This is a genomic window from Clostridium paridis, assembly GCF_016765615.1.
GTDB classification, from domain to species: Bacteria; Bacillota; Clostridia; order Clostridiales; family Clostridiaceae; genus Clostridium_T; species Clostridium_T paridis.
On record NZ_JAESWA010000010.1, the window covers coordinates 1 to 115,343 of the forward strand.

The window sequence follows — 115,343 nt, forward strand, 5'->3', positions numbered from 1 at the left end:
GTCCTGAGCCAGGATCAAACTCTCAATTTGAAAGCTTAATCTAACTCAAAAGATTACGTTGACTTAAGTTTATTTCTAAATCTTACTTCATTTCCTCTGTTTAATTTTCAAAGACCATTTTGTTTTTCGCATTTAAGCGACTTCTATATGTTATCAAAACATTTTTTGTTTGTCAACTACTTTTTTCAAAGTTTTTGTTGACTTGTTTGTCCTTATTTGAAGGACGTGTTTTATGATAACATCTCTATAACTATAATATGTTTATCTATAATAGCATTAACTTATGTTATTCTATTATTCCTTTTGTATTCTTTTAATTACTATGTATTCCTATTATTGACACACAAGGTTAAGTTTATGTTACATAATCTAAACTTCCCTTCCATATATTCTATAAATTAGGACATATGCGCATGATTTATCAAATTAAATGAGTAATTATATTAATATTTTTTAAAAATATTTATACATAAATCTTTGAAATAAAAAGGAGGATATCTTATTTTAAATTATAAAATAAGATATCCTCACAATTACATAAAATTATTCGTTATTATCTTCTGCTCTCTCTAAAAGACTTTCTAATGAATTATCATTAACATTACTTATTTCACTACCATCTTCTAATAATTCTAATTCTTCACTAGACTCTGCTGAAGAAATTTTAGCTATTGCAACTATCTTTTCTTCTTCACTAGTTCTCATTAGTGTTACTCCCATTGCTGATCTACTTGTGACAGAAATACCTGAAACATTTATTCTAATTGCTACACCTGATGTATTTATAAGCATCATTTCGTCATCTTGCTTACATACAGTTGCCCCAACTAACTTACCTGTTTTCTCAGCCACTTTGTAAGTTATAAGACCCATTCCGCCTCTATTTTGTGTTTTGTATTCAGTTAATGGTGTTCTTTTACCAAATCCATTTTCACTTATAACTAATAAATCCTCATCTGGAGTAGCTATATCCATACAAACAGCAACATCATCTTTTCTTAATGATATAGCTTTTACACCTGAAGCTGTTCTTCCCATAGGTCTAACATCTTTTTCACTAAACTTAATTGCAATACCATTTTGTGTTGCTATTATAATTTCCGCATCACCAAATGTTTGTTTAACCTTAAGTAACTCATCACCATCTCTTAGATTTATAGCAATTAATCCATTTCTTCTAAGATTCTTAAATTCATCTATTGGGGTCTTTTTAACAATTCCCTTCTTAGTAGCCATAAATAAGAATCCATCTGGATTAACGTCTTTAACAGATAACACTGTCTCTATACGCTCATCTTGTTCAATAGGTATAAGATTAATAATATTAGTTCCTTTTGCTGTTCTTCCTGCATCAGGAATTTCATATGCTCTACGTTTATATACTCTACCTCTATTAGTAAAGAATAGTATATCTGAATGAGTAGATGTTACTACAACATGCTCTACAAAGTCATCTTCTTTTGTAGTCATTGCCTGTATTCCCTTACCCCCTCTTCTTTGGGCAGAGTAAGTGTCAGCTAAAATTCTCTTAACATAACCTGTATGAGTTAATGTTATTACAACATCCTCTTCTTGAATTAGATCTTCAATATCTATTTCGTTTTCTTGTTTTTCGATTACTGTTCTTCTTTCATCGCCATATCTTTCTTTGATTTCTATAAGTTCTTCTTTGATTACGCCTAGTAACTTTTCCTCAGAAGACAATATTTCATTTAATCTATTGATTAAAGTCATAAGTTCATTATACTCATCTTCAATTTTGTCTCTTTCTAATCCTGTTAATCTAGCAAGTCTCATATCTAATATTGCTTGAGATTGTTTTTCGCTTAGATTAAATCTTTCAATAAGTGTATTTCTAGCTATTTCTGAATTTTTAGAACCTCTAATAATACTTATTACTTCATCGATATTATCTAAAGCAATTTTTAATCCCTCTAAAATATGAGCTCTTTCTTGTGCTTTATTTAATTCAAATACTGTTCTTCTTGTAATAACTTCTTTTTGGAAATTTACATAGTGTACTAGTATCTCTTTTAAGTTTAAAACCTTTGGTTCATTATCTACTAGTGCAATTGTATTTACACCAAAGGTATCTTGCATCTTTGTATGTTTAAATAGTAAGTTTAGAACTACACTAGGATTTGCGTCCTTCTTAAGTTCTATTACTATTCTCATACCTTCTCTATCAGATTCATCTCTTAAATCTGATATTCCATTTATTTTTTTATCTTTAACTAGATCCGCTATATTTTCTATTAGTTTAGCTTTATTTACTTGGTATGGAAGTTCGTTAACTATAATTTTTAATCTACCTTTTTCTTCTTCTATTTCAGTTTTTGCTCTTACAACAACTCTTCCTCTACCTGTTTCATAAGCAGCCCTTATTCCAGCCTTACCCATTATTATTCCTGCTGTTGGGAAGTCTGGACCTTTAATTTTAGTCATCAAATCTAAAATTGTTACTTCTGGATCATCTATAAGCATAATTGTTCCATCTATAACTTCACCAAGATTATGAGGAGGTATATTTGTTGCCATACCTACTGCTATACCTGAAGAACCATTTACTAATAAATTGGGGAACCTTGAAGGTAATACTGAAGGTTCTTGCTCTTCACCATCAAAGTTTGGTATAAAATCTACAGTATTTTTATTTATATCTCTTAGCATTTCAGCAGCAATTTTATTCATTTTTGCTTCTGTATATCTCATAGCAGCTGCGCCATCACCATCAACAGAACCAAAATTTCCATGACCATCTACAAGCATATATCTCATAGAAAAATCTTGAGCCATTCTTACTAATGCTTCATAAACAGATGTATCTCCATGTGGGTGATATTTACCTAAAACTTCTCCGACTATTCTTGCACACTTTCTATATCCTCTATCTGGTCTTAATCCAAGTTCATGCATAGAAAATAAGATTCTTCTATGTACTGGCTTTAAACCATCTCTAACATCTGGAAGAGCACGCCCAACTATAACGCTCATAGCATAATCTATATAGCATTTTTTCATCTCATTTTTTATATCAACCTGAACTACTTTTCCCTCGTTATTATTCATTGCTTTCACCTCAATTCTGTACTAAATATCTAAGTTAACCACTTTACTTGCGTTATTTTGAATAAACTCTCTTCTAGGTTCTACTTTATCTCCCATAAGAATAGTAAATATCTCATCTGCAGCCATTGCATCTTCAATAGTTGCTCTTAATAATACTCTTTGTTCAGGATCCATAGTTGTTTCCCATAACTGGGTAGCATTCATTTCACCTAAACCTTTGTATCTTTGAATGTCAGTATTATTATCTTTTCCGCCAAGTTCAACTAATGTATTTTCTAATTCTTTATCTGAATATACATATACATCCTTTTTAGCCTTTGACACCTTATATAAAGGTGGCTGTGCTATATATACATGTCCTTGGTCTACTAATTCTCTCATATATCTGTAGAAGAATGTTAATAATAGTGTTCTAATATGCGCACCATCAACATCCGCATCTGTCATTATTATTATTCTATTGTATCTTATTTTTTCTATATCAAAATCTTTACCAATACCTGCTCCAAATGCAGTAACCATACTTCTTATTGTATCTGAGTTAAGAATCTTATCTAATCTCTGTTTCTCAACATTCATTATTTTTCCTCTTAAAGGAAGTATAGCTTGGAATTTTCTATCTCTGCCTTGCTTAGCAGATCCACCAGCTGAGTCTCCCTCAACTATATAAATTTCACATTCCATTGGATCCTTAGACGAACAATCTGCTAGTTTTCCTGGTAATGCGCTTCTTTCTAACACAGATTTTCTAGTAAGTTCTCTTGCTTTCCTAGCTGCTTCTCTTGCTCTTGCTGCTACTAAAGCTTTGTCTACCACAATCTTACCTACTGAAGGGTTTTCTTCTAGGTATAAGGCTACACTTTCACCTAGAATACCATCCACTATACCTCTAACTTCAGAGTTTCCAAGTTTAGTCTTTGTTTGTCCTTCAAACTGAGGCTCAGATATTTTAACTGATATAACAGCTGTTAATCCTTCTCTTATGTCTTCACCAGAAAGATTTTTATCATTCTCTTTCAAGTGTCCAAACTTCTTAGCATAATCATTCATTACTCTAGTAAGAGCTGTCTTAAATCCAACTAAGTGTGTTCCACCCTCAATGGTATCTATGTTATTTGCGAAAGAAAATATATTTTCGTTATATCCATCATGATATTGTAAAGCAACTTCAACAGCTACCCCATCTCTTACACCTTCAACATAAATAGGTTCTTCGTGTAAAACTTCTCTATTTCTATTTAAGTAACTTACAAAGGATTTAATTCCACCTTCGTAGAAATAGTCTTCTTCTTTTTCATCTCTTTCATCAACTAATCTAATACTTATTCCTTTATTTAAAAATGCTAGCTCTCTTAATCTATTTGATAATATTTCAAAATCAAATACAGTCTCTTCGAAAATATCAGCATCTGGCTTAAAATGAACTTTTGTTCCGTGTTCTTCATCTTCAGCATCAGCTATTTTAATTAAATCACTTGTAACTGCACCTCTAGAATATGTTTGTTTCCAAACATGACCCTCTCTAGTTACAGTAACTTCACACTCGTCAGATAAGGCATTAACAACTGAAGCACCAACACCATGTAATCCTCCAGAAACCTTGTATCCTCCGCCACCAAATTTTCCACCAGCATGAAGTATTGTCATAATAACTTCAACTGTAGGTTTTCCCATTTTAGGATGTATTCCTACTGGCATACCTCTTCCATCATCTATTACAGTTATAGAATTATCTTTATGTATATAAACATCTATATTCTTGCAATATCCAGCTAAAGCTTCATCAATACTATTATCAACAATTTCGTATACTAAATGATGTAATCCTCTAGAACTAGTACTCCCTATATACATACCAGGTCTTTTTCTTACTGCCTCTAATCCTTCAAGAACCTGTATCTGACTTTCATCATAACTTTGTTTATTCTGTTCCAACATGTAACTCCTCCTACTTCTAAAATTTAAGATATTATATCTTTAAGTTAAACATTGGACTAACTTAAGGATTATATTCTACATCAGTTCTTTTTGTTAATGTAGATGATGAAATTGGAGAAAGATAAATCTTGCTCTTTTTATCTACCTCTGCAATAACAAAAGATTTAGGTTTTTCCTTTGAGATTCTCTCTACAAAACCATCTTCTTCTGCTAATCTTAAGAATTGTATAGTATCAGAACTATACATAGTATTTTGTAAGTCAAATATCCCTATAACGTCTTTTACTGGAACTACTACATTTTCTCCCAAGTGTAAAAACACAAATATTCCTCCTTGCTAACTAATAACAACTCCATCGTTAACTTTAAAAACTTTAGATTCACTATTTAAATATCGAGATATATCTTCTATTCCCGTTCCGGTTATTATTGTTTGAATTCCACTTATTGAATTCAATATATAAGATTTTCTTGTAAAATCTAATTCTGATAAAACATCATCCAAAAGAAGTACTGGATATTCTCCAGTAATATCTTTTATAATGCTTAGAGATGCAAATTTAATGGTTAGGACAGATGTTCTTTGCTGCCCTTGAGAACCAAAACTTTTTGCATCTATGTTATTTATCAATATTTCAAAGTCATCTCTATGAGGTCCTATACTAGTTAATCTTCTTTCAATATCTTTCGATCTATTTTTAACTAATAAATCTTTAAAGGATATTTTTATATTATCATTATCTTTAACAGTGGATGTGTACTTAAATTTAATCTCTTCTTTTCCAGAAGTTATTTCTTTATGAATATCATAACTATGAAGATTTAACTTCTCTATATAATCTAATCTGCATTTTATTATATAGCTTCCAAATTCAACAAGTTGATCATCATATATATCCAGCATGAAGTTATCTACATTTTTAGATTTTAGTATGAGATTTCTTTCGTTTATAATTTTGTTATATTGAACAAGATTATAATAATACTTATTACTTAACTGGCATAATTCCATATCCAAAAATTTTCTTCTGATTCCTGGAGATTCTTTTACAATTTTCAAATCTTCTGGTGAAAACATAACTACATTGAATATTCCAATTAATTGATCTATTTTATTAATCTTTATAGAATTAACTCGTATAGCTTTCTTACCATCTTTTAAAATATTTATTTCTATAGTCTTATCGAGTCTCTCTTTTCCAACCTTTAAACTTATGTACGATCTATCCTCATTCCATTTGATTAATTCCTTATCTTTTGAGGTTCTATGAGATTTTGCAAAACCACAATAATATATGGCTTCTAAAATATTTGTTTTGCCTTGTGCATTATCTCCTATAAAAACATTAACGCTATTTGATAATTCTATCTCTAAACTTTTATAATTTCTGTAGTTTAACAAAAGTAATTTTTTAACAAACATAAAAACACCCAATTTAATTATAGCACAATATGCTTAAATTATTTTAAACTTTTCTTGCTGTATCTCTATTACGTCATTTACTCTTAATTTTTTACCTCTTTGGGTGCATACTTCTCCGTTAACTTTTACTTCACCCTCTTGAATTAAAAACTTAGCCTCCGATCCAAGAGAGGCTACCCCAACCCATTTTAAAAAAGAATCTAATTTTATGAATTCAGTGCTTATTTCTATTTCGTTCATAATTATAATATCAACCCGATGCATAATTATGCATCGAATATGAATAATCTCCTTTCGCTAACTATCTTGCTAATCTTACAGGTAGAACAAGATATTTAGAATTATCAGTTTCATTACTTCTTATTACACATGGACTAACGCTTGATGTAAGTTCAAGCATCACTTCATCAGAGTCCATTACTTTAAGAACATCAATTAAGTATCTAGAGTTAAATGCAATTTGTATCTCGTCTCCTTGCAAGTTTACACCAACTTCTTCTCTTACCTTTCCCAATTGAGAATTAGATGTGATTATTAGAGTGTCACCAACCAATTCAAATTTAATTAAATTAGTATTTCCCTCTTTTGCCATTAATGATGCTCTTTCAATACAATTTTGTAGATCTTGTCTGTTAACAGTAACTAAACCCTTATATTCTTGAGGTAATAAGGATTTATATTTTATAAATTCTCCTTCTAATAATCTTGATATAACCTTAGTTTCACCTAAGTTAAATAATATATGATTAGTAGTAAAAGTAATATCTACAACATCTTCACTATCCTCTAGGATTTTAGCTACTTCATTTAGAGTTTTTCCAGGTATTACTGAACTAATTGTATTTTCAGAATCTATCAACTCACTTCTTGTTGCTAGTCTATATCCATCTAAAGCTACTAAATTCAAATATGAATTATTAACCTCAAATAAAATTCCTTGAAGTATTGGTCTTGTTTCATCTTGTGCGATAGCAAATGATGTACCTTTTATCATATTCTTTAATAGATTTTGAGGAATAGAAAATAACTTAGTTTCATTAATTGCTGGAAGCTCTGGGAAATCTGATGGATTCATATGAACTAAGTTAAATACTGATTTCTTACAAGTTATTTGTATTATATTATTACCTTCTTCAACACCAAGAGTTTCTATTGTAACTAAGTCATTAGGTAATTTTCTTATTATTTCTCCAAATATTTTTGCATCTACAACAATTGATCCAGGTTCGATAACTTCAGAATCTATAATTGTTTCTATTGATACATCTACATCTGATCCTATTAATGTTAATTTTGAATCTTTTGCATTTAAGTAGACACCTTCTAATATAGGCATTGTAGATTTTCCTGTTATTGCTTTTTGAGCTATTGATATAGCATCTTGTAACTTTGATTTTTCACATATAAATTTCATATTTAACCTCCATAATTATGAACATTTACTAACAATATAAATTACTTATTATAGATAAAATAATAGATAAAAATATAGTAATAATAGTAGTAGGGGCTGTGAATTTGTTGAAAAGTACCTGCAGCCCTTATAAAATCAAGAAAGTTTGCAAAAAAATACTGTGGATAAGTCCGTACAAATTACTATGAGTTATCCACATTATTAGATGAAAGGTTTCTCCTTAAATTTTATCCACATGATATTAACTTATGTTATGTACATTGTTACTTATTTTTGAGTTAATTTCTTTGTTATGTCGTTTACTGTGTTTTGTAGAACTTCATCTGTTTTTAAGTTTTGAGATATTTTTTCATATGCATGTATAACTGTAGTATGATCTCTTCCACCAAATTCTTCTCCTATCTTTGGCAAAGATAAATCAGTAAGCTTTCTACTTAAATACATAGCTATTTGTCTTGGATATGCTACATTACGTGTTCTTCTTTGAGATTTTAGCTCCTCAACTCTAAGATTATAGTATGAGGAAACAACATCTTGAATTGTATCTATTGTTATATGCTTACTTTGTTTATTAGAAATAATATCTTTTAAAGCTTCACTTGCAAGATCTACTGTTATGTCTCTTCCTGTTAAGGATGAATATGCAACTATCCTTATTAGAGCGCCTTCTAGTTCTCTTATATTAGCTTTAATTTTTGTGGCTATATATACCATTACTTCATTAGCTACATTTAAGTTTTCTACATCAGCTTTCTTTTTTAAGATAGCCATTCTTGTTTCAAAGTCTGGAGCTTGAATGTCAGCAATAAGCCCCCATTCGAATCTACTTCTCAACCTATCTTCTAATGTAGGAATTTCTTTAGGTGGTCTATCTGATGAAAGAATTATTTGCTTATTTGCGTCATGAAGCGCATTAAATGTATGGAAAAACTCTTCTTGAGTTCTTTCTTTTCCTGCTATAAACTGAACATCATCTATTAGCAGAACATCAACATTTCTATATTTGTTCCTGAATTCTTCATTCTTATCATCTTTAATGGAGTTTATTAATTCATTAGTAAATTTCTCTGATGAAACATAAACTACCTTTGATTTTGAATTGTTTTGTAAAATATAGTGTCCTATAGCATGCATAAGGTGAGTTTTACCAAGTCCCACACCACCATATATAAATAGTGGGTTATATGCTTTAGCAGGTGCTTCAGCAACAGCCAATGATGCTGCATGTGCAAATCTATTTGAATTACCAATGACAAAAGAATCAAAAGTATACTTCGGATTTAATGTTGCTGACATCTCATCACTTACAACTACTGAGCTTTCCTTTTGGACTTCCTTTGTAGCATCTTTAACTTTAACTTCTTCCTTTCGAAAATCTGATTCAATTAGAAATTCTATATTATATTTTTTAGAGGAGATAAGTCTTATGGCATTTGCGACTAGATCCTTATATCTTTGCTCTAAAATATCTCTGGTAAATTCATTAGGAACACCTATCTTTATGCTATCTGAAGATATAGATAAGGGTTCGCAACTTTTTATCCATGTGTTGAAGCTAACTTCAGTCATCTCACTTTTTACTATATTTAATGTTTTTTCCCATAATTGATTTAGGTGGGTATCCATCTTATATCCTCCAGTCATTTTTTATAAAAAAGAAAAAATTAATCAAAATAATTAATAAACGAATATATATAAACAAATTACTAACAGTAAAATAATTGTACCATTTAAATAATTGACATTGTAGGTAGAATTATTCACATGTTAATTATTTTGTGAATAAATAGTTAAAAAAATAAATATGTTATATTATCAACATTTGTGGAAAAAATAACATTAACACTATAAACAATGAATATTAATGTTGAAATCAGCTCAAAATACTTAATGATATAAAGAAATTAAGAAAAATTGAACAAGTTATGCACAAAGTTATTCACAGCTGTGGATAACTTTTACTCCACATAAGTTATTCACAATAGTATATTAATAATATCATAAACTGTAAAAGTGGTTCAATAATTTATCCACAAAAACTTATTATGTTAATAAATTTATCAACAAAATAAGTTTTCTTGACAGTAAAGGTATTGAAATATATAATTATAAAGTAAAACTTCAAAATGAAATAAGTATAGTTTTACTATAGAAATATATATTGAAGGGGGTGTAGCGTTATGTTCATGACATACCAACCTAAAAAGAGACAAAGAAAAAGAGAGCATGGATTTAGAAAGAGAATGAGCACTCTATCAGGAAGAAACGTGCTTAAGAGCAGAAGACAAAAAGGAAGAAAAAGATTAACAGCATAAGGGCCGCAGTTGTGGCCTTTTTCTGCAAATGCAGAAAAAGGGGAATCTTATAAATGAGTATGCATAAGATTAGAAAAAATATCGAATTTAGAAACGTATATAGAAGAGGGAAGTCTCTTTCAAATGAAAATTTAGTTCTCTATATATATAATAATGGAAGAAATAGAGACGAAAATAATGAAAAGTTTAATAGAGTTGGAATTTCAGTAAGTAAAAAAGTAGGAAAAAGCGTAACTAGAAGTAGGGTTAAGAGACTAATATTAGAAAGTTATAGACTTAATTCTAAAGATTTAAAAGAAGGATTTGATTTTGTATTTGTTGCAAGAACTGTAATAAAGGATAAAACATATTCGGAAGTACAAAAATCTGTGTTAAATTTATTTAAAAGGGCAGGATTAAATAAATAATGAAAAAGTTATTGATTTTTCCAATCAAGTTATATAGAAAATTTATATCACCTTTTACAAAACCTAGTTGCATATATACTCCGACTTGTTCTCAATATGCTATAGAAGCCATTGAAAAATATGGAGCGATTAAGGGTGGTTTTATGGCTATAAAAAGAATTCTAAGATGTCATCCTTTTCATAAGGGTGGTTATGATCCAGTGAAGTAAAGAGTTAATATTTTTAGGAGGTATTTAATTTGTTTCAAGTTATTGTTGATTTCATGTACAACATCGTGGAGAAGCTTCATGATTTAATTGTTAATATAGGTATTACGGATGTAGGGGCTTCATATGTACTAGCTGTAATATTATTTACATTATTAGTAAGATTATTTTTATTACCATTAAATATAAAATCAACTAGATCAACTGCAAAAATGCAGGAGATACAACCAGAAGTTAAGAAATTACAAGCAAAACACAAGAATAGTCCAGAAAAATTAAATCAGGAAATGATGAAATTATATAAAGAAAATAATGTAAGTATGACTGGTGGTTGTCTACCTATGATCATACAAATGCCTATACTTTTTGCTCTTTACTGGGCTTTTAGACAAATACATCAAGTTTCAGGGGCTGGTTTCTTATGGATACCTAACTTAGCATTAAGAGATCCATATTTTATACTACCAGTTTTAGCTGCAGGTTCTACTTATTTGTCAACAGTCTTTACAACTAAGGTAAATGCTGCAAGTGTAGAAAATTCACCTATGAATATGTCTACTATGAATATAGGTATGTCTGTAATGATAGGTGTTTCTGCTATTAATTTTGAATCCTTATTAGTAATTTATTGGATTGTAGGAAGCTTGATTCAAATGCTTCAAACATATGTAATAGTTGTTCTACCAAAGAAAAATAAGGCTAAGGCAGCTTAGTTTTAATTTATAAGTATATTTTAAGTACAACAAGGTGGGTGAATTGGGTATGAAGCAGATTGAAGTTAATGGAAAATCTGTTGATGAAGCAGTAGAAAGTGCTTTAAAGGAACTTAATGTTACTAAAGATAAGGTTGAAATTGAGATTTTAGATGAAGGAAATAAGGGATTTCTTAGTTTATTTGGATCTAAACCGGCAAAAGTTAGAGTAAAAGTTAAAAGAGACTATATTCAAGATGCTAAGAAATTTTTAAGAGATGTCTTAAATTCAATGGATATCAAAGCTGAGATTAAGATTAAAGAAGAGGACGATGTAATAAAAATTGACTTAATTGGACCTAAGATGGGACTAATAATTGGTTACAGAGGAGAGACCCTAGATTCTTTACAATACTTAGTATCTCTTGTTGTAAATAAAGGTCATGAGACTTCATATAAGAGAGTTATATTAGATACTGAAAATTATAGATTTAAGAGAGAAGAAACACTAAAAAGAGTAGCTAGTAAAACTGCTTATAAGGTTCTTAAATTTAAAAAAGTTGTTAAATTAGAGCCAATGAATCCTTATGAAAGAAGAATCATACATGCAGCATTGCAAGGAAATGAATCTGTATATACTTATAGTGAAGGTGAAGAACCATACAGAAGAATCGTTGTTGATTTAAAAAAGAATTAAAATATGTTTAAAATAGTATAGAAAAATTTAAGAGATGGCTTTTGGGTCATCTCTTAGTTTATTGATAAAATTTTTTATTTTATATAGTATTTTATAATTTAATTATGTAAAATGAATATTAGATTTTAATTATTAGCAATAATATAGGTAAAGGAAAATTAAGGAGGCCTATTCTGAATGAAGGAATTTGATACTATCGCTGCTGTAGCCACACCCGTTGGCGAAGGTGGAATATCAATTATTAGAGTATCTGGACAAAAATCCTTGGAGATTGTTGATAGAGTTTTCAAAGGAGTTAAGGAAAGAAGATTAATAGATATTAAATCATATACTATGAGATATGGTTTTATAATTGATAATGATGAATTAATTGATGAAGTTATAGTTAGTTATATGAAAGGACCTAAAAGTTTTACTGCTGAAGATGTAGTTGAGATTAATTGCCACGGTGGAATCATCTCAACAAATAGAGTTCTTGATGTTATAGTTAAAGCTGGTGCTAGATTGGCTGAACCCGGTGAATTTACGAAAAGAGCATTTATAAATGGAAGGATAGATTTAAGTCAAGCAGAAGCTGTAATTGATATAATTAGAGCAAAGACTGACTTATCTATGAAATCTGCATTAGTACAAAGTCAGGGTAAACTTTCCCGGGAAATAAATAGATTAAGAGAGTATCTTCTTAATGTATTAGCTCTTATTGAGTATGATGTTGATTTTACTGAAGATGATGAGGAGCCAGATGAAACGGTTTCTTTAAGAGTAAATGATAGTTTGCTTAAAACAGTTAAAGATATAGATAGTCTACTAGAGAATGCTGAAGAGGGAAAACTTATAAGAGATGGGTTGAAATTGGTTATAATTGGAAAACCTAATGTTGGGAAATCATCTTTGCTTAATGCATTACTCCAAGAAAAAAGGGCAATAGTTACTGATATACCTGGTACTACAAGAGATGTAATTGAAGAGTACATTAATCTTGATGGTATACCATTAAAAATTATTGATACTGCAGGAATAAGAGAGACAGAGGATATTGTAGAAAAAATTGGAGTAGAAAAGTCTAGGGAAAAGATTGAGGAAGCTGATTTAGTTGTACTGATGCTTGATGTTAGTATACCTTTAGATGATGAAGATTTAGAAATAATTAATTATGTCAAAGATAAAAAATACATAGTTCTATTTAATAAGGTAGATTTAGATAGCAATATTTCAGGAGAAGTGTTGAATGAGCTTGAAAATAAAATTAATATATCAGCAAAAACCGGTTTAGGGTTAGAAAATTTAAAAGATAAAATAAAAGAATTATTCTTTAATGGAAAGTTAGATGGAGAGAGTGTTATTGTATCAAATACAAGACATAAGGAGGCTCTTTATAGAGCAAGAGAGAACTGTCTTTCTGCTATTGAAAGTATAAAAAATGGAGATTTTATAGATTTAGTATCTATATACGTGACATCAGGTTTGAAAGCATTAGGAGAAATTACAGGTTCTGAACTAGAAGAGGACCTAGTAAACAAAATTTTTACAGAATTTTGTGTAGGAAAGTAGGAAAATTATGAAATATTTAGCAGGAGAGTTTGATGTAATAATAGTTGGAGCAGGTCATGCAGGTTGTGAAGCAGCACTTGCTTCTGCGCGTATAGGTTGTAAAACATTGTTATGCACAATGAATTTGGATTCAATTGCATTAATGCCTTGTAACCCTAATATTGGAGGTACTGCAAAAGGACATTTAGTTAGAGAAATTGATGCACTTGGCGGAGAAATGGGTATTAATATAGATAATACTTTTATTCAATCAAGAATGCTTAATACATCTAAAGGGCCAGCAGTTCATTCACTTAGAGCTCAAGCAGATAAGAAAAAATATCAGTATAGGATGAAAAATATTATAGAGAAACAAGAAAATCTTTATTTAAGACAAATAGAGGTTGTTTCTCTTGAAAGTGAAGAAGGAAAAGTTACAGGAGTAGTTACAAAGAATGGTGCGATTTTTAAAGCGAAAGCCGTTGTTTTAGCAACTGGAACTTATCTAAAAGGAAGAGTAATTATTGGTGATGTTTCTTATAGTAGTGGTCCTAATGGTTTATTCCCTGCAAATGATTTATCCCAATCATTACTTGATTTAAATGTATCGCTAAGAAGATTTAAAACGGGAACACCCGCAAGAATAAATAGAAGAAGTGTAGATTTTTCAAAGATGATAGAACAAAAAGGTGATGACAGAATTGTTCCGTTCTCCTTTATGAATGATAATATTGATAGGGAGCAAGTACCATGTTGGTTAACTTATACTAATGAAAATACTCATTCAATTATTAAAAATAATATTGATAGATCACCTATGTATAATGGATCAATTGAGGGAGTTGGACCAAGGTATTGTCCATCTATTGAGGATAAGGTAATGAAATTCCCAGATAAGCTTCAACATCAGATTTTTATTGAACCAGAAGGTGAAGATACTGAAGAAATGTATGTTGGTGGTATGAGTTCTTCTTTGCCAGAAGATGTACAAATACAAATGCTAAGAACATTAGCTGGATTAGAGAACGTTGAAATGCTTAGAACAGCGTATGCAATTGAGTATGATTCTGTAGATCCTACAGAACTTAAGCCAACACTTGAATTTAAGAAAATATCAGGCTTATTTGGAGCAGGACAATTTAATGGAAGCTCTGGTTATGAAGAGGCAGGTGCTCAAGGTATTGTAGCAGGTATAAATGCAGCTTTAAAGGTAAGAAATGAAGACCCTATGATATTAACAAGATCAGATGGATATATAGGAGTGTTAATTGATGACTTAGTTACAAAAGGTACAAGTGAACCCTATAGAATGATGACATCAAGATCAGAATATAGACTTTTATTAAGACAAGATAATGCTGATTTAAGACTTACTGAGATTGGTTATAAAGCTGGGTTAGTAAGTGAAGAAAGATATAGTAGATTCGTGGAAAGAAAGAACAGGATTGATAGTGAGGTGAAGAGAGTTATGAATCTTCAAATTACTAACAAAAATGAAGTAAATGAGTTCTTGATATCGATTGGGTCATCAGAACTTAAAAAACCAATATCTTTATATGAATTAATTAAAAGACCTGAACTTGACTACTTTATGGTTGCACCACTTGATCCTGATCGTGAAGAATTGCCTTATGATATTGGAGAGCAAGTTAATATAATTGCAAAATATGAAGGATATATTGAAAAGCAACTTGAACAGGTAGAACAATTTAAAAAGTTTGAAAAAAGATTGATACCTCAAAACATTGATTATAATGATGTTAAGGGATTAAGAATAGAAGCTATTCAAAAACTCTCTAAAATTAGGCCTATAAATTTAGGTCAAGCTTCTAGAATTTCTGGAGTTTCTCCAGCCGATATATCCGTTCTTTTAATATATGTAGATCACTTTAATAGAAAAACTAATTCTTAGGAGGTTTTTATGGATTTATTTGAATTGATGAAGAATGCATGTGAAGAAGTTGATTTGGTTTTAACTGAAGAAAAATATAACCAATTTCAACTCTACAGAAAACTTCTTCAAGAGTGGAATGAAAAGATAAACTTAACTGCTATTGTCGAAGAAGAGGAGATAATTAAAAAGCATTTCATTGATAGTATAAAGATATTTAAATCAGAGGAACTTAGGAATTCTAAGTCAATAATAGATGTTGGAACTGGTGCTGGATTTCCAGGTTTGCCTATTGCAATAATGGATAGTAACATACAAGTGACTTTATTGGATTCATTAAATAAAAGAATTTTATTTTTAAATGAAGTTGTAAGTAAGCTTAATTTAAAAAATGTTAAGACTATTCATTCTAGAGCAGAAGATGGAGCTAGAAATAAGTTATTAAGAGAAAAGTTTGATGTAGCTGTATCCAGGGCTGTTGCTAATATGAGTGTACTTTCAGAATATTGTATGCCATATGTGAGAGTTGGGGGAAATTTTATAGCACTTAAAGGACCTTCTATAGATGAAGAGTTAATTGATGCTAAAAATGCAATTGGTACACTTGGAGGAGTACTAAAGAATGTTGTTTCTGTTAAAGTTGATGGAACTGACTTAAATCATAACTTAGTTATAGTTAGTAAAACTTCAAGCACGTCAGCTATATATCCAAGAAAAGCTGGTACTATAACAAAAAAGCCAATTAAATAATTTGTATATATTTAACAAATAATATATTAATTTGTAACTATTTGTATTACGATTTTTACATAAAAATAGAAGGAAAAATAAATGTTTTGTAGAAATTGGTAATTAATGGATTTTAATATAATTTTCATAAGGGATGGGATTTTAAATGCAAAACGAAATAATGTATATAAGCATTGATAGTATAATACCTAATACTTATCAGCCAAGAAAGTTTTTTGATGAAGTTGCTCTTACTGAATTATCTCAGTCTATTTGTCAATTTGGAATTATACAACCTCTTACTGTTAGAAAGAGAGGGGGTTTATTTGAATTAGTTGCTGGAGAAAGAAGATGGAGAGCAGCAAAACTTGCTAATTTAAATGAAGTTCCATGCACAATTATTGAAATAACTGATACTGAGTCTGCTGAAATTGCTTTGCTAGAAAATCTTCAACGTGAGGATTTGAATTTTATTGAAGAAGCAGAAGCATATTATAATTTGATAAATGAGCACCACTTTACACAAGATGATTTGGCAACAAGAATGGGTAAAAAACAATCTACAATAGCAAATAAGTTAAGATTATTGAAGTTAAGTTCAGAAGTAAGAAATATTTGCTTGGAAAATAGTCTAACTGAAAGACATGCCAGGGCATTACTTTCATTACCAGATGAAGTTCATCAGCTAAAGGTTGTAAAGAAAGTTATAAAGCAAAATTTAAATGTTAAAAGAACTGAGGAGTTAATAAATAAAGAACTTCTTAAATTAGCTGGTAATGAGTTAAGTTCTAAAGGCAAGAAAAGAATAACAGGAGTATTTGCACCTAAAATATATGTTAATTCAATTAAACAAGTTTTTGATAAATTTAAAATTCCAGCTGAATATAAATCAAAGGATTGTGGCGAGTATATCCAAATAACTGTTAACATTCCAAAAAAATAATTTTAAAGTATGAGTGATTGTAAATCATTCATACTTTTTTTTGTTTTATTAATGTTTCACGTGAAACATGATAAAAATTTAGTTACATATTTCAATTTCTCTTTTAATATTATGTAGAAAAATATATAATAGAAAGTATAGTGCGTTTCATTGCAAAGGGGGGGGAATAAATGAAGACTATATGTGTTTTTAATCAAAAAGGTGGAGTTGGTAAAACAACAACTAATATTAACTTATGTGCCTATCTTGCGATGGAAGGGTATAAAATTTTAGCTATAGATATTGATCCGCAGGGTAATACCACTTCTGGTATTGGAATTGACAAAAGAACATTAGAAAATTCAATGTATGATGTTTTAACATCAGATACATCTTTAAATGATGTTATTATACAATGCAATTTAGTTGAAAATTTGTACATTGCACCATCAACTATGGAACTAGCTGGAGCTGAGGTTGAAATTATTACGAAAAGTGATAGGGAGAAGATATTATTAAATAAAATTAATGATTTAGAAATGGATTTTGATTTTATTTTTATAGATTGTCCTCCTTCATTAGGTACTTTAACAATTAATGCTCTTGTAGCTTCTGATACAGTGTATATACCTATACAATGCGAGTTTTATGCGTTAGAGGGTGTTGGACAGCTTATCAATACTGTTCAGCTTGTTAAGAAAGCCTTAAATAAAAAGCTTGATGTTGAAGGCGTTGTAATGACAATGTTCGATGCTAGAACAAATTTAAGCATTGAAGTTCAGAAGGAAGTAGAAAAATATTTTGGTGATAAAGTATACAATACTACTATTCCAAGAAATATTAGATTAGCAGAATCGCCTAGTTTTGGTTTACCAATAATGCTTTATGATGATAAATGTAAAGGTGCAGAGGCATATTTAAATTTAACAAAAGAATTTTTAAGTAGACAGGGAGATAAAGTATGAGTAAAAAGTTTGGACTAGGAAAAGGATTAAATGCTTTAATTCCAAGCGAAGATATTGATGAAGTTGATGAAAAATCAAAGGTATACATATCTATAAATAAAATAAGAGCTAACTCAGAACAACCAAGAAAATACTTTGACAGTGAAAAGATTTCTGAATTATCGAAATCAATTTTAAATCATGGTGTAATTCAGCCATTAATTCTTCAAAAAGATAATGAAAATTATATTATTGTTGCGGGAGAAAGACGTTGGAGAGCAGCTAAGTTAGCTGGTTTAAAAGAAGTACCTGCAATAATTATGGATTTATCAAAAAGTCAATTGTTAGAAATATCTCTTATAGAAAATATACAAAGAGAAGACCTAAATCCAATTGAAGAAGCTAAAGCTTTCAAGCAATTAATAAGTGAATTTAACTTAACGCAAGAGGCTCTTAGCGAAAGAGTTGGTAAGTCAAGAACTACAATAACAAATTCAATGAGATTACTTAATTTAGATGAAAGAGTTCAAAATTATGTAGTAGAAGGTGTAATTTCTGAGGGACATGGCAGAACTTTACTAGCAATTGAGGATAAAGAAATACAATATAAAATGGCTCAAAAAGTAATAGATGATAAGATTTCAGTAAGAGAATTAGAGAAGATTATCAAAAACTTAGGAAAAGAAAAGAAAAAGTCTGAAGATACTGAGGGTGAGATGTCTCCATATCTCAAAGACTTGCGAGAAAAGTTAGAGAGTAAATTTGGTACTAAAGTAAACATAGATAAGAAAAGAAGTAAAGGAAAAATAGAAATTGAGTATTATTCTAATGAAGACTTGGAAAGAATTTTAGAGATAATCAATTTATAATTGTTTCACGTGAAACATGAGGAAAGGAAGAACATAATAAATGAATAGCATAATAAATTCAATTAGTGATTATAGTGCATATATAATAATAGGGATGGCAGCAGTAATATTATTGCTTTTTATATTAGTACTAATACTTTTTAGATCCTTAAATAAAGTTGAAAAAAGATATAGGAAACTTATGAGAGGAGTAAATAGTAAGAACCTAGAGGAACTTGTTATAGGGTATTTAGACAAGGTAGACGAAGCAAATAAAAATTCTGTAGAGGCAGTTGAATTAGGAAAGTTCCTACAAGAAAAGATGAAAAAATCTATTCAAAAGGTATCAATCATGAGATATAAAGCATTTGAAGATGTTGGTAGTGACTTAAGCTTTTCGATTGCATTATTAGATGATAATGATGATGGAGTTGTTTTAACAGGTATATATGGAAGACATGAAAGCACAACATATGCTAAGCCAATAGACAAAGGAATATCAAGATATGATTTATCAGAAGAAGAAATAACAGTATTAAATAAGTCTATAAATAGTAAGTAATCCTTCCCCCCTTATTAAATAGGGGGGATTTTTTTATATAGAATAGAATTAATTAGAAGAGCTAATGTTGTTAAGAACATCATCAAGAGAAGAATTCTTACCACCTAATGACTTAATTGCAAAGTGATAAATACCCTTAGAAATAGTATCAGCTATTGTCATAACAGTAAATAATCTTGTATTCTGAAGAACCATAAACTCAAAATTTCCAGAAATATTAACTATACCAGTAATACTTAAGTCTCCAACAGAAGGAAGACCTTTATTGAGTGCCATTCCAGGAAAAAGAGGCTTCTTTTCAATATAAATATTACCTACGTTTTGAAGCTTACCCAAAGAAGCATCAATAGCAACTATATAGGGATTATTATGTTGAGATTTAATTGACTCTAATGTAGTGACAAGATTTTTAGCGTGAATTGGTTCTTCTAAGTCTCCATAAATGATTAAATTTTTTCTTACTAAGCACTTGAGTTTATAGCCTACTAAAGGGCCAAGTGAATCACCAGTAGATCTATCTGTACCAATACAAATAATAACAATAGTTCTTTTACTTCTAATAACAGGAGTTAATTCAGTATATAAAAAATCTCTAATTTGTAAAATTGAACTTGAAGAAGTTGAATCACATACTAATGAATTCATAAAAAAACCTCCTTTAATAGAATTATTTCCATTAAAAGAGGTTAATATACTAAAAATTTACAATACCTTTTCATCTTTAAGAACAGTATAGAAAACAACTAAAAACATACAAAAAATCATACCACCAACTCCATTTACGCTTATCCCAATAAATATAGCAGCTAAAACAGCTATAGGATTTAAACCTAAAGAAGTAGACATAATTTTAGGTTCTAAAATTTGCCTTGTAATAAAGACAATAGCATATAGAATTAAAAGACCAATACCAACCAAATAATTTCCGGTGAGTAAGTTATATCCAGCAAGGGGAATATAGACCATTGGCATACCTAGAACAGGAAGTAAGTCCAAAATAGCACACAAAACACTTAAAATTAAAGCATAGTTAATCCTAAAGCTATAGAATCCTATAAAAGTGATTAAAAAAGTAACAAAAATTAGAAACATATATGAAAGAGCATAGGTAAAGAATTTGTGGCGTATTTTACCAATTATACCCAAAAGAGAATTATTCTCAATTGGGAAGCTGGATAAAAGGGATTTAGTATTTGAAGCTGCAAATTTCTTAGTGAATAAAAAGGTAGCTAATAGTGTAAAAATAATAACCATTATTATATAGGGTATATATGAAACTATTGATATAGCTAAAGATACAACGCCAGATCCAATTGAGACACTATAGTTAACAATTTTGCTTAAAGAACCTGTTGCAGTATCTTTAACTGAGTTGATAATAGAAGGATCAATATTTAAATTATAAAAATAATCCTGAACCTCAGTAAACTTATCCATAATATACGAAGAATTATCAGTTAAATAGTGTTGTACATTTTTAGTTAAGTTTATGAGTTGATTAGCTAAAGCCCCCACAGAAATTATAATAAAAATAATAACAGTGGATAAAAATAATATAGTTGTAATTAAAGATGCAAACCAATCTTTAATCTTAAAATTTTTAATTAAGTATCTAGTAGGCCGTCTTAAAATTAATGCAAATAATGAAGCAAGAACAAACGGAATTGTATAGGGTAGAGTTTTAAAGAATATTAAGAAAATTAGTGTATAGCATATAAAAAATATTCCTAACTTACTTATCTTTTCTTCAAATTCTTTCATAGGATAACCTCCTTTGCAATGGAATCAAGAGATTCTAAAACATAATTTATTTCATTTACATTGTTAAATATACCAAGACTAAATCTAACAGTACCAGATGGAAAGGTTCCCATTGATTTATGAGCTAGAGGAGCACAATGCAAACCTGTTCTGGTCATAATGCCATAATTTTTATCAAGAATATAAGACAATTCAGATGTATCTTTGGATTTCATATTAATTGATACAGTAGGTGTGGAACTAAGTGAGTTTTTGGTTCCGTATATAATTAAATTACTTATTTTATCAAGTTCGCTAAGAAAATATTTAAATAAGTTTTTTTCTTTAACTAAAAGATTGTTATATTCTTCTGTTTTCAAGTAGTTAAGTGCAGAATTTAAACCTACAATTCCAGGTGTATTAAGTGTACCAATCTCAAATTTATCAGGTAAAAAACTTGGTTGGAGCAAATCAGAGGAATTACTTCCTGTCCCACCAGAAAAGATAGGAGAAGCAATTTCATTCAATTTATCATTAATTATAAATCCACCTATTCCTTGAGGCCCTAAAAGACTTTTATGTCCAGTAAATGCGATAGCATCAGAATTTAAGTCGTTAAAATTTACAGGAATATGGCCAGCACTTTGAGCTGAATCAACAATGAAATAAATACCTTTCTCTAAACATATTTTACCAATAATATCCAAAGGTTGTATAGTACCAAATACATTTGATGCATGTGATAGAACAACAAGTTTTGTATTATTATTTATTTTATCAATAAAATCTTGTAAAATAATTTTACCTGAAGAATCACATTTGGCTATGTCAAGCTCAATTACTCCCTTGGCTTTTAATGTATTAAGCGGACGTAAGACTGAATTATGATCCATTTCAGAAGTTATTACATGCCAACCAGGCTTAACAATTGAGTGGATTAAGGTATTTAAAGCATAAGTTATATTAGGTGTAAAAACTACATTCTCTGCTTTATCAAAACCGAAAAAATTAGCAATAGAGTCTCTGCATTCATAAACACTTCTAGTCCCAGTAAGAGCTGAATTATAAGCACCTCTTCCAGGATTTGAAGCTAAAGAATTTATAATATTAAACATAGATTCAGAAACTATGCTTGGTTTAGGAAAGGATGTAGCTGCATTATCTAAATAAATATTCATAAAAACTCCTTAAAAATAAAAGTGAAATAAAAATATATTATCTTAATTACTAATTATAACAGAAAGTTAAATAATATAGACAGACATTAAAATTATATACACTATTTAGAAATAATATAAAGGTGAAAATAAATTTTCAAGAAAAAAAGAGGAAGTGTTATAATATAAGTTTAGGAGGGAATACATATGAATAGATATTGTTTAGTGGTATTTAAAAATACGATAGGAGCCATAAAAGGAGAGCAAAAATTAAAAGAAGATAATTTGGATATTGAGGTTATGCCAACCCCATCAGTAATAACAGGCAGTTGTGGTATATGTATAAGATTTAATGAGAATATATTGATTAATGTTAAAGAGAGTATAGAAAATAACCAGTTAGAGATTAATGGATTATATATAAAGAATGAAGAAGGATTTTCTAGATTATAAAAGGGAGGATGAGAGAAATGTATGTATTTCAATCATTATTCTCCATAGATGCGGAGAAAAAAACATTAGATATTGGTGGGAAAATTGTTAATATTCAGTTCTTATTCAATATAGCCTGGGGAATTGTAAAAATATTAGTGATACTAATCTTAATGTTCCTAGCTGTAAGAATAGGAAATTATATCATTGAGAAATTTGTCCATAAGCAGATAAAGAGTGAAATTAGATTTACAATGGATGAAAAGAAGGCAAATACTGTTGGAGAAGTACTAAAAAGTGTTCTTAGATATTCAGTGTATTTTATTGGCGGAATAGGGATATTTGCAAATTTATTTTCAGGTGTTTCCTTAACTTTTGCATCAATTGGCGGGGTTGCACTAGGCTTTGGTACCCAAAGCTTAGTAAAAGATATAATAAATGGATTCTTTGTATTATTCGAAGATCAGTATGCAGTGGGGGATTATATATCCATTGGTGATAATTCAGGTATTGTTGAGAGTATAGGAATCAGAATGACTCAACTTAAGGATTTTAATGGTGATATGCACTATATTCCTAATGGAACCATTTCTCAGGTAACAAATCATTCTAGAGGAGATATGAGTGTTATTGTAGATGTAGAGATTGCATATAAGGAGAATATTGACATAGCCATTGAAGTAATTAATAATGCCTGTGAGAAAGTAGCTGTTGAAAAAGAGCATATAATTGAAAAGCCTAAAGTAATAGGGGTACAGTCCTTAGGAGTATCAGCAGTAGTAATAAGAGTACTAGGAAAAACAGAGCCAATGTATCAATGGGCACTAGAAAGAGAATTAAGAAAAGAAATTAAACTTACAATGGAAAGAGAAGGAATAGAGAGGCCACAAGGAAAGGTAGAAGTTATAAAAAGTAAAGAATAAGATATAAATATGGGGGGAAGTAGAAATGCAAGAATTTAATTTGGGTGACGTAGTATTAATGAAAAAACAGCATCCTTGCGGAAGCTCAGAATGGGAAGTAATACGATTAGGTGCAGATATTAAAATAAAATGTTTAGGTTGTGGAAGATTAGTTATGCTTCCAAGAAGTAAGTTTCAAAAAGGAATAAAAAAAATAGTATCTTCTAATACAAACAAAGAAGAAATTTTATAAAATATGTTGAAATTATAAGAGCAAAGTGATATACTGTAAAATTGTAAGTCCCTGCTATGCATTAGCATGGCCAATAGTCCGGAGGGAGGTGAAAAGAATGAGAAAGTATGAAACTATATTCGTAATTCATCCATCATTCGAAGAGGAGGCTGTTAAAGCTACAATCGAGAAGTTTAAGGGTGTTATCGAAAATGGTGGAGGAACTGTTGACAATGTAGATTTCTGGGGTAAGAGAAAGCTTGCTTACGAAATAAACAAAATCAACGAAGGTTTCTACACTTTAGTTAACTTCAGTGCTAACCCAGAATTACCAAGCGAGTTAGACAGAATATTCAGAATTACAGACGGAATCGTAAGACACATAATAGTTAAGGAAGAAAAATAAGGTGGTGTTTTTGAATGAATAAAGTAATTCTTACAGGCAGACTTACTAAAGATCCTGAGTTGAAATTTACTCCAGGAAATGGTACTGCAGTGACCACTGTAACCCTAGCAGTTGATAAGTATAATGCTTCAACTGGTCAAAGGGAAGCTGATTTTATCTCAGTTACAATCTGGGGTAAACAAGCAGAAGCTACTGCTAACTATATGAATAAAGGCGGTCAAATGGCTGTCAGCGGTAGAATCCAAACTAGGTCTTATGATGCTAAGGATGGAACTAAGAGATATGTTACAGAAGTTGTAGCAGATCCTGTTGGAGGCGTTGAATTCCTAGGAGGAAGAGGAAATGCTTCTGGCAACAAAAACAATGGTTTCAACAATGGTTCTGAATATGCTGCACCATCAAATGACAATTTTGGTGGTGGAATGAGCTTCGAAGAGGATATGACGCCAGTTGATGACGGAGATATCCCATTCTAGAATTTAGGTAAGGAGGGAAAGAAATGAGCAGAGAAGTAAGAAAAGGCGGCAAAATGAGAAGACCAAAAAGAAAAGTTTGCGCTTTTTGTGTTGATAAAGCTGAGTCTATTGATTACAAAGATATAAATAAGCTAAGAAAATATGTTACTGAAAGAGGTAAGATTTTACCAAGAAGAATTTCTGGAACATGTGCTAAGCATCAAAGACAGCTAACAGATGCTGTTAAGAGAGCTAGAAACATAGCTTTATTACCTTTTACTACAGAGTAAAAATTATAAAACCCCATTTGGGGTTTTATTTTTTTTATTATTGCAATATAAAAATTGATTAAATACTCAAATATTAGTAGAATGGTGGAAAATACTTAGTTGAAATAATATCCAAAAAAAACTAAAATAAATATACAGGATATTGAGATGAGAGGGGGAGAGGTTGTTGAGGAAGGATGAATTTAACATAATGGGGGATATTAAACTCATTGAGGAATTAAAAGCTCAATTAATATGTGTTATAGGGGAGTTTTTTCAATTACTAACAAGAGGAAGTAATGTAGCCAAAGATGCTGTATTAGAATGCATATCTTCGGCAATGATTATATTATATCTATTAGGGGAAAAATTAGGATATTCATATTTACAAATAGATGAAAATACTAAAGAAAAAATTAGAATAGGAATTGTTGACGAAGATAATCAGGAGAATTATGGTGATGCACTAAGGAAATTACATCATCATTTAAAAGAGAGAAGAGACTAGTAATTTATGAACTAAAGATAAATGGAGGGAATATGAACAAGATTTCTACAAAAGCAATAGTAGAAGCAGGTATAATGGCTACTGTGACATTCATATTAATGACTATAAGTACATTTGTGCCAGGAACTTCTCTACTTATAACTTGTATATTACCTATACCAGTTATACTTATATACTTAAGAAATAGTTTAAAAGTAGCAGTATTATCACTTTTGGTTTCTGGAATTTTAATAAGCTTATTTAATAATATTATTTTAATGTCAGGGACAATGATAATTACAGCGTTAACATCCTTGAGTCTTGGATATTGTATAAAACATAAGCAAAGCTTTGTAAAGGCATTTGGTTTATTAACAATAGCGAGTTTACTAGGGAATATAGTAGATATATTTTTATATATAAAGGTTTTTTTAGGCAGTACAGTAAGTGAGCAAATAAATCTAATGATAGAATCTGCAAAGAGTAGTTCAGAAAGTGTTGCAAAATTAACTGGAAGTGCTTCAAGTATTGACTTTGATACTTTAATATATATGTTGCCTGCAGGATTAGTTCTATCAATGCTTCTTTCTTCTTTACTAACATATATAATATGCATGAAGGTAATAAGAAGATTTAATTATAAAATGGAACCAATAAGGAATTTTTCTAATTGGTACATTGATATAAAAGTTATTGTGGTTATGATGATAATATCAACTATAGGTTATCTGATGAAATTAGGTAATATTACAATTGCAAAATATGTTATTCTTTCATCTTCAGCTATATTGCAAATTACTATGGCAATCATAGGAGGAGCAGTAATTAGTTATTTTTTAAAAACAAAGTACAAGTTGAAAAGTAATACTAGGGCAATAATTATCATATTTTTATTTATATCTTTTATGAATCAATTCTTGTTTATTATTGGATTAGTTGATAGTATAGTTGACTTAAGAAAAATTGGAATTGTATCCTTTAATAAGGCTCTTAAAAGTAAAAAATAATACCTCAATAATAGCCCTAAGGAGGCTCGTATGAATAATAAAAGTAAAAATTATAATATAGTTTTTACATTAGTAATTATACTAATATCAATAGTGGCATATGTAAGAAATATAATAGACTTGCTGCTAGGTATTACAATAATGGCTTTAATAGTAGCAGCATATAATTTTAGGAAGAGACTTCAGACACAAGAAAGATTTGAGAATAATGTGAATAATATGGCTACCTATTTATCAAATGAAATGGAAGAAAACTTAAAGAATATGTTATATTCTATAGCAATAATTAATAATAAGGGCAGCATATTATGGAGCAATAAAAAATTTAAGGATGAAATTGATCTTGAAGAATTAAAAGATAATAATATAGTAGGATTATTTAGAGATCTTTCGTTAGAAAAAATTATAAAAAGTAATATAAAAAACTCGCAAAAAGTAAAGTTTAGAGATATAATATATGAAGTTTATAGTCAAAAAATAGAGTTTTTTCAAAAGCAAGAAGCATATTTACTTTATTTCAATGATATTACTTATTTAGAAAATGGATCAGCAACTAAAGACAGTATAATGTTAATAGAAGTAGACAATATGAGTGATGCAGCAAAGTCAATGGAGGAGAATAATGCTCCACTACTTATTGCAGAGGTCGAGAGAACTATAAACAATTATGCAATAAGTCAGAATGCTATGATAAGAAAATATGATTCTAATAAGTATGTATTATGTATACCTGACAGATTAGTAGAGGAACAGATAAAGAAAAAATTTGACATATTAGACATCATAAGAGATATTGATATGGGAAATAAAATGGATGTGACGCTATCAATAGGAATAGGTATGGGAGGAAGGTCCCCTCAAGAGAATCATGATTATGCAGTTACAGCAAAGGAGCTTGCCTTAGGTAGAGGCGGAGATCAGGCAGTTGTAAAATGGCCAGATAAACAAGCCTTTTTTGGTGGTAATACTAAGGAATTGGAAAAGAGAACTAGAGTAAGAGCTAGAGTTGTAGCAAGAGCACTTAAGGATTTAGTTTATGAAAGTTCAAAAGTATATATAATGGGACACAAGAACCCAGACATGGATTGCTTTGGAGCAGCATTTGGATTATCTTCAGCAATTAATCAAATAGGTAAACAGTGTAAGATAATATTAGGTAAAGATAATAGAAATATTGATTTTTACTTAAAAGAGGTTAAGAAAGACTTTTCATATGACGATTTATTTATTAATGTAGAAGATGCTCTAAGTGAAATTAAAGAAACAGATTTAGTAATTGTAGTGGATGTTCATAACATTAATTATATTCAAACAAGTAGTATATTAAATAAATGTAAAAGAATTGTTATAATAGATCATCATAGGAGAAGTCCTGATATGATAGAGGGTGCATTACTTAATTATATTGAGGTATATGCATCATCAACTTCAGAATTGGTTACAGAGGTTGTACAGTATATGCTAGATAAACCGAAACTTAAAGTAATAGAAGCAGAAGCTTTGCTAGCAGGAATTTTTATAGATACTAAAAACTTTATATTCAAAACTGGAGTAAGAACTTTTGATGCTGCATCTTTTTTGAGAAGAATAGGTGCAGACACAATACACATAAAGAAACTCTTCTCTGATGATTTAGAAAGCTATATAATAAAAGCTCAAACTATTAAGTCAGCAGAAGTAGAAAATAATGTAGCTATTGCCATATGTCCGCCAGAAGCAACAGAAGTTGTATTAGCTGCACAAGTAGCGGATGATCTACTAAATATTACAGGTATTCAAGCGTCCTTTGTGTTTGTTAGAATAGAAGAGGATATTTATATAAGTGCAAGATCACTAGGAGATATGAATGTTCAAGTTATTCTAGAAACCTTAGGGGGTGGAGGTCATATGACTATGGCTGGTGCAAAACTTAGCAATACAAATATAAAAGCCGCTAAAGAGAAACTTAAAGCAGCTATATCAAACTACTTAAGGGAAGGTGAATAACATGAAAGTAATATTACTAGAAGATGTAAAGAAGGTTGGAAAAAAAGGTGATGTTGTTGAGATGTCAGATGGATATGCTAGGAACTTTTTATTTCCTAGAAAATTAGCACAAGAAGCTAATGATAATAACCTACATATCCTAAATAATAAAAAAGAAAATGAAAGAAAAAAGAAATTAGCTGAAATAGAAGCAGCTCAAAAGTTAGCAGCTGAACTTAAAGATAAAGAAATAACTGTAAAAGCAAAAACAGGTGAGCAAGGAAGATTATTTGGAGCAATAACAAGCAAAGATGTATCCGAACTTATTAAGACTCAATATAAAGTTGAGATAGATAAGAAAAAGATAGTTATGGATACTATTAAGCTTGCAGGAGTATATAACATTGAACTAAAGTTGTACCCTGAAGTAACAGCTAAGATGAAGGTTGTTATTGTCTCTGAAACTTAAGGAGGACTATATATTGAGGACAAGAAACCAAGCAAATGTATTAGAAGAATTAATGAGCAATGAACTTTCTTTAGAGTCTCAAGTTAATGTATTATTTGATATATTAAAAAATGTTTTAGATGAGGGAGCTATTAGAGCAAGAACAGTAAAGTATAAACTTCAAAAACAGATTAAATCAGAATCAATATATGAAAGAGTTTATGCATTAAATAAAATTGCATCTGATGGAAAAGGTGTGAAGGTAGTTCCAACATCAGAAAATGTAAATGAAGCAATGGAAGATACTTTTAATTGGGTTTCTGATGAATTAGCAAAAAGATTTATTCAAAATAGAATAGAATCACAAGTTGAGCAAGTTTTAGTAGAAAAACAAGATAAGTATATAGATGAAATGAGATTAGGCATTATAAGGAAACAAAAGGGTCCTGAAAATGCAAAGACATTAAAAAAATATGCTAAGTTAGAAGTTTTAGATGCGAGAAAAGCAAATAAAAATATAATGAGCTTACTTAGACCAGCAGATTTTTCAGAAATTGTTGGTCAAGAAAGAGCCATAAAATCGTTATTATCAAAGATGGCATCACCATATCCACAACACATAATTCTTTATGGACCACCGGGAGTAGGTAAAACTACAGCAGCAAGAATTGCATTGGAAGCTGCAAAGAAGATGAATTTTACTCCATTTGATGAAGGATCTAAGTTTGTTGAGGTAGATGGAACCACATTGAGATGGGACCCTAGAGAAATAACTAACCCATTATTGGGTTCAGTACATGATCCTATATATCAAGGTAGCAAAAAAGATTTAGCTGAAATAGGTGTTCCTGAACCAAAGCCAGGTTTAGTAACTGAAGCACATGGTGGAGTTCTCTTTATTGATGAAATAGGAGAGTTGGATGACATACTTCAAAATAAATTATTAAAGGTATTAGAAGATAAAAGAGTTGAATTCTCATCATCATACTATGATCCAGATGATGAAAATACGCCTAAGTATATTAAGTATCTTTTTGATAATGGTGCTCCAGCAGATTTTGTACTTATAGGAGCTACTACTAGAGAACCAAGTGAAATTAATCCTGCATTAAGATCAAGATGTACAGAGGTTTATTTTGAACCACTAGGAGCAAAGGATATAGAGAAAATTATTGAAAATGCAGCAGAAAAGTTAGGTGTAGTATTAGAAGAGGAAATTCCAGAATTGATAAGCAGATATACTATAGAAGGTAGAAAAGCTGTTAATATATTAGCAGATGCTTATGGATATGCTCTTTATAATAAAAAGGACAATCTTCCAGAAAAAATAACTATAACATTGAAAGATGTTGAAGAAGTTCTTGCTATAGGAAGATTTATTCCATATGAAAGAGTGGACAAGGGTAATGCATATGAAATTGGACATATTTACGGATTAGGAGTATCAGGATTTTTAGGATCAACTCTAGAAATTGAGGCGTCAGTATATGAGGCTAAAGAAAAAGGAGCTGGAACAATAAGATTTAATGAGACTGCAGGATCAATGGCAAAAGATTCAGTTTTCAATGCTGCTTCAGTAATTAGAAAAATAACTAATAAAGATATTAAAGACTATGATATTCATGTTAATGTTATTGGTGGAGGAAATATAGATGGTCCTTCAGCCGGGGTTGCAATTACACTAAGTATAATTAGTGCATTAGAAGAAAAACCACTAAGACAAGATGTAGCTGTGACTGGTGAAATATCATTAAGAGGAAAAGCAAAACCAGTAGGTGGAATTTTTGAAAAAATATATGGTGCTAGAAGAAAAGGAATAAAACTTGTTTTAGTTCCTAAGGACAATGAAAAAGAAATTCCAGTAGGTTTAAAGGATATAGAAGTGAAAGCTATTGAATCAATTGAAGAAGCAATTGAAGTCCTATTTAATTAATATGCAAAGTTATTAAAAATTTTAAGAAAAAAAGAGGCATTGCCTCTTTTTTTTAGTATAATAGTAACGTAATAAAAATTAAGTATTGATTATTAGAAAAAATATTATAATTATATATATTCACAGAGTAATTTAGGAGGTGATTTTTATGGAAAATACTCTTATGAAGAGTTTGCCTCAAAGTATTGAAGCGGAGCAATCAGTAATAGGATCTATGATTATAGATAAAACAGCTATTGCACAAGCTGCAGAAGCTTTAAAAGAAGAGGATTTTTATAGAGACTCCCACAAGGTTATATTTAGAAGTATTGTAGATATGTTTCAAAGAGATATGGCAGTAGATCTAATAACCTTGTTAGAGTATCTGAAGTCTACAGGAAAACTTGAAAATGCAGGGGGAGCTACTTACGTTACAGAAGTAAGTGGATCTGTTCCAACAACTGCAAACTTAGGGGCTTACATAAAAATAGTTTCTGAGAAATCAACATTAAGAAGATTAATAAGAGCATCCACAGAGATAATAGAATCCAGTTATAATGAGCAAGGGGAAGTAGAAAAGGTTCTAGATAAAGCAGAGAAAAGAATCTTTGATATAGGAGAAAAGAGAAACACATCTGAGTATGAAGCACTTAGTGATGTATTAGAAAGAAGCTTTGAACAGATTGAAAGATTGTTCAATAATAAGGGTGATATAACAGGAGTAGGTTCCGGGTTTAATGATTTAGATGCCAAAACTTCGGGTTTCCAAAAGGGCGATATGGTGCTTATTGCAGCAAGACCATCAATGGGAAAGACAACTTTTGCATTAAATATAACTGAGCATGCTGCCTTAAGAGAAGGAAAAAGTGTTGTGGTCTTTTCACTGGAAATGTCTAAAGAACAACTTGCATATAAGTTATTATGTTCAGAGGCTAATGTAGATATGTTAGCGTTAAGGACAGGTAATCTTGAGGATAAGGATTGGGATAATATTGCAAGAGCAGCAGGGCCGTTATCAAAGGCAAGAATATATATTGACGACACTGCAGGTCTATCAGTTATGGAAATGAGAAGTAAGTGCAGAAGAATTAAGATGGAGCACGGAATAGATTTAATCATGATTGACTACTTGCAACTTATGTCAGGATCAGGGGAAAGTAGACAACAAGAAGTTTCAGAAATATCTAGAAGTATTAAAGCCTTAGCTAAGGAAATGGAATGCCCTGTTATAGCACTATCACAGTTATCTCGTGCGCCAGAACAAAGAGCTGACCATAGACCTATGCTTTCAGACTTAAGAGAATCAGGTTCAATTGAACAAGATGCCGATTTAGTTATGTTCTTATATAGAGATGAGTACTATAATAAAGAGACAGAAGAAAAGAATGTAGGAGAATGTATCATAGCTAAGCAGAGAAACGGTCCAGTAGGAACAGTAAAATTGGCTTGGCTTGGACAATACAGTAAATTTGGAAATTTAGATTCAGTACATAAAGAATAGAAAGAGGTGAGATATATGGATCCCAGTGGGTATAGTAGTAAGAATTTAAATAAAAAACTAAATATTAATTCAGGAGGATTCATATATAGCAATCTATAATGCTTCCTCCTGAAAATGGAGGTAGCTAAAATGAACAAAAGCTTAAACACTAATGAATTAAAAGAAAGACTTATGAACTTAGCAGGAAATGAGTTCTTGGAACTTATTGAGGATATTCATCCAGCAGATATTTTAGATGTAATTAGAGAGTCAGAAGAAGAAAAGGCTTATTTAATTAAAAAACTTCCACATTGGTTATTAGCAGATGTAATAGAAGAAATGGAAGAGGAAGAGAAAGAAGAATTCCTTAATCTATTTACTGATATTGAACAAGGAAATATAGTCAATGAGATGAGTTCAGATGAAATAGCAGACTTACTTTTAAGTGTTGAACCAGATAAGGCTAATAAATTACTTGAAGCGCTAGACAAGGAAGATCAAGAAGAGGTCAAGGAGCTACTAACTTATAATGAGGACACAGCGGGTGGACTTATGGCAACAGAATTTATTGCCATAAAAGAAAATATGACAGTAGCAGAGACATTAACTTATCTTCAAACAGCTGGAATTGATGCTGAAACAGTATACTATTTATATGTTTTAGATGAAAAAGAAAGCTTAAGAGGAATATTATCCCTTAGAGAACTTGTTGTTTCATCATTTGATATAATAATAAGGGATATAATGCATGAAAATGTAAAGAGTATTCCAGCTTTTATGGATCAGGAAGATGTAGCAGTAATATTTGAAAAATATGGATTCCAGGCAATGCCAGTTGTTGGAGATGAAGGAGATATGCTTGGAGTAATAACTCTAGATGACATTATTGAAGTTGTTAGAGATGAGGACAACGAGGATATATACCGTCTTGGAGGACTTAATGAAGGCGAAGTAATAGATGGAAGAGCTAGAGAATCAGTTAAGAGCAGATTACCCTGGTTATTCGTTAACTTAATTACAGCAATCTTAGCAGGAGCAACAGTTAATATATTTAATGGAACAATAGATAGAGTAGTAATATTGGCAAGCTTTATGCCTATTGTGGCAGGTATGGGTGGAAACGCAGGAACTCAAAGCTTAACTCTTATAGTAAGGGGAATAGCATTAGGGGAACTTACAGGTGAAAATGCTAGAAGAGTATTTTTAAAAGAAGCATTAACTGGAGTAATAAATGGAGCAGCTATTGGTGTTGCAGTAAGTATGCTTGGTATACTATGGTCAGGTAACCCCATTTTTGGATTAGTAGTTGGTACAGCAATGATACTTAACATGGCATTAGCAACAATAGTTGGGTATGCAGTACCTGTAGTACTTAAAAAAGTAGGCGTGGATCCAGCATTAGCATCTGCTGTATTTGTAACAACTTTTACTGATGTATGTGGTTTCTTTTTCTTTTTAGGATTAGCTACATTATTCATAAGCAAATTAACTTAAGAATAAGTTTTTTTAAAGAGATATCAAGTTTACTTTTGATATCTCTTTTTGTTTATATACATTTTTTTATACTTAAAGCTAATTCCCCATCTTCAACATTTAGACTAAGCGTGTCAATGTCTATATTAGGTATGTAGAAAATTCTTCTTACTTCACTTGATGCATTAGAGGAAGCAATATTAAGAGCAGTATTAGTAATGTTTAGATTTTTTATACTTATAATTAAAAAAAAGTGTTCGTAACCTATGGTTATGTTTTCCTCTGACAGCTCTGGAATATCAGCATAGATAATTATTTCATTATCTAGTTCTAATATGCATGGTTTGAAAAATGAATTATTTGTCTTTATTATATTATTGTTATCTAAAAAAGTTTTATCCCAAATATATTCAAAAAACTCTTTTGAGTTTAATGAAATTGGAGACTTTATAATAGGTAGATTCATAATAAAAACCTCCCTTCTAAAGTTCTATACATATTTTATGTAAAAATAGTCCAACCTATACTATTAGATTTTTGGGACAGTATATAAAACTTAAGAAGAGAGAATAATATTAACAATCCTATATAAAATAAATTATAAAAATATGTATTAAAATTTGTTGACAGTATAGTAAAACTATTATATACTTAACTCAAGGATAGTGATAATCATTATCAATAGTTAAGGAACCAACAATTATTCTTGACTTTACATTAGCAACACACATTAATATAACAAAGTAAGACTCCTCTTAATATTTACTTTTGTTCTAAAAACCTAGGTCATGGGCAGACCTAGGTTTTTTACCATTTTTAATCCAGTCTATGAAATTATCTATAAGTATATAATATCTGATTGAGCAAAAAATAATAAAGAATATAACTTAAGGAGTGGTAGAAATGGGAAAAAACAAAAGTCCAGATTCTCAAGGACAAATTGCAGAAAATCAAAAGGTATTGGATAAAACTCATGAATCATCTAGCTCAACTACTGGATTTAACTTTACTGGAAATACAGGTCGACAACCAAGCTCTTTTAAAACTAAGAAAAAAAATTAAAGATAAAAAAATAAAGCAATTAATTAATTGCTTTATTTTTTTACTCTGAAGACTTTTTGACTATATTCTAGCAACCCCAGTTTTAATAGCTGCATTTCTTACAGCTTCAGCCACCTTATTTTGAACATCTCTATTAAAAGATTTTGGTATAATATAATCTTCAGTTAATTCTTCACTAGAAATTGAATTAGCAATAGCATAAGCTGCAGCTATTTTCATTTCTTCATTTATTTCCTTAGCTCTAACATCTAAAGCACCCCTAAATATTCCAGGAAAAGCTAAAACATTGTTTACTTGGTTTGGAAAATCAGAACGACCAGTTCCAATTACTTTTACACCTGCATTTTTAGCATCTTCAGGGAAAATTTCAGGAACAGGATTTGCCATAGCAAAAACAATAGAATCTTTATTCATCTTTTTTACCATTTCAGGTTTTAATATTCCTGGTGCAGAAACACCAATAAATACATCAGCATTTACTAAGGCATCATCTAATGATCCTTTCATCTTTGAGGAATTAGTAATTTTAGCTAAGGCTTTTTTTGCATCATCTACTTCTTCTATACCATCATAAAGAATCCCAACTTTGTCGCAAACTATCATATCTTTAACGCCCATAGAAAGTAATAATTTAGCAATAGCAGTTCCAGCAGAACCAGCCCCATTTACTACTACTTTTATTTTATCAATATCTTTATTTACAAGTTTTAATGCATTAATGATACCTGAAAGCACAACAATAGCTGTACCGTGCTGATCATCATGAAAAACAGGAATATCGAGTCTTTCTTTAAGTTTGCTTTCTATTTCAAAACATCTTGGAGCAGATATATCTTCAAGATTTATGCCTCCTAAGGAAGGAGATATTCTAACAACTGTTTCAACAATTTCTTCAACGTTCTTGGTATCTAAAACAATAGGAAAAGCATCTACGTCTCCAAATTCTTTAAACAGAACACTTTTCCCTTCCATAACAGGAAGAGAGGCTAATGGTCCAATATCACCTAATCCTAATACAGCAGTACCATCTGAGATTACTGCAACTGTGTTCCATTTACGAGTATATAAATATGCTTTTTCAGGGTCCTTATGTATTTCTTTACAAGGTTCAGCAACTCCTGGAGTGTAAGCTAAGCTTAAATCCATAGAATCTTTAACTTCAACTCTAGAAATTACTTCTATCTTACCTTTTTTCTTTTCATGGAATTTTAGTGATTCTTGATATATATCCATTAAAACACCTCACGATTAATTTTAGTTATAGGGCTTTAAGTTCAACTAATAACTATTAGCTATTAAGTTTCCTATAAAGAACCCTATGAATGACTTATCTATAATTATAATCAAATATACGAAAATTATAAAATACAATGAAAGCAAATTAAGGTGATTATGCTAAGTATTTCAAAGATATTTGATACATAATGGAAAAATACACGAATTTTTAAAAAACTTTATAAATAAATATTCGCTAATTTATTGACCTTATTAACTTACTTTGGTAGTATTGTATAGGGGATAAAGTTTAATTACTTATAAAAATCCACCAATAAAAATAAGTGAATTTATAAGCAATAAACACTCAAAATATTTAATAACAAGCTAATTTTAATTAGCATATTTGAGGAGGAAATAATATGTCAGCATTTGTTGTATTAGGAGCTCAATGGGGAGACGAAGGAAAAGGTAAAATGACAGATTACCTTGCAGAAGAAGCAGATGTAGTAGTTAGATTCCAAGGTGGAAACAACGCAGGACATACAGTAGTCGTTGGAGATAAAGAATATAAGCTTCATTTAATCCCTTCTGGAATATTATATGATGATAAATTAAATGTAATTGCTAATGGAGTTGTTGTTGATCCAGTTGCATTATTTGAAGAAATAGATTACTTAGAAGGTTTAGGAGTTAAGGTAACACCAGAAAAGCTAGCAATTAGTGATAGAGCGCATTTAATAATGCCATATCATAAAGTTTTAGATAAACTTAAGGAAAAGGCTAGAGGAAAGAATGATATAGGAACAACTGGTAAGGGTATTGGACCATGCTATACTGATAAATATGAGAGAAGCGGGATTAGAATATGTGATCTTCTTCACGAAGATGTATTTAAAGAAAAATTAGCTGAAAACTTAAACCTTAAGAACCCATATATTACTAAAGTTTTAGGTGGAGAAGAATTATCATTTGATGAAATATATAATTTATACTCAAAATTAGCTGAAAGATTAAGACCATTCGTTCAAGATACTTCAGTTAGAGTATATGATGAAATTAAAAAAGACAAGAATGTTCTTTTTGAAGGAGCTCAAGGAATGCTTCTTGATATAGACCATGGAACTTATCCATATGTTACTTCATCAAATACGACTTCATGCGGAGTTGCAAGTGGAGTAGGAATTGGACCTAATATGATCCAAAATGCTTTAGGAATTGCAAAAGCATATACTACAAGAGTAGGTAAGGGGCCATTCCCAACAGAATTAGAAAATGAGACTGGTGAATGGATAAGACAAAAAGGTCATGAATATGGCGTTACTACTGGAAGATCTAGAAGATGTGGATGGTTAGATTTAGTTATATTAAAAACTACTGTTAGAGTATGTGGATTAACATCTCTTGTAGTTACTAAAATAGATACTCTTGCAGGACTAGATAAGATTAAGATGTGTGTAGGATATAAATTTGAGGATAAGGTAATAGATTATTTCCCAGCATCCCTTGAAGATTTAGCAAAATGTGAGCCAGTTTATGAAGAATTTGATGGTTGGGATGAAAGTATAGAAGAAGCAAGAAGCTATGATGAACTACCTGAAAATGCAAAGGTATATCTAAGAAGAATAGAAGAAATTACTGGTGTAAAAATTGATATAGTATCAGTTGGACCAAAGAGAGATCAAACTATAAGAGTAAAATAAGTTTTAATAACAAAAAAGAGGGTATACCCTCTTTTTTTATTGTAATTCAATATTACGACTGCTCCAAACAATTTTAAGTATAGAGTATACTGGGACCACAAGAAATGCACCAGCGATTCCAAATATAGTGGCTGCAGCTATTACTAAGAATATATCAGTAAGAGGGTGTATATTCATTGCCTTTGACATAACTAAAGGAACAATAAATCTACCTTTAATAGTTTGTGCTATCATAAAAACCAGTGTAAGTTTTATCACCATTGGAAGCCCCATAGTTAAAGCAATTATGTATGGAATAATCATGGATATAAAAAATCCTAAAAAAGGTATGAAGGCGAGTATAAAGGTTAGTAGTGATAAAAATAATTTCCCAGGAAAACCTATAGCTAAATAACCTAAAAAAACTGAAAGAGCAAGAAAAAAAGCAACAGTTGCTTGCCCGGTTATGTATTTAGAGAGAACAGTATCCCCTTCTTCAATAATATAATTTGCTCTTTTATGTTTTCTTACAAAAGGTAAAGATAACAGGTACTTTTTAAATTTTGTGTCGCCATTTAATAGATGATAAACGATTAATAAAACTAAAATAACATTAGAAAAAAGATTCCATCCGAAGTCAAATAAAGCACTTAGTATAGAAATTATTCTAGAAATATAATTTTGTCCTTGGCTCATAAAATAATCTTTAATAGAATTAAAATCAACGTAATTTGAAAGTTGATCTTTAATATAATTGAAGCTTCCGTCTTTATATTGAGTAATTAATAAAGAAACTCTATAAATAAAATAATCTTTTTGCTCAACAAGATTCGAAATAATTATAAAGAAAAAGGTGTATAAAAGTAAGGATGAAATTATTATTGATAAATAAACTGATAATTTTAATGCGAGTCCTTTTTTAACGAATAATTTTTTTAAGGGATTTATAAGGTAATATAGGAATAAAGCAATAACAATAGGTAATATAATTACCTTAGAGGCTTTTTTTATAAAAGTTAATAAAATAGTCGTTCTTGATAATAATAATATAAAGATTAAAAATAGATTTAATATTAGTAAATTATATAGCAAACTTTTCTTTTTCATAATAATCTCCTTAACATTTTTATTATGGTTATTTTTACTCAAAAAGAGAAAATTATGTTCTGAAAATTTAACAGAATTAAATCCGACTAAAACACTTGACTTTGTTTTAACATAATAATATAATTTCTTTGTTGGGAACAGCAACGAATCTATTTAAGCGAGGGTGGTAAGGATGATAACAAAGGAAATGACAATCGGAGAAGTAGTTAGAACTAATCCTGAAAAGGCAGAAGTATTAATGAGCTTTGGTATGGGATGTGTTGGATGCCCATCAGCTCAATCAGAAACATTAGAAGAAGCTGCTATCGTACACGGATTAAATTTGACAGAATTAATGACTGCATTAAATAAATAATTTTTTACTTAAAAGAGTAGGAAAGGGTTGTAGAAAGTATGAATAATGACTTTTACAACCCTTTAAATTTTTGAGTTTTATATATTAAGTGATAGAATATATTGTATAAGTATTTATTGTGGAGGTAAGAGATGGGGAAGAGTTTTGAATATATATATCCAATAAATTATTACAATCTAGATGTAGGACTAAAATGTAAAATAACTTCTATCTTCGATTTTTTGTGTGATATAGGAATGCAGCAATCTGAAAGATTGGAAGTCGGGGTAGATAAATTACTAGAGAAGAATTTAACCTGGGTGTTTTATAAATATAATCTTAAAGTATACAGGTATCCAGGTTTTGGTGAGAATATTAAGATAAAAACTATTCCAACAGGGTTTAAAAAATTCTATGCATATAGAGAATATTTTTTATATGATGAGGAAGATAATTTAATAGCTGAGGGTATGAGTTTATTTTTTTTAATAGACATTAATAGAAGGAGACCATCTAGAATTCCAAAAGATCTTTATGAGGCTTATGGTTGTAATGGTGATATAGATGAGGCTATTCCTATGAACGAGCCTGATAAGCTTGAGGAGGCTCAATACGCGAAAGAATTTTATGTTAGATATAGCGATATAGATTCAAATAAACATGTTAATAACACCAGATATGTTGAATGGGCGTTAGAAGTTGTTCCTCAAGAAATAATTACTAACTACTCATTAGAAGATATTAACATAGTATTTATAAAGGAAATTACTTATGGACATATGGTAAGAACTATGTGTGCGACTGAAGAGCAAGAAGGAAATAAGATTAAAATTGTACACTTAATTAAAGATGATGAAGGAAATGATATAACATCCTTAACAAGTATATGGAAGAAGATATAGTGAAATAACCCTGAGGCATTATGCCTCAGGGTTATTTACTTTATGAATAGAGTTTATTGCTTTATGAGAGGAACTCCAAGCCCATTGAAGATTATATCCTCCACAGTCTCCATGAACATCTAAAATCTCACCTATAAAATATAATCCTGGTACTAATTTAGACTCCAAGGAGTCCTCATTAACATCACGAGTATCTACACCACCTATAGTTACCTGTGCATTATTGAATCCATTTGTTCCAATACATTTAAATTTCCATTCCTTCATTAGAGAAATAAGTTTGGATTTTTCCTGCCATGATAATTCCCAAGCCGGCTTATGAAAGTTATCAACAGAAGCTTCTTTAAGTAAAGTAGGAATTAGTTTTTTGTTAACAATTCCTATAAGTGCATCAGAAACTTTTCTGTGTGAAAAAATACTTAAATGACCTTGTAGAAAATTATCCACATCTTCATGAGAAACTTCAGGATTCATGTCAACTAAGATATCAACAGTTTTACCTTCATAAATAGCTCTAGAAGCTAATGCAGACAGCTGTAGAATAGGTGGACCTGATATTCCATAGTCAGTAAACAATAACTCTCCTAATTCCTTTCTATGAACTTCTCCATCTATTGCAATAGAAGCTAAGCCGTCAAATTTAATTCCTGATAAGGCTTTTAAATAAGGATAATCTAATTTAAGCTGAACTATTCCAGGTAAAGGGGTAATTATTTTATGACCAAGATCTCTAGATAAGGAATACCCAGAACCATCAGAACCAGTTTTTTCAGCTGATTTTCCTCCACAGGCTAGAATTAATTTTCCACAGGAGAAAGAGCTGAATTCCTCATTACTTGTGGATAAAATAAAACTTTTATTCTTGTGGATAGATTTTACCTTACAAGAATTATAAACAGGAATACTACGATCTTCTAAAGCAAGTCTTAAAATATCAACAACTGAAGAGGCTTGCAAAGATTTTGGGTATAGCTTTCCGTTTTCTAGTTCTACTATAGGAAGGCCTAAAAAAGAAAAATAATCTATAGTCTCATTCACAGAAAAGTCTTCTAATGCAGCTGTAGAAAATTTTTCATTTGAACTGTGAAATCCCTTGAAAGGAGAAATTATTGTTGAGTTAGAGATATTACAACGTCCATTTCCAGTTGTCAAAATTTTTCTTCCAACTCTATCTCCAGCTTCTATAATTGCAACGTCTATTCCTAAGTCTTTTGCATAAATAGCTGCAAGTAAACCAGAAGCACCACCACCAACTATTAATAATTCATGATGTATCATATCAAACTCTCCTTTTAACATTTTAATTAATTAGAATAAATAAATTGTATCATTATTGAAATAATATAACTAGGGGAGAAAAGTGAAGCTACAAAGAAAAAGGTGTATAATTGATTTATATAGTAGATTTTATCTATAGGCAATAAAAGGAGGTAGAGAAAATGAACGCTACTGAATTATTGAATTTTAAAAATTGGGTTGTAGTGGGGGATGTTACAAATGAGAGTAAATATGCCGCCAAAATACTAAAAAAATTAAAATCAAGAGGTTTTAATGTTGAAGGAGTACATCCTAAAGGAGAAGGAATCTATAAAACCCTAAAAGAAGTTCCATATAAAATTGATGTTATAGACTTATGTATAAATCCTATTAGCGGAATAAAATTTATTGAAGAAGCAAAAACTTTAAACATAAAATATATTTTAATTCAACCAGGAGCAGAAAGTAGACCAATATTAGATTACTGCAAAGAAAATGACATAGTAGCTATTGAAGGATGCGCACTAATTGCTCTGGGGTAGTGAAAGGAGATCTATATATGGATGACAATAAGAATAGAATTAGAGACAGAGAAAAATCAAATGCAGAGCTTAGAAAAATGTTTCCAAAAGGTGGAGAAGATGTTGGAATTATAGATGGTGAAAAGATAGGTCATCATGCAAACTCTAAAAATCATAAAGATAGGTAAGTTAATACAAATAGTTGTGATTATTTGAAAGACTATCTTGTAAAAGATGGTCTTTTCTTGTAAAATATAACTTAAATAATCTATAAATAAGAGTAAAATTAGGTAGGTTATTAAAAAAAATAAAAAAAGTGTTGACACTATTATTAAATTTCGGTATTATATTCTTTGTCGGGTTGCTCCGAGAGTAATCACTTAAGAAGGTTGTTGTTATTCATGGCTCCTTGGTCAAGCGGTTAAGACACCACCCTTTCACGGTGGTAACAGGGGTTCGATTCCCCTAGGAGTCACCATTTTATCCCATGATTTATTATATGGGCGCATAGCTCAGCTGGGAGAGCACCTGCCTTACAAGCAGGGGGTTACAGGTTCGATCCCTGTTGTGCCCACCATAAAATCAATACGGCTCAGTAGCTCAGTTGGTTAGAGTGCCGGCCTGTCACGCCGGAGGTCGAGGGTTCGAGCCCCTTCTGAGTCGCCACTTAAAACTCAACCTAAAGTAAACTTAATATGGCTCCTTGGTCAAGCGGTTAAGACACCACCCTTTCACGGTGGTAACAGGGGTTCGATTCCCCTAGGAGTCACCATTTTATCCCATGATTTATTATATGGGCGCATAGCTCAGCTGGGAGAGCACCTGCCTTACAAGCAGGGGGTCACAGGTTCGATCCCTGTTGTGCCCACCATAAATTTAATACGGCTCAGTAGCTCAGTTGGTTAGAGTGCCGGCCTGTCACGCCGGAGGTCGAGGGTTCGAGCCCCTTCTGAGTCGCCATTTAATTTAACAAAAGAAAAATAAATTTGCTGGCATGGCTCAACGGTAGAGCAGCTGACTTGTAATCAGCAGGTTGTAGGTTCGATTCCTATTGCCAGCTCCAATTTAATATGGCTCCTTGGTCAAGCGGTTAAGACACCACCCTTTCACGGTGGTAACAGGGGTTCGATTCCCCTAGGAGTCACCATTTTATCTCAGATTTATTATATGGGCGCATAGCTCAGCTGGGAGAGCACCTGCCTTACAAGCAGGGGGTCACAGGTTCGATCCCTGTTGTGCCCACCAATTAAACTTAATATGGCTCAGTAGCTCAGTTGGTTAGAGTGCCGGCCTGTCACGCCGGAGGTCGAGGGTTCGAGCCCCTTCTGAGTCGCCAAAGAAAAAGTCTTAGTATTACTAAGACTTTTTTTGCTTTTTATAATAGTTTAAAGTTTATTCAAAAAAATAGAGCCTTGAATTGCAAGACTCTAACTTTTATTTGGTTTTATTAAGTTAAGTTTAACTCTTATATCTTCTCCATAAAACTTACATAATTTAAAGTTTCCAATTAACCTTGAACTAATTCTTTCGGTATAACTCTTGGCTAAATCAATAAGAGAAAGATTTGTTGAAATAAGCATCTTCTTATTTTTCAATAGTTTAGCATTTAAAAGATTAAATAATTCAGTTATGGTAAACTCAGTTATCTGTTCTGCACCTAAATCATCTATAATAAGCAAATCACAATTAATCAGAAGATCTTCTAAGTCACGATTGTTATCAAATTTGATTTCTCTGAAATTCTTAATAAGTTCATCAGAAGTTCTATAGAGAACTAAATAACCACTGTCTAATAAATCTTTAGCTATAGAATCAGATAAAAAAGTTTTTCCTGTACCAGGACCACCAAAGAATAATAAGTTTTCATTATGGTTTTTAAAATTTGGAATGTACTCTTTTAAGATATATTGATAAATAGTTTCTATATTCTTTCTAGGAGAGTATTTCTCCATATCTGTTTTATGAGATGAATATAATGATATATCCCAATTATCAAAATTATTCTTCTTTACAGCTTCAGCTAATTGAGAATTTTTATAATACACTTGAACTAACTTTGCATTATAACATGAACATGGATTTACGCCTACATAACCAGTATCTTTACAAATGTTACAGTGATAATGAATATTTAAGTAGTCTTGGGGATATCCTTTAGAAACTAATAATTCGTATTTCCTTGCCCTTAGATCCATAATTTTATTTTTAATTTCAAAAACTAAAGCTTCAGAATTATTACCAGCTTTCAATATGCTTCTTGATAAGTGCAAAGATTGTTTTCCTATTTCCTGATCTAATTCAGTTATTTCAGGATAAAGTCGTTCTATTTCTTGTTTTCTAGCTTTTAACGCTTTTGTTTCATTTTCTCTTATTTGTTCATAAAGACTTAAAACTTCAGCTTTATAACCTTTAATCATCATTATCCCATCCTAATAATTTTTTTTCTAAAGAATCATAATCATAATTTCTTCCCTCGAAGTTATCGAATCTAAGCTTAGATTTTTCTTTTTCTTTAGGTTGATATGTGTTTTTTGTATTTTTAGATCTATAAGCAGCCTCTTTCTCGGCAATAGAGTCAAGGGTCTTTAAGTTGTCTGCATGCCATTTAGATAATATTCCATCAATATATTTAAAATCTGCACGATTTAATCTCTCAAAGCATATATTACATGCTTTATATATTATGTCTAGTGAGAAATTGTATTTAGAAATCCACTTATCTAAAAGTTCCTCTTGAGGTTTCATAATTTCAGAGTTTTTAATTCCCAGATAAGAAAGTATATTTTTTATTTTCACCCACTTATCTTCAGATTTTTTAATATAGTTTTGAGCATCTTCTATAGTCTTTATATTATTATCATTCCATGCTAAGGCAACTTTTTCTATGTAGCGGGCGTCTCTTTTTCCTTTTGAAACGCAATATTCAATTAATAATAATATTAACTCTGAAGTAAAGCCAAAATCTTTTTGCCAACTTAAATAAGAAGTCATTTCTTTAGGGGATAAGGGTCTTGCAATAAGTTTTTCGATATCTTTTAACATATCCTTAGTAGAATCAGTATTTAGTGCATCTAGAAGACTTATACTATTAGAAGTTTCTTCATTTTCTTCTGCAAAACTAGTAAATTCTAAATTGAAGTTATTCATTTTATCTATTGGTATAAGCTTTAGTAGACCTTCTTCCTGCCAATAATATAAGGCATTCATCACATCAGATTCTAAAAGGTTAAGCTTTGTAGCAATAATTGAGGAACTAACACCTAATTCTCCAGACAGAATATATTTAAGCATTAAAATATATACCTTAACAAACTCTCCGCGTGCTTTAGGCATATATTTTTCAATAAATATATTATTTACTGGAGTGAAAGAAACAGGTGAGTTTTTTAACATAAATGTACTCATAGGCTATCTACCTTTCACTAAAATTTATATACTTAGATAATCTAGTATATAAAATATAATTATTTCTAAGTGTAAGGATATTATAACAAACAGAGATACTTAATACAATTTTCAATTTATTATACTAAGTTAACATTAAAATAATAGGTGGTATAGTATTTTAAATTTTGGGAACAGTAATATTTGTGTTTAAAAAAATAAAGTTTTAAAGAGGATTAACAATGAAGTGTAGCCTGAGAAAGTTATCAAGAAAAGTTAATATAGAGACATTCTGTGAAAAAATAATTAATGATAAAAAGATAATAGTTCTAACGGCATTATGTTTGTTGCTTATTACATATTCAAATAGAATATATGATGAAAGAAGATATTATGAAGTTTATATAAATGATAGATTTATTACTTATACAAATAATAAAAAAGAAATAAAAAAAGAATATAAGGAAGTATTGAGCTATTTAAAGAGTAAATATGAAGAAGCAGATATAGATAAGACCACCTTGGTTTTTAAAAATATTTGGAATAAAGAGTTTCAATTATCAAAGGATATTGAAGTTAAGGAAAATATACTCAAAAGTTTGCAGGGAAGTGTAAAAGCAAAAAAATTAATTTTAGGGGATAGAACTATAGGATATGTTTCATCTGATAAGGAAAAAAATCAAGTATTTGAGGCGCTTGCTAGTGCATATATAAAAGATAATGGGATTTCTAAAGATGAAATAAAGAAAGTTGACGTTTCAGGAAATATAAAGTTAGAAGATGAAACAATAAATATATCAAAAATTGAGCCAATAGAAATTATTGCAAGTAATATATACAATGAAAATAAAAAATCAACTAATCCCTTAATAAAAATAGATATAGTTGTAAAAAATACTGTTAAGGAAGAAATACCGCCATCAACTAAAATTGTTTCAACTAAAGATTTATATTGGGGAGAAAGCAATACAGTCCAAGGTAAGGCTGGGACAAAAGAAGTTTTAAGAGATTTAACCTACGAAAATGGTACGGTTATAAGTGAGCAGAGAATTTCTGAAAAAGTAATAACAAAAGCAACAGATAGTATAATATATAAAGGAGCTAAAGATCCTATTTCTAGTGGCGTAGCATTTTTAGATCCTCCATCAAGAGGAGGTATAACTTCAAGTTATGGAGCTAGGTGGGGGTCTAAACATCACGGGATAGATATAGCAGGAAATACAGGTGATCCCATTGAAGCTGCATTTGATGGAACTGTAGCTAATACTGGATATAATAGTATATACGGAAATATGATAGTGATAGACCATGGGAAAGGTGTAGAAACAGTTTATGGACACTGTAGTAAAATTCTTGTGAGCGCTGGAGAAAAGATAAAAAAGGGTGAACTTATAGGAAGGATAGGGACAACAGGAAGAAGTACTGGTCCACACTTACATTTTGAATTAAGAGTAAATGGGGAGGCTATAAATCCAATTAAATACGTTAAATAGAAAAAAGAGAGCTTTTTTAATTTATAAATGTAAAGCTCTCTTTTTCTTAAGTAAATTTATTAGAATAGTTTTGATAAATTTACATAACCTTCACCATATAAGTTTTTATCATAATCTATAGATTCACAGGATAATTTTAATATTGAAACTAAATCCTTAAAGCCTAAGCTTGGGTTATTCTCAAAAATAAGTGCGCACAAGCCAGTTATATAGGCGCAAGAGCATGAAGTACCACTAAATGTTTCATAAGATTTATTTAATTTAGGTGCATATATCTTAACACCATTTCTTTCTGGAATATAATATTTATGAGTATTTAAAGAAACTATATTTTTAGCGGCAGCAGACAAATCTGGTTTTTGAATGTTGCCTGAAAAACCACATGAGGAATATTCATATGGCTTAGGCTCATTAGTAGTATCTAAACCCCCTACAGTTATACAATTTTTTAACATAGCTATTCCTGTAATTGATAAGGAGTCATTTTTCATGCTACCAGAAGGAACTATAGGAACAATATTGTTATTAATTAGCAGCTTAAAAGCATCAGAGAAAAGATCAAGAATATAAGCACTATTTCCTAAGTATTCGAACGGTAAACAAACTAGTTTAGTTTTTGTTATTTCATTCGTAGATATAATAGAATTTATAGATAAAAATATGTTTGAGATATAGCCTTTGCCAGTTAAATCGAAAGCTTTATAGGAATAAATAGAAGATTCAGGGGCAATTCCTCTAAAAGAACTTCTAGAGCAATGACCACTTCCAGAAATTATTCCGGCGACCATTGTCCCATGACCATTATCATCATAAGGATAACTATATTTATTAATAAAATCATAAAAACCAGCAATTCTATTTGAAGGAACAACTAAATCTTCATGAGGGTATACACCAGAGTCTATTATTCCTATGGAGACCCCCCTACCTGTTAACATATACTTAGTGCTTGAAGGTACTCTATTAGCACTTATAGTGGAAAGTCCCCCGCATAAGTGGCAGAATTCATCAAGAAAAATAACTTCAATTTGTGGAAACTCAGATAATCTTTCTAAGGCTCTCTTATTTACCTCTGCAAAAATTAAGTTTAATTCAGGGAAGGATCCAATATGTGTACCATTATAAGATACAACTTTCCGTTCAATATCCTTAAGGAAGCTTTTACACTTTATAATTACTCTGAATTTTTTATATAAATTAAGTGAAATTATTTTCTTGAGATAAAAATCTAATTTGGTTTTTGAGGAAAGCATAGTTAACTCCTAAAAATTAATTCTCTATATTATATATATATGATATTAATTTAGACACTATAATAAATAATGAGCTAGAATTTAACTACTTGACCTATTTTTGCAATAGCTACTTTTTCATCTTCAATAGAAGTTAATGAAGTAAAAGTTTCATTAAAGTCTTCAAGAGATAAAATAAAGGTCTTATAATGAATTGGAAGCATGATTGGACAATCCATCATTTCAAACATCTTGTAACTTTCTAATGGGGAACAATGCATCGCTAAAAACTTATCTGGTTTATAACATCCTACGGGCATTAGAGCAATATCACAACTGATACCTTTAAAATTTTCTGTATATGCAGTATCACCAGCAAAAAACACACTTTTATATTTTCCTCTAATTAAAAATGAATGACTTTCAGTTGGTTTTCCTAAATAATATCTTCTTCCGTCATGTTTTGCTTCTATGGACTTAACCTTTATTATGCCATCATCATAGACCTTACCGTGATTTAATATAAAAACATTTTTAAAGCCCAAAAGGGTTAGGAATCTCTTATATCCCTTTGGGGCTATAACTTTAGCATCTTTGTTAATTTGCATTAATGAAGAGAAATGTATGTGGTCAGAATGACCATGGGATAAAAGAATATAATCAAATTTTAGAGTTCTTAGGTTCATTGGAATCTTAACTTGCCTTTTAAAATATCCTAAATTATTAGTAATAACAGGGTCTGTAAGTATCAGCTTTCCCTCGAGATTTATTATTGTCGTAGCATGGCCATACCAGTAAACAGAATTGTTCTCAATTGGGTCATTAAACTCTACACCTGCGGGTTTACCGTAAGTTTTTATGTTATTTATTGTTAGTGTAGTTAAGAACTTAATATTTGATAATACCTTCATTTCGTACTTTTAGAACCTCCATTTAAAAACTATTATTCCAATAATCATCAGAACAACGCCAATGATCTCATTTATACCAAAGGTTATTTTTGTTGAATCAAAAACTCCAAAAGCATCTATAAGACCTGCAGCTGTAAGTTGAGCTACTAGAATAATTCCTATAGCATAGGTAGCTCCAAGATCTTTTATACCATACATTACAGTGAAAATAATAATTACTCCTAAAACTCCGCCAAGTAGATATAACTTTTTAGCACTTAACAATTGCTTGAAATCACCTTTGCCGAAAAACCAAGTAATTATAAGTGTAACAATAAAGGCAGATCCTTGAACAAAAGCATTTGTTTCCCAAGTACCAACTTTTTCACTTAACCTTGTATTAAATACTCCTTGTAATGACATTGCAAGACCAGCAATTATAGAAAAAATTATTCCCATATGATTTATCACCTCAAGGGTATTATTCCACAAAAAATCTCTAAATATAAAAAGCTAAGGAAAACTTTTTATATTCCTTAGCCATCAATCGTTTATTAAGTTATATGTATATTCTATCTTGATAGGCTGTAAATATCTGAAAAAAACATATCTTCTATAATCTTTTCTGAATAGCCTAAACTTATGCCGATGCTTACAAAATCCTCAATGAGTGTTTTATAATGATCTTGTGAGGGAGAAATTATTAAGTCGTTAAGATCTATAAGAATATTTAAAAACTGATCACTTAAACAATAGTCATTAGGTCTAATTTCTATATCTACTAAGTCGGAATATTTTTTATCTAAACCGATGTTTAATATACAACTTAAACATTTAATGTATTTAACCATAACATTTTCTCTTGATATAAGTTCTTCTTGAGAATCTTTCCAAAACTTAAAGCATTTAGTTTCATTTGCTAATTCGCTGATTTTTGTATGAAGAGCTAAGAATCTTCTAGCTGTTAATTGATAATCACTAAGCTTTTCATTTATTATTAACTTATTGTTTGCTTCTTCTTGTGCATTAAAAAACTTTTGTAAATTCATAATATTTACTCCCCCGTTTCAACTTAGCAAAACCTGCTTTCTATATTGTACATAATCTTTTCAATATTGAAAAGAAGGGGAAAACGAATACACGGAATTTTCAGAAAAATTTTTTTTAAATTTATCAAAACTTATATTAATAAGTCTTCAACCTGTAAGATTTTATAACCATTTCTTTCTTATTATTTACTGGCTTCCATAATTCAATTCTATCAATTTTAGCCATATCGTAGAATCCTTGAGTCTTTGCAGTACTACAAGCTAATTCATACTCATTCTTTTTCCATTCTCTTTGAGCGAAGTTTGAATTTGCTAATGATACGTGAAGATCCCAATATTCAATATTATCTCTAACATTAAAACCATGGAGTTTTAGTGTATCATTTATGTTTCTAGATAATCTACTTATATATCCTTTTTTCTCCACCTTAAGATTAACAGACTTATGAGGTTCATTAAAACAAATTATATCCTTAAGTTCTACCTTAAATCTCTTATATGGATTTATAATTTTTGTTAAAACTGCATCTAACTTTTCAATATTTGGGTCTTCAATAATTTCCAAAGTTATATGAAGCGTAGGAAGATTTTTGTATAACCTATGCTTTTTAGAAATACTCTTTTGGATAGGTTCAATTTGTTTATATGACTCATCATCAAATAATGCTACTAGATAATACCTCATTCTATACCCTCACTCATTGTAAATAATTTCATCATTTCTATAGATTATATCACATTTTTACAAAGTAAAACTAGTATAAAAAAAATTCTTAAGAACAATACTAGTTTTGAGTGAAAGGAGGGATTAACTAATGGATCATAATGAAAGCATTGGGTGTACAGTAGAAGAATGTAAATATCATTGTAAAGATGATGATTATTGCACTTTAAATCAAATACAAGTAGTAAAACATGAAATGAAGGCTACTACAACAGAATGTACTGATTGTGGAAGCTTTGAAGCTAATTATTAATAATTAAAATCGAACCTAGCGGTTCGATTTTTTACTTTTTAGAATAGTTATGAAAACTCATTAATAAAATTAATTTGTTTTTAATAATATTAATTAAATATCCTCCGTAAAAATTAAATATTGCTAAAATGTTCTTAAACCCAACAAATTACTAAAAAAAACCACTAAAAAATTATTTAAATATTCTCTGTTTATGTTATAATGAAAACTAATGGATATATTTAAATAAGCACTAAATAATTAATAATTACTTAAATATATGAAATTGATGGAAAAAATGGATAATTATTTTGAATTTGGGAACTTTAAAATTATATTATAAATAATTTAGTAAGGGTGAATATAAATGGAAAGATTAGTTATAGAGGGAGGCAGATCCTTAAGAGGAGAAGTTGAGATTAATGGTGCCAAAAATGCTGCGGTTGCCATTCTACCAGCTGCCATTTTAGCTAGTGAAAATAAATGTTTAATCGATAATATACCTGACATAGAGGACGTACATTGTTTAGAAAGAATACTTAAGGGATTAGGTTGTTCTGTAAATAAAATTGATAGAAATACATTAGAAATAGATGCAACAACAATTGCAAGCGTAGATGCATGCACAGAAGATGTGAGGAGAATGAGAGCTTCTTACTATTTTATTGGTGCGCTTTTAGCAAGATTTAAAGAAGCAAAAGTTGACCTTCCAGGGGGATGCCCTATAGGAGTAAGACCTATTGACCAACATATAAAAGGATTTGAAGCATTAGGTGCTGACGTAACTATAGAACATGGAGCAGTTAGAGTAAAAGCGGAAAATTTAAAAGGAGCCAATATATTTTTTGATGTTGTAAGCGTTGGAGCTACTATTAATGTTATGATAGCAGCAACATTAGCAGAGGGAACTACTGTGCTTGAAAATGTTGCTAAGGAACCACATGTTGTTGATGTGGCGAATTTCCTGAATTCTATGGGAGCAGATGTTAAGGGTGCGGGAACAGATGTTATAAGAATTAAGGGGGTAGACTCACTTAAGGGATGTAACTATAGTGTTATTCCGGACCAAATTGAAGCTGGTACATTTATGATTGCAGCTGTTGCTACAGAAGGAGATGTATTGGTAAAAAATGTTATTCCTAAGCACTTAGAGTCTATTTCAGCAAAACTTATTGAGATGGGTGCTAAGGTAGAAGAGGGTGACGATTCAGTAAGAGTTTATGTAGAAGGACCGTTAAAAGGTGTAAATATAAAAACTGCACCATACCCAGGATTCCCAACAGATGTTCAGCAACCAATGTCAACTTTATTAAGTTCAGTAGCTGGAAGAAGTATAATTACAGAATCTATATGGGAAAGCAGACATAAGCATATAGATGAGCTTAAGAAAATGGGAGCAAATATAAAGGTTGAAGGAAGAACTGCAATTATAGATGGAGTTAAGAAATTAACAGGAGCTATAACTAAAGCAACAGACCTTAGAGCTGGAGCAGCTATGGTTATTGCAGGATTAATAGCAGAAGGAAAAACTGAAATATTAAGTATAGAACATATAGATAGAGGGTATCCTCATATTGAAGAAAAATTTAAAGCACTAGGAGCCCAAATAACAAGAATAGAAACTGAATAAAATTGGGGGAACAAGAGATGATTTTTTGTTCACTGTATAGTGGGAGCAGCGGAAACTCAATTTTCGTTGGTTCAGAAAATGCAAAAATCTTGGTAGATGCAGGTCTTCCAGGAAAAAAGATAGATGAAGCTCTTGAATCCATAGGGCAAAGTCCAAAAGAATTAGATGGGATATTTATAACCCATGAGCACACAGATCATATTAAAGGGGTTGGAGTAATATCTAGAAAATATGATATTCCAATCTACGCAAATGATTCTACTTGGTGTGCAATGGAGTCTGGTTTAGGAAAAATAAAAGAACATAATATAAGAGTAATGGACAAGCGAACTACTGTAGAAATAAAGGATATTAGTGTTAAGTCATTTAATATTCCACATGATGCAGCAGGACCAGTTGGATATACCTTCTTTTCTAAAGGAAAGCAAGCTAGTGTGGCAACTGACTTTGGAACATTTACAGAGGAAATAAGGGATAATATAAGAGATTCTGAGGTAATACTACTAGAAAGCAATCATGATATTGAGATGTTAAAGTATGGACCATATCCCTATGTTTTAAAAAGAAGAATTTTAAGTGAAATAGGCCATTTATCAAATGAAGATTGTGGCAAAGCGATAGTAGATTTATTTTCTAATGGAAAACTCAAGAATTTATTTTTAGGTCACTTAAGTAATACAAACAATCACCCTGATTTAGCATATCAAACAGTAATTAATGTGCTTAATGAGAACAATATTAAGGTAAATGTAGATCTTGGAGTTGCAATTGCTGAAAGACATAGACCTAGTAATTATATAGAATTCTAAAAGGAGAGAAAACTATATGGATAATAAAATATTAGCTTGTGAGGAACATATAGATGAAGCTTTAGATGAATTCATTGTAGAGAAAGAAACATTTCCGATTTTGGAGAAGGTTCAAGAAGGAGTATGTAGTTTTTGTAAAAAAGATGCCAGCTATTCCTTGGAAAAACAGGGATAACTTGCTATTACATATAAGCTTTAGTATAATTTTTCATAGGGTTTTGGTCGTAGAAGACAATTAAGTTCATAAAAGCCGTATAATAAACATAATTAAAGAAGAGGAGAAGATAAAATGAGTCTTTACAAACAATGGACCGACATGGTTGTAGAATATGTTAAAACAAGAGGAGAAGAAGCTTTTTGGGAAGAATATAGCGATATAGAAACTAGAATTTACAAAAAGTTACTAGCAAATCATAATGAAGTTGCCAAACTAAGTATAGAAGCTTTAGCTAAAGAATTTAATGCATCTAATGAGTTTGTAATGGGATTTGTAGATGGTATTAATGATAGTTTAAAGACTCCATTTGATTTAGAAAAAATTACTGCAGAAGAAGAATTAACTTTTGACATAGATTTTGAAAACTTATACTTTAATATGTTAGATGCTAAGGCTGAATATTTGTATGAGTTACCACAATGGGATGGAATTTTCTCTGTTGAAAAGAGAGAAGAAATAGCTAGAAAATACAAAGATTCTAAAACAGTAAGAAATGAAAATAAAATTGGAAGAAATGATCCTTGTCCATGCGGAAGCGGAAAGAAATACAAGAAGTGTTGTGGAGCGGGAAAATAACATAAAGATAATTATAAATAAGGAATCCTTAAAGGGATTTCTTATTTTTTTTGGATTTGTTTTGGTGTTATAATAATATCATTAGGAGGGTGATAGTTATGGATAGTAGTATAAGCTATGTTAAAGAGAAAAAAATTGAGAGAGTAATTGATGCATTAAATAAAAACAACATGAATGGATATCTTGTAAATTCTAAGGAAGAGCTAATTGATAAAATTAAGGAACTTGTTAAAGAAGGTTCAAAAGTATCTTGTGGTGGGTCAATGACACTTTTTGAAACTGGAATAATAGAACACTTAAGAAGTGGTAGATATGATTTTTTAGATAGATATAAAGAAGGCTTAAGTGGAGAAGAAATAAAAAATATATTTAGACAATCATTTTTATGTGATGCATATTTTGCTAGTTCCAATGCAATAACTGAAAGTGGAGAAATATATAATGTTGATGGGAATGGTAACAGGGTAGCGGCAATATTATATGGTCCGGATAAGGTAATAATAGTGGCTGGATTTAATAAAATAGTTAAAGATTTAGATGAGGCAATAAAGAGAAATAGAGCAGTTTCAGCTCCAGCGAATGCTAAAAGGCTTAATAAGGCGACTCCTTGCGCTAGAGTTGGTTATTGCATGGACTGTAAATCTCCAGATAGATTATGTAGAGAATATACAGTTATAAAAAGCCAAGGCAATAAGGATAGAATTCACGTAATTTTCCTTAATAAAGAGCTTGGATATTAGAATTGAATTTAAGATATATATTTTAGGATCTCTAAAAAAGGTTTGACAAAAAAACCAAAAGGTGTATATAATACTTATAAATTAAATAATAATTTTATAATCTTATCACGAGAGGTGGAGGGACTGGCCCTATGAAGCCCAGCAACCAGCGTAGGTTCCATTTAACTTATGTATTGGTGCTAATTCCTGCAGTTTTAATTAACTGGTAGATGAGAATAGATTTCTGTTGCTGTTTATCACAATGTCAGGGTTTATTCTCTGGCATTTTTTATTTTCCAAAAATATTAAGGGGGCATTATATATGTGTGGAGAGTGTGAAAAAAACGTATTAAGATTTGAAACGACAGCAGTACATGGAGATAAAGGATTTGATCCACTAACAGGGTCAATAAGTTTTCCAATTTATCAAACAGCTACCTTTAAACATGGTGGTTTAAATGAAAGTACTGGATATGATTACTCTAGGCTTCAGAATCCAACGAGAGAAGAAGTAGAGAGTACGGTTGCTAAGTTAGAAGGAGCTAAATGGGGCATAGGTTTTTCTACAGGGGTAGCAGCCATAACTGCAATAATTAATTTGTTTAAGGCAGGAGATCATATTATAGTTTCAGATGATTTATATGGAGGTACCTTTAGGCTATTTAGAGATATTTATGAACCATTTGGAATTCAACATACATTTGTTGATACTACAGATCTAAAGGATGTAATAAATAATATAAAAGAAAATACTAAAGCAATTTTTATTGAAACTCCATCAAATCCTATGATGAAGGTTGCTGATATAAAAGCTATAGTTGAAATAGCAAAAGAAAAGGGACTTAAGGTAATAGTAGATAATACGTTTTTAACGCCATATTTCCAAAAACCATTAAGCTTAGGTGCTGATATTGTAGTTCATAGTGGAACTAAATTTTTAGGAGGACACAATGATACATTAGCAGGCTTCATAGCTACTAATGATGAGGAGATAGATGAGAAACTAAGATTTTATCATAAATCTACAGGTGCAACATTATCACCATTTGATTCATGGCTTTTATTAAGAGGTATTAAGACTCTTCATATAAGAATGGAGAAAAGCCAGGAAAATGCTATAAAAATCGCAGAATTCTTAAAGAAGCATCCAAAGATAGAAGAGGTATTTTATGTGGGACTCCCAGAATCTAAAGGATATGAAATATCTAAAAAGCAAGCTACTGGTTTTGGGGCAATGATTTCATTTAAAGTTAAAAATGTTGAGGATGTGGCAAAGGTATTAAAAAAAGTTAAGGTTATAACTTTTGCTGAAAGCTTAGGGGGAGTAGAAAGCTTGATTACATATCCTCAAACTCAGACACATGCAGAGGTTCCAGATGAGATAAAAGAAAAGCTTGGGGTAACAAAAACACTTCTTAGACTTTCAGTTGGAATTGAGAATGTTAATGATTTAATTGAAGATTTAGAATATGCATTGGGGTGATATAAATGAGATTTGGAACAAAATTAATTCATAATGGCAACGAAATAGATGAAGAAACTGGGGCATTAAGTATACCAATATATCAAGCATCAACTTACCATCAAAGAGATATCGACAACTTTGGGAAATATGATTATTCAAGAAGTGGAAATCCTACAAGAGAAGCTTTAGAAAACACTATAGCACAGCTTGAAAATGGATATAGAGGATTTGCCTTTTCATCTGGAATGGCAGCTACTTCATCAGTTTTATCAATATTCTCAGCAGGAGATCACATAGTAATTTGTGAAGATGTTTATGGGGGGACTTATAGAATAACTACAAAAGTATTAAGCAGATTCAATATAGAATTTACTTTTGTAGATGCTTCTAATGTAGATAATATAAGAAAGGCAATTAAAGACAACACAAAAGCAATATTTTTAGAAACGCCTTCTAATCCATTGTTAAAGATAACTGATTTAAAGGGAGCTATATCTATAGCAAAAGAAAAGGACATACTTGTTATAGTAGATAATACTTTTATGTCACCATATCTTCAAAAACCTTTAGACTTAGGAGCAGATATTGTGGTACATAGTGCAACTAAGTTTATAGGCGGGCATAGTGATGTAGTTGGTGGTTTAGCAGTAGCAAAAAATAAGGAGTTAGCAGATAGAATATATGCAATTCAAAATTCTTTCGGGGCTATATTAGGACCACAAGATTGCTGGCTATTACTTAGAGGAATTAAAACTTTAAAGATAAGATTAGATGTTCATCAAGAAACAGCTGGTAAATTAGCTAAGTGGTTAAGGGAAAAGGAACAAGTTGAAGAGGTTTATTATCCAGGAATAGAAGGACATCCAGGAAGAGAAATACACTTTTCTCAAGCATCAGGAGCAGGGGCAGTGCTTTCTTTTAAGTTTAAGACTTTAGAACAAACAAAATATTTCTTAAATAATATTGAAAATGCAGCTTTTGCAGTATCATTAGGAGGAGTAGAAACTATAGTTTCATATCCAGCTAAGATGTCTCATGCAGCAATTCCAAGAGAAGAAAGAGAAGCACTTGGAGTAAGCGATACATTAATTAGAGTATCAGTCGGACTTGAAGAATTTGAAGATTTAGTTGAAAGTTTTAGTAAAGCTATAATATAATCTAAGTTATGATAAAATACTAAAAACAGAGATTCAATAAAATTTGAGTCTCTGTTTTTAGGCTTATTATAGATCAAACATATGAAGGAGAATATATATGGAGCAAACAAATAATGCAGTATATAAGAGACGATGGACGATATTATTTACTACAGTGCTACTAACTTTTATGTCAACGTTAGATAGTAGTATTGTAAATGTTGCATTGCCAGTTATGGCTAAAAAATTATCAGTTAGTATGGCATCAATTGGATGGGTTGTATCAAGTTATTTAATAATTATTGTAGGAACTATTTTAATATTTGGAAGGCTTGGAGACATCAAAGGTAAAACTAAGATGTTTAAAATAGGAATAGTGATTTTTACCGCTGGATCATTACTATGTGGTTTAGCTAATTCTTTAGTGATGCTTGTAATAGCGAGAGTTATTCAAGCAATAGGAGCAGCAGGAACAATGGCAACAAATCAAGGAATAATTACTCACGTATTCCCTGCGAGTGAAAGAGGAAGAGCACTTGGACTTAATGGAACCTTTGTTGCATTAGGCTCTATGGCTGGTCCACCTTTAGGTGGATTTATAGTATCTGCATTTAGTTGGGAATATATATTTTTAATAAATGTTCCTATAGGAATAATAGCATTCATTATGGCAATGAATACTTTACCTAAGGCATCTGAAGTTGTTGATGAACCTTTAGACATTAAAGGAGCATTATTATTTGCGATTTCAATAATTTCATTATTTGGAGCATTAGTTCAAGGACAAGAAATTGGATATGATAATAAGTTCATAATAGGCGGATTTATTATAGCCTTAGTATCTTTTATTATTTTTATTTATGCAGAACGAAGAATATCTGTACCACTTTTACATATGGAACTCTTTAGTAATAAGTTGTTTTCATTAAGTGTGTTCTGTGCATTTATTTCTTTTGTAGCTATTGGCTCTTCTAATATAATACTTCCATTCTATTTACAGGATGTTATGAAGCTTACACCGTCATTTACAGGAATACTTATGATGGTATCGCCTATAATATTAGCTGTTGTAGCTCCGATGAGTGGATATTTATCAGATAAAATAGGATCTGAAGTACTAACTTTTATAGGCTTAATATTAACAAGTATAGGGTTATTCTTAATTGGAACCTTAAATCAATATTCAGCGGTAGCCTTATTAATAATGTTTATAGCTATTATGACCTTGGGAAATGGTATGTTCCAATCACCTAATAATTCATTGGTTATGTCCACAGTGCCTAAGCATAAACTAGGAATCGCAGGAAGTATAAATGCCCTAGTAAGAAATTTAGGTATGGTATTTGGAGTGTCCTTATCAACAACACTTTTATATAACAGAATGAGTGCAAAGATAGGATATCATGTTACTAGCTATGTAAATGGTAGAGATGATGTATTTATATATGGAATGAGATGGGTTTATTATTCAGCAGCAACTATATGTGTTTTGGGTGCAATACTTACGGCATATAGACTTTATGGTGCGAAGAAGAGAAAAGCAAATGAATAAAACATTGAGTTGGATTTTACATAATCCAACTCTTTTTCTATATAGGGTTGTTTTTCTAAAATAAAAGGAATATACTTATATTAGATACTTTTAAAAGTATCCGACAAAAGTTAAATTTATATTTAGGATGTGTGAGTGTGAATAAGTTATCAGGGAATCCAAAGATAATGAAAGAAGTTAATAGTGGGTTAATAAAACAAGTTTTAAAGGAAAAAACCACTGCAACACGAGCAGAAATTGTTAAATATACAGGAATAAGCACAACAACAGTAAGAACATTAATTGAAGAATTAATTATAGATAAAGAAATAGTTAGTGTAGGTTATGACGATTCAAGTGGTGGAAGAAGAGCTGAAAGATATGCTTTAAATTTAAGAAATAGGTTTTCACTATCTTTTTATATGGATGATAGAAATATTAATTATGCAACGTATAATCAATTGGGAGATATTGTAGAGAAGAAATCAATTAAAGCAGAAGGTAAATCTATATACGAGTTTATAGAAGATATGTTTAAAGTATATAAAATTAAGGCAATAGGAATAGGGGTATCTGGCGTAGTTAATAAGGGAAACTTTTTTTCTGGGAGAAATCTTAACAATTGGAGTAAATCAAATGTTGGGGAATATCTTTCGGAAAAATATAACATACCAGTTATACTTGAAAATGACTTAAATGCTATAGCCCTAGGCTTTAGTATGAATTACATAAAAGAAATGAAGGAAGTAGATATTAATTCCCTAAATCTTGCATATATAAATTTCACAAAAATAGGGGTAGGAGCTGGAATAATAGCAAATGGAAAGCTTGTAAGAGGAGAAAATAATTTTGCAGGTGAACTAGGGTTTATACCAATAGGAACAGAGGGGCATCTAATAAAGGTATTAAATAATAATCCAGATGACAAAAGTTATGTAAAGATTATTGCTCAGGTTATAGCCACTGTAAATTGTATTATTAATCCTGCTTTTATTGTGGTAGGGGGAGATTCTCTTAGAAGAAATCTTATTGAAGATATAAAGGAAGAATGTAAAACCTATGTGCCCAATAATATAAACCCTAAGATAATAATGTCAGAGGATAGTAGTGATGATTATTTAGATGGAATAGCTTATTTAACTAATGAAGCTATGAATAGTGGTATTAAGCTTATTAAAAATGAGATTAAATAATATTTATGGAGAAAGTTTATGATTAAGTGGATTATTTTTGATGTAGATGGAACTTTAATAGAAACTGCCTTATCGAATCTTTTAGGCTTACAAGAAGTTATGAAAGATTTATATGGGAGAGAATACTCAAAAGAAGAGCTAAGATACTTAATGGGAATACCAGGAGATGAGGCATTAAGTAAACTTGGAGTAAAAGAAGAATTAATCAAAGACACTTGGAAACAGTGGAGTGATAATGTAAAGAAGTATGCAAAATTTAATTATATATTTGATGGAATAGAAGATACCCTTAGTAAACTAAGCGAAAGATATTTCTTAGGAATAGTAACATCTAAAACTAAAGCGCAATTAGTAGAAGACTTTGTGGATGCGGGTATACTAGAATATTTTAAAGTATTTATATGTAAGGATGATACAGAAAAACACAAACCCAATCCAGATCCATTATTAAAGTTAATGGAGAAAGCAAATATTCAAGGAGAAGAGGCAATTTATCTTGGGGATGCTTTGGTAGATTATGAAGCAGCTAGTGCTGCAAGAATGTTGTTTGGGCACTGTAGATATGCAGAGAAAACAGAGGATATTAAATGCGAACTTGTATTTAATAAACCAGAGGAAATAACTAATTACTTTCTAAGTTAGCTTATTGTAAGCGTATTAAGGCGTAATAGTATAGGACTAGCGTAACTTAAGAGCTTTTAATAATAAGGGGTGCTATATCAAGCTTTTGGTATAGCACTCTTTTTATTTTAAGATATAATTATTATAGAACTCTATACAAAAGGAGAATAAAATGAATATAACAATTATCACAGTTGGAAAATTAAAAGAAAAATATTTAAGAGATGCTATAGATGAATATGCAAAGAGATTATCTAGGTATTGTAAGCTTGAGATAATAGAACTTCAGGATGAGAAAACTCCTGATAATGCTTCTGAGAAGGAAGAAGAGGCAATTAAGGAAAAGGAAGGGCAAGCAATATTAAATAAAATTAAGGATAATATGTTTGTTATAGCTATGGACTTAGCTGGAAAGCAATTAAGCTCAGAAGAATTTTCAGATTACATAGAAAACCAAGGGGTAATGGGAAACTCAAACATTGCCTTTATAATAGGTGGAAGTCTAGGGATATCAAAAGCTGTTTTAAGTAGAGCTAATTATAAATTATGCTTCTCAAAAATGACATTTCCTCATCAATTATTTAGAGTTATGCTGCTAGAGCAGATTTATAGAGGATTTAGGATAATGAAGGGTGAACCGTACCATAAGTAAATGCGGGTTTTTACAAACTTTTTTTCACAAGCTTACGTATTATCAGTTTTTAATAGGTATATATTATTTCCTTATAGATTCATTGCTTAATCAGAAAAGCTTCGAGAGTTTATCGAAACTTAATCCTTCTTTATATTTTTTAAAATTTTATGAAACAATTAAGTGAGAATTATATAAACATGCCAATAGAGGACTCAGTTTCTTTAAAAAAATTATATCCTATACAGTTATATGAATCTAATGATCCCACCTTTATGTTTAGCTGCTATGCTGAACCATTGATGTTCATTTCTTATTCTCTTTAAATCCTCGGGATGTAGTATATAATGATGGAAAATAACCTAAGATGTGGAATGTTTATATTAGTTTTGAACATACTGGTTACGTTGGTAATCCATCAAAAAATAGTAGTAAAAGTAGAAAAATAAATGAAATATAAACAACATTAGACTCTATTAATATATAAAGTTATGTCACATTTGAATGAAATAAATCATATAATACACTATACCAAAGATTTAGGAGGATTAGTGGGATGTCTGATTTAGAAGAAAAAATAAACAAGGTGGAAATGAGTCTGCCAAAGGGAGAAGTAGTGTTTGTTCTTCCGGAAGATGTACCTGTAGATTATTCAGAGATTAAAAAGATTGAGAAGCAACAAAAAGGAGCTGATCTTGGTACCTCTAATGGAGTTCCAGCAACAATTTCCTTAGCTTCTGTAAGCGGAGATTTACTTCAAACTTATAGAACAACTGATGAATTCTCTCTATATATCAATTATGTATCTAGAACCATAGTCCTAAAGGCAGGACATTTACTTGCAAGGACCTATGACATGAATTTAAATGTAATAGATACTAAGATTGTATCAAAAGTAGTAGTGCCATTAAAGGATTTTATTGCTGCCAGATTTAACTTCTTATCCTTACCACCTCAAGACCCAGAAAATGCACCAATGCATGTAAATGAAATATGGGTTGCTGACAAAGCTATTGTTTATAACACAAGAAATGTGGCAGATATCACGTTTTTAGGGAATAAGGGAGTAAGTCTTGTTACTACAGAGGAAACTGCACTTTTTACAGTTTTGTATCAAAATGGCAAGATTACAGCGAAGAATGTCTGTACTTTTATGATTGTTTCTACAGAGCGTTTAACCACTTTCTTATATAACGCAATAGATGCTACTTTATAATAAATTAAAGATACGCCATGATAATACGGCGTATCTTTGTCATTCATATTCTTCACTAACTAAACTACTAATGAAATAAGAATAGGCAGATCTGTTAACGCCATCAAAATTATTAGTGAAGAAAGAAGAATGATTTAGGATGAAAAACATGAGAATAACTTATTATAAGTAATAAATTAGTGCTTGTATTTCTTAAATCTTATAAAAATAAAAATCTACGTTATACCCGTCACGGTGAACCGTATCATAAATAACGGAGAGATTTTTATGTGTTTCTATATACCGCGCAAAATGAAAGCCGTTCAATAAGTGAAAATTGTACTTGGGAAATTAGGATAAGATTAATGTACGCTTGTTTGAAGGGACTAAAGAATAATTATAAAAATAGCCAGTTAAGGATGAAAGAGTCATTTCTAACTGGCTATTTTTGCTTTCAGGGCATGAGGATGCCCTTATTACCTAGTATGGAGGCTTAAGGGACAATAACTATCCTTTTTCCATGCTCCTCCATGTTCCAAACTTTTTCAATATCTTTAAGGGGATACTTAACAATGTCCATGCTTAATTTACCTTGTTTTATCATATCCCATACAAGGTTGGTACCCTCAACAAGAGCCTCAGGTGGAGTCTGTGCACCCACCATTCCATAAATCTCAAGGCCTGAAGTTATTAAGCTTTGACCAGGGATTTGTGCGGTCCATCCTGCTAATCCTCCGATGAGAACGAAACGGGTTCTTTTACTTGGTGCACCGAGTGCAGTTGGAGTAAAGGAGTTTATTATTACTTCTGCCGGATGGCCCCAGAGATAATCAAGTATTACATCGTAGCCGTTTCCTGCTTCTTTTTTTAAGTCTTCCACTACCTTCTCATCTGGTTGGTTAAGGTTAATGAAGGCATCCGCGCCTAACTCCTTCAGCTTTTCTCCTGAGACCGGATTTCTTCCTGTTCCAATAACCCTTCCTGCTCCAAGATACTTTGCAATCTGTACTGCAAGCATACCTGAAACACTGGTAGCGCCGTTAATCAGCACAGTTTCACCCGGTTGAAGCTTTGCGACATATCTAAGAGGTCCAAGAGAACTTAATGCTGCAGATGGAATAACTGCTGCCTGCTCTGCAGTCACACCTTGTGGAATTAGAGTTGCGTAAGCCTTTGGTATCACTACCTTTTCCGCCATAGAACCATATGGAGGCTTTATGCCTCGAAAACTCACAAGCGTCCCATCTTCTAGAGAACCTATACCACCATGACCAACAACGGCTGGTAAGTTGGGATAGAATTGTTTGCTGGCAAAGTGATCACCTGCTGCAAGGGCTTTAAGTGCATAATCCAATATTACAGCCTCTACCTTAACTGTAACATCGCCGTCATTTAAAACAGGATCAGGGAAATCTTCGTACCTTGGAATATCTCCTAATTTGTTAATAACTGCTGCTTTCATATTAAACCTCCTCTTTTATTATGAATCCACTTGGATGTTTTAACTCATTTTTAAATCTTCATAATTCTTTCAATTGTGCTATAATAAAAATATCATAACAATAAACGGAGAGCTCTCCTCTTAATGATAACTGGAGATATCTCCTCTTGTCAATAGTCATTGAGAAATTTTCTAGCAGGAGGTGATAGAGTGAAAAGTGTAGAAGATATCAAAGTTAAGACTGAACGCCGCGATGCTGCGGAAAATCGTAAGCGAATATTGGAGGCGGCACAAAAACTTTTTGAGCAATATGGTGCTGAAAAGGTTAGTATGAATCAAATTGCCATTGAAGCACAAGTAGGTCCTGGGACCCTTTATCGCCGCTACAAAAATAAAAGTGAGCTATGTTTAGATTTGAAAAAAGATAATATTATACAATTCTTTGAGGAAGTTGAGAAATATTTGGTACAACACCATGCCGATCCTCCTGATCAGCGATTGAAAGAGGTTCTCAGATTATTTATCTGTTTTGGTGAAAAAAATCATCAACTGTTGACAGAAATTGAGGGTGGTGCAATGGGAAGTAGATCTAATGCCATAACGCAGACCCCACTATATAGTAAAATGCATAAAATAGTGGTCAAATTATTAAGTGAGATGACTGCAAGTGAACAGAATGAACCTAACAATATATTTAGGGCGGATATGTTGGTATATGCATTATTAAAAGGTGACTCCTATTTATTCCAAAAGGATGTGCGAGGTTATTCGCCAGAATCATTTTTGGAACAGCTTTGCTTGACATATTTTCCGGGGAGATAGCTACAGATTGATCACGAGACGAAGAAATAGGCTGATGTCACAGGGTTTCAAGTAAATATTGAAGTGTGTTTTATATTCCCTCGGACTGATAGTTTGAGGGAATTTTGTTATAGGGGGTATAACTATTACGCGTAACTAGCGTCAGTCGCTTTGGTTGTGTTAATAGATGCCCACAAAATGTTATACAAGCTGGTAAGAAGGCATCTGGGAAAAGAAAATATGTACATCCAGATTACAAAAATATTTATTATATTAATTTAAGAAGAGCTTAAGGCACTATTCTTCGTTGGATGGGAGCTTTTTCTCTTTGTTATCAATTTTTAAGTAAACTCCAAGAAATCTAATCTTTAAGGGCAGTATGAGAAATGCTAAGATGCAGAATCATCTAACAGCCCAAAACAGTTTGCAACTATTTCATGGAAGCAAACATATTAATTCCAGACATTATAAAAGGTAGTATATCCTCAGATAATTCGAGCTCATTAATGATTTTTCCTTGTCCATACCAGTGGCTAGTAGCACCATATAATGAATTACTAATCATTATGGATAGCAAATCTAACTTTTCTTGCTCAATGTGTTCAAAGCTAGTTGTATTAGCTATCATAAGAGAAATAAGTTCTTTAAGTTTTAGTTGTATCTCATTATCCATATAAGAAGAAATGGATTTATAAACTCTTTTGCAGTGATTATGTATATTCTCATGATAGTTGCACAAAGCGATTATTATTGTCTTTAGGGTATCCCTATTTAACTGCATATTAGATTGAAGTTTACTAGCTACACTTGATGTAAAAGCATCTGAGAGCAAATATTCTAGTAGATTATATTTATCATCAAAATGATCATAAAAGGTTGCTCTATTTACAACAGCCCTTTCGGATATATCTTTAACAGTTATTGCTTCAAATTTTTTTTCGCTTGCTAATGAAAGAAAAGCTTCTTGTATCAAAATACGAGTTCTTGCAGCTCTTGGATCAATTTTTTTAGGTTTAAGTGCCAGTTGCCATTCCTCCCAATTGAACATAATTCCATCATTTTTATTTCTTTGTTGGGTTACACAACAGAACTGAGATTTTGTTGGTTGAATTGTAATTTTAACTATATTATCATCATAACATACAGAAACTATTTCAACAACACGTGTTGTAAAAGTGGATATAGTATCACTTAAAATTATATATATTTCTTACTGTAATCCGCTTTCAATAAATATAAAATTTAGAAAAGGAGTTAGAATATGATGAAATCTTTATTTGATAAAACTAATATAGGAGAGATGCAATTAAAAAACAGATTTATTAGATCTGCAACTGGTGATCACTTGGTTAAAGACGGACATCCAACAGAAGAAATGATTATGACATATGAAAATTTAGCTAATGGAGGGGTAGGAACAATAATAACCGGCAATGCAAAGATAACTGACTATAAAGTTCCATTCTTTGATATGCTCAGTATACAGGATGATTCGTTTATTCCTAGGTTAAAGGTTCTTACAGATAAAGTACATGATTTTGGAACTAACATTATACTTCAACTTGTATATTTTGGTTCGTTAATTGGGGCAGAAGATGGTGAAATTTTAGGACCAAGCCCTGTACCACATCTTTTTTCCAATATCACACCTAAGGAGATGACAAGAGAAGATATTAAATCTATGCAAAAGGCATTTTCTGCTGCAGCACTAAGGGCTAAGAAAGCTGGTTTTGATGGTATACAGCTGCATGCAGCTCATGGTTTTCTTTTAAGTCAGTTTTTAACTCCATACTATAATCGTAGAACAGATGAGTATGGCGGAACAATTGAAAATAGAGCAAGAATGCTGATAGAGACTTGCTTGGAAGTAAGAGAAATGGTAGGAGCAGAATATCCAATTCTCATAAAAATAAACAGTAGCGATGCTATTGAAGAGGGCATGACCTTTGAAGAATGCAAATATGTTTGCAAAAAATTAGAGGAAGTTGGAATAAATGCAGTGGAAATAAGCGGAAACTCTAACGCTTTCAAACCAAAACAAGAATCCTACTTTAAGGATTATGCAGCAGAAATTGCAGCTGAGGTTGATATTCCAGTTATAGTAGTTGGGGGAAATAGAGAATATTCAGTTATGGACGCTATCTTAAATGAAACATCTATTGAGTATTTCTCCTTCTCAAGACCATTTATCGCAGAAAGTGATTTTATTAGACGTTGGGAAAAGGGAGATACAGGTAGGGTAAAGTGTGTTTCCTGTAACGGCTGCAATACTCCCGAAAGTATGGGAAGGTGCGTATTAGCAAGAAAAGATTACAGCATTTTGTAAGATGAGAAAAATAGGAGACGATGATAATGAAAATAACAATAGATATTTGGTCAGATTTTGGATGCCCTTTCTGCTATATAGGCAAAAAAAGAATTGAACAGGCATTAAACCAGTTTGAAGGGAAAGATAACGTGGAATTTAAGTTTCACAGCTTCCAACTGGACCCAAATGCTGATGCCAATATTAAGATTGACATTAAGAAATTAGCTGAGGAACGTGGTGTGACAGTTGAGAGACTGAAGGCATCTATGGCACATTTGGTTGAAAAGGCTAAAGAGGTAGGACTGGATTTGAAATATGATACTATGATTAATGCGAATACCCTCGATGCTCACCGCTTAGTCCATTATGCATCCAAAGATGGAAAAGCAGCTGAGATGGTGGAGAGTCTGCTAAGGGCTTGCCTATCGGATTCGTTGAATATATCTGATAGAAATGTACTTGTTTCTTTAGCTGGTGAAGTTGGGCTTAATAAAACAGAGACAATGGCAATGCTACAATCAGAGGCATACATTGATCAGGTGGTTGCAGACATAGAATTGGGGCAACAGCTGAACATTACAGGAGTGCCATTTTTTGTATTCAATAATAAGTATGCTGTCTCTGGTGCTCAATCTGAACATGTATTTTTAAAAGTATTGAACACAATTTTGGAGGAAGACCAAGAAACACTGAAACTACAAGTCTTAAGTCAATCGAAGAGTGAGGACAACTGTGCAGGAGGCTCGTGCAGCATATAATTTGAAAATTACTTAATAAGTTGTGCATTATTTAGGATAAAAATAGAATGCATTTGATATATAGATATTGTTTGAAAAACCTTCGTTATACCAGTTACGGTTAACCGTATCATAAGTAAGGGAGGTTTTTAATGTATTTCCATATAGAGCTCACGTTGAGAGTGTTGTTTTGATTTCACAGCATTGCTAAGAATATAGTAAAGCGGCAAGATCAGCTATATAATTGACTTTGCCACTTTTTTCGTTGCATGGAAACATCCCGACTGGTAGGAAGTTTTGCTGATTTGGAGTTCAGTAGTAATCGGAAATATATCAACAGTAAAGTTTGTGCATTTTAGTAGCTCGCAGGAATATGGTCATCATTTTTTAGAATAGGTTGTTATCCCATTTTTATATAGGTTATCTACTAACTTGCACAATTCTTCTGACGATAAATCCTTTTCTTGTCGTATCCAAAGGCGAAATAAGGAAAGGGATGTTGATATGTAAAACTCAATCAAGTATGGCGTTAAGGAATTATATTCTGGAAAGTTTAATCCCAATCCATCAAAGGGAATTTCTTTTTTCAAGCGTTCTAAGAAACGAATACTTCCATAATCGCTCAAAAGGGCTTTGAGAGCTAAGATATGCTCGCTATTTTCCAAACAATGAAACGCATTTTCGATAGGATGCGTAGATGCTTTCTCATTCGTTAATTCTCTTTTCATGTAGTTCAATAAATCATTTTCAACAAAGTCTAACAATTCGTAAATATCAGCGAAGTACTGATAAAATGTGCTACGGTTATACCCCGCCTTGTTGGTAATATCCTTAACCGAGATTTTTTCAATGGGCTTTTGACTATATAATTCACAAAAAACATCTATAAACGTTTGTCTAGTTTTTTCTGTAATTTCGGGTTGTTTTTTCATTTTATCCTCCTTAGTGGGCAAAAATATCATCCAACAAATAATAAAAAACTGATGGTTGATAAAGCCATAATAAAGATTTACAATCCTATTATACAACGCGTTGTCTTATAGTCAATAGAGGATATTATCAATAAGTAGGAGTGGTTTTTATGTCAGTAAAACAAAATAGAATTTTAATTTTTGGTGCAGGTGTTATAGGGAGCATATACGCAATGAAATTCATTGAAGCTGGGCTTGACGTTACTATGTTTGCACGTTCTAATAGATTTAAAACATTGAAAGAAAATGGGCTACAATATAATGAAAAAGGTACGGTTAAATCTATAAAAGTTAATGTCATTGATAAGCTTGAAAATGATGATGTATATGACTTTATTTTCGTTACAGTCCGTTACGATCAATCCGAATCAGCGTTGTTAGCACTGAAAGACAATCAAAGCAAAAATATAGTTACGATGACAAACAGTTCAATTGGATTTTCGACCTGGCAAGATATTGTTGGAGATAGACTGTTACCAGGTTTTCCTAGTGTTGGCGGACAGATTAAAGATGGAATATTGTATGCTAGAATTCCACCAAAGGGTTTAATAGCTACTATGTTTGGAGAAATAAGTGGTTTAGAGACAGATCGTGTAAAAAATCTGGCAAAATTATTTAAAGCAGCAAAATTTCCCTATGCAATTAATAAGGATATGAAAGCGTATTTAATAACACATTCAGTATCGGACATCGCACTTTTAGGCAGTTTATATTTTGAAAATAGGATAAGTGATGAAAAAACAGCAAGAACCAGAAAGACGGCACAAAAAATAACAAGCACTTTAAAAGCGTATTTAAGGGCAATACAAAAAGCTGGAGTATCTATTAATCCATCTGCATTTAAAATTGTGCTTAAATTTCCAAATTTGATTCTGGAATTTTTCTTTATGATGTGGCTACGGACTAAAATGGTGAAGGATATGATGCTACCGGATTATGCGAATAATGCAAACAACGAAGTTGTGAAACTTAATAACGATTTATTGAAGTTTTTAAGTCAAAAAGGTATCACACCATAAGAAAGAAAAAATGCAAAGAAAGACAGGAATAATAGATAACATACTTATTTTAAAATTATCAACAGGTTTCTTAAGATAAGAAATCAGGATGTCTTTTGTTGGCTTTACAACTACAAGATTTGATGTCCAATAAACAATAGCTAAATCATCACTTGACCACATAGTCAATATATGGTACATTACAATTATAAGTGACCATGTGGTCAAGGAGGGATAATATGTCTTTATATTTTAAAGAGTCAGGGAATAAACAGGGGGAAATTATTATTTTTATTCATGGTGGAGGAATAAGTGGTTGGATGTGGGAAAAGCAATTAGAGCATTTCAAGGACTATTATTGCATTGTTCCTGATTTGCCAGAGCATGGAAAAACAATAAATAGTGGAGAAATATCTATAAAAAATAGTGCTAAGCTAATTGTTGAGCTTGTTGAAAAAATTGCTAAAGGTAAAAAAGTAAATGTTGTTGGACATTCTTTGGGGGCAAAAATTGTTATAGAATTATTAAATAGTAGACCAGAAATTATTGATCATGCAGTTATTGCTAGTGCATTATGCAGGCCGATACCGTTTATGAAGCTTACACATAAACCTGTAATTTATAAACTTACAGTAGAAATGCTTAAAGTAAATTGGATATTGAATTTTCAAGTTAAACAATTTAAATTTCCTCCGGATATTAATTCAGATTACCTAAAAAAAGATTTTCAAGATATGACTCCTGAGACGCTGTTTAGAATTTATGATGAAATATATAAACATTTGAATATTCCTAGGGAATTAGAAAATATATATGTTCCTACCTTGGTGGTTGCAGGCGGAAAGGAACCCAAAGCAATGAAGCAATCTGTCACTGATATAATAAATATTCTTCCTAATGCTAAGGGTATAATTATAAAAAATGGATTACATACTTATCCTTGGGTTATGTTTGATAGTTTTAATGAGATTATAAGAGCCTGGTTAAACAATAGAAGTATTAAAAATGAGCAGTTTTTTGAATTATAAATGAATGATATTATTATAACTTTGAGGTGATGGTTTGTATAAAAATTTTGATAAATTAAATGATGATAAAAAGAATAAAATAATACAAGCAGCCATAAGGGAATTTGCTGATAAAGGATATATGGCGGCTTCTACAAATAATATTGTTAAAGAGGCTGATATATCAAAAGGTGCATTATTCAATTACTTTGATAACAAGAAGAACTTGTATCTTTATGTTACAGATTATGCCATAGAATACTATTTAAATTATATGATGGATAAAATAAAAATTAATAACCCTGATATTTTTCAGCGTATTTTAGAATGGCAAGAATTAAAAATTTCTATTTCTACAGAAAATCCAATTGTGTATAAATTCTTTGCATCTGTATTTATAAATACACCAGAGGAATTAAAAAGTGATATTGATGAGCGTTATAAAAGATTAAAGGAGTATTCAGAAAAGTTAACCTTGAAAGATATAGATTTATCCTTATTTCGTGACGATATAGATAAACAAAAGGCACTTGAAATTATAGCTATGGCCCTTAACGGAATTTTAGAGAACTCTAACTTATTATATAAATCCTTAGATGATTATGGATATGATAACAGAAATCAATTTTATACTAAATTAAAGGAATACGTAGTAGTTTTAAGAAAGGTATTTTATAAGGAAGAATATAATTGAATAAACTCACTTTCTTGAAATTGTTAATAAAATATATAGTCCCTCAGAGTGGTTTAAAGGAATTTTAGAAGAAAAAATCTTAAAAATTACCTTTAGTTTTTGTTCTGAGGGACTTATCGGCGTGAAAAATTAATATAAAGTGAATAACTGTAAAAAAACTGCTTATATTTTTTGCTTAAGCTTTTCTGCTGTTGAAGGCGAGGCAGTATAAATCATTAGCTTCAGATCAGGGCAGTCAGGTATTTGCAAATTCACATGTTCAAACTCCAATTCGCCAATGAGAGGATCAATCCTTAACTTGCGGCAGTCGGTAACAGTTTTTACTTCATAGCGTGGCCACCATAATTTGAATAATTCACTTTCTTCTTTAAGCTTTTCAATCATTTCATTTAATCTGGCATCTTGAGGGAACATAGCACAATCAGATCTAAATCTGGCAATCATTATTTTAATTCGTTCTTCCCATTCTGATTTATTTTCTTTTTCCTGTGAATCAGTTAAATATTGATGCAATATATTAGGTTTTGGACTAATATTGGCAGAATAAGAAGGAAATCCAAATATAAATTCTGCTCCACGATTCCATAATAGTACATCCCAGTATTTATCCATAATATATGCAGGATGAGGTTCCAATGCAAAAATAGTTCTTTCTAACCCTGTACTAATTTTTGGCTGAGTTTTTATTTCATCCGCTTCATCTGATTTAGATAATAAAAAAAGGTATCGGCGTTCATCATCGGATAATCTTAACGCAGAAGCCAAACTTTCCAATACTTGACGGGAAGGATGCACATCTTTACCTTGCTCTATAGACGTGTACCAAGAAACACCCACATTGGCAAGCTGCGCTACTTCTTCGCGGCGAAGTCCTGGTGTACGGCGGCGCCCGTATGAGGGTAATCCAACCTGTTCAGGTGTAAGGCGCTCTCTGGTAGCTCTCAAAAATTCACCTAGGGATTGCTGTGATGTAATAATGTCTTTCATTTGTTTTTCTCCTTTCATTCGAAAAACTAGGTAATCCTCCGTTTCCCATGGAAAGATTATAGGTTAAAGTTCATTTAGTGCCTCAACATTCTCATATCCTACCACTCTCAATCGTAGGATAGCTACAATGTGGTTGAATAGTTTTAGTCCTGATATATTAGTAATATAGCATAAAATAACTGTTAGACGAAACTATCTAGATTGGAGTGAATTAATTTATGAAAATATTTGTAACTGGAGCAACAGGCAAAGTTGGAAGCCGTTTAGTACCATATTTACTTAAGCACGGGCATTCTGTTCGTATTCTTGTAAGAAATGCTGAGAAGGCACTTGTATTGAAAGAGCAAGGAGCAGAAGTAGTTGAAGGTGATCTTTTAAATAATGATAATCTTACTGAAATCATACGAGGTGTTGATGCAGTGATTCATACAGCTGCTCAATTCCGAGGAGGTATTAGTGATAAGGTAGCTACAGCAGTAAATTTACATGCAACTATTATACTAGCTAAAGCAGCTATAGAAGTAGGTGTTACAAGATTTGTATTTACAAGTACTGGTAATGTATATCGTGACATAAATGTAAATAGACCATGCAGAGAAGACGATATTCTTGTGCCATCTAAACTGATATATCCTAAAACAAAAATTGCTGCAGAAGAAGCTCTATTAAAATTGCATCGTGAACAAGGACTAGATATTCGTATTATGAGATTAGCATTTGTTTATGGTGATGGTGATCCACATATTGAAGAAATTTTGCCGTACATGATTAACTGGAATCCGTTAAAGCAGCAATCGATGATACATCATGAAGATGTAAGTCAAGCACTACTGCTTGCTGCAACCACCCCAGATGTTGGCGGTCGTATATATAACGTTGCAGATGACAAGCCTATTACTATAGGCGAAATATATAAACTGCAAGGAGGACCAGAGCAAGTACCAACCGAAGATGGATGGCTTATGTCTAACATATGGGAATTGACAGCAGATTCAACCCGTATTAAAAATGAGTTGAATTTTAAACCCAAATATCCTTCTGTATATGCTGCTAAAGATAGGGGAGCTTTATAGTAATAGTGCCAGCCGCATGATAAGAGAAATACACACAATTATTCCTGAATATGTGGATAAGATTAAATGTTGCTGTGGACAAATTTTTACTGAATTTGTAAGAAATACATTGACAATGTAATTAAGAAGAGTATAATAACTACAAATGCAATGAAGAGGAAAGTAACTTTAAGAATACTTATACAGAGAGTTTCCATTGGTGAGAGGAAGCAAAGGATATTAAAGTGAAAATGGCCTTGGAGCAGTGTACCGAGATTTTTATTATAAGAATTAAGGCTGCAACGGATTCACACGTTATAGTGATAGAGTATAATCATATGATATATATGACGTACTTGATGAGGTGCATATTGTAAGGTATGCATGAAATAGGATGGTAACACGAAGTTTAGCTCTCGTTCCTAAGATTAATTTCTTGGGACGGGAGCTTTTTTATATTTAAAATTTATTATAAAAGAGGAGGATTTAGAAAATGAATATTTTTATTGGAGGAGCTTGGCCATATGCAAATGGTTCATTACATATAGGCCATATAGCTGCATTATTACCAGGAGATGTTATAGCAAGATATTATAGGGTGAAGGGAGATAAAGTATTATATGTTTCAGGGAGTGATTGTCATGGGACACCTATTTCAATAAGAGCAAAAAGAGAAGGTGTATTACCAAAGGACATAGCAGATAAGTATCATGCGGAATTTAAAAGGTGTTTTGAGAGGTTAAATTTTTCTTATGATTATTATGGTAGAACAGATGATGAATTTCATAAAAGAGAAGTACAAGAAGCTATAGTCTTGCTATACAATAAAGGATTAATTTACGAAAAGGAAGTAGAGCAAATTTACTGTCAGCATTGCAACCAATTTTTACCGGATAGATATGTTGAAGGAGTATGTCCCAAATGTCATTCAATTGCAAGAGGAGATCAATGTGATAATTGTGGAGCTTTACTAGAGCCATTAGAACTTTCAGATAGAAAATGCAAGTTATGCAATAGTACACCAATAGTAAAGAATACAAAACAGGTATACTTCTCTTTATCTAAATTTCAAAATACTATTAAAGAAAATTTAGATAAAACTCAAAGTAATTGGAGAGTTAATGCAGTAAATAATACAGAAAGATACCTAAGTGAAGGGTTATGTGATAGGGCTATATCAAGAGACTTATCATTAGGAATAGATATACCTATACAAGGATTTAGAGATAAAAAGGTTTATGTATGGATAGATGCTGTATTAGGATATCTTACAATGAGCAAAAAGTGGGCATTTTCATCCCAAAAATCATATGAAGATTTTTGGGATGAAAATGCTACTTCATATTATATACATGGTAAAGATAATATACCTTTTCATTCTATAATTTTACCGGCTTTAATAAATGGGATAGGATATAATAAGTTGCCTGATAGGATAATATCTAGTGAATATTTAACATTAGAGGGCAAGAAAATATCAACAAGTAATAACTGGGCCGTGTGGTTACCAGATATAATAGAACGTTACAACTCAGATGCGTTAAGATACTTTTTCATAATAAATGCACCAGAAAAAAGAGATACTGATTTTTCTTGGAGGGAATTTGTGAATAGCAATAACGGTGAATTATTAGGGGCATATGGCAATTTAGTTAATAGAACTTTAGTTTTTGCTAAAAAATATTTTGACAGTAAAATTCCTAATGGTAAGGTATCTATTAATATAAAAGAAGAAATAGACAATTTATATGAGGTAATAGGAAATCTTATTGAGCAAGGAAATTTAAAAGTCGCACTTGAGAAAATCTTTGAATTTATAAGAAGTATAAATAAATATTTTGATGAAAATGCACCATGGATTACAGTAAAAGATAATTTTGAGGCTTGCAGTAATACAATATATAATTGCATTTATTCAATAGCAAATTTAGCAAACCTATTATCACCTTTTTTACCTGAGTCTTCAGGAAAGATAAAAGCATGGCTAGCTATTAGCGGAAATAGATGGGAAAATATTGAGCCTAAGTATGGAGTTTCAATTGATGAAGTTACAATATTATTTGAAAGACTTGATAAGAAGATAATAGAAAAAGAGGAATATAGTTTGGTGAACAGCAGTAAGTAAATATATATTTCCTATATGGTATAATATTGGTTATATGGGTAAATGAGGTTTTGGTATACCTATTAGTATAGATATAGGATATTTCAGCTTAACTAAGGATACTTTCGATATTAATGTTTATAAGAGTATTAATATATAATTTTGTTGAAAAAGTCAGTAAACTGGGCTTGAATATAAATTGGCGCTAAATAAAAAAAGAGCAACTATAAATGTTAGTAGTACTAGTAAAAATAATTCTGCTTGATGTAGTAACATTAAAGCATTGTTACTGATATGGAGAACCGCATCATAAAAAAATGGATATTTTTGCTAAATTTATAAAATGAATTAACGATGTAATTAAGAATAGTATAATCATATCATATATGAAGTACTTGATTAGGCGCATATTGTAAGGTATGCATGAAATAGGATGGTAGCATGGAGTTTAGCTCTCGTTCCTAAGATTAATTTCTTAGGACGGGAGTTTTTTTGTCCTAATTAAAACCACTTGCTATGCAAGTGTGTTCGGAAAAGCTTTAGCGGTGAGAAGGCAAAAAAACCTCCTTTTGTTAAAATAGAATTAAGGTTCGCAGCCAAATTCAAAAACAAAAGGAGGCATCCAAATGGATAATAACAGTTTAGCACACACCAAATGGAAGTGTAAATATCATATAGTCTTCGCACCGAAGTATAGAAGAAAAGAGATTTATGGGGAAATGAAGACTGAAATAGGAAAAATATTAAGGCAGTTGTGTGATTGGAAAGGTGTAAGAATAATTGAAGCGCATGCATGTATAGATCACATACATATGTTGGTAGAAATTCCACCTAAAATGAGTGTATCTGGTTTTGTTGGATTTTTAAAAGGAAAAAGTAGCTTGATGATTTTTGAAAGATATTCAAACCTAAGATATAAGTATGGAAATAGGCATTTTTGGTGCAGGGTTTTTTATGTTGATACAGTAGGAAAAAATAAAAAGGCAATAGAAGAATATATACGGAATCAAGAAAGAGAAGATATGTTAGCAGATCAAATTAGTATGAAAGAATATATGGACCCTTTTAAGGGTAGCAAGTAAAGCAATATGCGGCTGCGAATCTTTTACAGGTGCCTTAAGGCACAACGCAAGTAATATGCCCTTATAGGGCTAAGGCAAAACCACCAGCTAAGCTGGTGGATTTTTATTATATTTAAATTTTATTAGTAATGAGGAGGATTTAGAAAATGAATATTTTTATTGGAGGTGCTTGGCTATATGCTAATGGTTCATTGCATATTGGTCATATAGCTACTTACTACCAGAAGATGTATTGGCAAGATATTATAGGGTGAAGGGAAATAATGTACTATATGTCTAAGGGAGTGATTGTTATGGGACTATCAATAAGAGCAAAGAGAGAAGGAGTATCACCAAAGGATATAGCAGATAAATATCATGCAGAATTTAAAAAGTGTTTTGAAAGGTTAAATTTTTCTTATAATTATTATGGTAGAACAGATGATGAATTTCATAAGAGAGAAGTGCAAGAAGCTATAGTCTTACTATACAATAAAAAGTTAATTTATGAAAAGGAAGGAGAGCAAATATATTGTTAATGTTGTAACTAATTTTTGCCTAATAGGTGTGTTGAAGGAGTGTGTCCAAAATGTAATTCAATTGCAAGAGGAGACCAATGTGACAATTGTGGAACTTTACTAGAGCCATTAGAACCTTCAGAAAGAAAGTGTAAGTTATGCAATAGTACACCAATAGTAAAGTATACAAAACAGTTATACTTCTTTTTATCTAAATCCCAAAACACAATTAAAGAGAGCCTAAGCAAAACTCAAAGTAATTGGAGAGTTAATGCAGTAAATAATACAGAAAGATACGTAAATGAAGGTTTATATGTGGATAGATGCTGTGTCAGGATATCTTACAATGAGCAAAAATAGGCATTATAAAATAAAAAATCATATGAAGAGCTTTGGGATGAAAAGACTATTTCATATTATATACATGGTAAGGATAATATACATTTCTATTCTATAATTTTACCGGCTTTAATAAGCGGGATAGGATATAATAGAACGTTACAATTCAGATGCGTTAAGAGACTTTTTTTTTATGTATTAAGATTAGTGTAAATTAGACGATAATATAAATTGATGTTAAAGTTTGCTAGTATAAATGGATTGTAGTGAAAAAAACAATGTTAAAATAGATTAAGTTGTTTTATAGACAAATATATACAAATTTAAGAAACTGGCATACACCACTATTTGAAATAGTATTATAGGTTTAGGATAGGCTTGGATTATTATAAGAAATATTGCATGTAGAACCAATGTGTGTGTAGAAGAAAAATTTGAATTCTATGAGGTGTGATTTAATTGAAACAGTTAGAATATCCATTTGATAGTTCGTATATATTGAAGAAAAAAAAGGCTATTAAAAGAGAACTGTTAAAAAATGAGGATTTTATTGAAAAAAGAATTGCTCTATTAAGTGGTTCCACTATAGGAGACATTAAAAACATTATTGAATTATTTTTACTTAATCATGGGATTAAGCCAATTTTCTATGAAGGTTCATATTCCAGATTTTATGAGGATGTAATGTATGATGATGGGGTTTTAAAAGAGTTTAATCCTGATATTATATATATTGTAACTTCAAACAGGAATATTAACTTATATCCTGACATCAATGATACAGATTCACAGATTAATCAAAAGCTTGAGGATACCTTTGGTAAGTTTGAAGCAGTTTGGCAGAAAGTCTCCCAAGACTTTAATTGCACAATTATTCAGAATAACTTTGAATTGCCGTTTTTTAGAGTGCTTGGTAATAAGGATGCAGTATTGCTGAGTGGCAGAGTTAATTTTATCACTAGGTTAAATATGAAGTTTAGTGAATATGCTAGGAACAATAGGGACTTTTACATAAATGATATCAATTATCTATCTTGTTGGTACGGTCTTGAGAGATGGTCTGATCCTTCATATTGGTATCTTTATAAATATGCCTTAAATATTGATGCAATACCACTTTTATGCCATAGTGTGGCGAATATAATTAAATCAGTATATGGAAAAAATAAAAAAAGTATTGTTGTTGATCTTGATAATACCTTGTGGGGTGGAGTTATTGGTGATATTGGAGAGGGTGAAATTGACCTTGGTAATGAAACTCCTACAGGGATGGCATTTATGGAGTTTCAAAATTATATTAAACAAGTAAGTCAACTTGGAATTTTGCTAAATGTAGCATCTAAGAATGAATACGATAACGCAATAAAAGGGCTTAATCATAATTTTAGTTTATTAAAGCCAGAAGATTTTATTTGTTTAAAAATAAATTGGAATGATAAAAATATCAGCATAGCAGAAATTGCTAGAGATCTGAATATTTTACCTAATAGTTTAGTCTTTATAGATGATAATCCTGCTGAAAGAGAGATTATCACTCAAAGTATCCCAGAGGTATCAGTACCTGAAATGACATCTCCAGAAAAATATTTAGATGTTCTCGATAAATCAGGATTTTTTGAAGTTACCAACCTCTCAGAGGATGATAGGATGAGAAATAATTTTTACAAAGGCAATACTAATCGTGATAAGTTAAAATATAACTTTACGAATTATGAAGAATATCTTAAATCGTTAGAAATGGTTTGTGAAGTTGGCAGGTTTAGCCCTAGTAATATTGAACGTATTACACAGTTATTTAATAAGACAAACCAATTCAATCTAACAACAAGAAGATATACGAACTTAGAGATTGTCGATATTATGAATGGGATAAATTATGTATGCATATATGCGAGGTTAAAAGATAAGTTTGGAGATAATGGGATAGCATCTTGCCTCATAGCAAAGATAGATGGAGATACAATAGAAATAGAATCATGGGTTATGAGTTGCAGAGTATTTAAACGAAATCTTGAGTATGTGGTGTTTGATCGCCTTGTTGAAGAGGCTAATAAACTAAATATTTCTAGAATATTGGGATTTTATTTTAAAAGTGCTAAAAACTCTATGGTAAAAGATTTTTATGGAACCTTGGGCTTTGAAGAGTGTTATAAAGATGAAGAAAAGAGCGTTTGGAATTTTGGAGTATCGCCAAATTACTCTTCAAAAAACAATGTTATTAAAATAAGTAATAATGAAGAATGAGGTGTGTAACTATGCAAAAATTAGTTTCATCATTAGTTGATAATATTATCAAGGAAAATGTTTTTCAGGAAAAGTTTATTAAAAAGTCTTTGGCGGAACTAACTGAAAATGAATATGCAGAATTTGAGGAGTATATATCCTTCTTTATCAGTCAAGGTGATGATATAGAGTCAATTGCAGAGGCATATTTAACCTTTGTTACTGATACATTTGCAGAATTAACTTATTTTATTCAGTCAGGGCACTATAGATATTCTACTTTTGATGAAGTAGCAGGAAGTGTATATTACAATAGTGAATATATGCGAAAATATATGATTGGTTTAGGAATATCAACTTATCTTTGGCCTAATCACAGGAATATATATAGATGGTTTCAGAAAAGCATTCCACAAAATAAGCAGGGTAAGTACCTGGAAATAGGACCAGGCCATGGAAAGTACTATATATATTCGATAATGAATACGAATTTTGATTTTTATGAAGCAGTTGATATTTCGGCTTCCAGTGTTGAAATGACTCGCAAACTAGCAGAGTTTTTCGTTAAAGATACAAAAAATAATTATTCTGTTATTGAGAAAGATTTTTTTGTTATTGAAGAAGAGAAACAATATGACGCAGTTATCATGGGAGAGGTTTTAGAGCATGTTGAGCAACCTCTGAGTTTTATGAAAAAAATTCATAAGATCACTTCTGATGATGCTTTTATATATATTACAACAGCAATAAATGCTCCTGCTGTAGATCATATATATCATTTTAAAACAGTGGATGAAGTATATGAAATGATGAAGGAAGCTGGCTTTAAAGTTATAAGTAGCTTTTATGAAAGTTCAAATGGAAAACCTATAGAAAAAGCTATAAAAAATAAAGAGTGCATAAATATTGCATTAATCTTAGAAAAGGAAATGGTGAAATAGAATGGATAGAAATGTTATATTAGAGAAGGTTCAGGAAATTTTTAGAGATTGTTTTGATGATGAGAGTCTTATTCTGTCTTGGGATACAAATTCAGATGATATTGAAGATTGGGATTCTTTAGCGCAGGTTAATATAATTGTATCTCTTGAAAAAGTATTTAGTATTAAATTTTCAGTTGATGAAATTATTAAATTACAATCTGTTGGTGATATAGTCGATACTATAGCAAAGAAATTATAAATAGGGGGAAGATATGAAAATTCATCATATTGGATATCTTGTTGCTTCAGTAGAAGAATCAATAGCTGAGTTTGAAAAATTGGGTTATATAAGTGTTTCTAATACAATTTACGATGAAGCCCGTGAAATAAACATATGTTTTGTAAAAAATATGGATACAGTGATCGAACTCGTAAGCCCTGTAGGCAAATCATCTGTAGTATATAACCTTTATAAAAAAATGAAAAGCTCACCTTATCATATATGTTATGAAAGTAACAATTTAAAGCAAGATATAAATAAGTTGTGCAGTGAAGGATATACGGTTATCAGCAACTTATCGCCTGCAGTAGCTATAGAAAATAGAAATGTTGTATTTTTATACAATAATAAGTTAGGACTTATTGAATTAGTAGAGAATAGTTAAATATTATTTGGTTTGAGAGGTATGTATGGGATATCAAGATATTGTAATTAGAAAAGCTGGAATTAATGATATTGATAATATAATAGAGTTTATTAAGATTAATTGGCAGCAGGATCATATTTTTGTTAAGGAACGTGGCCTTTTTGAGTATCAGCATCTTATTGATAATAATTTCAATTTTATTGTTGCAGAAGATGCTTTTACAAATACCTTATGTGGGATATGTGGATATATTCCAAGTAATAACTCTAGTAACAATAAAACTATGTGGGGGGCGATATTAAAAGTAATTAAGAATGGCTCTCCAACACTAGGAATAAAACTTTTGAATTATATTGCCAATTTATCTGATTGTAGTATATTTGCGGGATGCGGTATTAATGCAAGAACCATCCCAATATATGATTTTATGGGATATTCTACAGGTAAACTTGAACATTATTATAGGCTGGATAATAGAGAAACGTATCAAGTGGCAGTAATAAATAATAAGAAAATTGCTGATGTAAAGTATACTAATTTTAAATTAATAAGACTGGATACATATGCAGATTTTTTAAGAGCATTTAATATAGAAGAATATAAAAATCGTAAGCCGTACAAAGATAATTGGTATATATGTAGAAGATATTATGACTATCCTATATATAAGTATCATGTTTATGGAATACAAAATGAAAATAATGAAATCAAATCCATTTTAGTAGCGAGAGAAACATTCCAAAATGGAGTGAAACTGCTTAGGGTTGTTGATTTTATAGGTAGAGATGATGATCTTGACAGTATTTCATCAGAAATACAGAGATTAATTGATGAAAATGAGTATGAGTATATAGATTTTTATTGTCATGGAATTGATGAGGTTCATTTGAAAAATGCAGGATTTGAAAGACGAACACAAGAAGATAATAATATTATCCCGAATTATTTTGGTCCATTTTTACAGAAGAACATAGATATATATTTCTTCACAAATGAATGTGAAAATTTTTATATGTTTAAAGCAGATGGTGATCAAGATAGACCAAGTTTCATCTAGGAGGACTTTGAATGTGGATAATAATGTAACAATAGTAATGTACCATTACGTGAGGGATTTAATTAATAGTAGGTACCCAGAAATTAAAGGTTTAGATTTAAATTACTTTAGGCAACAGATTGAGTTTTTTTCATCAAAGTATACAATCATATCAATGGAGCAGTTCATTGATAACATGGAAAACAAGACGAAGTTACCACCTAATAGTATGATGCTAACCTTTGATGATGGTTTTATAGATCATTATACAAATGTTTTTCCGATACTTTCTCAAAATAAGATATCAGGAAGTTTTTATGTTCCGGCGGAAGTACTGTCATGTGACAAAGTTCTTGATGTTCATAAGATTCATTATATTTTAGCAAGTACAAGCACTAAAACTATTATGAAAGATTTATTTTCATTACTAAACTTCTATAGAGGTAAGGAGTTTGAATTTGATTCTAATGAGAGTATATATAGTAAGTTAGCGCTGATAGGAAGATTTGATGATAAAGATACCATATTTATAAAGAGGCTTTTACAGGTAGAGCTACCTGAAAAGTTGAGAGGTATTCTAGTAAACGAATTATTTAAAAAATATATTGCAATAGATGAAGAATCTTTTTCTAAGGAGCTATATATAAGTTACGATCAAATTAAGTTAATGAAAAAATGTGGTATGCATTTCGGAATACATGGATATAGACACTATTGGTTAGAAAAATTGCATCTTAATGAGGCTAAAACTGATATTAGAAAATCATTGGATTTTTATAGTGACATTATAGATAGCAAAAGTTGGACAATCAGTTATCCATATGGGTCAAGAAATGAGGAGTTAGTAGAGTTTGTTAAAAGCGCCAACTGTAAGGTTGGACTTACGACGGAAGTAAGAATAGCAAATCTATCGAAGGATTGTATGCTCAATCTCCCCAGACTAGATACAAACGATTTTCCACCTAAAAGCAATAACTATCTCAATCATTATTAAGAGGTAATAGCTCAATTGGAAATAATAAGTTTTATAATTGGTTTATATTGTGATTGTATAAGTGAACAAGCGTAATAAGGATAATATTAGTGAATTATTTTGCAACACTATATTTAAAAGTAAACTATTAATTTGATAGGGAAGTCAATGAGAAGATGCGTAAATATTCGAAAGATACAATTGGGAGGCTTATTGAAAAATCACTTATTATAAAAATTGCACTTACAAGTGATACGGTGAACCGCACCACAAATGATGTAGACTATGAACTAAATAAACTCAATTAATATATATATTTATTATATGGCTTAAAAAGCCTTCTTGTGGCGTATAAACTTAAAGGTAAATTACGTTGCAAGAAGGCTTTTATTTTTATAGGAATAGTTTGCTAATTTTATTATTGGTAAACGTAGCCGATTATAACTAATTTAGTCTTAGTAAAAAAACAAAATTTACAAACGCATCTCAGAGGTTCTTATGGTATAATATTGATTATATGGGTAAAAGATATCAAAATTCATAAAAAATCCATTATATACTAAATAACACGATACAACAAAAGCTTAATGGTAGGTGTAGCTATGATAATAAATAATAATCTAAATGCGATAAATATATATAATCAATTAAAAAAGGCGAGCAATAATAAATCTAAGCATATAGAAAAGTTAAGTTCAGGATTAAAAGTAAATAGAGCAGCAGATGATTCTGCTGGACTTGCTATTTCTGAAAAGATGAGAAGCCAAATTAGGGGTTTAGATATGGCATTCAAAAACATGAACGATGGAATTTCATTTTTTAATGTTGGTGATGGTGCACTAGAAGAAGTTTCACAAATGCTCATTCGAATTAGAGAGTTAGCAGTACAAGCAAGCAATGACACCCTTACAGATTCAGATAGAGAACAAATAGACGATGAATCAGGACAATTAATTAGTGAGATAGATAGAATTAGTAATGATACAGAATTTAATACTATTAATATATTTAAACCAGGCCAACCTATACTTAAAACTATTACAGTAACTAAAGCGCTTGGAGCCATGGTCTCCAATTATACACTTGAAGACGTTACAATTAAAAATATTATTAATGATGCGTCTGTAAATGTAGCAGATGTTCAAAACTTTTACATTACTAAAGTTGACGGAACAACTACAACTGTTTCTTTTGATCTAGGCAAGTCAATAAAGGATAATGTTGACCCAACCTTTGATGGCTTCGCACATAATATGTATGAAGCTGATGGAACTATTACTCAAGCTAACAAAGATAAATTTCTAGATACTTTTGTTAAAGGATTGCAAGCCGGTTTTGATGCAAACATGTCTCCATCGACAAAAATAGGGGGGTATTTTGATTCAAATAACAAAATGGTCTTTACCTTTGAAGATTTTTCAAATATAACAATGGCTTGTAATACAGCATCTAGTCAAAGTTTTGGACATGGTTTTTTACACAGTATGTTCAATTCTAGCAGTTTTCAACAAAATACAACCACAACAACTACTACCATAGCAGAGTATGATAAGAGGCATCTTTATATTCAAGCTGGTGCAAATTCAAATGAGATTGTAGACTTCGAATGGGATGTATTAGATTCTAAAGTAATGAAAATTAATGATTTAAAATTAAAATCATTAACAGAAGCACAAAAGGCTATTGATCAGTGTGATAAAGCAACGAATTATGTTCTTAATATTCGTTCAACAATGGGTGCATACACAAATCGATTAGAACACGGAATAAAAAACGTTGACACATCATCTAGAAATCTATCTTCATCTGAAAGTGAGATAAGGGATGCAGACATGGCAAAGGAAATGATAGAAATGAGTAAAAATAGTATACTTGAGCAGGTTGCACAATCTTTATTGTCACAAGCAAACCAATTACCAAATAAGGTCTTAGAATTATTAAGGTAGAAGTTGTACAATGTAAAAATAAGGAGTATTTATATGAATAGGTTGAAGTTTTTAGGTAGAGGTTCAGGGTATCATTCTATAGAAGCGAATACATCAGCATACATTAAAGAAAATAAAACGCTATTATTAATTGACTGTGGAGAAACTGTATTTAAGAAGATTTTAGAGAAAAACTTAATGGACGGAATTGAAGAAGTTCATATTTTAATAACACATATGCATTCAGATCATATTGGGTCATTAGGTGGATTTGTTGGATTTTGTTATTGGAAGTATAAAATAATTTCAAAAGTGTATTTTAGTGAAAAAGAAAGAATGAAATTATATTTAGAGTTACTAGGATTAAAAGAAAATGAGAGTTTTACGGTGCTAGATTCTAATAATAGAATTGAATCATTAAGTTTAAATATAAATTCAAAATTGACGAAACATGTGAAAGCTCTTAATACTTATTCTTATACTTTAAAGTTTGATATAGGAAATAGTATCTTTTATAGTGGAGATACTTATGAGACTAACATTGATATAGTTGATTTTTTAAAGGATGGAAATTTAGTATATCATGATACATGTATAGATGATTCAAAAGACAACGTTCATACGTCATTAAGAAGGCTATGTGAATTAGTGCCTAAAGAATATAGAAATCAAGTTTATTGTATTCACATCGATGGAGAAAATTTTATTGAAGAGAGTAAAAAACAAGGGTTTAATATAGTTAATATTAATTAAGAAAAAGTGCAACTCTTTATAGGGTGAGGCACTTTTTTCTTTGACTTTAACTTCTATATCAATATCAAGAAAGGTAATCTTAAATTTAAAATAATGCAAAGAACTCACTTATTACTGATACAGATAACTATTCCACAAGTAAAGCGATTCTCAAAACATAATATTAAAGAAAAATGGAACACTAAGGATTAGATTACTAAAGGAAGGGATGAATTTCGTGAATTCTAATTCTAATATTTCTGTTTATAGTGAAATAGGCAATCTAAAAAGTGTACTTCTTCATTGCCCTGGAGAAGAGGTTGAAAATATAGTTCCGGATTATTTAAGAAGATTATTATTTGATGAAATTGTTTTTCTGAAACAGGCAAAAAAAGAACATAATCAATTTGCAGATATTTTACGCAATGAAGGTGTAGAAGTTCTATATCTTACTGATCTTATGGCAGATATTTTAGAGGACACTAAGGTTAGAGATGAATTTCTAAAAGAATTCATGGAAGAGGGAAAAATAGTTACACAAGGGTTTCAGGAAGCTCTCATGGAGCTATTTGCCCACTGTTCACCAAAGGAACTAATAAGAAAATGTATAGCTGGTGTTAGAAAAGAAGAGCTTAGTGATATTAAACCAAAGTCCTTAGGAGATATGGTTAAAAATCCGTATCCTTTTTATTTAGATCCTATTCCTAATATGTATTTTCAAAGGGATCCTTTTGCATCTATTGGATCAGGCATCTCCTTAAATGTTATGGCTAATGTAACAAGAAATAGAGAAACTATATTTGCAAAATATATATTTGATAATCATCCTAGGTTCAAAGATACGCCAAGGTGGTATAACAGAAATAAAACGCATCCAATTGAGGGTGGAGATATTTTAGTTCTTTCTGATAAGGTTTTAGCTATTGGAATAAGTGATAGAACTGAATCAATAGCAATTGAAAGATTAGCCCATAAGCTATTAAGTTCAGAGGAACCATTTGAAACGGTTTTAGCTTTTGATATCCCTAAAACAAGGGCATATATGCATTTAGACACGGTATTTACTATGGTGGATTATGATCAGTTTACTATATATTCCGGTATTGAGGAACCTTTAGATGTATATAGCATTCATAAAGGAAAAAATGATGAAATCAAAATAAAGTATGAACATGAGGAGTTATCTAGTATACTAAAAAGACATCTAAACCTGCCAGCAGTAAATCTAATAAGGTGTGGTAATGGAGATATTATTGCAGCAAGCAGAGAGCAATGGAATGACGGAAGTAATACACTTGCTGTAGCACCTGGAAAAGTAATTTGTTATAATCGCAATCATGTAACTAACGAAGCTTTAAGAAAAAATAATATAGAGGTGTTAGAGTTTGAATCTTATGAATTATCTAGAGGTCGTGGAGGCCCAAGATGTATGAGCATGCCTTTAATTAGAGAAAAGATTTAGTAAATAAGCAAAGGAAAGATACATTAAAAAACATTATATAGAAAAGCGTATCTATCGGCTGTGCTAATGGATACGCTTTTCTTAATATTGTAGCGCTATTACATCTAATTGTTTGATAATTAGTAATGTCTTATAGGAATTATAAACAATTCTTGACCGATCGTTCTCAAAATGATAGTATTAATATTACAAAGGAGGAATCTAAATGGGACGAAGTAGAGAATTTGATGAGAATGTAGTTCTTGAGAAAGCAATGGAATTATTTTGGAGACAAGGCTACGAAAAGACATCTATGAATGATTTAGTAGAGCATATGGGAATTCATCGTAGAAGCCTATATGATGCCTTCGGTGATAAACATACATTATTTTTACAAGCCATGGATTTTTATGAAGAATTAATTAAAAACAAAATAAAGGCTGGAATTTTACATGCAGAAACAGGAAAACAAGCAATACAATTTATCTTTGATTTTATAATCGAAGGATATGAAGATAAACAATGGGGTTGCTTACTTGTAAATTCAGCAACAGAGATGGCTCTTAGAGATAAAGAGGTAGAAGAAAAAATAGAAAGAATATTTAAGGAAACAGAACAGATTATTGCTGATCTTGTTCGAAAAGGACAACAAACAGGGGAATTTTCCTGTAGTTATGATTCTGATGTTTTATCAGAAGTTTTTCAAAATACCTTGCATGGAATTCGTGTACAGCTAAGAATGTCCGCGAGTAAAGAAAAGTTGCATCGTATAGCAGATTTTTTCTTGGATTTATTATATAAATAAATTTTTACATTAATTAGAATGAACGTTCTCAAAATATTTAAGATTCTCTAAACTCTTTTGTTTTATAGAAAAGTAAAACTTCTATTAAAACTAATAAATTTTTTTACACTAATTAGAATGATTGTTCCCAAAAAATATAAGTATGAACTAAAGGAGGTGATAATCGCATGTGATACCTTTATGTAAAAGCATTTATTATAAATCAATTAAAAATTAAGTGTACTTGTATTTAATCCAAGTAAAAAATTAATGAGGAGTGAATGAAAATGAGTTTAATAACAGTTAATGAAGAAAAATGTATAAAATGTGGAATGTGTGTGGCAGAATGTCCAACAGGGGTACTAAAACTAGAAGCTACTGGTCCTAAAGAGGTCAATCCAAATGCATGCTTAGAATGTGGACATTGTGTAGCAATATGCCCAAAAGAAGCTATAGATAATAAGAAATCGCCATTAGATATGCAAAGTGAGATAGGAGAAATCAAAAAATTAAATCCTGAAGAAGCAAAGAATTTTATTAGATCACGACGATCTATTCGTTCATATAAGAATATAGAAGTGGAAAGAGAAAAATTATTGGAGCTTGTTGAAGTTGCCCACTTAGCCCCAACTGCAAGTAATTCACAAGGGATATCGTATCTAATAGTAGATGATAAAAAAACAATTGAATTAGCAGTTGAAGAATGTATTAACTGGTTTGAGAATAATGAAATGTTGAGTAAGGCATTGGCTGGAATGATTAGTGGTTATAGGAATAATAAAGTTGATACTATCCTAAGAGATGCGCCTAGTATAATTTTAGCTTTAGCTGATGAAGATTTTCGTAATGGTAGAGAAAATTCAATGCTCTCATTATCGTATCTTGAACTTTTTGCTCCATCCCTTGGACTTGGATCATGCTGGGCAGGAATATTTGAAATTTGTGCACGAAGTGATAATTCGCCAATGTACAAGATTTTTAACATTCCTGAAAAAAAGAAAATAACAGGAGTTGTAATGGTAGGGTATCCTAAACATAGCTTTAAAAGATTTACAGAAAGACAACCGTTATCAGCTTCTTTCTTTGAAAATAAATGATTGAATATAGTTAATATTAATTAAAAAGTAGAGTGCTGCAACACTCTACTTTTTAATTGTAATTGCGTAGATAACTGATAGCAACTTATATTTGAGATTTAAAAATAGTAACAGCCCAATTGCGAGTCAAAATTATTTACTAATTAAACTGTAGCGTATATTTGAGAAATACAACGGCACTATAACTATAAAACAAGCGATTGCTGAAAATTGAAATGAAAACCTTGCTGAGGAGATTCCTATAATATTTCCAATGGCATTTACAATTATAGGAGATAAAAACTGACCTAAAAGACCAAAACTACCAACAATACTTAAAGCAAATGCATTAGCATATTTAGGAGCATATTTTGTAGTATCAATAAGAAATAATGGGAATAAAATTGCAAAGGCGAAGCCCATAACTAATACTGCTATAAAAAGAAAAATTACGGAGTGTGATAGACTTAATATAAGAAAGCCCAGGAACATGGCAACCCATCCAGATAATTCGGAGTAATTCTTTAACTTGATTATTATCTTACTAAAATATAATCCCGTCACAAATGACATAAAAGATGTGCTGGCAATGAAAAAAGCAGCTGCATTAGTTGATCCTAGATTTTCACTTTTTAAGAATAATGCTATATTTGTTGGCAGTACATAAAATATCATATAAAACAGTAACATCTTCATGAATACGGTTATCAAGGCCTTATTCATAATACTTTTTATGGTTTTTTTATTATTTTCTATTCTTTTTGGCTCAGGTAATATAAAAATAACCATAATCAATGGAAATATGGCTATAAGATAAGTTCCAAAAGAATATCTCCAACTAAGCCTTCCAAGAATTCCAGAAAGTAAGACTGCAATGGCTCCACCTATGTTATTCCAAGCTGAAGAAAGCCCTATCATTTTTTCTCTTTCATCCCCGTCAAAAAAATCTGCAATAATAGATGTGGAAAGGGGGAGTATCAGACCAACACCCACACCTAAGAAGGCTCGGTAAAACAATAGTGTATATATATTATTCGAGAAATAAGGAAGAAAACCACCAAGCCAATAGAATAATATGCCTACAATCAATATGTAACGTTTATTTAGTATAGAGGCAAGCCTTCCAGATAGAAGACTCACTGGAATCGTCATGATAGCTGGTATTGTCAAAATCATTTTTATTAGAGTAGGATTTGTATTTATAAAAGTATCCCCTATGCTGCCCAGTATGGGTGCTACTGCTGTGGCAGCCATAATAGGTAACAGAGATACTGATAGAATTGATATCTTTAACAATTTTCTATTTGTGATTTCTTTCATAATAATCCTCCAGTTTATCTTAAAGTATATAGTTTAGACATTAGCATCCCCGGGAAAGTACTAAAATATTTAAATTAATTCTTGTCTGAACTATACTATAAAATCAACTGCATAATCAATTCAATATTGTGATACAATTATTCCATAAAAGAATTGACTAAGAGGTGGCATAGTGGAAATTGAGCAATTAAAGTATTTTTTAGCTGTGGTAAAGTATAAAAACTTTTCTATTGCTGCACAGGAGCTTTGTATATCACAATCCTCATTATCAAAACGGTTAAGAACATTAGAAGATGAATTGGGAGCTGAATTAATCAATAGAACAACGAAAACTGTGACATTAGCTGGAGAAGAACTTGTTAAGTTTTCAGAAGAGGTTATAACAAAGTATGATGATTTGAAGTTAAAGATTAGAAAATATAACAATCTTGAAGAAGGACATATAACTTTAGGTATATCACAGATTGCTAACTGCCAAGGACTTATAGGAGTAATTGCCTCGTTTCAGAAGGAACATCCAGGTATTAAGATAAGCTTGGTAGAGAAAAAAACTAAAGATCTTATTAAGCTTCTTAGAGATAATAAAATTGATGCAGCATTTATCCTTACAAATTCAGCTGAAGATAATGGTCTTAAAATTCACCCACTTATAAGTGATGAATATGTGCTTGTAACTGATATGAAGCATCCCCTTGCCAAGAATGAACTTATCGATTTGTCAGAGGCAGCTAATGAAAAATTTATTTTACTCGATTCAAGTACCGGGATGCATGATACTCCAGTTGGGGCATGTAAAAAAGCAGGATTTATGCCTTCTATTTTGTATGAAAGTGATCAAATAGATACGATACTTGACCTTGTGTCGGAGGGGCTTGGAGTTTCTTTGCTTATGCATGATAGCGTAATTTACTATGGCCATCTTGGTATTAAAATTGTTAGGATTAATGAACCAATTTGGGGAATCACAGCGTTAGCATTACCACGCAATAAAAACTTAAGTAGTTGTATTTCAGCATTTCAAAAATACATACTTTCAAGCTTAAAAATAAATAATCAGTAATTTAAAATTAAATGTTGAATATAGGTTTATTGCTTATAATTATATCGAAAAAGTTATGTAGATTACGAGTTTGGAAGCCTAAATATTGGAAGGCATAAACCATAAAAAGAAATTGGATATGTATAGAAAAATGGTTGACATATCAATAATTGATATATACAATAGATATGCGATATATAAGAAAGGATTGATTGTGATGAATAGTTTTGAAAAACCATTAAATATATTAATACATCAGACAAATATAATTCTCAGAAATATATTACAAAAAGAATTAAGTAATTATAATATTACGGCTGAACAATGGGCTATTTTAATTGAGCTATATAATGATGAAGGTATAAATCAAAAGGAATTAGCTAAGAGGTGCCTAAAAGATACTGCTGCATTAACAAGGAGCTTAGATATTCTAGAAAAAAGAGAGTTTATAAAAAGAGAAAAATCACCAAATGATAGAAGAGAATTCCTTATATTCCTTACAGGCAATGGATGCGAACTAGTTGAAGGTTTATTACCAATGGTACTTGAGATTAGAAAAAAGATAACATCAGTGTTAAGTGAAGAAGAAAATAATATGTTAAGTAGTTTACTACAAAAATTAATTAAGGGTTTGGTATAAGGGTTTAAAGTATGGAGGATATTAAATTTCAAGAAAAAACTTCGCTTAGACTAATGATGATTACAATTTTTCTTGGGGCGTTTATAGTAATGCTAAGCAGCAGTACTATAAATTTAGCAATACCATTTTTTATAAAGAACTTTAGTACAAGTTTGGACGTAGCAAAATGGACACTTACAGGATTTTTGTTGTCAATGGGGACATCAACTCCATTATCGGCATGCTTTGGAGAAAGATATAGTTATAAAAATGTTTACTTATTTTCAATAGCTGGTTTTACCTTAGCATCAATTCTATGTGCTGTATCATGGAGTATAAGTTCATTAGTAACTTTTCGTATCCTACAAGGTGTATTTTGTGGATTTGTTATGCCAGCAACTATGGCAATGATATATCAAGTTATTCCTAAGGAGAAACAGGTAACAGCAGTAAGCATCTGGAGCACTGCAACAATGCTTGCGCCAGCAGTTGGGCCAACCTTAAGTGGATTTTTAATTCAATATTTTAATTGGCAGTCCATATTTTTAGTAAATGTTCCGATAGGAATTATTATTTTTATTTTAGGTGTTAAGTCAATGCCTTATTTAAAAATGGATACTCCTAAGTATTTTGATATACCTGGATTTGTATTTGTTTTAATAGGAAGCTTGTTTTTGTTATTTGCCTTTAGTGAAGGTGCAAGCTTAGGTTGGAGCTCATGGATAATAATAAGCTTAATAATTATTGGATTTATTTCTATAGGACTTTTTATTAGGAGAGAACTAAGAATAGATTCTCCAATGCTTAATATTCGAGTTTTTAAGTATCCCAAATATTCCTTAAGTATTGTAATGTATTGTAGTATTATGATAATCACATATGCAGGTATCCTTTTAACTCCACTTTTACTTCAAAACATTCAGCATCTCTCAGCTTTAGATACAGGAATAATTTTGTTGCCGGCATCCCTTATAATGGCTTTATTGATGCCTATTGTAGGTAAACTATATAAATACATTGATCCTAGCATATTAATTATGACAGGAATTTTATTCATGCTAGTAGGTTCTTGGAAAATGGCACATTTAACTGTTGATACAACGCATAGTTATATAATAATCTGGATGGTAGTTCGAAATATTGGAATGTCTCTTAGCACACTTCCAACAACCTATTGTGGAATGTCTGTCCTTCCTAAAATAGAATCTGGACATGGATCTTCAATTAATAATTGGACAAGTAGAGCAATAGCTTCGTTATCTATGGGAGTATTTACATCAGTACTTACATCACGTGCTATAACACATGTTAATTATTTGGTTGCAAGTTCCAATACTAAATTGGCAACAGAGTTAATTCAAAGTAAAGGATTCGTAATGGGTATCAATGATGTTTATCTTATAAGCTTTTTTATTTTAATACTTACTCTGCCTATTGGTTTTTTTCTTAAGAGATAAGCTTAAGAATATAAATCAAAAATATTTTATATAGTTGAGTAAAACAAAAATTAAAAGACCTATGTTATATTTAAGAGCTGAATCATAACATAAATAAATGAGAATTATAGCCTTAGCCATAGAATATAACTGGCTAAGGTGTTTTTGCGAAAGGAGATATTGGTATAAGTAAGATTGCTCTTACAAAAGGGGAACATTTAAGGAAACCTGGAATTTTTAGAGATAGGTAAACTAATTGCGATAAATTATGCTGACTATTATATCAGTAATTTCTGAAGTATTGTTACAAAGCATAAATTCATGAGTATAGTCTAAATTTACACAGTTAACTATAAGTAAATCATTTTTAAAAGAATTAAAGACTGTATCATTAATAGTAGTATTAAATCCTCCACTTACAGTGTAAAAACAAATGGAAACTAAATCTTTATTTAACGAAGTTTTATAATCAAATTTAAGCTTGATGCTAGGATTAATATTCAGATGAAGTAATTCACCACTATAATTTTCCCTTGTCATTAAATTAAAAACAGAAGCCGTGCCATAAGTTTTAGTTATCCAATCGCCCATAAAATCGTCTTGTTCAAAAGGGTTAAGTAATTTCTTATACCTATCTTCGTGGTCAAGAGTTATATTTCCTTCTATAACCATGAATTTACGCAATACATTTGGTAGACTACTAAATGTAGATTCGGGTATATCAATCTTAGCAACTCCCAGCCTCCATAAAAAGTTTTTACTGGCATAATCAGAATTTAGAGGATATGTAGTCAACTCTGTAGCCATGCCACCTGACCAAAATGTTGGCTTGTAATTTTTTTCTTTTAATAATTCTACCTTATATTTCATGTCTTAATTGCTCCTCACATAATGTATCTCTTATGTTTATTATATTAAATAAAAAATTATTTTGAAACATGAGATTGAAAAACGTATTTTAAAAGCAAATTAATTTATATAATAAGATATTCGTCTCGATTTACTTTCCCAATGTTGATAAGGTAATTATAAATTGCTATCATGGATTAAATGATTAAACCATCAACATATAAATGAGTTAATGTCATGTAAAGAAAAGAGTTAACCATTTATTATTTGATATCTTTCATAAAGGAGATATATCAATGAATGAATTAGAAAACTTAAAGCAGCTAGAAAATGAATTTAAAGAATGCAGACCAGTACTAACTGCTATTGGCGATGAGACAAGACAATTAATTATATTAAGTTTGGCTAAGGGATCGTATCCTGGAATGAGGGTTGGAGAAATAACTAAAAGAACAAATTTATCACGTCCAGCAGTTTCACATCATTTAAAGATATTGAAAGAAGCAAAAATTGTGAATGTTGTAAAACAAGGTACGATGAACTTTTATCATATAAATAATCCGGCAAAAAGCGGGTTGGCTTTGATGAAATTGTTATTTTCCCATCTTGAAGAATTTATGTCAGATTGCTGGAAAGATAACCCGGATGAGACAGACATATAAGTGATAACCTTCAATAGGTATGGTTATATTGATTCATTTTGAAAGGAGTAAATAAATGAAATTAGCTAATAAGGAAGTAGAAGCAGTTAATGGTGTGAAAATTCCTCAAGTAGGCTTCGGAGTATATAAATTAACTAAAGAAGAAGACTTTAAAACTGCGGTTGGGGAAGCTATTAGAATTGGTTATCGTCATTTTGATACAGCTAAAATTTATGGAAATGAAGAAAACTTAGGAGCAGAAATTCAAAAAAGTATGATTCCAAGAGAGGAGTTTTTTATTACGTCTAAAGTCTGGAATACGGACCTTGGGTATGAAGCAACTAAAAAGGCATTTGAAAAAACATGTAAAGATCTAAATATAGAATATATTGACATGTATTTAATTCATTTTGCAGCGCCTGGGTATATTGAAGCATGGAGGGCTATGGAGGAGTTGTATCTAGAAGGAAAAATTAAAGTTATTGGAGTTGCAAATTTTGAAATTCAACACCTTGAGAAATTAATGAAACATTCCAAGATTGCACCAATGATTAACCAGATTGAGACTCATCCGGAGTTTCCGCAAGATGAATTACATGATTATTTAACTAAACATAAGATTTTACATGAAGCTTGGGCCCCTTTAGGACAAGGCAATAAAGATTTGTTTAAAAATACAGTTTTGAATGAAATTGCAAGTAATCATAAAAAAACTGTGGCGCAAGTTATTCTACGCTGGCATATACAAAGGGGAATTATTATTATTCCTAAATCATCAAATCCAAAGAGAATTCAAGAAAATATTCAGTTATTTGACTTTGAATTATCTAGTGAAGAAATGGAAAGAATAGGCCAACTGAATACAGGAAAAAGGTATTCCCATAGCCCTACAGGTTATATGATTAATCCTCTTTATAATAAACTTATGAAAATATTTATTAAGTAAAGTAATAGTGCTAAATATTGTACCGTATTCTAAGGGGATTTAAAAATAAACTAAGCTTTTATTGAAGATAAAATCCAATGGCTCTAGCAAGTTTTGCTAGAGCCATTTTCTATAATGCTTTCTATAAAAATAGAAATTTTTTATATGGGAAAATGGTTAGTTACATATATAAAGTATGTTGATAAGTTGGTAGCAAGATATCATCAATCATATGTACCAGGGTATTTTCATTTAAATCACCAATCAATAAAGCATTTATAAACAAATAGATTGGTAAGATTTTTGTAGTATTTGTAAGTTTGGTTTTATCTATTTCTTTTCGTTCGTGCGCATAAGTAAATAGTTGCTCCAGCATCTGGCTGATAGCATTTTGAACACTAATTTTGCTTAATATATCAATAAACGAAACTTTTTGCATTTGATCACGTAGAATTCCTAGAACTGTATCAGATCCAAGAGACTCAATAATAGTTGCTGATGGTGAGAAAAGTTCTAATAAATCGTTTCTTAAGTTGCCGCTATTAGGAACAGTAAGCTTAAGATCAGGTAGATTCAGCTTTGCAGCTGCTATTATTAGTTCAGCTTTGCCATTCCATCTACGGTAAAGAACTGTTTTTGTTGTGCCAGCATTCTCAGCAATGCTATCCATAGTAAGATTTTCATAACCTTGCTCTTTCAATAGCTTCCATGTGCTATTTAGAATCGCTTCCTCTAGTTCTTTTCCTCTTCGTCTTGTTTTTTTCATGATATATCCCTTCAATCAAATTTATCTATTGACAATTATAACATAGGGGAATATGATATACCATATCAGAATAAGATACTACAGTATCTTAAATTGGAGGTCATAGCATGGAAAAAGAAGTAAAAGAGAGTAAATCAGTATTTTTAATCGCATTAATATTAGTATTAGGGGCTATTGCTCCAATGTTAGACTCAACAATGACAAATGTTGCAGTAAACACAATTATGAAAGACTTTAGCGCAGGAGTTGAGAGTATTCAATGGGTCAGCACAGGATATGTACTAGCATTAGGGATTATTGTTCCTATTGCAGGATGGGCAATTGAATGGTTTGATGGGAAAAAACTTTACCTTTATGGGTTATTACTATTTTTAATTGGATCAATTGTTGCAGCAATATCTTCATCAATTGGTGTATTGATTTTAGGAAGAGTAATTCAAGGTGTAGGAAGTGGGATTATTATACCTTTACTTACAACCTTAATAGTCCGTTCGGCTGGTGCTGAAAATTTAGGAAGTGTAATGTCAGTAGTTAGTATACCTGCTGTTCTTGCACCAATTCTTGGACCGACTTTTGGCGGGTTTATTGTGAACTCTCTAGAATGGCACTGGATTTTTTATATTAATGTTCCAATAGTTATCTTTTCAGCATTATTAATTATATTTGCATTACCAAGCTTTGAGCCAAGTAAGGGGGGGAAGAAGCTAAATATTCCTAGCATTATATTATTAGGTGGTTCATTTACCAGTTTTATTTTAGGAATTACAAAGGTAAGTGAATTAGTGGAGGGAACTTCGAATAAAGCTATCTTGCCGTTAGTAATAAGTGCATTATTAATGATTGGGTATGTAGTCTATGCTATTTTAAAATCAAATAGTGCATTGGTAAGTTTAAAACTATTCACAATAAAAAATTTCTCTGCCTCAGCAATATTGCTGGTAATGTCAGGTTTGACAGTGAATGGTGTAATGTTCTTGCTACCACTTTATCTACAAAATATACGCGGACTTAGTGTTACTTGGTCAGGAATTTACCTAATTAGTCAAGGGGTAGGGTTACTGGTTTCCAGAAGTTTAATCGGTAAGCTTACGGATAAATTGGGAGCTAGGATTGTTGTCCAAGTTTCAGTTTTTATTGGACTTGTGGGTACACTTCCATTTACACTATTTACAGCTGAGACGAATAATATTTGGATTATTCTTATTTTATTTATTCGAGGAATTGCTCAAGGTGGATTAACAATCCCTGTTATGTCAGATTCGTTTATAAATGTTCCAAAGAAACTAATTTCTGAAGCAACTACTGCAACTCGTATGTTGCAAAATATAGGAGGAGCAATTGGAACAGCTATATTAGCTGTTGTTATAAAGCACACCACAGGAGTACAAACACCAACGAAGGAATTACTCTTAACGTCCTATCATAATGCCTTCATATTTACTGTAATTAGCTTGGTGGTAGCGTTGATTCCAGCTATATTTTTAACTAATAATCGTAAAAAGGAAGTTGATAGATAAAATACAATTTTTTTGTGATATAATAAAGAAAATTTTATAAGTGAGGATGTATCATGACGAAGCATAAGATATATACAATGAGTGTAGCAAGTGTCTATCCCCTTTATGTTAAGAAGGCAGAGAAAAAAGGACGCACGAAAACAGAAGTTGATGAAATCATTCGTTGGCTTACAGGATATAGCCAAGAAGAGTTTGAAGAGCAGCTAGAAAAACAGACTGATTTCGAGAATTTCTTTGTAGAAGCTCCTAAGATGAATCCTTTACGTACTTTGATTAAAGGGGTTGTCTGCGGTGTTAGAGTGGAGGACATTGAAGAACCAATTATGAAGGAAATTCGGTATTTAGATAAGCTAATAGATGAGCTAGCAAAGGGAAAAGCAATGGATAAGATTTTGAGAAAATAATGATCAATAATGAAGAAACACTGATTCTATATGTAAAATATAAAGGAATCAGTGTTTTTTATTTTTAACAAATTTTAATTTGATAAGTTTACTTTAAATACATATTTATCACCACGAACAATGGAATGTGTATATTCTATTAATTCATCATCTTCATAACTAAATCTTTCAAGAAGCATACAAGGCGTTTTAGTAGAAATATTTAATAATTCAGCCTGCCATTGCTTAGGAAGTATTGGTTTGAATGTTTCTAATGCCCTGTCAACATTTAGAGAATAGTTGGATTTTAAGTATGTATATAGGGATCCATTTTCTAATAGGGACTTTTCTATTCTAAAAAACCTATTTTTAGGTAAGTAGGTAGACTCTATCATGAGTGGTGAATTTTCAACAGTTCTAAGCCTTACTATTTTGTGAAATAAATCCTCTTTTGGTCTATTTAAAATCGAAGAAAGATGTGCATCTAATTTTATAATTTCGCAACTAATTATGGAATTACATATATCCATATTATTCTTTTTAAGCTCATCTGTAAAAGAATAAAACTTATATAGAGGTTGTTCAAATATGTGAGGTTTCACATATGTACCTCTACCTTGAACCGTATAAACATAACCATTTTTATAGAGTAATGACATGGCTTGCCTAATGGTGGAACGACTAACATGATATGATAAACACAATTCTCGTTCAGATGCTATCGGAGAGTTTTCTAAATAAAACCCATTTCTAATTTTTTCTAAAATATCTAAATAAATTTCCATATACAGTGGAGTATTACTCATTATTGTATCCCCTCGCGTATAAGTTTGAATTACATAAATAATAACATAAATATTTGATGATTACTATGAAAAAGATAATATCGATATGAAAAAACAATACCACTATGATGAGTGGTATGTATGTATTTTAGTAACAACTTTGACCTGTGGGCGATAATCCTCCCAAACTATTGAAAACTTTTTCAAACCCCAATATAATGAACTCATAAAATCAAAAATTAAGGAGTTGAAGGATTATGGGAACACCAAATATTTTATTAACACGTATTGACAACAGACTTGTTCATGGGCAAGTAGGTGTAACATGGACAACTACATTAGGTGCAAACCTAATTATAGTTGCTGATGATGAAGTAGCAGAAAATACTTTACAGCAGCAATTGATGGAAGTTACAGCACAATCATCTGGAGCTGGTGTTAGGTTTTTTACATTACAAAAAACAATAGATGTAATACACAAGGCAGCAGAACATCAAAAAATATTTATAGTAGTTAAATCACCAAGAGAAGTAAGAAAGCTAATTGAAGGGGGGGTGCCAATCAAAGAAGTAAATGTGGGAAACATGCATTTTGACAAAGGTAAAAGACAAATAAGTAAAAAAGTATATGTAGATGATCAAGATATGGAGGACTTGAAAGCTATTAAGGATATGGGGGTAGATATATATATACAAGATGTTCCAGGTAGCATAAAGGAAAAGATTAATTAATTTAAATTTTGGGAGGAATTCATATGGCTATTACTTTAACGCAAGGTATTTGCTTAGCAATTATGGCAATAATAGTTGGAATAGATTTTTGGTTAGAAGGATTATTTATATTTAGACCAATTATTGTTTGTACTTTAACAGGAATTATTATAGGAGATATTAAGTTAGGATTACTTGCAGGAGGTTTAACAGAATTAGCGTTTGCTGGACTAACTCCAGCTGGTGGAACACAACCTCCAAATCCAATTTTAGCTGGGGTAATGACAACAGTTATAGCACATACAACTGGAAAAGACCCAGCTGCAGCAATAGGACTTGCTTTACCATTTAGTTTCTTAATGCAATATATAATATTATTCTATTACTCAACATTCTCAGTTTTTATGAAAAAAGCAGATGAATATGCAGAGGAAGCCAATATAAATAAGTTCATAAGACTAAATATTATAACAACATCTATAGTGGCAATAACTTATGGCGTAGTTGTGTTCTTATGTTCATATCTTGCACAAGATGCAATGAGAAGTCTTGTACAATCAATGCCAGAATGGCTTACACATGGCTTTGGTATCGCTGGTGGAATATTACCTGCTGTAGGATTTGGTATGCTTTTGAAAGTTATGCTAAAAGGAGAATTCATACCATTTATAATTATTGGATTTGTTATAGCATCGTTTGTACCATTTTCAAATCTATTACCAGTTGCAATTGTAGGAGTAGCATTGGCACTTTTCATTTACAACCAAGATAAAGAAAAGCTACTTTTAAGTGCAAGTATAAATAAGAATAGAGGAGATGATTATAGCGATGGAATCTAAAAAAAAGGTATTAAATAAGAAAGATATTACGAAATTAGGACTACTGTCATCGTTCCTACAAGCAAGTTTCAATTATGAAAGAATGCAAGGTGGTGGGTTTACATTAGCTCAATTACCAAGTTTGAAAAAGATATATAAAGATGACAAAGAAGGTCTTTCAGACGCTATGAGTGATAACTTAGAATTTATAAATACACATCCTAATCTTGTTGGTTTTTTAATGGGATTACTTATCTCTTTAGAGGAAAATAAGGAAGATAGAAAGACTATTAAGGGATTAAAATTAGCATTATTTGCTCCAATTGCAGGTATAGGTGACGCAATATTTTGGTTTACTTTATTACCAATAGTAGCAGGTATTTCAGCTTCATTTGCTATGGAAGGAAGCGCTGTAGGTCCTATAATATTTTTTGCAACATATGTAACCATATTTGTACTACGTATTGTTTGGACACATCTAGGATATAACCTTGGGGTTAATGCAGTAGAAAAGATCAAGAATACATCACAGTTAATTGCTAAATCAGCGACAGTACTTGGAGTAACAGTAATTGGTGGTTTAATAGCTTCATATGTTAAGATTCAAGTCTTAACTGGAATAGTTGTAAATGAGAATAAAACTGTTATGATACAAGGTGACTTTTTAGATAAAATTTTCCCTAATATATTATCAATGGGATATACACTATTAATGTTCTATCTATTAAAGAAAAAGCAAGTTAGCCCTGTAATCTTAATAATGACTACATTTGTTATGGCTATTGTATTATCATTCTTTGGTATTTTATAGATTTTTAAAGCAAATTAATATTTTTCTTAATTTATAAAAATGGACTTAAGAAAAATAATTTATATTAACTTAAAAAAATTAAAATATAAAAAGGAGAAATGAAAATGATTTTTGGAAAAGAAACAAAAGAACTAGAAAAAATAAATGCAATATTTACAGCTACAGAAATAAGACAGCAGCCAGATCTTTGGAAAGAGACTTATGAGATAATATTGAATCAAAAAGAAGTTATTCAAAAATTTATCAAAGAAAATGTTGATGAGAATACAAGAATTGTTTTAACAGGAGCTGGAACATCAGAGCATGTTGGTAATACTGTTTACTTAGAGTTAAACAAGCATTTAAGTGCTAGGGTAGAAGCGATAGCAACAACTGATATAGTTTCCAACCCTGAAAAGTATATTGAAAAAGAAACTAAAACAATATTGGTTTCTTATGGTAGGTCAGGGAATTCACCAGAAAGTGTAGGAGCATATGACTTATTTGAAAATAATGTTGATAATATTCTTCAATTAGTAATTACTTGTGATAAAGATGGTGACTTGGCAAAGAGATGTAAAAACAATGATAAGGATTTGTTAATTCTAATGCCAGAAAAATCAAATGATAAAAGTTTTGCTATGACAAGCTCATTTAGCTGCATGACACTTGCTACTCTTCTTATCTTTGATATAGATAATATAGAAAAGAACAAGGAAGTTATTGATATAATTTCATCACAAGGAGAAGATATATTAGAAAATAAATGGCAAGAAGTTAAAAATCTAGTTGATTATAAAGCTGGTAGAATTGTTTATTTAGGTTCTGATATGTTCAAAGGCTTATGTAAGGAAATGGCACTTAAGAATCTTGAACTTACAAGTGGAAGAATAGTTACAATATGTGAATCTGTACTAGGATTCAGACATGGTCCTAAATCAATAATTAATGATGACACTTTAGTTATATTTATGGCTTCAAGCAATGAATACACTAAATTGTATGATTTAGACTTAGTAAAAGAAATCTATGGGGATTCAGGAGAGCATAAGCTTGCAGTAATTAGTTATGAAGAGGATGCACAATTAAAAGATAACTGTAATAATTATCTATGTATAGATGGTAAAAATGTACCTGATATATATAAAGTATTTAACTATATGTTGTTTGGACAAATGTTTGGTTATTTAAACTCATTAAGACTTAATATTTCACCAGACAATCCAAGACCTGATGGAACTGTAAATAGAGTAGTTAAGGGTGTTGTAATTCACGAATATAAATAGGATGGAGTTGGACAAATGATAGGAATAATATTATCTGGTCACGGGAATTTTGCTTCAGGTTTACTAAGTAATATAAAGTTAATTGCTGGGGAACAGGAGATGGTAATTGGAATTGATTTTATAGATGGACAAGGTTCAGCTGAATTAAAAAACAATCTAAAAGAAGCTATGAATAATTTGGGAGATGAGATTTTAGTTTTAACAGATTTGGCTGGTGGTTCACCATATATGAATTCTGTATTATTAAAGCAGGAATTAAGTGATAAAAAAATAGAGGTTATTTCAGGTACTAATGTACCAATGTTATTGGAAGTAGTACTTGGAAGGGATAATATTAGTCTTAAAGATTTAGTAGAAAAAGCAAAAAGTGCTGGAGCTAATGGAATAGATGTATTTGAACTTAAAGAAAAGCAAAACGAAGAGATTAGCAGTGAAGATGGAATCTAAGTTTATTAAAATATAAGTTCAAGTAAGAAAGGAGTAACACATGATATTATCAACAAGAGAAATGCTTTTAAAGGCACAGCGTGAAGGATATGCAGTTCCTGCATTCAACATACACAATATGGAGACTCTGCAAGTAGTTGTTGAAACAGCCATGGAGATGGAATCACCTGTAATTATAGCAGGAACACCATCAACTATACAAAGTTATGCAGGCCCAGACTATATTAAAGCTATGGCTGAAGTGGCAGCAAATAAGTATAATGTCCCAATAGCTATACATTTAGATCATTTTGAAGACGTGGATGACATAAAGAGAAATATCAATATTGGATTTAAATCCTGTATGATAGATGCATCTAAATATGAATTTGAAAAAAATATAGAAATTGTTAAAGAAGTTGTAGATTATGCTCATAGATATGATGCAGTAGTGGAAGCAGAACTAGGTAAGCTTGGTGGAAAAGAAGATGATTTGATAATTGATGAAAAAGATGCATTATATACTAATCCAGATGATGCAGCAGAATTTGTAAGAAGAACAAATGTTGATTCATTAGCAATAGCTATAGGAACAGCTCATGGATTATATAAAGGGGAGCCAAAACTCGATTTTCAAAGATTAGAGGCAATAAGAAGTAAAGTTAGTGTACCACTAGTTTTACATGGTGCATCTGATGTTCCAGATGAATTGGTTAAAAAGGCCATTTCACTTGGTATATGCAAAGTAAATGTTGCAACTGATTTAAAAATCCCTTTTGCAAATGCAATAAGAACATTTTTTAATGAAAATTCAGTAGAAAGTGATCCAAGAAAATACATGGCGCCAGGAAAAGAAGCTATGAAACAAATTGTAAAACATAAAATTGAAGTTTGTGGAAGTGCTAATAGGTACTAAAACAAAAAAAGCTTAGGAAAAATTATAATCCTAAGCCCAGTAAATATTACTTATTGCAGTAAGTAATAAAATAAATGATCAAATATATTTTATATTAAAGAATAAATAAAAACAATATATACTAACAGTCCCATAAAACCATAATACAATTTTTATAAAGAGAGAACTAAGGCACAGGTATTAAGGCTTGTGCCTTAAACTTTGATTTAAAAGTTTTGTGATGAAAATAGGTCATTAATAAGTGAAAGTAGGGAAAAGTATGAGTAAAAATCCAATAATAGATATAATAAAAAATTATAAATTAGGAAAGCATGATGGAATATTTTCAGTATGTTGTTCCAATAAATTTGTTATTGAAGCCGCAATGGATAAGATAAGAAATACAGACATGTATTTGCTTGTAGAAGCAACAGCAAATCAAGTTGATCAATTTGGTGGATATACTGGAATGACTCCTAAAGAGTATAGAGATTTTATTTATGAATTATGCGAGAAAAATGATTTTCCTAAGGATAAAGTGATATTAGGCGGAGATCATTTAGGACCGCTTACCTGGAGAAATATAGATAGGGAACAAGCTTTAGAAAATTCAAAAGAATTAATTAGACAATATGTTATGGCTGGATTTACAAAGATTCATATTGATACAAGCATGCAAATTAAGGGTGATGCAGAAGATGAAAAGTTTGGTGATGAGATTATTGCAGAAAGAGCAGCAATATTGTGTGAAACTGCTGAGAAAGCTTACTTAGAGCTACTTAAGAGTGATAAAGCTGCGGTGCATCCTATTTATATAATAGGAAGTGAAGTACCTATACCTGGAGGTGCTGAAGCGGTAGAAGAAGAGGAAGAGGGCTTACAAATAACTAAAGTAGAGAATTTCGAAAATACAGTTAGAACCTTTAAAGAAGCTTTTGAAAGACATGGTATTTCCAAAGCTTTTGAAGAAGTTATTGGAGTTGTTGTTCAGCCTGGAGTAGAATTTGGGTCCACAAGTGTATGGGAATATGATAGAGAGAAGGCAAGAGACCTTTCAAATAGCATAAAAAAATATGATAAATTAGTATTTGAAGCACATTCTACAGATTATCAAACAAAAGAAGCTTTAAGGAAAATGGTAGAAGATGGATTTATTATATTAAAAGTAGGCCCAGCACTCACATTTGGTTTTAGAGAAGGCGCCTTTGCACTAAATGATATAGAAAATGAACTCTTTAGATACAATTCTAATTTTGAAGTATCAAGATTTAGAGAAATTCTAGATTTCGTTATGGTAAAAGATCCAAGTCAATGGGAGAAACATTATAATGGAACAGGAGAAGAAATAAAATTAGAAAGAAAATACAGCTTATCGGATAGATGTAGGTATTATATGCCTAATGAGGAAGTAGAATTTGCATTAAATAAAATGATAGATAACTTAACTAATATAGAGATACCACTAACATTAATAAGTCAATATATGCATACACAATATATAAAAATACGTCAAGGAAAATTAAAACCTAATGCATATGATTTGTTAAAGGATAGAATTGGGGAATATATAGATGACTATATTTATGCTATAAGTAAGTAATGTACTTGTGAGCAATATTTATGTAAATAAAAATAAACAGAACCTTTTATTAAAGGGGTTATCTGTAGTGTCCTATTAGAAGACATTGAAGGAACACTGATTCTATATGTAAAACATAAAGGAATCAGTGTTTTTTTATATGGTGATTCGCAACTTAAACAAAAATCAAATCTACAAATGAATCAATTAGACTGGTTGGATCATCCAATCCTTTTTCAGGTTCTAGATGTCCAGTAGAATTAAGTTCAACTAACAAAGAAAATAGGAAAGATCTGTGGAGGACAAGTGTTGAATTGACAAAACTAAAGAAAACTGAAACCATACTAAACTTAGACTAAGAATATAACAGATTAATACAATATAATTGATATAAATTGAAAATATAAATAGTTATATTTTTACAAGACATGCTATAATTAAAGAAATAAAAACGTATATATTTTAATTAAGATATAAGAATAACTACGGCGGAATTTTTCAGAAAACATAGATACATAATAAAAAGTTATAATTAGGGGCAAGTATATGATATTAATGTAGTTAACACTACTTTAATTTATAATTTATTATGAGGAGGAATGTATATGGAAAATGCAATGTTTTGTTATCAGTGTGAACAGACTGCTGGAGGAAAGGGATGTACTAAGAGTGGCGTTTGTGGAAAAACACCAGAAATTGCAAACTTACAGGACTTATTGATATATCAATTAAAGGGCATTTCTTGTTATGCAAAACCATTAATTGAAAAGGGCAAAGTTATTGATAAGGATATAGTTAAGTTTGTAGAAAATGGACTATTTACAACATTAACAAATGTAAATTTTGATGCTGAAGTTCATGTAAGACTGCTAAAGGAATCACAAAAAATTAAAGAAGAGCTAAGAGATCAAGCACCAGAAGGAAAGTATCCAGATGCAGCTACATATAATCTAAGTGATACTAAAGAAGAAATGCTAAAGGATTCAGTAAAAGCAGGAATTATGTATGATCAGAATCTCGATGCAGATATTCGTTCCTTAAGATCCACTATTTTATATGGATTAAAAGGAGTAAGTGCTTATGGACATCAAGCAAGATTTATCGGATATAATAATGAACAAGTTGATAATATTTATTTCTTAGGGCTTGAATCTACTACAAATGACAATTTAACTCTTGAAGATATGATACGTATGACCATGAGAGTTGGAGATATGAGTGTGCAAGTGATGCAGACTTTAGATGAAGCTAATACGACTAAATACAAAAATCCATCACCACATAGGGTAAACGTTAACACTAAGAAAGGCCCATTTATTATAGTATCTGGCCATGACTTGAGAGATTTAGAAATGTTGCTAGAGCAAACAGAAGGTAAAGGAATTAATATTTATACTCATGGAGAAATGTTACCAGCCCATGGATATCCAGAATTAAAAAAATATAAACATTTAGTAGGTAATTATGGTTCTGCTTGGCAAAACCAACAAAAGGAATTTGATGAGATACCGGGTTGTATTTTGATGACTACTAATTGTTTAATGAGACCAAGAGAAACATATAAAGACAGGATATTTACAACAAGTGTTGTAGGTTGGGATGGCGTAAAATATATTGGAGTTTCTGAGGATGGAACTAAAGATTTTAGTGAAATAATAAATAAGGCGTTGGAACTAGGAGGATTTAAAGAAGAGGAAGAAGAAAAAGAAATATTAGTGGGATTTGGACATAATGCAACACTATCCCATGCAGAAACTATAATTAATGCAGTTAAGGAAGGAAAAATAAGACATTTCTTCTTGATAGGTGGTTGCGATGGAGCAAAACCAGGTAGAAATTATTATACTGATTTTGCTAAAATGGTTCCGGAGGATTGTGTAATTCTTACTTTAGCATGTGGTAAGTACAGATTTAATAAATTAGATTTTGGAACAGTAGCTGGATTACCTAGATTATTAGATGTAGGACAATGTAATGATGCTTATTCGGCAGTTAGAATAGCTACAGCACTAGCAGATGCGTTTGAAACAGATGTGAATTCATTGCCATTAACAATTGTACTTTCTTGGTATGAACAAAAAGCTGTTGCTGATTTATTAGCATTGTTGTCACTTGGAATAAAAGGAATGTATTTAGGACCAAGTTTGCCAGCATTTATATCTCCGAATGTATTACAATATCTAGTTGATACATTTAATATAACACCAATAAGTACACCAGAGGAAGATTTAAAGAGTTCACTTAAACAAGCTAACTAAAGTTAATATTTTATTCAAGAATAAAGCACTAATCCTTGATTAGTGCTTTTTCTCTCAACTATTATGTCTTTTATGAATACCAAGAAATTTAATCTTGATATAGGAATATATTTAAAAAAATCTTTACTAAAGGATTAAGGTCTAAAGCATCATAAAAATCTGCCTTAGACCTGGAAATCTCAATTATATTCATTTTCAACTATTTTTATCTGTATAGATTATTCGCATAATGTATGTAACTATCACTTTATATTGTTAACATTCTTTAAAATTTCTTCAAGCTTTTCAGTTGAGACAATTCTTTCATTACACTCTTTACTATCTAAGCATAAATCAAAGCCAATTGATCTATAGGCACCTTCTGCAGTACTAGTTGTCTTACAGATAGGAGAAACGAAAGCAACTTCATTTTCCTTGCCGACGCGGTTGCATAGAACACATCTATGAGAGTTATTTGCATCAGGGTTTGAAATTCTACAGGCCATACCGATAAGATTGCCATTCATATTGTAAGCTACAAATAATTTTCTAATTGAGTTGTCAATCCAGCCTAAATATACATTTTTTGAAGCTTGATCTTCTTGGGTTGGTAATTTAAACTTCTTTTCCTTTTTAAACAATCTACTAAGCTGTGCATTTGTAATGTTTGGTATTCCATAAACATATTCATTAAGTTCTTCTATATAGCTATCAAAGTGATGTATTTTAGTTAGTTTACTAATATCAAGTATCCCTTTTTCTTCCTCGGATAAGTCTTGAAAAATATTTAATATCTTATCTTGTGTATTTGCCTTAGAAGCTTCAATAATATCTTTATCTACGCAGCCTATAAAAGCATTTTTCAAGTCGAGTAAAAGCTTTCTTATATAATTAAATTCATGTTTTTTTATAAAAGTATTCATAAATCTAGCACCTCTATTCTAAATATTCTTATTTTCATTGTTAACGTAAGTAAAAATGACTTTACTACCAGTTTCATTATTCCTAATCTACAAAATAAAAGATGATCATTATTACTCCAATTGAAAGCAACAATAATCATCTTAATCTAAAACACACTATATATTCATAATCATTTTCTATTGAATCTTGTTTTAAATTACAAATTATAACTTTCATTGGATTTCCACAATGAAATCATAACATGAGTTAAAATAAGCATTCAATCTAATAAATAATTCTGTATTGATTATGAGCATATATGTTTCTCTTGTTTTATTATTCTTCTTATACTTTTTTCTGACAGGTAATACTCTTGAGTGAGTTCCTTTATAGTAGATCCATCAACATATTTTTTATAAATCTCATTATTTCTTACCTTAAGATCATTCTTTATTCCACTCTTTTCTCCCCAGGACTTATGATTTTCATCTTTTCTGGGTACATAAAGATATTTTCCATCTACATATTTCTGTATTATTTCAATAATTTCTATTGGTAACACATCTTGTGCTTTTGCATATTTCATTTTCTTACTCCTCCACTTTTATTAAAGTATTAAAGCAAAGAATACAAAAAAGCTATGTGTTACAGAACCTAAAACATGTACGCGTTTCAGCTAATTTAACAGCTTAGGCTCCAAACAAAGCATAGCTGACTTTGTAGTCCCTGCAAGGAGCAAACTGATTTAAAGCTGAATGTATCACTGACCTTCATAAAAAACACCCCCCAATACATTACGATTACGCTTATTATATCATGTTTAATGTAAAGTTATAATGGGAAAAGGTGAATAAAACTTTATATGAAGTATAGTATTTAGCAAAGAACAATGATTTTATACGGAGTAGTTTGAGCAGGGATGCTCATAGTTGTAGGACCATAAACAACAATTAAATTTCTATTTCCCGGGTATCTATTAAAAGTTTGGTCATTTGTCAGAATTATCTCAGTAGTTGGAGCAATATTTAGTTTTAAACTTCCTTCACTGCTTATAAGTTGATTATTAAAATAGTCTACAGTAACAGTTTGAAAACTTGTATTTTTGGCAACAACAATTGCAGGATATTGTGGAGGATAAATAAGAAGGGCTGGTGCGTTTACATCATAAAATCCTGTTACCTCATCGCCTACTTCGACCACCTCATGATTTACGAAGTAGGTTCCCGGGGATATGGTGAAATTTACGGGGCCTTTATCTATGTTCTCTAATGACATTAATTTATAGCAGCCTGATGATGTATCATTTGGACTTGGATAAAAATCTTCAATCCTTGTAATGGTACCACTAAAGCCAACGAAGTGTTGAGTCGTGTTTCTCCATCCTACATCGAAGGAAGGATAAGTAGCTTCATTTATGGGACAAGAATAAAAGGGAAATTGATTATTATACATATAATACTCCTTTATATTGATTCAGTTAAATGTCTCATAATTAATAGTATATTAGCTACTCTTACTAGTGTTACGCAGGAGAATTTTAAAAACTTACATTGTTTATGTAGATTAAAAAGCTAAAAAATCAAAAAAAGCAACTTGGATTAAATAAACCAAATTGCTTTTTGAAATTTAAACTATTTTGCTATCCAGTCAATAACAGCTTGGTTTTGACATGCACAGGACTCTGCATCTGTTTTTGTTACAAACAAGATATCTCCTTCATTTGCTACAGCTTTAAGTTCCTCTAATATTTCTTTAGCCGATAGAGTGCTTTTAACAAGGAAAGCTTCAGGCATAAAGTGAGCCCAAGCACCAACAGACTTTATCTTTGCAATTATATTATCTTCACTAGACTCAATATGCTCATGCTCATGGTCGTGCTCGTGATCATGGTCATGACCACATCCGCAAGTATCACTTAAAAAATATGTAATCATATATGTTGACATAAAATTATCTCCTTTCAAAACAAAACTTACAGTTTAGCTTGTTTATTTACATTTAAATTATACATTAATATTTAAATAAGTAAATGAGAGTTTTTATCAATATTCATTAGAAAAATATTATAGAACATTACTTGGAAGCCATGGAGCCAATATATCATAAGGGATATTTGTATCAGCTACGCTTTCTCCCATTTTAACATTAGGTTTAAGTTTTCCATGATAATCACTACCACCTGATGAATATATATTATGCTCTCTACAATAATTAAGCAGATACTTGGTTCTTTCAATTGAATGAAGAGAATGGTAGCATTCTATACCATCAAGAGCATTTAAGGACACTATAGAATCCAAGAATTCTGTATGATCTTCAACAAAATATCCATATAGGTGAGCAAGGAATGATTTTCCCCCTGCTTTTTTTATGAGAGTAGCTGCCTCTTGTACTGTCATATAATCTTTCATTTGGTCCAGAAAAAATGGACTTTCTGGATTATTCACGCAAGTTCTGTAAAATGCGTTAAGATTTCCCCATATATCCTTATCAAAATGTTTTTCATTTTCAGGATATTTCCTTATATCTGCGTGAAGCATTTGAGTTGCAAAATACTTTCCTTTAATTGATAAATCCTCACTATATTTAATATTAAGGTTTCGGCATATCTCTTTCATTTTATTTAGATAAGAATTTTCTCTTGCGTAAAAATTTTCATCAGATACAATTCCGCTTGAATTTATCACTTCAAAATCTATACCATACCCTAATATTTCAATAGGTTTTCCATTATGTACAGCAGAAAATTCACAACCAGGGATAAGCTTACCATCATAGTAGTCATGAATATTAATATCCTTCAATTTTGTATAGGCGCCAATTGAATCATGATCTGTAATAGATATATATTTTAGACCTAATTGCTGTGCTTTAATCAGAATATCTTTAGGCTCATCAGAACCGTCTGATGTAGTAGTGTGTATATGTAAATCAATCATAGTTATACAGCTCCTTGTTTCCAATAATATACTATATATTTTAACTAACTTTATATAGTTAAATCAATAATTACAGAAATAAGTTGAGGTTTTAATTTAATTAAGATATATTATTAGTTGAACTTCCAAGCAAGAATATATCTAGAAGAATATGGGGATAAAAAAATAATTTATAGATTAAATTTTTAATGGGGGGCTAACAAGAGATGGTTTTTAGAAAAACAGTTAAAACAGATATTGATGATATAATGAATATAATTAGTCAAGCTCAAGCTTATTTTAAAGAGCAAGGAATTGATCAATGGCAGAATAATTATCCAAGTGTTGAAACAATAAGTAATGATATCAATAACAACCATAGCTATGTATTATTAGAAGATGGTAATATTGTTGCAACAGCTGCAGTATCTTTTGATGGTGAAAAAACTTATGACACTATATATGAGGGGCAATGGGTTAGTAATAATGAATTTGCAGTTATTCATAGGATAGCAGTTCACAGCAAGTATAAAGGGTTGGGATTATCATCAGAGATTATTAAAAATGTAGAAGAGATTTGTTTAAATAAAGGTGTTTACAGTATCAAAGTAGATACACATGAAGAGAATTTATCAATGCAAAAGCTACTTAGGAAAAATGCCTTTAAGTATTGTGGAATAATTTACTTAGAGGATGGGAGTAAAAGAATAGCTTTTGAGAAAAGCCTATTATTATAGAAACAATAAAAAACCTACAAGGATTTAGGATAATTAAATCTATGTAGGTTTTCTTATGTATACATTTATATTAAGTTAATGTCGTACTGTTTAAGTAAAGTCATTATTGCATCATTTGGTTCAGATTCTGTAATGATACTATGAAAGTCAGATATATTGGAAAAGGTATATATTCCGTCTAAATTAAATCTTTCATTTGGTGCTAATAGAAATAACTCTTTAGATATTTTCATGATTGCTTTCTTAGTTCCAGCATCCTCAGATTCACCAGTACTAATACTTCCATCTCTTAAATCTATTCCACTACAACCTATAAATGCTTTATTACAACGGTAAAGTTTTATTTGTTCATTTGAATGAGAACCAATATTACCACCAACAAGGGGGTCGTAATCTCCACCTATAAAAATAACATGTATTTTAGAATCTAACTTTATCATTGATGATATCTCAACCATATTAGTAATCAATGTAATACTCTTATTATTTTGTGTAATTAGCTTTGCAAGAAAATAGGATATACTTGATGCATCTAGAAAAATCGTATCGCCTTCTTTTATTAACTCATATGCTTTTTGTGCAATTAACTCTTTTAAATCAGTATTTTTTTCAACTCGTTTAAAGAAACTTTCACCATTTACTATAGTTCTTTTTATGTTAATAGCGCCGCCATAAGTACGTTGAAGTAAGTTGTTTTTCTCTAGAACTTGGAGATCTTTTCTAATCATACTTTCACTTACGCCAAACAGAATACTTAAATCTTTTACTAATACCTTTCCATCTCTTTCTAATAGATCTAAGATGTGTTTATGTCTTTCTACAATAAACATAATTTCCTCCAATTTGTTCTCATTTGTTTCTATTTTAACAATTATAAAAGGATAATGCAATTAAATTAATTGACAAGTAGGAATAATTAAAATAAAATGATAGTAAATAGTAATAAGTAACAATGAATGAGAATATGCTATTAGGAGGATAAGAAGAAGTATGAAAAAAGCAGTATTTTTTGATATCGATGGAACTCTAATTGATTGTTTAAATGGATTAACAGATATTACTCCTAGAGTAAAAAAGGCTATACGTAAGCTTCAAGAAAGAGGAGATTATGTTTTCCTGGCTACAGGTAGACCATATGCTTTTCTAAATGAAGCATTACTAAACTTTGGATTTAATGGTTTTGTGCTTACAAATGGATCATATGTAAAACTTGATGATAAGTGTATATATAAAGAAGCTATTAAAAAAGAAACTGTAAAAGAATTAGTAGGTAAATTTGAAGAACTTAATATTGAATATATATTGCAGGGTGAAGAATATTCTTATATTAAAAATACACATAGAAAGCTGCATTCATTTTACGATTCTTATAAAATTTCTAAAAAATATTTAGAAGGAAATTATGTTCTTGATGAAGTGGACACATATAAAATTGAAATGTTATGCAAGGATCAGAAAAGTATAGATTATTGTTTAACCTTGGGTAAGGATAGTTTTGACTATATGCATGACCTAGAAGAAGGTTCTTTCGAGTTATATTCTAAAACTAATTCAAAGGCATCAGGAATTCTAAAGGTATTAGAGTATTTAAATATTCCTATAGAGAATAGTTATGCTTTTGGTGATGGGAAAAATGATATAGAAATGTTATCTACAGTTGGCTGCGGAATAGCTATGGGGAATGCTGATGATTACGTAAAGGGTTATGCAAAAAAAGTTACTGATACAGTACAAAATGATGGAGTAGCATTAGAAATAGAAAAATTTATTTTATAGTAATTTAATAAATAGCCTTCAACTATGATTGATGGCTATTTATTTTGCTTTTCTAAACTTTAAAGGAGTCTTTCCATATGTTTTTTTAAACATTTTAGAAAAGTTTGCAGAGTAATTGTAACCTACTTCTCTTGCAATATTTTCAATGCTTAAATCTGTTGTAGATAGAAGATTCGCAGCAATGGTCATTCTAATATGATTTGTATAGTCCCCAATGGACATATGATAATGTTTTGAGAATCCAGCCTTTAGTTTTTGCTCATTTAAATACACAATCTTACTTAAGGTTTCTATACTAGGAGGATTGCTGTAGTTTTCTGATATAATATCATGAGCTTTTTGAATAGCTCTGATATCAGAAGCAGTTAATTTTATTATTCTATCCTTACCAATATAAATATTCCCATAGTTAATTTGATTAGTAAAAGCATTTTCGGAAGATTTACTAACC

General features: G+C 30.8%; 118 protein-coding genes, 10 tRNA genes, 1 pseudogene, 1 riboswitch and 1 other annotated feature (1 of these 131 running past the window's edge). Of the genes and pseudogenes, 93 read left to right on the forward strand and 36 right to left on the reverse strand.

Annotated elements, in window-relative coordinates:
* Positions 1–543: 543 nt before the first annotated feature.
* The 7 genes from gyrA to dnaA all read right to left on the reverse strand — a co-directional run bounded on the left by gyrA (position 544) and on the right by dnaA (position 9,470).
* Positions 544–3,069, reverse strand: coding sequence for a DNA gyrase subunit A (gyrA, locus tag JK634_RS01475; RefSeq protein ID WP_202765864.1), 2,526 nt, complete (start codon positions 3,067–3,069; stop codon positions 544–546).
* A gap of 21 nt (positions 3,070–3,090) precedes the next feature.
* The gene (gene gyrB, locus JK634_RS01480; protein ID WP_274601327.1) at positions 3,091–5,007 is read right to left on the reverse strand and encodes a DNA topoisomerase (ATP-hydrolyzing) subunit B; all 1,917 of its coding nucleotides are present in this window, start codon (positions 5,005–5,007) and stop codon (positions 3,091–3,093) included.
* A gap of 61 nt (positions 5,008–5,068) precedes the next feature.
* Entirely contained in the window at positions 5,069–5,329 is a 261-nt protein-coding gene (gene remB / locus JK634_RS01485; protein WP_202765865.1) for an extracellular matrix regulator RemB, read from the reverse strand.
* Positions 5,330–5,344: 15 nt separating this feature from the next.
* Positions 5,345–6,430 carry a DNA replication/repair protein RecF gene (recF, locus tag JK634_RS01490; RefSeq protein ID WP_202765866.1) on the reverse strand — a complete coding sequence of 362 codons (1,086 nt, stop codon included), beginning with the start codon at positions 6,428–6,430 and terminating at the stop codon, positions 5,345–5,347.
* 33 nt (positions 6,431–6,463) lie between these two features.
* Positions 6,464–6,670, reverse strand: coding sequence for a S4 domain-containing protein YaaA (yaaA, locus tag JK634_RS01495; RefSeq protein WP_202765867.1), 207 nt, complete (start codon positions 6,668–6,670; stop codon positions 6,464–6,466).
* Between the two features lie 61 nt (positions 6,671–6,731).
* On the reverse strand, positions 6,732–7,844 hold the full coding sequence (dnaN, locus tag JK634_RS01500) for a DNA polymerase III subunit beta (protein ID WP_202765868.1): 1,113 nt from the start codon (positions 7,842–7,844) through the stop codon (positions 6,732–6,734).
* 267 nt (positions 7,845–8,111) lie between these two features.
* Positions 8,112–9,470: a chromosomal replication initiator protein DnaA gene (gene dnaA, locus JK634_RS01505; protein ID WP_202765869.1), complete on the reverse strand. Its 1,359-nt coding sequence runs from the start codon at positions 9,468–9,470 to the stop codon at positions 8,112–8,114.
* 554 nt (positions 9,471–10,024) lie between these two features.
* On the opposite strand from dnaA, the gene rpmH reads away from it, so the two are divergent.
* The 12 genes from rpmH (at position 10,025) to JK634_RS01565 (ending at position 19,587) form a co-directional block, all read left to right on the forward strand.
* Complete coding sequence (rpmH, locus tag JK634_RS01510; protein WP_202765870.1) at positions 10,025–10,159, forward strand: 50S ribosomal protein L34; 135 nt, start codon at positions 10,025–10,027, stop codon at positions 10,157–10,159.
* A 53-nt stretch (positions 10,160–10,212) separates the two neighbouring features.
* Positions 10,213–10,566 carry a ribonuclease P protein component gene (gene rnpA, locus JK634_RS01515; protein WP_202765871.1) on the forward strand — a complete coding sequence of 118 codons (354 nt, stop codon included), beginning with the start codon at positions 10,213–10,215 and terminating at the stop codon, positions 10,564–10,566.
* The gene (gene yidD, locus JK634_RS01520; protein WP_202765872.1) at positions 10,566–10,775 is read left to right on the forward strand and encodes a membrane protein insertion efficiency factor YidD; all 210 of its coding nucleotides are present in this window, start codon (positions 10,566–10,568) and stop codon (positions 10,773–10,775) included. The genes rnpA and yidD overlap by 1 nt, the downstream gene beginning before the upstream one ends.
* 29 nt (positions 10,776–10,804) lie before the next feature.
* Positions 10,805–11,485, forward strand: coding sequence for a membrane protein insertase YidC (gene yidC / locus JK634_RS01525; RefSeq protein WP_243425535.1), 681 nt, complete (start codon positions 10,805–10,807; stop codon positions 11,483–11,485).
* 49 nt (positions 11,486–11,534) lie between these two features.
* On the forward strand, positions 11,535–12,161 hold the full coding sequence (gene jag / locus JK634_RS01530; protein WP_202765873.1) for an RNA-binding cell elongation regulator Jag/EloR: 627 nt from the start codon (positions 11,535–11,537) through the stop codon (positions 12,159–12,161).
* A 177-nt stretch (positions 12,162–12,338) separates the two neighbouring features.
* Positions 12,339–13,712 carry a tRNA uridine-5-carboxymethylaminomethyl(34) synthesis GTPase MnmE gene (gene mnmE / locus JK634_RS01535; protein WP_202765874.1) on the forward strand — a complete coding sequence of 458 codons (1,374 nt, stop codon included), beginning with the start codon at positions 12,339–12,341 and terminating at the stop codon, positions 13,710–13,712.
* Between the two features lie 7 nt (positions 13,713–13,719).
* Positions 13,720–15,603 (forward strand): tRNA uridine-5-carboxymethylaminomethyl(34) synthesis enzyme MnmG, encoded by a 1,884-nt coding sequence (mnmG, locus tag JK634_RS01540; RefSeq protein WP_202765875.1) that lies wholly within the window; start codon positions 13,720–13,722, stop codon positions 15,601–15,603.
* Positions 15,604–15,612: 9 nt separating this feature from the next.
* Positions 15,613–16,332, forward strand: a complete 720-nt coding sequence (rsmG, locus tag JK634_RS01545) for a 16S rRNA (guanine(527)-N(7))-methyltransferase RsmG (protein WP_202765876.1) — start codon at positions 15,613–15,615, stop codon at positions 16,330–16,332.
* A gap of 145 nt (positions 16,333–16,477) precedes the next feature.
* Positions 16,478–17,254, forward strand: a complete 777-nt coding sequence (gene noc, locus JK634_RS01550) for a nucleoid occlusion protein (protein WP_202765877.1) — start codon at positions 16,478–16,480, stop codon at positions 17,252–17,254.
* Between the two features lie 170 nt (positions 17,255–17,424).
* A complete protein-coding gene (locus JK634_RS01555) occupies positions 17,425–18,198 on the forward strand; it encodes a ParA family protein (RefSeq protein WP_202765878.1) in 774 nt (257 codons plus the stop codon).
* Positions 18,195–19,046 carry a ParB/RepB/Spo0J family partition protein gene (locus JK634_RS01560; RefSeq protein ID WP_202765879.1) on the forward strand — a complete coding sequence of 284 codons (852 nt, stop codon included), beginning with the start codon at positions 18,195–18,197 and terminating at the stop codon, positions 19,044–19,046. The genes JK634_RS01555 and JK634_RS01560 overlap by 4 nt, the downstream gene beginning before the upstream one ends.
* A 40-nt stretch (positions 19,047–19,086) precedes the next feature.
* Entirely contained in the window at positions 19,087–19,587 is a 501-nt protein-coding gene (locus JK634_RS01565) for a DUF4446 family protein (RefSeq protein ID WP_202765880.1), read from the forward strand.
* 48 nt (positions 19,588–19,635) lie between these two features.
* Here JK634_RS01565 and yyaC read toward each other — a convergent pair whose 3' ends face one another.
* From yyaC to JK634_RS01580, 3 genes are read right to left on the reverse strand one after another with little or no spacing between them, the layout of a single operon-like run.
* A complete protein-coding gene (gene yyaC, locus JK634_RS01570; protein ID WP_202765881.1) occupies positions 19,636–20,232 on the reverse strand; it encodes a spore protease YyaC in 597 nt (198 codons plus the stop codon).
* 57 nt (positions 20,233–20,289) lie between these two features.
* Positions 20,290–21,348 (reverse strand): sporulation integral membrane protein YtvI, encoded by a 1,059-nt coding sequence (gene ytvI, locus JK634_RS01575; protein WP_202765882.1) that lies wholly within the window; start codon positions 21,346–21,348, stop codon positions 20,290–20,292.
* Positions 21,345–22,505 (reverse strand): aminotransferase class V-fold PLP-dependent enzyme, encoded by a 1,161-nt coding sequence (locus JK634_RS01580; RefSeq protein WP_202765883.1) that lies wholly within the window; start codon positions 22,503–22,505, stop codon positions 21,345–21,347. Before JK634_RS01580 ends, ytvI begins: the two co-directional genes overlap by 4 nt.
* Positions 22,506–22,691: 186 nt before the next feature.
* Here JK634_RS01580 and JK634_RS01585 point away from each other — a divergent pair, with 186 nt between their 5' ends.
* The 13 genes from JK634_RS01585 to mgtE all read left to right on the forward strand — a co-directional run bounded on the left by JK634_RS01585 (position 22,692) and on the right by mgtE (position 33,973).
* Positions 22,692–22,937 carry a putative Se/S carrier protein gene (locus JK634_RS01585; protein ID WP_202765884.1) on the forward strand — a complete coding sequence of 82 codons (246 nt, stop codon included), beginning with the start codon at positions 22,692–22,694 and terminating at the stop codon, positions 22,935–22,937.
* Positions 22,938–22,954: 17 nt separating this feature from the next.
* Positions 22,955–23,839, forward strand: a complete 885-nt coding sequence (locus tag JK634_RS01590; RefSeq protein ID WP_202765885.1) for a mechanosensitive ion channel family protein — start codon at positions 22,955–22,957, stop codon at positions 23,837–23,839.
* 25 nt (positions 23,840–23,864) lie between these two features.
* Positions 23,865–24,071 carry a DUF951 domain-containing protein gene (locus tag JK634_RS01595; protein WP_202765886.1) on the forward strand — a complete coding sequence of 69 codons (207 nt, stop codon included), beginning with the start codon at positions 23,865–23,867 and terminating at the stop codon, positions 24,069–24,071.
* 97 nt (positions 24,072–24,168) lie between these two features.
* The gene (gene rpsF / locus JK634_RS01600; RefSeq protein ID WP_202765887.1) at positions 24,169–24,456 is read left to right on the forward strand and encodes a 30S ribosomal protein S6; all 288 of its coding nucleotides are present in this window, start codon (positions 24,169–24,171) and stop codon (positions 24,454–24,456) included.
* Positions 24,457–24,470: 14 nt separating this feature from the next.
* Positions 24,471–24,932, forward strand: a complete 462-nt coding sequence (locus JK634_RS01605) for a single-stranded DNA-binding protein (RefSeq protein WP_202765888.1) — start codon at positions 24,471–24,473, stop codon at positions 24,930–24,932.
* 23 nt (positions 24,933–24,955) lie between these two features.
* Positions 24,956–25,201: a 30S ribosomal protein S18 gene (gene rpsR / locus JK634_RS01610; protein ID WP_202765889.1), complete on the forward strand. Its 246-nt coding sequence runs from the start codon at positions 24,956–24,958 to the stop codon at positions 25,199–25,201.
* 166 nt (positions 25,202–25,367) lie between these two features.
* Positions 25,368–25,688 carry a MazG-like family protein gene (locus tag JK634_RS01615; protein ID WP_202765890.1) on the forward strand — a complete coding sequence of 107 codons (321 nt, stop codon included), beginning with the start codon at positions 25,368–25,370 and terminating at the stop codon, positions 25,686–25,688.
* A gap of 32 nt (positions 25,689–25,720) precedes the next feature.
* Positions 25,721–26,674, forward strand: a complete 954-nt coding sequence (locus JK634_RS01620; protein WP_202765891.1) for a DUF2232 domain-containing protein — start codon at positions 25,721–25,723, stop codon at positions 26,672–26,674.
* Positions 26,675–26,704: 30 nt separating this feature from the next.
* The gene (locus JK634_RS01625) at positions 26,705–28,660 is read left to right on the forward strand and encodes a DHH family phosphoesterase (RefSeq protein ID WP_202765892.1); all 1,956 of its coding nucleotides are present in this window, start codon (positions 26,705–26,707) and stop codon (positions 28,658–28,660) included.
* A gap of 1 nt (position 28,661) precedes the next feature.
* Complete coding sequence (gene rplI / locus JK634_RS01630) at positions 28,662–29,108, forward strand: 50S ribosomal protein L9 (RefSeq protein WP_202765893.1); 447 nt, start codon at positions 28,662–28,664, stop codon at positions 29,106–29,108.
* A 52-nt stretch (positions 29,109–29,160) separates the two neighbouring features.
* Complete coding sequence (lonC, locus tag JK634_RS01635) at positions 29,161–31,020, forward strand: Lon family ATP-dependent protease (protein ID WP_202765992.1); 1,860 nt, start codon at positions 29,161–29,163, stop codon at positions 31,018–31,020.
* A 148-nt stretch (positions 31,021–31,168) separates the two neighbouring features.
* On the forward strand, positions 31,169–32,500 hold the full coding sequence (locus JK634_RS01640) for a replicative DNA helicase (RefSeq protein WP_202765894.1): 1,332 nt from the start codon (positions 31,169–31,171) through the stop codon (positions 32,498–32,500).
* A 129-nt stretch (positions 32,501–32,629) separates the two neighbouring features.
* On the forward strand, positions 32,630–33,973 hold the full coding sequence (gene mgtE / locus JK634_RS01645) for a magnesium transporter (protein WP_202765895.1): 1,344 nt from the start codon (positions 32,630–32,632) through the stop codon (positions 33,971–33,973).
* 52 nt (positions 33,974–34,025) lie between these two features.
* On the opposite strand, the gene JK634_RS01650 is transcribed toward mgtE, so the two are convergent.
* Positions 34,026–34,418: an alpha-crystallin domain-containing protein gene (locus tag JK634_RS01650; protein WP_202765896.1), complete on the reverse strand. Its 393-nt coding sequence runs from the start codon at positions 34,416–34,418 to the stop codon at positions 34,026–34,028.
* Between the two features lie 437 nt (positions 34,419–34,855).
* Here JK634_RS01650 and JK634_RS01655 point away from each other — a divergent pair, with 437 nt between their 5' ends.
* On the forward strand, positions 34,856–35,014 hold the full coding sequence (locus JK634_RS01655) for a hypothetical protein (RefSeq protein ID WP_202765897.1): 159 nt from the start codon (positions 34,856–34,858) through the stop codon (positions 35,012–35,014).
* A gap of 60 nt (positions 35,015–35,074) precedes the next feature.
* Here the strand turns inward: JK634_RS01655 and JK634_RS01660 are convergent, their stop codons facing one another.
* The gene (locus tag JK634_RS01660; RefSeq protein ID WP_202765898.1) at positions 35,075–36,247 is read right to left on the reverse strand and encodes an NAD(P)-dependent malic enzyme; all 1,173 of its coding nucleotides are present in this window, start codon (positions 36,245–36,247) and stop codon (positions 35,075–35,077) included.
* 404 nt (positions 36,248–36,651) lie between these two features.
* Here JK634_RS01660 and JK634_RS01665 point away from each other — a divergent pair, with 404 nt between their 5' ends.
* Positions 36,652–37,932: an adenylosuccinate synthase gene (locus tag JK634_RS01665; protein ID WP_202765899.1), complete on the forward strand. Its 1,281-nt coding sequence runs from the start codon at positions 36,652–36,654 to the stop codon at positions 37,930–37,932.
* 36 nt (positions 37,933–37,968) lie between these two features.
* Here the strand turns inward: JK634_RS01665 and JK634_RS01670 are convergent, their stop codons facing one another.
* Positions 37,969–39,018 carry an AI-2E family transporter gene (locus tag JK634_RS01670; RefSeq protein WP_202765900.1) on the reverse strand — a complete coding sequence of 350 codons (1,050 nt, stop codon included), beginning with the start codon at positions 39,016–39,018 and terminating at the stop codon, positions 37,969–37,971.
* Positions 39,019–39,190: 172 nt separating this feature from the next.
* On the opposite strand from JK634_RS01670, the gene JK634_RS01675 reads away from it, so the two are divergent.
* A complete protein-coding gene (locus JK634_RS01675; protein WP_202765901.1) occupies positions 39,191–39,373 on the forward strand; it encodes a DUF1858 domain-containing protein in 183 nt (60 codons plus the stop codon).
* A 131-nt stretch (positions 39,374–39,504) separates the two neighbouring features.
* Positions 39,505–40,254, forward strand: a complete 750-nt coding sequence (locus tag JK634_RS01680; RefSeq protein WP_202765902.1) for an acyl-[acyl-carrier-protein] thioesterase — start codon at positions 39,505–39,507, stop codon at positions 40,252–40,254.
* 18 nt (positions 40,255–40,272) lie between these two features.
* On the opposite strand, the gene JK634_RS01685 is transcribed toward JK634_RS01680, so the two are convergent.
* Positions 40,273–41,532, reverse strand: a complete 1,260-nt coding sequence (locus tag JK634_RS01685; RefSeq protein WP_202765903.1) for a BaiN/RdsA family NAD(P)/FAD-dependent oxidoreductase — start codon at positions 41,530–41,532, stop codon at positions 40,273–40,275.
* Between the two features lie 161 nt (positions 41,533–41,693).
* On the opposite strand from JK634_RS01685, the gene JK634_RS01690 reads away from it, so the two are divergent.
* From JK634_RS01690 to JK634_RS01745, 12 genes are all read left to right on the forward strand, one after another.
* A complete protein-coding gene (locus tag JK634_RS01690) occupies positions 41,694–42,053 on the forward strand; it encodes a CoA-binding protein (RefSeq protein WP_202765904.1) in 360 nt (119 codons plus the stop codon).
* A 17-nt stretch (positions 42,054–42,070) separates the two neighbouring features.
* A complete protein-coding gene (locus JK634_RS01695) occupies positions 42,071–42,220 on the forward strand; it encodes a hypothetical protein (RefSeq protein WP_202765905.1) in 150 nt (49 codons plus the stop codon).
* 215 nt (positions 42,221–42,435) lie between these two features.
* Positions 42,436–42,510 (forward strand) — tRNA-Glu (locus tag JK634_RS01700).
* 23 nt (positions 42,511–42,533) lie between these two features.
* A tRNA-Val gene (locus JK634_RS01705) sits at positions 42,534–42,609 on the forward strand.
* Between the two features lie 12 nt (positions 42,610–42,621).
* Positions 42,622–42,698, forward strand: a tRNA-Asp gene (locus JK634_RS01710).
* A 31-nt stretch (positions 42,699–42,729) separates the two neighbouring features.
* Positions 42,730–42,804: transfer RNA gene (locus JK634_RS01715), tRNA-Glu, on the forward strand.
* Between the two features lie 23 nt (positions 42,805–42,827).
* Positions 42,828–42,903 (forward strand) — tRNA-Val (locus JK634_RS01720).
* A 12-nt stretch (positions 42,904–42,915) separates the two neighbouring features.
* A tRNA-Asp gene (locus JK634_RS01725) sits at positions 42,916–42,992 on the forward strand.
* 28 nt (positions 42,993–43,020) lie between these two features.
* A tRNA-Thr gene (locus JK634_RS01730) sits at positions 43,021–43,095 on the forward strand.
* Positions 43,096–43,104: 9 nt separating this feature from the next.
* Positions 43,105–43,179, forward strand: a tRNA-Glu gene (locus JK634_RS01735).
* Between the two features lie 22 nt (positions 43,180–43,201).
* A tRNA-Val gene (locus JK634_RS01740) sits at positions 43,202–43,277 on the forward strand.
* A 14-nt stretch (positions 43,278–43,291) separates the two neighbouring features.
* A tRNA-Asp gene (locus JK634_RS01745) sits at positions 43,292–43,368 on the forward strand.
* 91 nt (positions 43,369–43,459) lie between these two features.
* Here JK634_RS01745 and JK634_RS01750 read toward each other — a convergent pair.
* Together JK634_RS01750 and JK634_RS01755 are read right to left on the reverse strand one after the other, a co-directional pair.
* Positions 43,460–44,449, reverse strand: a complete 990-nt coding sequence (locus JK634_RS01750; protein WP_202765906.1) for an ATP-binding protein — start codon at positions 44,447–44,449, stop codon at positions 43,460–43,462.
* Entirely contained in the window at positions 44,442–45,437 is a 996-nt protein-coding gene (locus JK634_RS01755) for a DnaD domain protein (protein WP_202765907.1), read from the reverse strand. The genes JK634_RS01750 and JK634_RS01755 overlap by 8 nt, the downstream gene beginning before the upstream one ends.
* A 221-nt stretch (positions 45,438–45,658) precedes the next feature.
* Here JK634_RS01755 and JK634_RS01760 point away from each other — a divergent pair, with 221 nt between their 5' ends.
* Positions 45,659–46,909, forward strand: coding sequence for a peptidoglycan DD-metalloendopeptidase family protein (locus JK634_RS01760; RefSeq protein ID WP_202765908.1), 1,251 nt, complete (start codon positions 45,659–45,661; stop codon positions 46,907–46,909).
* A 59-nt stretch (positions 46,910–46,968) separates the two neighbouring features.
* Here JK634_RS01760 and JK634_RS01765 read toward each other — a convergent pair whose 3' ends face one another.
* The 5 genes from JK634_RS01765 to JK634_RS01785 all read right to left on the reverse strand — a co-directional run bounded on the left by JK634_RS01765 (position 46,969) and on the right by JK634_RS01785 (position 50,765).
* Positions 46,969–48,162 carry a S8 family serine peptidase gene (locus JK634_RS01765; protein WP_202765909.1) on the reverse strand — a complete coding sequence of 398 codons (1,194 nt, stop codon included), beginning with the start codon at positions 48,160–48,162 and terminating at the stop codon, positions 46,969–46,971.
* Positions 48,163–48,236: 74 nt separating this feature from the next.
* A complete protein-coding gene (locus JK634_RS01770) occupies positions 48,237–49,052 on the reverse strand; it encodes an MBL fold metallo-hydrolase (RefSeq protein ID WP_202765910.1) in 816 nt (271 codons plus the stop codon).
* A 9-nt stretch (positions 49,053–49,061) separates the two neighbouring features.
* Positions 49,062–49,490, reverse strand: a complete 429-nt coding sequence (locus JK634_RS01775; RefSeq protein ID WP_202765911.1) for a DMT family transporter — start codon at positions 49,488–49,490, stop codon at positions 49,062–49,064.
* A 113-nt stretch (positions 49,491–49,603) separates the two neighbouring features.
* Positions 49,604–50,080, reverse strand: coding sequence for a dUTP diphosphatase (locus JK634_RS01780; RefSeq protein ID WP_202765912.1), 477 nt, complete (start codon positions 50,078–50,080; stop codon positions 49,604–49,606).
* Between the two features lie 136 nt (positions 50,081–50,216).
* A complete protein-coding gene (locus JK634_RS01785) occupies positions 50,217–50,765 on the reverse strand; it encodes a 2'-5' RNA ligase family protein (RefSeq protein ID WP_202765913.1) in 549 nt (182 codons plus the stop codon).
* A gap of 130 nt (positions 50,766–50,895) precedes the next feature.
* On the opposite strand from JK634_RS01785, the gene JK634_RS01790 reads away from it, so the two are divergent.
* The 13 genes from JK634_RS01790 (at position 50,896) to JK634_RS01850 (ending at position 62,780) form a co-directional block, all read left to right on the forward strand.
* Positions 50,896–51,057 carry a DUF1540 domain-containing protein gene (locus JK634_RS01790; RefSeq protein WP_202765914.1) on the forward strand — a complete coding sequence of 54 codons (162 nt, stop codon included), beginning with the start codon at positions 50,896–50,898 and terminating at the stop codon, positions 51,055–51,057.
* Between the two features lie 346 nt (positions 51,058–51,403).
* On the forward strand, positions 51,404–52,666 hold the full coding sequence (locus tag JK634_RS01795) for a UDP-N-acetylglucosamine 1-carboxyvinyltransferase (protein ID WP_202765915.1): 1,263 nt from the start codon (positions 51,404–51,406) through the stop codon (positions 52,664–52,666).
* Positions 52,667–52,683: 17 nt separating this feature from the next.
* The gene (locus JK634_RS01800; RefSeq protein WP_202765916.1) at positions 52,684–53,475 is read left to right on the forward strand and encodes an MBL fold metallo-hydrolase; all 792 of its coding nucleotides are present in this window, start codon (positions 52,684–52,686) and stop codon (positions 53,473–53,475) included.
* Positions 53,476–53,491: 16 nt separating this feature from the next.
* Positions 53,492–53,650 (forward strand): CxxH/CxxC protein, encoded by a 159-nt coding sequence (locus tag JK634_RS01805; protein WP_202765917.1) that lies wholly within the window; start codon positions 53,492–53,494, stop codon positions 53,648–53,650.
* A gap of 114 nt (positions 53,651–53,764) precedes the next feature.
* Positions 53,765–54,268: an SEC-C metal-binding domain-containing protein gene (locus tag JK634_RS01810; protein ID WP_202765918.1), complete on the forward strand. Its 504-nt coding sequence runs from the start codon at positions 53,765–53,767 to the stop codon at positions 54,266–54,268.
* 98 nt (positions 54,269–54,366) lie between these two features.
* Positions 54,367–55,008, forward strand: coding sequence for a lactate utilization protein (locus JK634_RS01815; protein ID WP_202765919.1), 642 nt, complete (start codon positions 54,367–54,369; stop codon positions 55,006–55,008).
* A 99-nt stretch (positions 55,009–55,107) separates the two neighbouring features.
* Positions 55,108–55,224, forward strand: a riboswitch (SAM riboswitch).
* 85 nt (positions 55,225–55,309) lie between these two features.
* Positions 55,310–56,470: a trans-sulfuration enzyme family protein gene (locus tag JK634_RS01820; RefSeq protein ID WP_202765920.1), complete on the forward strand. Its 1,161-nt coding sequence runs from the start codon at positions 55,310–55,312 to the stop codon at positions 56,468–56,470.
* A 5-nt stretch (positions 56,471–56,475) separates the two neighbouring features.
* Positions 56,476–57,609, forward strand: coding sequence for a trans-sulfuration enzyme family protein (locus tag JK634_RS01825; RefSeq protein WP_202765921.1), 1,134 nt, complete (start codon positions 56,476–56,478; stop codon positions 57,607–57,609).
* A 97-nt stretch (positions 57,610–57,706) separates the two neighbouring features.
* Entirely contained in the window at positions 57,707–59,140 is a 1,434-nt protein-coding gene (locus JK634_RS01830) for an MFS transporter (RefSeq protein ID WP_202765922.1), read from the forward strand.
* A 137-nt stretch (positions 59,141–59,277) separates the two neighbouring features.
* Positions 59,278–60,312: an ROK family protein gene (locus tag JK634_RS20375; protein WP_202765923.1), complete on the forward strand. Its 1,035-nt coding sequence runs from the start codon at positions 59,278–59,280 to the stop codon at positions 60,310–60,312.
* An 18-nt stretch (positions 60,313–60,330) separates the two neighbouring features.
* Complete coding sequence (locus JK634_RS01840) at positions 60,331–60,954, forward strand: HAD family hydrolase (RefSeq protein ID WP_202765924.1); 624 nt, start codon at positions 60,331–60,333, stop codon at positions 60,952–60,954.
* Positions 60,955–61,105: 151 nt separating this feature from the next.
* On the forward strand, positions 61,106–61,585 hold the full coding sequence (rlmH, locus tag JK634_RS01845; RefSeq protein ID WP_202765925.1) for a 23S rRNA (pseudouridine(1915)-N(3))-methyltransferase RlmH: 480 nt from the start codon (positions 61,106–61,108) through the stop codon (positions 61,583–61,585).
* 535 nt (positions 61,586–62,120) lie between these two features.
* Positions 62,121–62,780: a hypothetical protein gene (locus JK634_RS01850; RefSeq protein ID WP_202765926.1), complete on the forward strand. Its 660-nt coding sequence runs from the start codon at positions 62,121–62,123 to the stop codon at positions 62,778–62,780.
* A gap of 472 nt (positions 62,781–63,252) precedes the next feature.
* Here JK634_RS01850 and JK634_RS01855 read toward each other — a convergent pair whose 3' ends face one another.
* A complete protein-coding gene (locus JK634_RS01855) occupies positions 63,253–64,221 on the reverse strand; it encodes a quinone oxidoreductase family protein (RefSeq protein ID WP_202765927.1) in 969 nt (322 codons plus the stop codon).
* A 189-nt stretch (positions 64,222–64,410) separates the two neighbouring features.
* Between JK634_RS01855 and JK634_RS01860 the strand changes: the two genes are divergently transcribed.
* Positions 64,411–65,022 (forward strand): TetR family transcriptional regulator, encoded by a 612-nt coding sequence (locus tag JK634_RS01860; RefSeq protein WP_202765928.1) that lies wholly within the window; start codon positions 64,411–64,413, stop codon positions 65,020–65,022.
* Between the two features lie 409 nt (positions 65,023–65,431).
* Here the strand turns inward: JK634_RS01860 and JK634_RS01865 are convergent, their stop codons facing one another.
* A complete protein-coding gene (locus tag JK634_RS01865; protein ID WP_202765929.1) occupies positions 65,432–66,049 on the reverse strand; it encodes a TetR/AcrR family transcriptional regulator in 618 nt (205 codons plus the stop codon).
* Between the two features lie 216 nt (positions 66,050–66,265).
* On the opposite strand from JK634_RS01865, the gene JK634_RS01870 reads away from it, so the two are divergent.
* Positions 66,266–67,327, forward strand: a complete 1,062-nt coding sequence (locus tag JK634_RS01870) for an NADH:flavin oxidoreductase (protein WP_202765993.1) — start codon at positions 66,266–66,268, stop codon at positions 67,325–67,327.
* Positions 67,328–67,353: 26 nt separating this feature from the next.
* On the forward strand, positions 67,354–68,067 hold the full coding sequence (locus JK634_RS01875; protein ID WP_202765930.1) for a DsbA family oxidoreductase: 714 nt from the start codon (positions 67,354–67,356) through the stop codon (positions 68,065–68,067).
* 359 nt (positions 68,068–68,426) lie between these two features.
* Here the strand turns inward: JK634_RS01875 and JK634_RS01880 are convergent, their stop codons facing one another.
* The gene (locus tag JK634_RS01880; protein WP_238884092.1) at positions 68,427–68,978 is read right to left on the reverse strand and encodes a TetR/AcrR family transcriptional regulator; all 552 of its coding nucleotides are present in this window, start codon (positions 68,976–68,978) and stop codon (positions 68,427–68,429) included.
* Positions 68,979–69,127: 149 nt separating this feature from the next.
* On the opposite strand from JK634_RS01880, the gene JK634_RS01885 reads away from it, so the two are divergent.
* From JK634_RS01885 to JK634_RS01895, 3 genes are all read left to right on the forward strand, one after another.
* Positions 69,128–70,036, forward strand: coding sequence for a ketopantoate reductase family protein (locus tag JK634_RS01885; protein ID WP_202765931.1), 909 nt, complete (start codon positions 69,128–69,130; stop codon positions 70,034–70,036).
* 218 nt (positions 70,037–70,254) lie between these two features.
* The gene (locus tag JK634_RS01890) at positions 70,255–71,043 is read left to right on the forward strand and encodes an alpha/beta fold hydrolase (RefSeq protein ID WP_202765932.1); all 789 of its coding nucleotides are present in this window, start codon (positions 70,255–70,257) and stop codon (positions 71,041–71,043) included.
* A gap of 34 nt (positions 71,044–71,077) precedes the next feature.
* Positions 71,078–71,716, forward strand: coding sequence for a TetR/AcrR family transcriptional regulator (locus JK634_RS01895; protein ID WP_202765933.1), 639 nt, complete (start codon positions 71,078–71,080; stop codon positions 71,714–71,716).
* Positions 71,717–71,878: 162 nt separating this feature from the next.
* On the opposite strand, the gene JK634_RS01900 is transcribed toward JK634_RS01895, so the two are convergent.
* The gene (locus tag JK634_RS01900) at positions 71,879–72,703 is read right to left on the reverse strand and encodes a helix-turn-helix transcriptional regulator (protein ID WP_202765934.1); all 825 of its coding nucleotides are present in this window, start codon (positions 72,701–72,703) and stop codon (positions 71,879–71,881) included.
* A 218-nt stretch (positions 72,704–72,921) separates the two neighbouring features.
* Here JK634_RS01900 and JK634_RS01905 point away from each other — a divergent pair, with 218 nt between their 5' ends.
* From JK634_RS01905 to JK634_RS01980, 15 genes and pseudogenes are all read left to right on the forward strand, one after another.
* Entirely contained in the window at positions 72,922–73,776 is an 855-nt protein-coding gene (locus tag JK634_RS01905; RefSeq protein WP_202765935.1) for an NAD-dependent epimerase/dehydratase family protein, read from the forward strand.
* A 141-nt stretch (positions 73,777–73,917) separates the two neighbouring features.
* Positions 73,918–74,182 (forward strand) — a binding site (T-box leader).
* Positions 74,183–74,248: 66 nt separating this feature from the next.
* Positions 74,249–75,880, forward strand: coding sequence for a methionine--tRNA ligase (gene metG, locus JK634_RS01910; protein ID WP_202765936.1), 1,632 nt, complete (start codon positions 74,249–74,251; stop codon positions 75,878–75,880).
* Between the two features lie 605 nt (positions 75,881–76,485).
* Entirely contained in the window at positions 76,486–76,941 is a 456-nt protein-coding gene (gene tnpA / locus JK634_RS01915; RefSeq protein WP_202765937.1) for an IS200/IS605 family transposase, read from the forward strand.
* A gap of 293 nt (positions 76,942–77,234) precedes the next feature.
* Positions 77,235–77,990: pseudogene (locus tag JK634_RS01920) on the forward strand (class I tRNA ligase family protein).
* A gap of 246 nt (positions 77,991–78,236) precedes the next feature.
* On the forward strand, positions 78,237–80,021 hold the full coding sequence (locus JK634_RS01925; RefSeq protein WP_202765938.1) for an HAD-IIIC family phosphatase: 1,785 nt from the start codon (positions 78,237–78,239) through the stop codon (positions 80,019–80,021).
* Positions 80,022–80,032: 11 nt separating this feature from the next.
* On the forward strand, positions 80,033–80,941 hold the full coding sequence (locus JK634_RS01930) for a class I SAM-dependent methyltransferase (protein WP_202765939.1): 909 nt from the start codon (positions 80,033–80,035) through the stop codon (positions 80,939–80,941).
* 1 nt (position 80,942) lies between these two features.
* Complete coding sequence (locus JK634_RS01935) at positions 80,943–81,182, forward strand: acyl carrier protein (protein WP_202765940.1); 240 nt, start codon at positions 80,943–80,945, stop codon at positions 81,180–81,182.
* A 13-nt stretch (positions 81,183–81,195) separates the two neighbouring features.
* The gene (locus JK634_RS01940; RefSeq protein WP_202765941.1) at positions 81,196–81,588 is read left to right on the forward strand and encodes a VOC family protein; all 393 of its coding nucleotides are present in this window, start codon (positions 81,196–81,198) and stop codon (positions 81,586–81,588) included.
* 25 nt (positions 81,589–81,613) lie between these two features.
* A complete protein-coding gene (locus JK634_RS01945; protein WP_202765942.1) occupies positions 81,614–82,627 on the forward strand; it encodes a hypothetical protein in 1,014 nt (337 codons plus the stop codon).
* 13 nt (positions 82,628–82,640) lie between these two features.
* Positions 82,641–83,600, forward strand: a complete 960-nt coding sequence (locus JK634_RS01950; protein ID WP_202765943.1) for a polysaccharide deacetylase family protein — start codon at positions 82,641–82,643, stop codon at positions 83,598–83,600.
* Positions 83,601–84,181: 581 nt separating this feature from the next.
* The gene (locus JK634_RS01960) at positions 84,182–85,525 is read left to right on the forward strand and encodes a flagellin N-terminal helical domain-containing protein (protein ID WP_243425536.1); all 1,344 of its coding nucleotides are present in this window, start codon (positions 84,182–84,184) and stop codon (positions 85,523–85,525) included.
* A gap of 33 nt (positions 85,526–85,558) precedes the next feature.
* The gene (locus JK634_RS01965) at positions 85,559–86,257 is read left to right on the forward strand and encodes an MBL fold metallo-hydrolase (protein WP_202765944.1); all 699 of its coding nucleotides are present in this window, start codon (positions 85,559–85,561) and stop codon (positions 86,255–86,257) included.
* A gap of 208 nt (positions 86,258–86,465) precedes the next feature.
* A complete protein-coding gene (arcA, locus tag JK634_RS01970; RefSeq protein WP_202765945.1) occupies positions 86,466–87,698 on the forward strand; it encodes an arginine deiminase in 1,233 nt (410 codons plus the stop codon).
* A gap of 205 nt (positions 87,699–87,903) precedes the next feature.
* Entirely contained in the window at positions 87,904–88,482 is a 579-nt protein-coding gene (locus JK634_RS01975; RefSeq protein ID WP_202765946.1) for a TetR/AcrR family transcriptional regulator, read from the forward strand.
* A 266-nt stretch (positions 88,483–88,748) separates the two neighbouring features.
* Positions 88,749–89,558, forward strand: a complete 810-nt coding sequence (locus JK634_RS01980; protein ID WP_202765947.1) for a nitroreductase family protein — start codon at positions 88,749–88,751, stop codon at positions 89,556–89,558.
* A 132-nt stretch (positions 89,559–89,690) separates the two neighbouring features.
* Here JK634_RS01980 and JK634_RS01985 read toward each other — a convergent pair whose 3' ends face one another.
* Positions 89,691–90,857, reverse strand: coding sequence for an MFS transporter (locus JK634_RS01985; RefSeq protein WP_202765948.1), 1,167 nt, complete (start codon positions 90,855–90,857; stop codon positions 89,691–89,693).
* A 172-nt stretch (positions 90,858–91,029) separates the two neighbouring features.
* Here JK634_RS01985 and JK634_RS01990 point away from each other — a divergent pair, with 172 nt between their 5' ends.
* The 3 genes from JK634_RS01990 (at position 91,030) to JK634_RS02000 (ending at position 93,972) form a co-directional block, all read left to right on the forward strand.
* Positions 91,030–91,917 carry a LysR substrate-binding domain-containing protein gene (locus JK634_RS01990; RefSeq protein ID WP_202765949.1) on the forward strand — a complete coding sequence of 296 codons (888 nt, stop codon included), beginning with the start codon at positions 91,030–91,032 and terminating at the stop codon, positions 91,915–91,917.
* Between the two features lie 118 nt (positions 91,918–92,035).
* A complete protein-coding gene (locus tag JK634_RS01995) occupies positions 92,036–92,536 on the forward strand; it encodes a MarR family winged helix-turn-helix transcriptional regulator (protein WP_202765950.1) in 501 nt (166 codons plus the stop codon).
* A gap of 11 nt (positions 92,537–92,547) precedes the next feature.
* The gene (locus JK634_RS02000; protein ID WP_202765951.1) at positions 92,548–93,972 is read left to right on the forward strand and encodes an MDR family MFS transporter; all 1,425 of its coding nucleotides are present in this window, start codon (positions 92,548–92,550) and stop codon (positions 93,970–93,972) included.
* A 231-nt stretch (positions 93,973–94,203) separates the two neighbouring features.
* On the opposite strand, the gene JK634_RS02005 is transcribed toward JK634_RS02000, so the two are convergent.
* Positions 94,204–94,821, reverse strand: a complete 618-nt coding sequence (locus JK634_RS02005) for a HutD family protein (protein ID WP_202765952.1) — start codon at positions 94,819–94,821, stop codon at positions 94,204–94,206.
* Positions 94,822–95,096: 275 nt separating this feature from the next.
* On the opposite strand from JK634_RS02005, the gene JK634_RS02010 reads away from it, so the two are divergent.
* Positions 95,097–95,462 carry an ArsR/SmtB family transcription factor gene (locus JK634_RS02010; RefSeq protein ID WP_202765953.1) on the forward strand — a complete coding sequence of 122 codons (366 nt, stop codon included), beginning with the start codon at positions 95,097–95,099 and terminating at the stop codon, positions 95,460–95,462.
* Between the two features lie 55 nt (positions 95,463–95,517).
* A complete protein-coding gene (locus tag JK634_RS02015) occupies positions 95,518–96,387 on the forward strand; it encodes an aldo/keto reductase (RefSeq protein ID WP_202765954.1) in 870 nt (289 codons plus the stop codon).
* Positions 96,388–96,547: 160 nt separating this feature from the next.
* Here JK634_RS02015 and JK634_RS02020 read toward each other — a convergent pair whose 3' ends face one another.
* Positions 96,548–97,132 (reverse strand): TetR/AcrR family transcriptional regulator, encoded by a 585-nt coding sequence (locus JK634_RS02020; RefSeq protein WP_202765955.1) that lies wholly within the window; start codon positions 97,130–97,132, stop codon positions 96,548–96,550.
* A gap of 107 nt (positions 97,133–97,239) precedes the next feature.
* Here JK634_RS02020 and JK634_RS02025 point away from each other — a divergent pair, with 107 nt between their 5' ends.
* Positions 97,240–98,649, forward strand: coding sequence for an MDR family MFS transporter (locus tag JK634_RS02025; protein ID WP_202765956.1), 1,410 nt, complete (start codon positions 97,240–97,242; stop codon positions 98,647–98,649).
* 53 nt (positions 98,650–98,702) lie between these two features.
* On the forward strand, positions 98,703–99,053 hold the full coding sequence (locus tag JK634_RS02030; RefSeq protein ID WP_202765957.1) for a DUF2200 domain-containing protein: 351 nt from the start codon (positions 98,703–98,705) through the stop codon (positions 99,051–99,053).
* A 74-nt stretch (positions 99,054–99,127) separates the two neighbouring features.
* On the opposite strand, the gene JK634_RS02035 is transcribed toward JK634_RS02030, so the two are convergent.
* Positions 99,128–99,838: a GntR family transcriptional regulator gene (locus JK634_RS02035; protein WP_202765958.1), complete on the reverse strand. Its 711-nt coding sequence runs from the start codon at positions 99,836–99,838 to the stop codon at positions 99,128–99,130.
* Between the two features lie 236 nt (positions 99,839–100,074).
* Between JK634_RS02035 and agaB the strand changes: the two genes are divergently transcribed.
* The 8 genes from agaB (at position 100,075) to hcp (ending at position 108,579) form a co-directional block, all read left to right on the forward strand.
* The gene (gene agaB / locus JK634_RS02040) at positions 100,075–100,548 is read left to right on the forward strand and encodes a PTS galactosamine transporter subunit IIB (RefSeq protein ID WP_202765959.1); all 474 of its coding nucleotides are present in this window, start codon (positions 100,075–100,077) and stop codon (positions 100,546–100,548) included.
* A gap of 23 nt (positions 100,549–100,571) precedes the next feature.
* On the forward strand, positions 100,572–101,366 hold the full coding sequence (gene agaC, locus JK634_RS02045) for a PTS galactosamine transporter subunit IIC (protein ID WP_207753572.1): 795 nt from the start codon (positions 100,572–100,574) through the stop codon (positions 101,364–101,366).
* Complete coding sequence (agaD, locus tag JK634_RS02050; protein ID WP_202765960.1) at positions 101,356–102,156, forward strand: PTS galactosamine transporter subunit IID; 801 nt, start codon at positions 101,356–101,358, stop codon at positions 102,154–102,156. The genes agaC and agaD overlap by 11 nt, the downstream gene beginning before the upstream one ends.
* Before the next feature lie 104 nt (positions 102,157–102,260).
* The gene (locus tag JK634_RS02055) at positions 102,261–103,421 is read left to right on the forward strand and encodes an SIS domain-containing protein (RefSeq protein ID WP_202765961.1); all 1,161 of its coding nucleotides are present in this window, start codon (positions 102,261–102,263) and stop codon (positions 103,419–103,421) included.
* A 15-nt stretch (positions 103,422–103,436) separates the two neighbouring features.
* A complete protein-coding gene (gene agaF / locus JK634_RS02060) occupies positions 103,437–103,868 on the forward strand; it encodes a PTS galactosamine/N-acetylgalactosamine transporter subunit IIA (RefSeq protein WP_202765962.1) in 432 nt (143 codons plus the stop codon).
* A gap of 40 nt (positions 103,869–103,908) precedes the next feature.
* Complete coding sequence (locus tag JK634_RS02065) at positions 103,909–104,763, forward strand: tagatose bisphosphate family class II aldolase (RefSeq protein ID WP_202765963.1); 855 nt, start codon at positions 103,909–103,911, stop codon at positions 104,761–104,763.
* 259 nt (positions 104,764–105,022) lie between these two features.
* A complete protein-coding gene (locus JK634_RS02070) occupies positions 105,023–106,342 on the forward strand; it encodes a class II D-tagatose-bisphosphate aldolase, non-catalytic subunit (RefSeq protein ID WP_202765964.1) in 1,320 nt (439 codons plus the stop codon).
* Positions 106,343–106,926: 584 nt separating this feature from the next.
* Positions 106,927–108,579 (forward strand): hydroxylamine reductase, encoded by a 1,653-nt coding sequence (gene hcp, locus JK634_RS02075; RefSeq protein ID WP_202765965.1) that lies wholly within the window; start codon positions 106,927–106,929, stop codon positions 108,577–108,579.
* Between the two features lie 242 nt (positions 108,580–108,821).
* Here hcp and JK634_RS02080 read toward each other — a convergent pair whose 3' ends face one another.
* The 5 genes from JK634_RS02080 to JK634_RS02100 all read right to left on the reverse strand — a co-directional run bounded on the left by JK634_RS02080 (position 108,822) and on the right by JK634_RS02100 (position 112,400).
* Complete coding sequence (locus JK634_RS02080; protein WP_202765966.1) at positions 108,822–109,481, reverse strand: FBP domain-containing protein; 660 nt, start codon at positions 109,479–109,481, stop codon at positions 108,822–108,824.
* Between the two features lie 287 nt (positions 109,482–109,768).
* The gene (locus tag JK634_RS02085) at positions 109,769–110,047 is read right to left on the reverse strand and encodes a CD3324 family protein (protein WP_202765967.1); all 279 of its coding nucleotides are present in this window, start codon (positions 110,045–110,047) and stop codon (positions 109,769–109,771) included.
* 290 nt (positions 110,048–110,337) lie between these two features.
* The gene (locus tag JK634_RS02090) at positions 110,338–110,913 is read right to left on the reverse strand and encodes a hypothetical protein (protein WP_202765968.1); all 576 of its coding nucleotides are present in this window, start codon (positions 110,911–110,913) and stop codon (positions 110,338–110,340) included.
* A 179-nt stretch (positions 110,914–111,092) separates the two neighbouring features.
* Entirely contained in the window at positions 111,093–111,407 is a 315-nt protein-coding gene (locus tag JK634_RS02095; protein WP_202765969.1) for a hypothetical protein, read from the reverse strand.
* A 117-nt stretch (positions 111,408–111,524) separates the two neighbouring features.
* Complete coding sequence (locus JK634_RS02100) at positions 111,525–112,400, reverse strand: PHP domain-containing protein (protein WP_202765970.1); 876 nt, start codon at positions 112,398–112,400, stop codon at positions 111,525–111,527.
* 206 nt (positions 112,401–112,606) lie between these two features.
* Between JK634_RS02100 and JK634_RS02105 the strand changes: the two genes are divergently transcribed.
* On the forward strand, positions 112,607–113,116 hold the full coding sequence (locus JK634_RS02105; protein ID WP_202765971.1) for a GNAT family N-acetyltransferase: 510 nt from the start codon (positions 112,607–112,609) through the stop codon (positions 113,114–113,116).
* Between the two features lie 65 nt (positions 113,117–113,181).
* Here the strand turns inward: JK634_RS02105 and JK634_RS02110 are convergent, their stop codons facing one another.
* Entirely contained in the window at positions 113,182–113,946 is a 765-nt protein-coding gene (locus JK634_RS02110) for a DeoR/GlpR family DNA-binding transcription regulator (RefSeq protein WP_202765972.1), read from the reverse strand.
* A 160-nt stretch (positions 113,947–114,106) separates the two neighbouring features.
* Between JK634_RS02110 and JK634_RS02115 the strand changes: the two genes are divergently transcribed.
* Positions 114,107–114,892, forward strand: a complete 786-nt coding sequence (locus JK634_RS02115) for an HAD family hydrolase (RefSeq protein ID WP_202765973.1) — start codon at positions 114,107–114,109, stop codon at positions 114,890–114,892.
* Positions 114,893–114,931: 39 nt separating this feature from the next.
* Here the strand turns inward: JK634_RS02115 and JK634_RS02120 are convergent, their stop codons facing one another.
* On the reverse strand, positions 114,932–115,343 hold the 3' portion of the coding sequence (locus tag JK634_RS02120) for a helix-turn-helix domain-containing protein (protein WP_202765974.1). 590 nt of this gene lie beyond the right edge of the window; 412 of the gene's 1,002 nt are visible here — the last part of the coding sequence; its start codon lies off the right edge, out of view — the gene reads right to left on this strand; the stop codon is at positions 114,932–114,934.

What these genes read in the sequence shown, in the direction of transcription:
- gyrA (WP_202765864.1), bottom strand. Translation starts at nt 3,069, where the DNA reads ATGAATAATAACGAGGGAAAAGTAGTTCAGGTTGATATAAAAAATGAG.
- gyrB (WP_274601327.1), bottom strand. Translation starts at nt 5,007, where the DNA reads ATGTTGGAACAGAATAAACAAAGTTATGATGAAAGTCAGATACAGGTT.
- recF (WP_202765866.1), bottom strand. Translation starts at nt 6,430, where the DNA reads ATGTTTGTTAAAAAATTACTTTTGTTAAACTACAGAAATTATAAAAGT.
- yaaA (WP_202765867.1), bottom strand. Translation starts at nt 6,670, where the DNA reads ATGAACGAAATAGAAATAAGCACTGAATTCATAAAATTAGATTCTTTT.
- dnaN (WP_202765868.1), bottom strand. Translation starts at nt 7,844, where the DNA reads ATGAAATTTATATGTGAAAAATCAAAGTTACAAGATGCTATATCAATA.
- dnaA (WP_202765869.1), bottom strand. Translation starts at nt 9,470, where the DNA reads ATGGATACCCACCTAAATCAATTATGGGAAAAAACATTAAATATAGTA.
- rpmH (WP_202765870.1), top strand. Translation starts at nt 10,025, where the DNA reads ATGTTCATGACATACCAACCTAAAAAGAGACAAAGAAAAAGAGAGCAT.
- rnpA (WP_202765871.1), top strand. Translation starts at nt 10,213, where the DNA reads ATGAGTATGCATAAGATTAGAAAAAATATCGAATTTAGAAACGTATAT.
- yidD (WP_202765872.1), top strand. Translation starts at nt 10,566, where the DNA reads ATGAAAAAGTTATTGATTTTTCCAATCAAGTTATATAGAAAATTTATA.
- jag (WP_202765873.1), top strand. Translation starts at nt 11,535, where the DNA reads ATGAAGCAGATTGAAGTTAATGGAAAATCTGTTGATGAAGCAGTAGAA.
- mnmE (WP_202765874.1), top strand. Translation starts at nt 12,339, where the DNA reads ATGAAGGAATTTGATACTATCGCTGCTGTAGCCACACCCGTTGGCGAA.
- mnmG (WP_202765875.1), top strand. Translation starts at nt 13,720, where the DNA reads ATGAAATATTTAGCAGGAGAGTTTGATGTAATAATAGTTGGAGCAGGT.
- rsmG (WP_202765876.1), top strand. Translation starts at nt 15,613, where the DNA reads ATGGATTTATTTGAATTGATGAAGAATGCATGTGAAGAAGTTGATTTG.
- noc (WP_202765877.1), top strand. Translation starts at nt 16,478, where the DNA reads ATGCAAAACGAAATAATGTATATAAGCATTGATAGTATAATACCTAAT.
- JK634_RS01555 (WP_202765878.1), top strand. Translation starts at nt 17,425, where the DNA reads ATGAAGACTATATGTGTTTTTAATCAAAAAGGTGGAGTTGGTAAAACA.
- JK634_RS01560 (WP_202765879.1), top strand. Translation starts at nt 18,195, where the DNA reads ATGAGTAAAAAGTTTGGACTAGGAAAAGGATTAAATGCTTTAATTCCA.
- JK634_RS01565 (WP_202765880.1), top strand. Translation starts at nt 19,087, where the DNA reads ATGAATAGCATAATAAATTCAATTAGTGATTATAGTGCATATATAATA.
- yyaC (WP_202765881.1), bottom strand. Translation starts at nt 20,232, where the DNA reads ATGAATTCATTAGTATGTGATTCAACTTCTTCAAGTTCAATTTTACAA.
- ytvI (WP_202765882.1), bottom strand. Translation starts at nt 21,348, where the DNA reads ATGAAAGAATTTGAAGAAAAGATAAGTAAGTTAGGAATATTTTTTATA.
- JK634_RS01580 (WP_202765883.1), bottom strand. Translation starts at nt 22,505, where the DNA reads ATGAATATTTATTTAGATAATGCAGCTACATCCTTTCCTAAACCAAGC.
- JK634_RS01585 (WP_202765884.1), top strand. Translation starts at nt 22,692, where the DNA reads ATGAATAGATATTGTTTAGTGGTATTTAAAAATACGATAGGAGCCATA.
- JK634_RS01590 (WP_202765885.1), top strand. Translation starts at nt 22,955, where the DNA reads ATGTATGTATTTCAATCATTATTCTCCATAGATGCGGAGAAAAAAACA.
- JK634_RS01595 (WP_202765886.1), top strand. Translation starts at nt 23,865, where the DNA reads ATGCAAGAATTTAATTTGGGTGACGTAGTATTAATGAAAAAACAGCAT.
- rpsF (WP_202765887.1), top strand. Translation starts at nt 24,169, where the DNA reads ATGAGAAAGTATGAAACTATATTCGTAATTCATCCATCATTCGAAGAG.
- JK634_RS01605 (WP_202765888.1), top strand. Translation starts at nt 24,471, where the DNA reads ATGAATAAAGTAATTCTTACAGGCAGACTTACTAAAGATCCTGAGTTG.
- rpsR (WP_202765889.1), top strand. Translation starts at nt 24,956, where the DNA reads ATGAGCAGAGAAGTAAGAAAAGGCGGCAAAATGAGAAGACCAAAAAGA.
- JK634_RS01620 (WP_202765891.1), top strand. Translation starts at nt 25,721, where the DNA reads ATGAACAAGATTTCTACAAAAGCAATAGTAGAAGCAGGTATAATGGCT.
- JK634_RS01625 (WP_202765892.1), top strand. Translation starts at nt 26,705, where the DNA reads ATGAATAATAAAAGTAAAAATTATAATATAGTTTTTACATTAGTAATT.
- rplI (WP_202765893.1), top strand. Translation starts at nt 28,662, where the DNA reads ATGAAAGTAATATTACTAGAAGATGTAAAGAAGGTTGGAAAAAAAGGT.
- lonC (WP_202765992.1), top strand. Translation starts at nt 29,161, where the DNA reads ATGAGCAATGAACTTTCTTTAGAGTCTCAAGTTAATGTATTATTTGAT.
- JK634_RS01640 (WP_202765894.1), top strand. Translation starts at nt 31,169, where the DNA reads ATGGAAAATACTCTTATGAAGAGTTTGCCTCAAAGTATTGAAGCGGAG.
- mgtE (WP_202765895.1), top strand. Translation starts at nt 32,630, where the DNA reads ATGAACAAAAGCTTAAACACTAATGAATTAAAAGAAAGACTTATGAAC.
- JK634_RS01650 (WP_202765896.1), bottom strand. Translation starts at nt 34,418, where the DNA reads ATGAATCTACCTATTATAAAGTCTCCAATTTCATTAAACTCAAAAGAG.
- JK634_RS01655 (WP_202765897.1), top strand. Translation starts at nt 34,856, where the DNA reads ATGGGAAAAAACAAAAGTCCAGATTCTCAAGGACAAATTGCAGAAAAT.
- JK634_RS01660 (WP_202765898.1), bottom strand. Translation starts at nt 36,247, where the DNA reads ATGGATATATATCAAGAATCACTAAAATTCCATGAAAAGAAAAAAGGT.
- JK634_RS01665 (WP_202765899.1), top strand. Translation starts at nt 36,652, where the DNA reads ATGTCAGCATTTGTTGTATTAGGAGCTCAATGGGGAGACGAAGGAAAA.
- JK634_RS01670 (WP_202765900.1), bottom strand. Translation starts at nt 39,018, where the DNA reads ATGAAAAAGAAAAGTTTGCTATATAATTTACTAATATTAAATCTATTT.
- JK634_RS01675 (WP_202765901.1), top strand. Translation starts at nt 39,191, where the DNA reads ATGATAACAAAGGAAATGACAATCGGAGAAGTAGTTAGAACTAATCCT.
- JK634_RS01680 (WP_202765902.1), top strand. Translation starts at nt 39,505, where the DNA reads ATGGGGAAGAGTTTTGAATATATATATCCAATAAATTATTACAATCTA.
- JK634_RS01685 (WP_202765903.1), bottom strand. Translation starts at nt 41,532, where the DNA reads ATGATACATCATGAATTATTAATAGTTGGTGGTGGTGCTTCTGGTTTA.
- JK634_RS01690 (WP_202765904.1), top strand. Translation starts at nt 41,694, where the DNA reads ATGAACGCTACTGAATTATTGAATTTTAAAAATTGGGTTGTAGTGGGG.
- JK634_RS01695 (WP_202765905.1), top strand. Translation starts at nt 42,071, where the DNA reads ATGGATGACAATAAGAATAGAATTAGAGACAGAGAAAAATCAAATGCA.
- JK634_RS01750 (WP_202765906.1), bottom strand. Translation starts at nt 44,449, where the DNA reads ATGATTAAAGGTTATAAAGCTGAAGTTTTAAGTCTTTATGAACAAATA.
- JK634_RS01755 (WP_202765907.1), bottom strand. Translation starts at nt 45,437, where the DNA reads ATGAGTACATTTATGTTAAAAAACTCACCTGTTTCTTTCACTCCAGTA.
- JK634_RS01760 (WP_202765908.1), top strand. Translation starts at nt 45,659, where the DNA reads ATGAAGTGTAGCCTGAGAAAGTTATCAAGAAAAGTTAATATAGAGACA.
- JK634_RS01765 (WP_202765909.1), bottom strand. Translation starts at nt 48,162, where the DNA reads ATGCTTTCCTCAAAAACCAAATTAGATTTTTATCTCAAGAAAATAATT.
- JK634_RS01770 (WP_202765910.1), bottom strand. Translation starts at nt 49,052, where the DNA reads ATGAAGGTATTATCAAATATTAAGTTCTTAACTACACTAACAATAAAT.
- JK634_RS01775 (WP_202765911.1), bottom strand. Translation starts at nt 49,490, where the DNA reads ATGGGAATAATTTTTTCTATAATTGCTGGTCTTGCAATGTCATTACAA.
- JK634_RS01780 (WP_202765912.1), bottom strand. Translation starts at nt 50,080, where the DNA reads ATGAATTTACAAAAGTTTTTTAATGCACAAGAAGAAGCAAACAATAAG.
- JK634_RS01785 (WP_202765913.1), bottom strand. Translation starts at nt 50,765, where the DNA reads ATGAGGTATTATCTAGTAGCATTATTTGATGATGAGTCATATAAACAA.
- JK634_RS01790 (WP_202765914.1), top strand. Translation starts at nt 50,896, where the DNA reads ATGGATCATAATGAAAGCATTGGGTGTACAGTAGAAGAATGTAAATAT.
- JK634_RS01795 (WP_202765915.1), top strand. Translation starts at nt 51,404, where the DNA reads ATGGAAAGATTAGTTATAGAGGGAGGCAGATCCTTAAGAGGAGAAGTT.
- JK634_RS01800 (WP_202765916.1), top strand. Translation starts at nt 52,684, where the DNA reads ATGATTTTTTGTTCACTGTATAGTGGGAGCAGCGGAAACTCAATTTTC.
- JK634_RS01805 (WP_202765917.1), top strand. Translation starts at nt 53,492, where the DNA reads ATGGATAATAAAATATTAGCTTGTGAGGAACATATAGATGAAGCTTTA.
- JK634_RS01810 (WP_202765918.1), top strand. Translation starts at nt 53,765, where the DNA reads ATGAGTCTTTACAAACAATGGACCGACATGGTTGTAGAATATGTTAAA.
- JK634_RS01815 (WP_202765919.1), top strand. Translation starts at nt 54,367, where the DNA reads ATGGATAGTAGTATAAGCTATGTTAAAGAGAAAAAAATTGAGAGAGTA.
- JK634_RS01820 (WP_202765920.1), top strand. Translation starts at nt 55,310, where the DNA reads ATGTGTGGAGAGTGTGAAAAAAACGTATTAAGATTTGAAACGACAGCA.
- JK634_RS01825 (WP_202765921.1), top strand. Translation starts at nt 56,476, where the DNA reads ATGAGATTTGGAACAAAATTAATTCATAATGGCAACGAAATAGATGAA.
- JK634_RS01830 (WP_202765922.1), top strand. Translation starts at nt 57,707, where the DNA reads ATGGAGCAAACAAATAATGCAGTATATAAGAGACGATGGACGATATTA.
- JK634_RS01840 (WP_202765924.1), top strand. Translation starts at nt 60,331, where the DNA reads ATGATTAAGTGGATTATTTTTGATGTAGATGGAACTTTAATAGAAACT.
- rlmH (WP_202765925.1), top strand. Translation starts at nt 61,106, where the DNA reads ATGAATATAACAATTATCACAGTTGGAAAATTAAAAGAAAAATATTTA.
- JK634_RS01850 (WP_202765926.1), top strand. Translation starts at nt 62,121, where the DNA reads ATGTCTGATTTAGAAGAAAAAATAAACAAGGTGGAAATGAGTCTGCCA.
- JK634_RS01855 (WP_202765927.1), bottom strand. Translation starts at nt 64,221, where the DNA reads ATGAAAGCAGCAGTTATTAACAAATTAGGAGATATTCCAAGGTACGAA.
- JK634_RS01865 (WP_202765929.1), bottom strand. Translation starts at nt 66,049, where the DNA reads ATGTTCAATTGGGAGGAATGGCAACTGGCACTTAAACCTAAAAAAATT.
- JK634_RS01870 (WP_202765993.1), top strand. Translation starts at nt 66,266, where the DNA reads ATGAAATCTTTATTTGATAAAACTAATATAGGAGAGATGCAATTAAAA.
- JK634_RS01875 (WP_202765930.1), top strand. Translation starts at nt 67,354, where the DNA reads ATGAAAATAACAATAGATATTTGGTCAGATTTTGGATGCCCTTTCTGC.
- JK634_RS01880 (WP_238884092.1), bottom strand. Translation starts at nt 68,978, where the DNA reads ATGAAAAAACAACCCGAAATTACAGAAAAAACTAGACAAACGTTTATA.
- JK634_RS01885 (WP_202765931.1), top strand. Translation starts at nt 69,128, where the DNA reads ATGTCAGTAAAACAAAATAGAATTTTAATTTTTGGTGCAGGTGTTATA.
- JK634_RS01890 (WP_202765932.1), top strand. Translation starts at nt 70,255, where the DNA reads ATGTCTTTATATTTTAAAGAGTCAGGGAATAAACAGGGGGAAATTATT.
- JK634_RS01900 (WP_202765934.1), bottom strand. Translation starts at nt 72,703, where the DNA reads ATGAAAGACATTATTACATCACAGCAATCCCTAGGTGAATTTTTGAGA.
- JK634_RS01905 (WP_202765935.1), top strand. Translation starts at nt 72,922, where the DNA reads ATGAAAATATTTGTAACTGGAGCAACAGGCAAAGTTGGAAGCCGTTTA.
- metG (WP_202765936.1), top strand. Translation starts at nt 74,249, where the DNA reads ATGAATATTTTTATTGGAGGAGCTTGGCCATATGCAAATGGTTCATTA.
- tnpA (WP_202765937.1), top strand. Translation starts at nt 76,486, where the DNA reads ATGGATAATAACAGTTTAGCACACACCAAATGGAAGTGTAAATATCAT.
- JK634_RS01930 (WP_202765939.1), top strand. Translation starts at nt 80,033, where the DNA reads ATGCAAAAATTAGTTTCATCATTAGTTGATAATATTATCAAGGAAAAT.
- JK634_RS01935 (WP_202765940.1), top strand. Translation starts at nt 80,943, where the DNA reads ATGGATAGAAATGTTATATTAGAGAAGGTTCAGGAAATTTTTAGAGAT.
- JK634_RS01940 (WP_202765941.1), top strand. Translation starts at nt 81,196, where the DNA reads ATGAAAATTCATCATATTGGATATCTTGTTGCTTCAGTAGAAGAATCA.
- JK634_RS01945 (WP_202765942.1), top strand. Translation starts at nt 81,614, where the DNA reads ATGGGATATCAAGATATTGTAATTAGAAAAGCTGGAATTAATGATATT.
- JK634_RS01960 (WP_243425536.1), top strand. Translation starts at nt 84,182, where the DNA reads ATGATAATAAATAATAATCTAAATGCGATAAATATATATAATCAATTA.
- JK634_RS01965 (WP_202765944.1), top strand. Translation starts at nt 85,559, where the DNA reads ATGAATAGGTTGAAGTTTTTAGGTAGAGGTTCAGGGTATCATTCTATA.
- arcA (WP_202765945.1), top strand. Translation starts at nt 86,466, where the DNA reads ATGAATTTCGTGAATTCTAATTCTAATATTTCTGTTTATAGTGAAATA.
- JK634_RS01975 (WP_202765946.1), top strand. Translation starts at nt 87,904, where the DNA reads ATGGGACGAAGTAGAGAATTTGATGAGAATGTAGTTCTTGAGAAAGCA.
- JK634_RS01980 (WP_202765947.1), top strand. Translation starts at nt 88,749, where the DNA reads ATGAGTTTAATAACAGTTAATGAAGAAAAATGTATAAAATGTGGAATG.
- JK634_RS01985 (WP_202765948.1), bottom strand. Translation starts at nt 90,857, where the DNA reads ATGAAAGAAATCACAAATAGAAAATTGTTAAAGATATCAATTCTATCA.
- JK634_RS01995 (WP_202765950.1), top strand. Translation starts at nt 92,036, where the DNA reads ATGTATAGAAAAATGGTTGACATATCAATAATTGATATATACAATAGA.
- JK634_RS02000 (WP_202765951.1), top strand. Translation starts at nt 92,548, where the DNA reads ATGGAGGATATTAAATTTCAAGAAAAAACTTCGCTTAGACTAATGATG.
- JK634_RS02005 (WP_202765952.1), bottom strand. Translation starts at nt 94,821, where the DNA reads ATGAAATATAAGGTAGAATTATTAAAAGAAAAAAATTACAAGCCAACA.
- JK634_RS02010 (WP_202765953.1), top strand. Translation starts at nt 95,097, where the DNA reads ATGAATGAATTAGAAAACTTAAAGCAGCTAGAAAATGAATTTAAAGAA.
- JK634_RS02015 (WP_202765954.1), top strand. Translation starts at nt 95,518, where the DNA reads ATGAAATTAGCTAATAAGGAAGTAGAAGCAGTTAATGGTGTGAAAATT.
- JK634_RS02020 (WP_202765955.1), bottom strand. Translation starts at nt 97,132, where the DNA reads ATGAAAAAAACAAGACGAAGAGGAAAAGAACTAGAGGAAGCGATTCTA.
- JK634_RS02025 (WP_202765956.1), top strand. Translation starts at nt 97,240, where the DNA reads ATGGAAAAAGAAGTAAAAGAGAGTAAATCAGTATTTTTAATCGCATTA.
- JK634_RS02030 (WP_202765957.1), top strand. Translation starts at nt 98,703, where the DNA reads ATGACGAAGCATAAGATATATACAATGAGTGTAGCAAGTGTCTATCCC.
- JK634_RS02035 (WP_202765958.1), bottom strand. Translation starts at nt 99,838, where the DNA reads ATGAGTAATACTCCACTGTATATGGAAATTTATTTAGATATTTTAGAA.
- agaB (WP_202765959.1), top strand. Translation starts at nt 100,075, where the DNA reads ATGGGAACACCAAATATTTTATTAACACGTATTGACAACAGACTTGTT.
- agaC (WP_207753572.1), top strand. Translation starts at nt 100,572, where the DNA reads ATGGCTATTACTTTAACGCAAGGTATTTGCTTAGCAATTATGGCAATA.
- agaD (WP_202765960.1), top strand. Translation starts at nt 101,356, where the DNA reads ATGGAATCTAAAAAAAAGGTATTAAATAAGAAAGATATTACGAAATTA.
- JK634_RS02055 (WP_202765961.1), top strand. Translation starts at nt 102,261, where the DNA reads ATGATTTTTGGAAAAGAAACAAAAGAACTAGAAAAAATAAATGCAATA.
- agaF (WP_202765962.1), top strand. Translation starts at nt 103,437, where the DNA reads ATGATAGGAATAATATTATCTGGTCACGGGAATTTTGCTTCAGGTTTA.
- JK634_RS02065 (WP_202765963.1), top strand. Translation starts at nt 103,909, where the DNA reads ATGATATTATCAACAAGAGAAATGCTTTTAAAGGCACAGCGTGAAGGA.
- JK634_RS02070 (WP_202765964.1), top strand. Translation starts at nt 105,023, where the DNA reads ATGAGTAAAAATCCAATAATAGATATAATAAAAAATTATAAATTAGGA.
- hcp (WP_202765965.1), top strand. Translation starts at nt 106,927, where the DNA reads ATGGAAAATGCAATGTTTTGTTATCAGTGTGAACAGACTGCTGGAGGA.
- JK634_RS02080 (WP_202765966.1), bottom strand. Translation starts at nt 109,481, where the DNA reads ATGAATACTTTTATAAAAAAACATGAATTTAATTATATAAGAAAGCTT.
- JK634_RS02085 (WP_202765967.1), bottom strand. Translation starts at nt 110,047, where the DNA reads ATGAAATATGCAAAAGCACAAGATGTGTTACCAATAGAAATTATTGAA.
- JK634_RS02090 (WP_202765968.1), bottom strand. Translation starts at nt 110,913, where the DNA reads ATGTATAATAATCAATTTCCCTTTTATTCTTGTCCCATAAATGAAGCT.
- JK634_RS02095 (WP_202765969.1), bottom strand. Translation starts at nt 111,407, where the DNA reads ATGTCAACATATATGATTACATATTTTTTAAGTGATACTTGCGGATGT.
- JK634_RS02100 (WP_202765970.1), bottom strand. Translation starts at nt 112,400, where the DNA reads ATGATTGATTTACATATACACACTACTACATCAGACGGTTCTGATGAG.
- JK634_RS02105 (WP_202765971.1), top strand. Translation starts at nt 112,607, where the DNA reads ATGGTTTTTAGAAAAACAGTTAAAACAGATATTGATGATATAATGAAT.
- JK634_RS02110 (WP_202765972.1), bottom strand. Translation starts at nt 113,946, where the DNA reads ATGTTTATTGTAGAAAGACATAAACACATCTTAGATCTATTAGAAAGA.
- JK634_RS02115 (WP_202765973.1), top strand. Translation starts at nt 114,107, where the DNA reads ATGAAAAAAGCAGTATTTTTTGATATCGATGGAACTCTAATTGATTGT.